This window comes from Chryseobacterium sp. SIMBA_028 (assembly GCF_046535285.1).
In the GTDB taxonomy this organism is placed as follows: Bacteria; Bacteroidota; Bacteroidia; order Flavobacteriales; family Weeksellaceae; genus Chryseobacterium.
Genome location: NZ_JAWRWZ010000017.1, coordinates 1 through 96,395, shown reverse-complemented (window position 1 = coordinate 96,395; position 96,395 = coordinate 1). Strand labels below are relative to the sequence as shown.

Sequence of the window (96,395 nt, the reverse complement as noted above, 5' to 3'; positions counted from 1 at the left end):
AAATCAATGCTAAATTTTTCTTTTTTATACATAAAAAATGCCCCTAAAAAGTGTCTAACTTTTTGGGGGCAGTCTAAAATTGAGGGATTTTTTATATCTAAGAATAAATCTTATGCTTCTGAAGAAGGCTCTTGGTTTTCTACAGGTCTTTCGTCCTGTGGTTTCTGTCCTTCAGGTCTTCTTTGTCCTTCAGGTCTTCTTTGCCCTTCCGGCCTTCCTTGTCCCTCTGGTCTTCCTTGTCCTTCTGGTCTTTCAGGTCTTGGAGGTCTTGGTAAAAGAACTTTACGGGAAAGCTTCATTTTCTTACGATCATCATACCCCATAAATTTAACTTCTACTTCATCCCCTTCAGCATAAGGAACTTTATCTAAACGAGCCCATTCAATTTCTGAAATATGAAGAAGCCCTTCTGTTCCTTTTGCAATAGCAACGAAAGCACCAAAGTCCATTACTTTTACTACTTTACCATTGTATACTTCACCTACAACTGGTACGAAAGTAATTTCATTGATCTTAGCAACAGCAGCGTTGATTTTCTCTCTGTCTGTTCCTGCAATCTCGATACGTCCGATCTCACCAATTTCTTCAATGGCAATAACGGTATCTGTATCTTTCTGCATTTGCTGAATGATTTTTCCACCAGGCCCGATTACAGCACCAATGAAGTCTTTAGAGATCTCCATTACTACCATTTTAGGAGCGTGAGGCTTCACATCTGCTCTTGGCTCAGAAATAGTTTCAGTGATTTTATTTAAGATGTGTAATCTTCCGTCTCTAGCCTGCATCAAAGCTTTTTCCATGATATCCATAGAAAGTCCCTGAATTTTGATATCCATCTGACAAGCAGTGATACCATCTGCAGTACCTGTTACTTTGAAGTCCATATCTCCAAGGTGATCTTCATCTCCTAAGATATCAGAAAGTACTGTGAATTTACCTGATTTTGCATCAGTGATCAATCCCATTGCAATACCAGAAACAGGTTTTGTAATCTTTACCCCAGCATCCATTAGTGCCAATGTTCCTGCACAAACTGTTGCCATTGAAGATGAACCGTTTGATTCTAAGATATCAGAAACAATTCTGATAGTGTATGGATTTTCTTCAGGAATAACTGCCTGTAATGCTCTCTGAGCAAGGTTTCCGTGTCCTACTTCTCTTCTTGAAGTTCCTCTTAAAGGTCTTGCTTCACCAGTTGAGAATGGAGGGAAGTTATAATGTAAAAAGAATTTTTCGTCGTGTTGAGAGATTACGCTATCCACCATGTTAGCATCCTTAACAGAACCTAAAGTTACCGCTGTTAAAGACTGAGTTTCACCTCTTGTAAACACTGCAGAACCGTGAGCTCCAGGAAGGTAATCAATTTCTGACCAGATTGGACGGATCGTTTGAGGATCACGACCATCAAGACGGATATTGTCTTCCAAGATCATCTGACGCATCGCTTCTTTCTCTACATCATGATAATATACTTTTACGAAAGGAGTTACTCTTTCTAATTCTTCTGCATTATCTGCATATTGAGCAAGGAATTCTTCACGAACCGCTTTGAATTTTTCTCCTCTCTCCTCTTTACCGGATGGAGTTCTTGCTACTTCATATACTTTATCATAAGTTTCTTTCCATACTTTTTCACGAATTTCTTCATCGTGATTTTCGTGAGAATATTCTCTCTTAGGGAAAGCTTTTCCTACTTTTTCAGCTAATCTCTCCTGAGCTTCAATTTGCTTTTTAATTTCAGCATGACCAAAATTAATAGCCTCTAACATTTCCTGCTCAGAAATTTCTTTCATTTCCCCTTCTACCATTACGATTGAGTCTTTCGTAGCTCCAACCATAATGTCTAACTCAGAACTCTTCAATTCTTCGTAGCTTGGGTTAACAGAAAGTTTTCCGTCAAATCTTACGACTCTTACCTCAGACATTGGTCCGTTGAAAGGAATATCAGTAATAGCAATGGCTGCAGAAGCTGCCAAACCTGCTAAATCATCAGGAATTGTTTTTCCGTCATAAGAAATTAACGAAATCATTACTTGTACTTCCGCATGGAAATCTTCAGGGAAAAGCGGACGTAGTACTCTGTCTACTAAACGCATTGTTAAAATTTCCTGATCAGAAGGTCTTGCTTCTCTACGGAAGAAGTTTCCAGGAATTCTTCCACCTGCGTAGAATTTTTCTCTATAATCTACTGTTAATGGTAAAAAATCTACACCTGGGTTAGCTTCTTTATTGGCTACAACAGTTGCTAAAAGCATTGTTCCACCCATTTTTACTACTACAGATCCATCAGCCTGCTTAGCTAACTTCCCTGTTTCAATAGTGATTTCTCTGCCATCAGCAAGAGTAATCAGCTCTGTAAACGCTTGAGGTATACTCATAAATTTGTCTTCTTAATACTCCGTATTGAGTATGAATTAATATTTAAACTCTTTAAATTTTCGTTTGCAAAGATAATATATTTTATTTGTAACTGCCAGCATCCAAAAGAAAAGAGCATCACATGCCAATCATCTTTTACCAACTGCTTAATCCCTCTTTTAAGAGTGTATTATAATTTTCCATATGAAAGCTGTATAAGTCCGGAGATTTATGAGCTCCTCCTTTCTTTCGCTCATTCAGCTTCTGAAGTATTCCTGTATTTTTTATTTTCCTGTAAAAATTACCCCGGTTAAGCTCTTTTCCAAGGATTACTTCATAGAGTTTTTGTAGTTCAGGGAGTGTAAATTTCTCTGGCAGCAGATTATACCCAATTGGTTGATAAGCCATTTTTTCTCTAATCACCAGCAATGCTTTTTCAATAATCATCCGATGATCCATCGTTAAAAGTATATCAGGCAGCTGATTGAGATCAATCCATTCACAGGCCTCACTAAGGGCATCATGTTTTGGTTCTACATTCTTATAGTCTACCAATGCATAGTAGCCAATAGAAATAAACCGCTGCTTATGCCATAGATCCTCATCAAAATCTTCAAAAAAAGATTCATTGCGGTTAAGCTCGCCAAATACCCCAAATTCTTGTAGAAAGACATTTTCCACTCCAGCCCTGTTTTGTAAGATACGCTGTGCCGCCTCATTTAAAGATTCTGATTTTCCTATATACCCCCCAGGCAAAAACCATTGTTTGTTATAATTCATTTTAAGTAGTAAAACTTTCAGTTCACTCTCATTAAATCCAAATATTACAGTATCTATAGAAAGATGAGGCACATAAATTTGGTAAGCCTCTTTTGACTTTTCAATAATCTGTTTCTTAAAATTCATATTTCTAAAACATTGTGTTCAACAAAATTAATATTAAAATCAAACCAATTTCTTTTTTTAATCTGAGGATAAATTTTAGTTAATTTTTAATCTTAAAATTTTCATTTTTTCACTATAAACGGCAATAAAACACAAGTGAAACAAAATGATTATCAGTCATATATATTCAATATTAATTTTTTGTTAACAAAATTTTGATAATGTAAATAAAATTGGTAGTATTGTAATGCTTCATAACGAAGCATTAATAAAAACTGTATTTTATGAATGGATATTTATCATTTTTCACTGCATCGGACTAGAAATTAATCCAGGCTCAAAAAAGCATTAAAAAAAATAAAAAGATCACGTTTATAAGCGTAAATACATCACAAAACATTTTTTAATGTTATTCATATACAAAGTTCAAAAATACAACAGCAGCTTCCGAATACCTGATATGGAATAGCAGAAAGTAAATTTCTGCTATATAAAAATACCATAGCAATAGCAGAAAAGTTCAAATCTATGCAGATGAATATATTGTTGTAACAAGCCCTTTTCCCTCTTACTGATGATCAGAATATAAGATCACAGCAAATAAAAAAAAAAAACATTATTGACATGAAAAAAATTACATTTAAAATTGCAGCTCTAAGCTTGATTCTCTCCTGCTGCAACCAGGTATTTGGACAACAGACAGACAGTCTTTCTGTAAAAAAGACATTAAAGGCTGAAGAAGGTATCAAAGCTTCAGCTATATCCTCTAAGGAAGACAATAACAGAAATGTAATGCTGAATGCTGCCAATAACACCAGCCCCAGAGATGTGAATATTGGTCTTCCCTCTACAGTAGGCGGTATTACTATTCTCGAAAATGATCTACCGTCTGTTTATCTTTTTTGGCCGGAACTTCCTAATAAAACATGGAGACAAAGTGTAGGTCTTCAAAAAACAGGACTTTTGAAAATGGACCAGCTCGCCAATACCATGGGAGATCTTGGTTTTGCCGTTAATTCATACTCACAGACCGGTACTAAAGATTTAAAAGTCAAAGGAAAATTCACAACAAGCAGCTTTGGCTGGCTGCAGGGTGACGTTAATGTCTCCGGGCCTATTTCTAAAAACGGATGGACGTATACTGCCGGTGCATTTTTAAATTATGATCCCAGTACTTTTAAACTTGGATTTGCCAGAAATGTAGATGAAACCAAGATCTTCAGACTTGGGGTGACCAAATATTTTAATAATGATAAAGGGAAAATTACCGCATTATACAAATATGCAGACTCCTACAATATAGGCAACTATGCAGTATTTCAATATGGAGAAAACGGGAAAGTAACCGAACTGGATGACTTCAGAATCGGAAGAGATTCTTATGTGGTCAATGACGGACGTATTAAAATGAAAGACCTCCTTACAGGAAAAGATTACTGGGCCTCGATGGCGGGGAATGACAATACCACCAAATCCCATAACATTGATATTTTTGGTAATTACTTATTGAACAACGGATGGAATTTCAAATTCTCCACAAGAATGCATTTTGCTAAAGTTGCCATATCAACCATCATACCTCTAAGTATTTTTCAGCCCAGTGAATCTGCGGGGTATACCATTGCTTCCACAGGCCAGCCTTATTCTGGGTATATAGGGACACAGCTTGCCATGCACACTCCGGAAACGCCTATCACCAATATTGCCGGCCGTTTTTCTTTCAATAAGCAGATTGGCAACCATAATCTTACTTTAGGAATATTAGAACAATACTATAATGTTGACAAATTTACCTCCAACAGGTCTTTCTTCTTTCAGACAGTGGGTGCGCAGCCTCAAAGATTAATAGGTGCCAATACAGACAGTAACGGGTTCTACAATTACAATATAGGTGGAGAATATCATAACGGCACTGAAAATAAACTCTCCGTATATGCTACTGATGAGTGGAAAGTAACCGACAACCTTCATCTGAGCTATGGTCTCCATATAAGAAATCATATCATTGACGGAGAGTTTTCAATGGTACCCAGAACTCCGGGATTTACTTTTGGGGACTCTTCTTTTACCAATATTAAACAAAACTGGCTGCAGGTTGCAGGAAGTTTAAATGCCATCTATAACATCAGCAAAAACTTTGGGGTACTAGCCAACTTCTTATATACTGAAGAAAACAGACGGCTAGAAAGCTACTCACAAGCATTTGATCCCAATACCCAAAAGATAAAAAGTCCACTGGGTGCCATTGGTGTATTCTGGAATACGGATTACATTCAGCTGATATCTCAGGCAACGATCCTCAAAAAAAATAATAATCTTAACCGCTACAATTTAGTAAATCCTCTTAATACAACAGAGGCCCAGACAACCACTGTTTATTATGATATCCAGACTTTGGGATGGACTACCGATTTGGTTTTAAAACCATTCAAGGGGTTTAATCTTCATTATTTAATTACGTTCCAGGATCCTGTTTATAAGAATTTCAAATTTAATGCCTTTGGAAAAGACTATGACTACAGCAATAACAACGTATTAGGAGTTGCTAAAGTCTTAATGGAAATTGACCCTAGCTATACCGTAGATAAATGGAGATTCTGGGCAAGCTTCCGTTATTTTTCAAAACAGTATGCCAACCTGACGAATGTATTGTATTTCGCTCCGAGATGGGAAACTTTTGGAGGTGTAAATTATACGGTCAACAAAAATATTAATGTAGGGGCAACCGTAATCAACTTTCTGAATCAGAGAGGAGCAAGCGGAACTATTAACGGTGCAGAACTGATTACCGATGCAAACCCATATTACGGAAAACTATTGACCGGAACGTATATCATGCCGTTTACAGCCCAATTTTCAATCAACTTTAACTTCTAAACTTTATCCTATGAAAAAGACAGTACTGAATATAGCCGCTTTATTTCTAAGCATAACGGCATTCTCACAGACCATCCATACCGTAATCAATGCTAAAGGACCTACTTTAGGATATACTGAGGAATCCGGTGTTGCCATTCTTACAGCGGGAGGGCATAAATTTAAAGATCTTAATAAAAACGGAAAATTAGACAAATATGAAGACTGGCGTTTACCTGTAGAAGAAAGAGCAAAAGATCTGGCTTCGAAAATGAGTATCGAACAGATAGCAGGTTTAATGCTTTACAGTGCCCATCAGGCAGTTCCTGCTCCCTCAAAGGGCTTCAGAGCCGGAAAATATAACGGAAAGTTTTTCAGTGAAAGTGGCGCTAAAGCCTGGGACCTAACCGATCAGCAGAAGAAATTCCTGAAAGATGACAATCTCCGCCATGTGCTTGTTACCACTCTGCAGTCTCCGGAGGTTGCGGCTCAATGGAATAACAATCTGCAAGCTTATATCGAAGGGTTAGGACTGGGAATTCCTGCCAACAACAGCTCTGACCCTAGACATTCTGCTTCTGTAACGGCTGAATTCAATGAAGGTGCAGGAGGACAGATTTCACTCTGGCCGGATGGGCTGGCTATGGGAGCTACCTTTGATCCTGAACTGGTAAAAAAATTCGGAAATATTGCCGCTCAGGAATACCGCGCCCTGGGAATTTCTACAGCGCTTTCTCCACAGATCGACCTGGGTACCGAGCCACGATGGTACCGGATTGCTTATGTCTTCAGTGAAAGTCCTGCACTTACCACTGATATGGCCCAGGGATATATTGACGGTTTTCAAACCTCTTTCGGAGAAGACATTATCAAAAACGGATGGGGATACAAAAGTGTAAATGCCATGGTAAAACACTGGCCTGGAGGAGGCCCTGAGGAAGGAGGAAGAGACGCACACTGGGCCATGGGAAAATATGCCGTTTATCCGGGAAATAATTTTCAGACTCACCTAAAACCTTTTGTTGACGGGGCCTTTAAATTAAATGGAGGAACCAAAGAAGCTTCTGCCGTAATGCCTTATTACACCATCAGCTTTAATCAGGATACTAAAAATGGAGAAAATGTAGGGAATGGATTCAGTAAGTACCTCATTACAGATCTGCTCCGTGGAAAATATGGTTATGGCGGTGTGGTATGTACCGACTGGCTGATTACTTCAGATGAAGGAAAAACACCCGGCACGTTTGCAGGAAAACCCTGGGGAGTAGAGAAACTGTCAGTTGCAGAGCGTCATTATAAAGTTTTGGAAGCAGGTGTAGACCAGTTTGGAGGAAATAATGATAAAGAACCTGTACTGGAAGCCTATCAGATGGGCGTAAAAGAACATGGTGAAAAATATATGCGTACCCGTTTTGAGCAATCTGCTGTCCGTTTATTGAAAAATATTTTCAGAACCGGCTTGTTTGAAAATCCTTATGTAGATGTAGAGGAGACTAAAAAAATCGTAGGAAATCCGAAATTCATGAAAGCAGGGTATGAAGCTCAGGTAAAATCTGTTGTTATGCTGAAAAATAAATCGAATACATTACCGATAAAAGAGCGTAAGACGGTTTATATTCCAAAAAGATATTCTCCGGCAGTATTCAACTGGTGGGCAGTCTATACTGCTCCATCCCTGGATTATCCTGTAGACTTAGAATTTGTAAAAAAATACTACAATGTTACTGATGATCCTTCGAAAGCAGATTTTGCTATTGTTTTTGTTCAGAGTCCCTATAGCGAAGAAGCAGGCTACAGCGATGTAGATGTTAAGGACGGAGGAAACGGATATTTGCCAATTTCACTGCAATACCAGGCTTATACCGCCACAGAAGCCAGGGAGAAAAGTATTGCTGCGGGAGATCCGGTTGTCGCTCCTAATGTAAAAGACAGAAGCTATAAAGGTAAAACGACAACTGCCAGTAACTTTACAGATCTGCTGACCATCCAGAATACTCAGAAAGCAATGAACGGTAAACCCGTAATTGTTTCTGTAACCGCATCAAAGCCTATGATTTTCTCTGAGTTTGAAAAACATTCAGATGCTATTTTAGTCAATTTTAATGTGTCTAATCAAGCAGTAGTAGACATTATCGCAGGAAAATATGAACCCTCAGGACTATTACCGCTTCAGATGCCAAAAGATATGAAAACCGTAGAAGCTCAAAAAGAAGATGTTCCTTTTGACATGGTTCCTTATAAAGATTCTGAAGGACATGCTTATGATTTCGGATATGGACTGAACTGGTCAGGTGTGATTAAAGATGCGAGAACTCAGAAATACGCCCGATAATTCCTTTATAAAAAGAATCGTTCATTTATTATTTAAACAATATACAGTATGAAAAAACTAATTACAGCAGGATTATTCCTCATAGGAATCATCACTATAACGGCACAAAGAAGTATTCCGTTATATAGTGGAAAAGCTCCGGGAACAGAAAAATGGAAACAGAAAGAAGCCCATACCTACTCTGATTTGTTTAAAACCGAAGTCGTATATAATGTGACCAGTCCTTCTATATTGGTATTTGAAGCTCCAAAAGAAAAAGCAAACGGAACGGTAATTCTTATTGCTCCGGGGGGAGGCTTTCAAAGTTTATCGATCAACAGAGAAGGGATTGATTTAGCAAAAAAACTTACTGAACAGGGAATTACGGCCATCGTTTTAAAATACCGTCTTCTGGAAACCAACTCTAATGATCCTGCCCGCGAAATGATGGAAAATGTCAAGGATCTCAAAATGTTTGAGGCCAAAACAATGCCTATAAAAATGATGGCAGGGGAAGATATAAAAACAGCAATAACCTATCTCAGAGCTCACTCCAAAGAACTGAATATCAAAACAAACCGATTAGGAGTTATTGGTTTTTCTGCAGGAGCAAATGTTGTTTTAGAAAGTATTTTACATAGCAGCGATGCTTCTACACGTCCTGATTTTGCTGCAGCCATTTATGGTGGCCCTGATAAAGACGCCTTAAATGCTCCAATACCCTCAAAATCATTACCTTTATTTATATGTGCAGCAAGTGATGACCAGTTAAAATTAGCTCCCAAAAGCATTTTACTCTATAACAAATGGCTGGAAGCAGGCCAGCCTGCAGAACTGCATATGTATGAAAAAGGCGGTCATGGTTTTGGTATGGGGGTTCAAAATCTGCCTGTGGATCATTGGATAGACCGGTATATCGACTGGCTGAAATATCATCAATATCTATAGCATTTAAACAAAAAATATTGAGGAAAATCATTCTGCTTCCGTACCTTTTGTAAAATGAGTTGACATTTTGACTTTATTAAAAAACGTGCAAAGGCAAAATACATTTCGAATGGTATGAACAATGTTTAAAGCCCTAAATACCAACGTAAAATCAGATTGATGGGAAGATCCTGAACTTTCTTTAAACAAAAAACCAAAAAGCTCTTTTTTTTGAAGATATTTCATTGAAAAATCCTACTGTTTTTGTATTATTGTCTCAAAAAATGGAAATAATATTTTAATCAAACAAAAAGTATACATTTCACTTTAAAAAATGCTAAAATAATTGCAAAAATATAGTCTGATCCCTATATTTGCCCTACTTCAAAAAATAGAATGCTGTAGGCAAAAAGATAAGGACATTTTCGCCTTACCACAGATAAATAAATGTTTATGAATAATAAAGAAGTACAACTACAAAGCAGGAATTATACGGTTCCATTGATTACCATCACCCTGCTGTTTTTTATGTGGGGATTCATCACATGTATGAATGACATCCTGATTCCCTATCTGAAGCAACTTTTCAAGCTTACCTTTTTCGAATCCATGCTGGTACAGTTCTGTTTCTTCGGAGCTTACTTTATCGGGTCACTGATCTATTTTATAATTTCTATTTCCAAGGGAGACCCCATCAATAAATTAGGTTACAAAAAAGGAATCTTATTTGGAATTTTTCTGGCAGCTTTCGGCTGTATCCTGTTTTATCCGGCAGCTACATTCTCCTATTATCCGCTGTTTTTAGGCGCTTTGTTTATTCTGGGACTCGGTTTTACAGTGCTGCAAATTACGGCCAACGCTTATGTTTCCTTACTGGGAAGTGAAGAATCTGCATCCAGCCGTTTAAATATGACCCAAGCATTCAATGCATTCGGAACTACGATTGCTCCGGTATTGGGAGGCCACTTAATTTTTGAGTTCTTTTCCGCTCCGGACGGATCATTCAGTGCAGTAGCAACAAGAATCCCTTACCTGATCTTTGCAGGAATCCTTTTACTGGTTGCCTTATTGATCTCAAGAGTGAAACTTCCATCATTCCAAACGGGAGAAGAAGAAATTGTAAAAGGTTGGGGAGCTTTAGAATATAGTCATTTGAAATTTGGAGTTTTTGCAATGTTCTGCTACGTAGGTGGAGAAGTTGCCGTAGGAAGCTTTATTATCAGCTTTCTTGAACAGCCTCAAATTATGGGATTCGATGAGATTATCAGTAAAAATTACCTTTCTCTTTATTGGGGAGGGGCAATGATTGGGCGTTTTCTTGGAGCCATCTCTCTAAATCAATCCTTAAGTCAGGGAAAAAAGACCATTTATATGCTTGGAGCGGCCGGTGCTGTATTTCTGGTGATCTTCAGTATTGTAAATCTTAGCTTTGCTCAGATTAGCTTCTTCCTTGTATTTATCGTCCTTAATTTTATTGCATTCTTCATTGGTAAGGCCGCTCCTGCAAGAACACTATCTATTTTTGCCGCCATCAATGTTGTATTATTGATCTCTGCAATGGTAAATCATGGAGAGATGGCCATGTACAGCATTTTAGGAATCGGGATTTTCAACTCTATCATGTTCTCTAACATCTATACGCTGGCAATTTCAGGACTAGGAAAATATACCAGCCAGGGATCATCATTAGTGGTAATGGCTATTTTAGGAGGTGCTATTGTCCCTATTTTCCAGGGATATCTTGCTGATCAGTTTGGAGTACAGCACTCATTTATTATTCCTGTATTCTGCTATTTGGTGATTTTAATTTTCGGAGCCTACTGTACCAAATATCTGGGACATGTAGAAAACACTGAATCTAAGTCAGGACATTAAAATAATTACCTCAATTATACAAAAGCGGGATATCAACAGGTATTCCGCTTTCTTTTTTAAAGGAGATTAAAATGTAACTTTCTTTTAAAAAAAACTACTTATTCATAAAACACTTACGCCTTACTCCAATGAAAATCCAGTTACAACTTGAATATGCCGCATTTCTGTTATTAGGAATACTTGCTTTTGCTCAAACGGAATACTCATGGTGGTGGTTTGCGGGGCTTTTTCTGGCTCCTGATATTTCCATGCTGGGATATACCGTTAATAATAAAGTGGGTGCATTTTGCTACAATCTTTTTCATCACCTTGGGCTAGCCATTGCTGTTTACCTTGCCGGAACAGTCTTATCCCTGCCCTATTTACAAATGATTGGGGCCATTTTATTCTCACACGCTGCCTTTGACAGAATTCTAGGTTATGGATTAAAATATCCTGATAGTTTTCAGAATACACATTTGGGGAAGATTGGAAAAAAGGTTGAATAAATAATATTTAAAACCGGAAACTAACTCCAATTAAAGTTTAATATAAAACAAAAAAGCAACTTCTTTCGAAGTTGCTTTTATTTTGAAAATCTTTATAGATTATTTTCTTAAACCTAGTGCAGCAATAATAGCTCTATATCTTGCGATATCTTTCTTTTTAAGGTAATCTAATAAACTTTTTCTCTTACCTACCAATTTCACTAGAGATCTCTCTGTGTTGAAATCATGACGGTTAGCCTTTAGGTGTTGAGATAAGTGATTAATTCTGAAAGTGAAAAGAGCGATTTGTCCTTCTGCGCTTCCTGTGTCTTGTGCAGATTTCCCGTGTTGTGCGAAAATTTCCTGCTTTTTGTCTGTTGTTAAGTACATTCCAATATTGTTTAATGATTATTATGTAACGGGTGCAAAATTACAACTATTTTTTGATTCTGCAAACATTATTGATTTCATAAATCAAAATTGATAGAAAAAAATGTTAAAAATTTCTTAATAAATTTTATGGAATCCAAGGAAAAGGCAGTAATTTTGCATTCGAATTACAAATGAAAAAAATTATATTCTTTACAGCAGTTACTACTTTTTTATTCGTTGGTTTTGCATCCGTAAAAGCACAAAAAAATACTGACGATAAAATAAAGAAAGTTCTATACTTCAACCCTGAGGTAGAGCCTGATCTTGATGAGATAAAGGAACCTACCAACAATGCATTTTTCGATGCCGTTTCAGACAATTTCAGTGGAAGAAGAAATAAAATGCTCCGTGCTGAAGTTCAGATTCCCTTTGACAGTATTGATAAAAAAACCATCGTGGATTACTGTGTTAACAATGATGCAGACTTTGCCATTGTTTCCAAGGTACGCTATTTCAAGGTAGGTTTTGGAAAATATGTATTTTCAAATCAGGTTGTAGTAAGCATGAAGCTCTTTGGTGCTGATGGAAACCTGGTCACGGAAACCGATCATGATACTTACCGCAAAAACATGCGTTTATTGGGTTCTACAGTAAACTCTATAAAAATAGGAACCGAAGGGGCCATTAAAGACATTATAAAAAAGCTTCGAAAAATAAAGCCTACAGAGAACGAGCTTTAATTTCAGCATTTAATATTTCATTTTTTTTTACTATTATAGAGCAACTTGTGAATAATCAGTTTTGCTTTACAAGCCAAGTGCCGGTGATGTACATTGGACAGCTTTTTATTTCTTTTTATCGTCCCAGTACTCCTTTGGCAAGTCTGCCGGTCATCAATCGTATCCGAAATAATTCATAGCCACTCTTCCTCTTATTCATAGTCTTCTTCCAGTACCACATCTCTGATTTTATAAATAATCAACTTTCTTCTATCCTCTTATTTCCCACACAAAACAGTACAACAAACTGACTTCCAGTTAAATATTTTCACCAATTAATGAATAATTAAAAATTATTTACTATTTTAGTTCAACAATTAAATCTAAATCACATGAAAAATCCAAATCTTAAAAAAATCAGCAGACAAGAGCAAAAAGAAATTAAGGGCAGCGGAGTTATCAAGCGATGTTTTGAACATTTTGAATGTCCAGGCGGATCATGCTGCCATAATGTATGTGTTTTATATCCTTGCCCATTGGAATAAGGCTCTACAAAAATACACCCTGGCATCTGTTTCTTAGCAGATGTCTTTTTTTCAGGAAAACCTAAATAAAAAGCTGATTATCAGTAAAATATTTTCACTAACCGATGAATAATATAAAAATATTTATTATTTTAGTGATGCATTAAAATCTAAATAGTATGAAAAATTTAAAGAAACTCAGTAGAGAAGCAACAAAACAGATTAAAGGCAGTGGTCCAAGAAAGTGTACCGAACATTATGAATGCATTTACGGAGCCTGCTGTAGAGGTGTTTGTATGGAATACGCCTGTATGGAAGACTAAATAATAATTTTTAATTTTAATTATTAAACTTCACCACCATGAAAAATCCAAATTTCAAAAAACTGAACAGAAAGGAACAAAAAGAGGTCAAGGGAAGCCTTCAGATTAAAAAATGTAGAAACAGCACACAATGTGACTCAGGAGAATGTTGTACGGGAGGTTTCTGTCTCCCTTCTCCTATTACAGAATGTGAACCACCTATTCTTGACTAAAGGATATTTTTAAATTTAATTTTTGAACATCTGCCTTGGCAGGTGTTTTTTGTTTTTAGATTCTATGCCTTTACACTTTAATTAATCCTTAAATTTCCCAGTTTATGGCTCAGTTTTAAAAATTTGAATTATTTTTGCATATCCTAAAAATTTCACGTTTTGAATTCTAGAGAAGAACTTATCTTTAATCCTGCCGATATCGCCGAAACTCTCAGCAACCTTCCAGCTGACGAGAGGCTTCTCGCGTTTTTGAAGGTTCCGAAAAATTACAAAGCGGAGGTTTTCTCCCATCTTGATCCGGACTTTCAGGAAGATACGATCAGAAGTATCGGAAGCGACGAGGTTTCTGAGATCCTGAATGCCATGACTCCTGATGACAGGACTGCTCTTTTTGAGGATTTCCCTGATGAACTGATTAAGTATTCCATCAATCACCTTAACCCACAGGAAAGAAGAATTGCCTTAAAGCTATTGGGCTATAATTCTGACTCTATTGCCCGTCTGATGACTCCCTATTATATCCAAATTCGTAAGGAATGGACTGTAAAGAGATGTCTTCAGCAGATAAAAAAGGTAGGAAAAAGAGTGGAAACCATGAATTATCTATATGTAGTGGATGAAAGAAATCGCCTGATTGATGACCTTGCCATCGGAACACTACTATTGGAAGAAGAGGATACTTTAGTTTCTGACATTACAGATAATCACTTTGTAGCGATTACTACAACAACTTCAAAAGAGGATGCAGTTACCTACTTTGAAAAGTATGACCGTGGTGCCCTTCCCATTATTACGGAAGCAGGTGTTTTGGTAGGAATTGTAACCATAGATGATATTCTTGACCAGATTGAACAACAGAACACGGAGGATATTCAGAAATTCGGGGGATTGGAAGCCCTGGATCTTCCCTATATCCAAACTTCCTGGACAGAAATGATCAAAAAAAGGGCAACCTGGCTGATCATTTTATTTGTTTCCGAAATGCTTACTGCTTCTGCAATGGGATATTTCGATAAAGAAATTGAAAAAGCAGTTGTTCTGGCTTTATTTGTACCCCTGATTATTTCCAGTGGAGGAAACTCGGGATCACAGGCTGCAACATTAATTATCCGTGCCATGGCTCTCCAGGAAATCGGATTGAAAGATTGGTGGTATGTGATGCGAAAGGAAATTATCTCAGGAATATGCCTGGGACTTATTCTGGGAACCATCGGATTCATCAGAATTATGCTTTGGCAGCAAATAGGACTTTTCGATTACGGGCAGTACTGGGTTTATGTAGGATTAAGTGTTTCTGTTTCTCTTATTGCTATCGTCTTGTGGGGAACTTTATCAGGTTCCATGATTCCGTTTGTTTTAAAGAAATTAAACCTGGATCCAGCTACTTCTTCTGCTCCTTTTGTGGCAACTTTAGTAGACGTTACGGGACTTATTATTTATTTTACGGTAGCCGGACTTTTCTTAACCGGAAAACTTTTGTAATTTTAGGCATCTTCTAAAATGCCAATATGAAAATCGTTTCACTTGTACCCTCTATTACTGAGGCTCTATTTGACTTAGGACTGACCGAAAATGAAGTGGTAGGCAGGACAAAATTCTGTATTCATCCTCAGGACAGGGTAAAGAATGTAACCGTAATCGGAGGAACAAAAAACATTAATATTGATAAGATAAAAGCTTTACAGCCTGATTTGATTCTCGCCAATAAGGAGGAAAACATCAAGGAGCAGGTGGAAGCTTTAATGGATGACTTTAAGGTTACGGTAACCAATGTTGAAACCATTGAGGACAATTATTATCTCCTCAAAAATCTTGGAAAGCTTTTAGGAAAGGAAGAGAGGGCACAATTATTCAATCTTAAAATTTACGATATTCTTCATCAGGCGAAACTTGAAACTCCTGTAAAAGCAGCCTATCTTATCTGGAAAAACCCCTACATGACCATTGGTGGAGATACTTTTATCAATAGGATTTTAAAAGAAATCGGCTTTGAAAATATTTTTAAAGACAAAACCCGCTATCCTGAAATCAAGACTGAAGATCTGGCAGATGCTGATCTAATCATGCTTTCTTCTGAACCGTTTCCTTTTAAAGAAAAACATATTGAAGAGCTGCAAGCCTTTTACCCTGATAAAAAGATGATGATTGTAGATGGTGAGGCATTTTCCTGGTATGGAACACATATTGCAAAATGTGAGAATTATTTCAAGGAATTACTGGCAGAAATTCATCTCATGCAGCAAAGTTGATTTTTTTAACCCCAAACTTTAAACATTTACCCCCTTATGTCTGGTACAATTATATTATCTGAAGGAGCAGAATTTGATCATGTTATACAAGAAATTTCAAAATATATCAACCTATATGTCATGGCATTTGAAAAGGAAGAGCGAACTTTCATGCGCATTGATAAACGCGAAAATATGTATGGCGGAAACGGAACTGTATATATGATACAAATGTTTGATCAGGAAGAATTAGCCAATAACCGTCTGGCTGCTTATATGGTTTTATTGAACAATGGTGACGAATCGGGGTTTCATACTCACAATGCAAGGAATGAAGAGGAATTGTATGTTGTAGTACATGGAACCGGAGCGTATCGTGAGAGAACCGGAACACAGGGTCCAGTGCGCAAAAAAATGCTCCAAAAAGGAGATATTACAGCCATCAGCTCTATGGGCTATCATTCTGTTGAAAATACAGGAAATGAACCTTTAATCATGTTTGTCATCACCACCAATAATCCATCATAAATAAGCTATTCAATAAAAAACTCCAACTAAAAAAGCTGGAGTCTATCTATTTATTCTTATTGAATTTCAATTATAAAATCTTGGAAACTTCGTTACAAAGCCATTCCAATAGCTCACGATCTTCATTGGTAAAAGGATCTACGGTATGGGAGTCAATATCAATCTGACCGATATTTTTTCCATCTTTAAAGATTGGAACTACAATTTCCGCCTTTGTATCAATTGAGCAGCTTAAGTAGTTGCTTTCTTCATGTACATCAGGGACTACAAATGTTTCATTGGAAACAGCAACCTGACCGCAAATACCTTTTCCATAAGGAATAATGGTATGATCTGTAGGTGCTCCTACGTAAGGGCCAAGGATTAATTCATCCTTATCTCCATTTTTAAAATAGAAACCGGTCCAGTTGAAATAAGAAATCTCCTGATCCAATAAATGACAAACTTTTTCAAGTTTCTCTTCTGTATTGTGTTTAGGACTTTCAAGAATGGAGGAAAGTCTTTTCTTTAATTCTGACATTGTTTTATTTTTTTTAAGAGAATTGTTTTAAAGGAAGTTCGTCTTTATATCCGAACATTCCACGCTCTTTGATCATTTCGGCAACCCCATCTGGAACCTGTGTTTCCCAACCTTTAACACAGCATGCTATTTTTCTCAATATTTCTCGTGAGTAAATTTCCAAAAATTCAGGGTTATGATTGGTAATATCTACAATACGGTTGTTACGTTTGAAATATTTGTATAACTCCTTAAGGTTTTCTTCTACTTTAAGATTTGAAGAGTCTAATAACTGGTGCGTTTCCGGATCTTTATAAGGATACAGATATACCCTCATTCCGTTTCGGAAAAACTTACCAAATGCTTCAAGGATTCCTCCTGAAAGATTTTTATAATATTTCTCGTCAAATACCATCAATAGGTTATTTACGCCCATTGCAACACCAATATCTCCACTTGTATAAGATGCAAAATAATCGATGAGTCTATAATATTCTGAGAAGTTTGAAATAATAACTGTATATCCTAGTTTTCCTAAAATATCTACTCTATCCAGGAAATCCCTTTCGTCAATATCCCCGTCTGCCCTAAGATTGGAAATAGTAATTTCAATAAGGACTTCTGTTTCTTCGTGGGTACAGATGGCGTCCTTGAAGAACATATCCATACCATTTTGAAGCATGTCAATATTTACTTTGGTAACGGGTCTGAAACTTCCTCTTACCGCAAAAATATTTTTTTTGTACAATACATCTGCAGGAAGCATGTTACTCCCCTGAGAGTTAAAGATCACCGCATCAGTCATTCCGTTTTTCACCAACTGAAGAGACATCAATCTATTATCTACATATTCAAAAGCAGGACCACTGAAATCAATCATATCAATTTCAAGGTTATCTTTTGCCACATCATCATATAGAGATTCTACTAATGTTCTCGGGTTGTCGTAGTAATTGAAAGCTCCGAAAATAAGGTTTACCCCAAGATTTCCTAAGGTTTCCTGTTGTAAGGTAGCATCATTTTCTTTGAACTTTACGTGAATTACAATCTCATTGTAATCTTCATTTTCTTTTACCTGAAAACGAATACCTACCCAACCATGACCTTTTACTGTTTTATCAAAATTGATGGTAGTTACGGTATTGGCATAGGAAAAGAACTTTCTATCCGGATTGTTATCCCTTGAAATTCTTTCCTCGATCAATGCTACTTCATAGCGAAGCATTTTACGAAGTCTGTTCTGGGTAACATATCTGTTTTTTACTTCCTTTCCGTAGATGGCATCACTAAAATCCTTGTCATAGGCAGACATTGCCTTAGCAATCGTACCGGAAGCCCCCCCTGCTCTAAAAAAGTGACGAACAGTCTCCTGCCCTGCTCCAATTTCTGCGAAAGTACCATAAATAGTAGGATCTAGATTAATTGTTAATGCTTTTTGTTTAGGAGTTAGTTTCTGATACATTAGGACATGAAATTTTTTGTAAATTTACCAAAATTAAACCAACCTCAAAACAAAATGAAGTTGAAATTTTTAGGAACAGGTACTTCCCAAGGTGTGCCCGTTATTGGCTGCACCTGTGAGGTGTGTATTTCCGAAAATCCCAAGGACAAACGCTTGCGTTCTTCCGTGATGGTGACTACGGAGGAAAATAAAAAAATACTCATCGACTGTGGTCCGGATTTCAGGCAGCAAATGCTTACCAATCATGAACATACCGTAGATCTTGCACTGATTACCCATGAGCATAATGATCATGTAATTGGGCTTGATGACATGCGTCCACTCATTTTTAAAAGCGGGAAAGATGTCCGACTCTACTGCTATTCGAGGGTTGCCCACGAAATAAAAAATCGTTTTCCCTATGCTTTTGCAGATGTAAGATATCCCGGAGCACCAGCCTTTGAGCTTCACGAAATTGAAAACAAGCCGTTTCAGGTTTTGGATACAGAGATTACCCCTGTTGAAGTTATTCATTATAAAATTTCTGTGTTTGGGTATAAGTTTAAAAAGCTTGCCTACATTACAGATGCAGGTTTTATTTCTGATACGGAAAAGGAAAAACTGAAGAATCTGGACGTCTTAATTCTAAACTGTATTAGAAAATTTGACCCACACCCGGCCCATTTTATCCTTCCTGATGTTATCAAGCTGTTTGAGGAGCTAAAACCTAAGCAATTATTTTTAACCCATATCAGTCATCATTTGGGATTGCATGATATTGAAGATAAGCAGCTTCCGTCCGGAATGCACCTTGCCTACGATGGTTTGGAAATAATTTTTTAAAAATTTTTCTTTAAAAAGCTTTTGAACATTGAAAAAAGTTCCTATATTTGCACACCAATTTGAAACAAACATCACGTTTGGAGTAAACATCAAGCCCAGGTGGCGGAATTGGTAGACGCGCTGGTCTCAAACACCAGTTCTTAGGAGTACCGGTTCGATCCCGGTCCTGGGTACAAAAAACCTCTGAAATCATTTGATTTTCAGAGGTTTTTGATTTTTAGGGTGTCAAAAGGGTGGCTGTTTTTCTTTATACATTAAAAGCCAACAACTATACATAATTTTTGATATCAGAAAATAGAATATTTAATTCAAAAAAAGAATTTGATAGAATTAAAAAGAAATAAGCAAGGTTAAAAACCTTGCTTAAAGCTGTCCTGACCAGGCCTCGGCCTGCTATGTTGAATTATATATTCCAAATATCCAAAATGTATTCTGGTATATGCTCTTACAAATACGGAGTTCCACTTGGAGCCTATAATACAATTTCTCATTGTTGTTGTTTTTAAAATTGCATATTAAAAACAACTCGAAATCGATTATTGCATTTTGAATACACATTATTCACATATCCAAATATAATATTTACATCCCCAATTGGTTCATTATATATTCAAAAACAAATGTTGCATTATCAATTGCCTGCTGTGTATCCTGACCACTACCATGACCACTGTTATAATTCATATGCAGAATAACAGGATTAGTTTGTCCAGGATTATTTTGCAATGCTGCAACAAATTTTTTAGCATTCATAGGATCTACTCGTGTATCATTTGCACCTGACATAACAAGCATTGATGGTACATTCACACCAGGTCTGATATTATGATAAGGTGAATATTTTCTTAGCCATTCAAAAGCTTTAGGATCTTCAGAGGAGCCATATTCCGGAATCCAATAACGGGCAATAAGAAACTTATGATAACGTAACATGTCCAATAAAGGAACTTCACACACAATGGCTTTAAATAAATCTGGTCTTTGGGTCGCTGCTGCCCCCATTAATAGCCCTCCGTTACTACCCCCTCTTGCAACAATTTTTGTTGGATTAGTATATCCTTCTTTTATCAGCCATTCTGCACATGCGTAAAAATCATCAAAACTGTTTTGTTTTTTATCCAACATACCATCCAGATGCCATTGCTCTCCAAATTCATCACCTCCCCGGATTCCCGGTTCAACCACTACTCCACCCGCGTTAATAAACGCAGCATAATATCCCATATAGCCAGGCTTAATTCCAGACTGAAAACCACCATATGCTGTAAGCAGTACAGGATTATTTCCATCCATTTTAATATCTTTACGATGGGTTACAAATACAGGTACACGGCTCCCATCCTTAGAAGTGTAAAATTTAATTCCACCGGTTATATTACTCATATCAACAGGTAAATCTTTCCTCTCATAATACAACTTCCATTGATAATCCTCTGGAGATGCAACATAAGTTTTGGGAGGAGAGGTAAAAGTAACAAGTGATATATAAAGAGAATCTTGTTCACGGTCATAACTTATCCCTCCTATACTCCCTTGTTCAGGTAGTGGCATGCTTCGAAGTTTTTTTCCGTTCAGATCATAGATGGTAACACGGCTAACCAAGTCAAACTTATCCTGTACAATGATATTATTTTTGGTTACAACATAGTTCTCTATTACAGTTTCACTTTCAGGTATCAGTGTTTTCCAAAATTTACTTTCAGGCTTGCTTTTTTCAGCAATCATGATTTTATAGTTCGGTGCATTCTCATTCGTCATAATATAAATACTATTACCAATAGCCTGAGGACTAGCATTATACTCTTTGCTTTCAAATATCAATTTCCCCTCATCCAAACTTCCTGTAGTACGCATCCGCAAACTATTAGAATAAAAATCACCTATACTGCTAAAGCTAACATCACTGTATCTGTTATCGAAAATGCTATAATATTCTTTAGCATCACTTGTCGTGCCCAAAAATATACCTTTCTCTATGGGTTCACCAATTTTGAGTAGATACGTTTTAAGCGGACGCTGTTTCTGTATATCCTCTTCACTTCGTAAAGTAACATAAGCATGATTTTGATCTTTGGTCCATTGAAAAGCTGATATATTAGTCAATGGATTATGTAATTGTTTACCCGTTCTGGTTTCGATAAAATAAACAGTTTTAACTTCTGCACCACTTTTTTGAGTTGATACGGCAGCTCTCTCACCATCGTAGCTATAGCTAATCCCAACAGTAGATATATTGCCACTATTATCAATCTGCATCGGATCCCAAATCAATATTTTTTCCCCATTAAGAATAGTATATGTTTTAGAATGCTTGTCCCCTTTACGCTGAATAGTCTGAAAAGTTCTTTTTCCTATACTTTTTAAAGGTCCCTCATAGCCCATATCCAAATAAGCCGCAATCTGTTTTTTTAGACCAGGATGCTCCTTTTGGGTTTTAGCTAGATACTCTATACCGTAATCATGTTGCTCTTTAGTCCACTCGATAACTTTCTGATCTTTTTTATCTTCCAACCATCGATAATTATCAGTAAGAGTAACATTGTGAATAGTTTCTAATACTGGGATCGCTTGTGTTTTAGGTGGATTAAATTTTTGCTGTGCATTGGCTGCACCAACAGTAGAAAAAAATACTGCAAAAAAAAATAATTTATTCATTACTTAACTTAATTAAAATTATTCACAAAAGTAATCTTATAACAGTGTATAAAACACAATAACCTATCTGACAATTTCTAATAGGTAATACCACAATAGCTAATATCTAAGACCTATCAGTTATTTCTATAAGTCTAAATTCTTATTTTATAGTATTCATTATTTTATTTCTATGTTCCGTGTAATTATGATAGCAAATCATGATAACAAAATAGAAAAGTTATCAAAGTAATTCTATTAATTTCACCAAATCTTCAACAAAACGTTTCGATATTTCGGCAGTGTTGGGTCTAAAAAACCTCTGAAGTCTTTTTAATTTCAGAGGTTTTTGATTTTTAGAATCACCAAAAGGAAGCCTATTTTTTTCACTTAAAATAATACTCATCCTCTAAACTATTATTATCTATTTAGTATTTAATTACGAATTTACCCTTTTCCTTATATTTTTTATATTGGCTTAACTTATTCTAAATACCAGAAAGCTATTTTTTTAATGGTCGATTTATGAAACGAAATTTTATGATTCCCTTTAGATGAAAATAGTTGTTTTCGAGTATTGGCTAAAAGGAAAATACTTTTCTAGTAACTTATTTTTTTTACTATTATTGATAAAAATAAGTAAATGCAAAAATCATCAAATTCCTTGCTTCATTTTACCAAGAACTTGGAAGTAATTATAAAAATATTAGAAGATAAGTTTTATGGTAGTTATTGTATTGAGAGTTTTCAGTATCAAAATCTTTCGTATTACCTTCCTGTTCCTAAAATTAGCTTTTGTGATATACCGGAAGAAACAATACGGCAATATACTCATTACGGCAAATATTGTATCGGATTAAGTAAAGAATGGGGGAAGAGGAACCAATTAAATCCGGTTCTTTATATAGAAAGAAACTCTTCTATTGCTAAAAGCTTTATCACAGCTTATAAAGGAACTGATGCTGGTGTTCATCTGGTTAATAAAAGTGTGGAAGAACTTACAATTTTATTTAATAGAATGAAGTCTGACGATTCATTGGGGTTAGAAGAGAAAGATAATATGAATAGATCTATCGAGGAAATGCTTGATCGGATAGAGGCTTTAGGGAAAATAGTAACGTTCGGGCAGTATATGCCTTTTTATGTCAAACCTTATGAAGCTGATTTAATTAGAAAGGATGAGACGACCCTAAATTATAGGTTTTATGATGAACGTGAATGGTGCTTTGTACCTTCAGAGCTTCAAACTTCTAATGAGCATTATATGACATGTGAACAATTTAATATTTGGAGGGAGAAGGATGAAAATAGAAAAAAACCACTTTTAAAAAAAGTTGCATTGTCGTTCGATTTTAATGATATAACCCATTTAATTGTAGAAAATGAAGTGGACTTGGTTAACTTAAAATCTGCGATAGATAAAATATCTTCTCCTTTAATTACTGAAAAGAGTAAAAATCATTTAAAAAGTATCATTACAATTTTTGGAAGATAAAATAAAACGATCGTTTTTGAGATTATTAGATTTAAATATATGAATACTTTTTTGTATATCATAAACTAATAAATATTACAAAAGTAGGTCGCATATAAATCAAATATATTAGTTATATAACTTTTTAAATTAATATATTAAAATAATAAGTGAATAATTTTTTGCCTGTAAAATACTTCTAACATTCAGCAAAGTAGTTTTTGGGGAACTATAAGCATTTATTAATGATTTAGTGATTTTAGATCCTCAGGGATGCAAAAGATTAAGTGTTCTTGTTTAGCCGTAAAAATGGGAAAGTAATTGAGGAAATAGAAAAATTTGTGAAAAAAGAGATTGGAAATATTTTTATTAAAGCTCTATTTATAGATAAAGATATTTAAAATATCTTATGCCCTATTTGATTCTTCTATTTCAAGCCAAATCCCATTAAGTGAACTTAAATCACTACCTGAACAAATTCAAAAAAAGTTAGGTAATTTTAAAAATATTATAGAAATTAACAATAAGAATAGTACTTATTATTACTATTCAGAATTTGAAAAATCTAAAATAAATATTCAGAAAAGTAATAACATTGAAATAAAAGAAGTTTTTTATACCCGTTACAGAATGATCAAAAAAAATTAGTTGTTTTTCTTCATGGCTCAGGTCCACAGGATAGAGATAATTGATAGTTTATGTTATGAAAGATAAACAGGAAATAGAGTCTCATATAGTTTGTAAGGCAGTGGGATTTACACCTTATTACAACTATATAATGATCAAAATAAACAGCATCCCATTGAAAGATGAGCTCGAGATTAAAATGAATTAAAATAGAAAATTGCTTGTTTTCAATAAATTATGCTTACATTTGTAAAATAATCAGGCTCCTGCCGACGCTTCTTCTGAAATTTTTGAACTTACAATTCTCCATCAGTCTTCGCTTTTACAGCCGCTAATTTTTGTCATCAACTTAACAGGTGCAGTACCTTTTTTCAACTTGGATACTTTCAAGATTCTAAAAATACCAACATCATTTTCTTGTTCACAAATCGATTTATTACTGTTTTGATGTAATTATCAATCCCGTAATGGCAACAGCCAAAAATAATTTATCAGTAAATACAATAATTTTATAATACAATACAATGCAACAAGGAACAGTAAAATTCTTTAATGATGCTAAAGGATTTGGTTTTATTACCCCTTCTAACGGAGGTCCAGATGTTTTCGTACATACTTCAGGTTTAGTAAATGATATTCGTGAAAATGATATCGTAACATTTGACGTACAAAACGGGGCAAAAGGCGTTAACGCAATCAACGTAAAACTAGCGTAATAAAAAAACTGTTTGGGTTTTACCAACACAGTAATGGCAGCAGCCAAAAACAATTTATTAGTAAATACAACAATTTTATAATACAATGCAACAAGGAACAGTAAAATTCTTTAACGATGCCAAAGGATTTGGTTTTATTACCCCTTCAAATGGAGGTCAGGATATTTTCGTACATACTTCAGGTTTAGTAGACAATATTCGTGAAAACGATGTCGTAACATTTGACGTACAAAACGGTAACAAAGGGCTTAACGCAGTTAACGTGAAAGTAGCATAAATTAAGACGGAAGTTTAAAAGCTTCTTTCTCAATATATTAATAATTAGCAGAGAACATGTATTGTTCTCTGCTATTTTTTTGTGCAAAATTGTATTTTTAATATTATCAAATAATAAATATTTCTCTATATTTCTTTCAACGAAACAATAACCTGGGTAGCCGTTGTATACGCTTTTAGCTCATAATTTTTTCCTTTATACGAAAAATATTTTTCTGATTGAGCCTTACTAAACATATTTTCACTATATTATGAAATATGATTAATTATTTTCGTTTATTTAAAAAATAACCTTGCCACCATTAACCCACCTATTATCCTTACTCCAACTTCCACTACAATCTCCCTGCATATACTTAACTACGCTCTTCTTGAAAACATCAACAATTACACATACATAATTTTCATACAGCCGCTTATTGAGACCATCCTCAACGTAGCCTTTTGAAATATGATCCAATACCATAAATCTTTTGTCAGGAGATATTCCCAAAATTTTCCCGTCTGAGTAATTGGCACTGCCATATCCCTGTATTTTATACTTTTTCCCTTTGTTTACGATAAAAGGATTTTGATACATTTCAAATTCTTTATCATAGGTCTTAAAGCCCAATGAATATGATTGGGAAATTGGTAAAACAGGCATTTTCTTTTTAGTTTGTGAGAAAATACTGTTTGCCGTTAACAGTAAAAAAGTCAATAAGACATTTTTTATCATTTTATTCTGACTTCTGTTCAAACTCTTTAAGGATATTAAAATAATACTTATTCTTGTTTTTTTTGAAGTAAAGTTCATCTCCAACAATATTATTTCCTAAAAAGGTTCGCTTAATAATGAGTGCATTTTTCTTACAGCAATCAGCAGAAATATCTATTGAGGAATTATTCCAATAATTAACGGTTTTAATATTTACATTTTTACCCAACCATTTATTTTCTTTTTTATTGATAAATAAATAGGTACTATCATCAGTTACTTTTTGATATATTATAATATTGGTTTTTAATATATTATTCCAAATTTTCACTTCCTGAGCATTGAAAAAAACGCTTATCAAAATAAGAGAGAACCATATTATTCCTTTAAAATTCTTTACAAAGCCGCACGCAATCAATATCATGAAAAAGAGAGTTTGTAGTTAGAAGAAATTTTATTTTGATTCTATTCTTGCATGAACATACCCGGGAATCTTTGTAAGCTCCTTTTTTTGAGTTTTCATTAAAGAGGCATATTCCTTATAGTTATTTATTGCTTCATCTTTTTCACCTATATTCCAATAACTGTCTGCAAGGTTAAGATATGCAACGGTTCTGCCTGGAAATTTGGCAATAATCTGTTTCAAAAGCTCAATAGCCGTCTTCTGATTTCCATTTTTTGAAAGGGCAAATGCTATGTTATTATAGTCATCCAGATTGCTTTGAGATAAAGGAAATTTCTTTTTAAAATTCAGTAATATTGTTTCATTAAAACGATAGGCAAGCAAAGAATACCCAGATAAATCTGCATAAAGCTTCTTAAGGTCTTTATAAGGTTTGAGTATTCCCTGATTATCAAAAAATGTTAGTGATTTAAATCCTTTTGAATCAATTTCCAGCTTCTCAGAATCTATATCTTTAACTGGAAGGTTAATGCTTTTTGTCAGGATTTTAAAATTCTGATCTTCGCATTCCTGACATGGATTATAGAAATTGATATTTTTTATACACCATTCTTTTTTATAGAAAACATTTACAGTTCCGTATAATCCGCGGTCTCCAGCATAATATATTGTAAGCTCTGAGGGATTTGTATACCCAATGCTTGTATTATTAAGGGCAGTAATTTCCGGTAATTCAAAGCTTCCTGACTTTTTGTTTCCAAAATGAACCGTTACCAAACCATTTTCCAGCATCACATGATCCTGGAGGTTATCACTATCCAAATCATAATAATTGGATTGGGCCGATAGGAAGCTTAAAGAAAATAAGCAAAGAATGGATACTGTCTTTAATATATTATTTTTTAATTTTATCACGGTTGATGCATTTTGTGTTAAACTTAAATACGTTCGTTTTTAGTTCGTTATAATAAACGTTTCTTTCCGCCATTCCATTCCCGCCACCATTCACGAATTTTGATATTATAGAGAGATATTTATCACCATAATCGGAAACTTCATTTAAATTTTTATGTAAAATTTCCTTGTATTTGGTTTTATTGGCCTTTGCGCTATATTCTACAGTTTTATAGATATCCCAAAACCATCCTGCTGAGTCAATCGCAAAATACAGATTGTTAGCTAGCAGCCCTGCTCCATCCACATCAATTAGATCAACTACTTTTTCTTTTATCTTTTTTTTCTTTTTATCTAACAGCGGCTGCCCTTTTTCATCAAGCTTATATCGGGTATAGATGTATTTTTCCTGATATTGTTTCTTTCTATCAAACAAATCATCTATTTTTTTCCCTTGTACCAATTGAGGTTTTTTTGAAATTACATAGCTGAAATATTCCTTTTGTTGATCTCTCCAGGTCAGCTGCATGGCTCCTCTTCCTTTATATCTAGGACCATCTCCAACAATAGTATGCCCATGCTGTTTAGATTCAGGATGATTCCCAGGGTCATACCCTACACCGCTTGCATACTCCAAAGTAGTTCCCAACCTGGCTGTTTCATGGTAACATTGAGCGAAGAAATGTATTTTCCTTATACAGGTATTGATATGGTAGGTATTAAACATTGCATTTATTTCCTGAAGCAACCTTTCATAGGTAGAATCTGCTTCCGGTAAGGGACAGTTTTCATCAGCAAATATTGCAGTGGATTTTTTCTTTTCGGATGCTCTGAGTTGCTTTACTATTAATTTTAATTCATCTAACGTTATATCTCTGTCACAGAAACATTTTCCGTCATCTTTTTGTTCCGGCACCGGTGCTCCTTTGGCTTCAATGCTTTCCGGCTGATGAATTTGTCCGCTGTCTGTAATTTTAATATCAACTTTACCATATTTACAGGGGATGGTGCTTTGCTGTAATAGGACAAGTTGTTCCTGAGACTGGTAAGTTCCTACCCCTTTCCACTCTCCTAAATTCATTACCGTAGCACAAGGGAGTTTAGCATAAGGGCTTTTAAGGCAGTTTCCTGTAAAAACCAAGCTTTTAGGACCTTTTTCCTTTACAGTAGCGGTTTTCTTTTCCTGTATCGTGGGAGTATCATAATTCACGACCATTATTCCCTTGGGATTGGTACATTGTGTACACTCTAGGGTTGCTGTATCTATCACCACTTTCAAACCAGCTTCGGCTTTGTCTTTTCTTTCGTCTTCAGCACGTTTATCATCCATCTTCTGCCTGTTATCTGCCTTCATCTGGTCATTGTCCTGTGTTGTACTTGGATTCTGAGTTGCCGGAGCACCTCCTCCTCCATCGTTATCTAACCTACCCATAATAATGAATGTTTTAAATGGAAATTGTCTTTTTTTATTTCTATAAATCCTTCTTCAAAATGATTTCCCTTGCATACAAATAATCCCTTGAAATCTTCAGTATTTGTCTGTTCCAGATTTTCAGCAGAGATCTTTAAAATCATTTTATCGCCGTCTTTTACGGGTGTCATAATCTCTGTAAACCCATCGGAAGATTCTCTTTTTCTTTTCGCATCAAATGATTCTAATAAGCCATTGAAAAGCAGTCCAAACATATTATAGCTTCCCAGAAATTCGATCAGTTTCATTTCATCTTCCAATAGATTACTGATCTGACTGAAATAGCGGTCTACCGCTTCTCCTTGATGTGTTTCAGACAAATCTGACTGAATCTTACCCCATCTTACTCTCAAAAAAAGCAAATTATCTACCGAAGTAATATTTCCCTCTGCATCTACTTTACATTCTACTTCATCAAATAAATAACTGATCTTTTTTAAAAACTTATCCATTGTCCCCTCTTCCTCAGAAAACTTAAAATCAGTAACTAAAATCTGAAAGTCATGTTCATCCTCTACTTTTCCATAATAATAAACCTCAACTTCTCTTGCATAGCTTTTCTTAATGGAGTAAAATGGATTTTTCTGTTCTGTGACAATGGTCTCCAACCGAAATGTTTTCTGATGAAGATTCTGCAATATATTGGACATCTTTCTTAATATACCTTTCTTTTGTAATCACTATTCGGATCCATTCCCATCCAGTCTCTGTTGGCTGACCAGTGAAGATATCCGTTTCTTAAAGTTCTTAATAAATCCTGCCATCTGTCTACATGAATGTTCATACCAGGGATATTCGTAATCTTTTCTCCGTTCTCAATGGTTGTTGTAGGATGCTGAACAGGCTCATTGGCAGCTATTCTTTGTTTTTCCTTTTTAAGTTCTTCGTCATTAACAAATGTCCATGGTTCTCCACCGTCAAAAACATATTGTTTCAATCTGTTTTTTGCCGCAACCAAATTCTCATCGTGGGTTATAGAGTAACTGCTTTCTGTTTTTGAAACTAACTGATGATCATATATTTCTTTTCCGTGCTTCTCCATAAAATGAAGGGGAATATAACTGTATTCTTTTCGTAAAAACCGGATTCCAGTAATTTTCCGGTATGCACTCCCAAATGTTAAAATATTAAGGGCTGTATTATTGATCGTAATCTGAGGATCTTTGAACCAATGTTCATCAATAAGCTGCTGTCTGCGATTTTTCAATGCCCAAAGTGGTTTATGGTTGGAGGTTTCTATTTCGTCTACGGTTTCTGTTCCGTTTTCGTAAGCTCCTCCAATGTCACAATGAACACCTGGAAATTCTTTTTCAATAACATGCGGATTATCTTTTGGATCTTTTACCCCTTTTGCAGTAAATGTTGTCAATGAAAAATTCTCACGATGTTCATTCTCTGCGGTAAAATGAACTGCTTTACGGAATGGTCCGGGATTTCGTAGCTGTAATTGTTCCACATCATCCGCAAAGTTAAACTGAGAACCTATGGAAGCGTGCAGTATTCCTCTATACCCTACTCTTTCCATTGTACCCATATCACCAAATTCTTCATAAGAGGAAACGGTATCGTATACTCCTATGAAACGAACTTCCAGATCCAAATCATCCAACTGCTTAACGGATACTATTTTTTTGCTTAAAAGATAGTATCCTAAAAACCCGAATTTAGGAAGCTTCCCATCTATAAGATATTTTGGATCTACTTCTATTTTATCTTTATCCAGCCAGGTATCTTCATATTCTGCAACCAATGCATCATTTCCATAGGATCCACTTTCTCTATATCCAACTACTTTTCTTGATTTTTTGATCTCAATATCCTGTGTTCTTTTGTTTCCATTAATCTCATAGGCAAAGTTTCTTGCAGCAGCGGCACCACGGCTAAAACCAAATGTATCTATTATGATTTTTGTTAATTTCTTCTTAGTATTTACTTCCAGCAAAAGGTCTTTAATTCTATCTGCAACCAGCTCACAGCCGATTCTTACCTTACCCCTTACCCCTGATTTGCCGGATCCGTATTGAAATCCGTCATCCACATCTCTATTATTATTCAGGGTACCAATTCCCTCTACGTAGACTCCGTATTTTTTCTGCTCACAGCTTTTGTACATACGGGCTACATTGGTATGATCATTACTAAAACTATTATCTACACCCTGACTATCCAGCCATCCTCTGTGACTGGACCTGAGATACTGAGCATATTCGGAATTATCTTTATCATCCAAATTTTCAAATTCTTTTTCCTGCTTTTCTCTTGTTGCTTTTATGGCTTTTTCTTTGGCTTCTATTACTTCTACAGAGTCTGTACTTTCAATTTTATTTTTTCCATCTCTGTAGCTCTCCCGTAGCTCAGTATTCTTTAGATTATTTAAAGTACCATCGAAAAAGACTCCTATTTCCAAATGGAATTCATCTATAGGAGGTTCTGCATTACCTGTGTTATATACAAAAGTCTTTCCCATACTATTTGTTTTAAAAAACCTCTATTTTGTCTGCTTTTATGAAAGCTTCTTTACCGTTTTCACCTTTCAGTTTTATGGTAAAATAACTATTGGCCTCGTTTACTTTAATGACTATATCAGCTTTGGTTGAATTGGGGTTATCACCAAATACGATTTTAAATGCTTCAAAGCTTGATTTCTCATTTAAATCACAATTGGCGCCATATTCTTTACCGTCAGCCCCTACAAAATCAAATACAATTCTTCTTGGTATTGCTCTTGGTTCGTTTTCGGCTAATGGCGCTTTAGCAGTATCAAACTGTTCTTTTTCTCCATTAAGTGTTGATAATTTCACATTAGCCAAAGGGTTTAATTTAGCTTTCTCCGGAAGTTCAAAAACAGGTTTCCAGTTGTATCGTATTCTATAGGTATCCCAAAGCCCAAACGGAATAGGTTTTCCCTTATTTTCTTCTCTCACTTTTGCCGGAATAATCTGCTCACGGGTATGAACCATATCCAGATAATCCTTTCTCCAAAAACGATTCTGATGGCTGTCTAATTTTGCAATCTCCGATTCAGGAATTGTTACTTTTTTCCCTTGGTACCGGCCTATTTCTTTTTGAACTCCAACCCCTTCAACCCAAAGAACCACTACTCCTCCGGGAGCCATTCCCACACAAATTGTCTTATAATTTAAATGTTCAATGTCTCCGCTTCCATTCGTTACTTTTACATCATACCCTTTTCTGAAATATTCTTTAATTTTATTGGTATCAATAGCTGTATCTACAAGATAGAACTGGTTTTCTATATAAGACATCCAGATAAAATCCAGACGGGTTGGAAGACTTTTAAACCCTTTTGACATTCCATTATTAACAGTTCCCCAGATATCATTTCCGGGAATCATTCCATCATCTAAACTTACCCATTCTCCCCCTTCACAGTCTATTCCACCTTTATATACTTCCATCGGATATCCCAAAGATGCAGATCTCCCTTCGGACCATTCATATTTTGTCATTGGTTCAGTTTTTTTGGGGTCTTTTTTTTCCTGACACGAGATCTGAGTAAAGAACAAAAAGCCTAATAGATATTTTATTATTTTATTCATTATGAATGTATTGCAACTATTTATTTAAAAATAATATGCAATTAATTTTATATGTTTATTTTATCCCTTATTCACCTTGGCATCTACTTTACCAAGCATTTTAGCTACACCGGAGCTTTGCAATAGGATATCTCCATTTTTAGCTTTATGAGTGGTGGTAGAGGTGGTTTCCTTTAAGTCGCCTGTTATATTAACCGTTTTATTTTCGTTAACCGTCTGCTTATAATTTTTTGAGGTAAACTTATGATTATTGATGATAGTAATGGCGTTATCATTTCCCACACTGGTCTTCATATCATTTCCTACGTTAATAGCAAGGTTTTCACCTACATTGAAAGTCATATTTTTAGGAGCTGTCACAGTAATATTTCCCTTTCCGTCCATAAAATAATTATTGCCGCTTGGGTCAATAATGGTTACACTTCCCTCTGCATCATTCATTAAAACCCTGATTCCGCTTCTGGTCTGTATGGATTTTAAATGATTATCCACTCCGCCTCCAAGGGCTGTTCCTCCATGAAACATTCCTCCCATTACAAAAGGACGGTCCGGATGATTGTGCACAAAACCTACCATCACCTGATCTCCAACTTCAGGTATGGCTACATATCCTCTGTTTTGGGTAATTTGATCTGTTCCTCCTGCATCGGGGGCCATCATGCGAATGAAATTGGTTGTATCGTGTAGCTGCCAGTCAAATTTTACGGTAATTCTGCCCTGTGCAAGCGGATCTGTGTTAGATATTACCGTTGCCATCTGTGGTTCTGCAATGGGAACAGTAAAATCAGGCGTTGGAATATATCCTGTATCTGAGGCAATGGCTTCAAATCTTCCTTTATAACGGCCTAATGCATCCACTTCATGAATCACCTCTGTCATCATCAGCTTGGTAAAATAAGAGGTTTTATTAGTGTCAGTTTGTCGCATATTGATATCCGCAACACATCCCGGATATAAAAAAGGAATCGTTGTACCACCAGACACGGTAAAGACATCCACCGCTTTACTTCCTGCAGTACTGGTTTGGGAGATCACCACATCCATATCGGTTGCCGCCTTTATTGGAGCGACTTGCAATGATGGAGTCTTGAATATTTTATCGTTATTCTTATAAGCTGTTTTTGCCAGATTTCCCACATGTTTAATGGGGGTTTCCCCAGAGGCAAGCTTAGTATTTGAACTGCTGTTATATCCGTAAAAATTAGGTTTAATATGAACTGCTTTCAATTCAACATTAATATCGGATACATTGCTTCCGTAGATCAGTTCCAGTGCTTTATCCTGAGGGGGCATATTTCCGAAGTGCAGAACTTCACCGTCATAATAAAATTGTTCTCCATAGGCCTCTGCCATTCTGCAGAGATAATTGTAATGGGTTTCGTTATATTGAGAGCTGTAAAGGATTTGAGATGATGCCTTTGCGTTAATTTTTACATCAAACTTACTCCCCTCAATTCCCTGCTTAATGACATTCGTGGCAATGATCCCCATATTAACGGGCTGACCCCCTCCAAAACTTTGGGTATGAGGAGCTGCATCCAATAGCATGGTGGGACTATATCCTTTCAAGACAATATTTCCAAGGCTGTGATTTTCCTGACTGAATCCAACTTTTGTAATGACTCCTACAAAAGTTCTTTCGGGGCTTCCCTCTACATCCTTATATTTGAAAACTAAGGTTAAACGCTTTCCAAGAAACTGTTGAGCCTCTTCCAAGTCATGGTTTTGTACTCCATCTAAGGTATCATGGGCTAATGTAAGTTCAAAATAATGGTGTTTCTTCACACTTTGCTCTAGACGAAAATGCTTAAAATGCTTTATCATCTTGCCTTCAATCACAATATCCAGCTTCACCACACGGTTGATTCCAGGAATATGATTCTCCGAAATCTTTTCGGAATTCGAGGTATTATTATTCATATTATGTAAAGTGTTTGGGTGGGCTGTTATTTTTTGATACAAAAATCTAAAAACAAACAACCTTTATATAAAATTATAAATTTATCACAACATAAAACCTGTTTCTATTAATTTAATACTTTAAAATCATGAGAATTTCATGAGAAAATTCATCAGTATATTTAATATCCTGACAAAACGATTTGAGACGAAAAAACAGAATAATATTCTTCATTTCGGAATACCATTCTGTTTTATGTTGATTTAATTTTAAGAAATCAGATTCTTATGCTGAAGGCCATGCTCCGTCATAAGCAGAGTTTCCTAGGTCAATTTGCTCAGCACTTATAACAAAGCTGATGTACATACTGTTGTCATCCACTGCATCGAAGTCTACTTCATGCTGGATTACATACCCGTTTTGCCATTTCAATGTTGTTAATGTTCCTTCCTCATGAGATTTGTTGAATGTTACTTCACCCACTGTAGGTTTGTACTTTCCGTTAAGAAGACTTTCCAGAATATCAGATTTTTCTGTAGCTTCTACGGTAATCTTGATAAGAGCGTTGGAAGGATCAGATGCTACACGTCCAGAAACGTCTGTAGCTCTTGCTACGCTGTAATTAAGCTTTAATAATTTTTGTCCTTCTCCGTTGTTGAATTTTAAAATTCCTCTTGAATTTCTTTCTGCCATGATCGTAAATTTTAATCGTTAATATTTTGTGATTTGTTGATGGGTTCTTTTCTATATCACCAAAGATAGAAGTAAATGCGATATCAAAATAACATCTGATTGAAAATTTGAAAAAGTGTAGTATTTCTACGACTAACAATCGTTAGGATTCATAATGACTGTTAATCAAAAGATTACCTTATTAAAAATTCAAAAAAAAGAGAAAGAAAGGGGTATTTTAATTGATACTTTCTACTAAAAGAACTAAGCTATATTTACCCCAAAAAAGCGCCCCACCAATGCTGTAATTCCCATGGCTACCGTTCCCCAAAAACAAATCCTCAAAACAGCAGCTTTAATCCCTGCACCTCCGGTTTTGGCTGAAATTGCCCCTAAAAGCATTAGAAATATGATGGAAAATCCGTACTGAAAGTAGACCATCTGCTTAATGGGAGCCAAAAGAGAAACCATAAACGGTAATAAGGCTCCTACTGCAAATGATCCAAATGAAGCCATAGCAGCCTGTAAGGGTTTTGCCTGAGTAATTTCATTGATGCCCAATTCATCTCGGGCGTGTGCTTCCAATGCATTATGCTCAGTAAGTTCAGTGGCCACCAGCATTGCTGTTTCCTTTGTACAACCTCTTTTTTCATAAATTCTGGCAAGTTCTCGAAGTTCAAATTCCGGCATTTCTTCCAGTTCACGTTTTTCACGCATTAAATCAGCCTTTTCGGTATCTTCCTGTGAACTAACGGAAACATATTCTCCGGCAGCCATAGACATCGCTCCGGCAATCATTCCGGCTAAGGCAGCAAGAATAATGATATGACGGTCGGGTTGTGCTGCAGCTACTCCAATTACAATACTGGTTGTGGATAATAACCCGTCATTGGCTCCCAATACTGCTGCCCGAAGCCAACCTACTCTATTTACGTAATGTTTTTCAAGTTGATGATGCATATAAGAATATTTCTGTGATTGATTATTGATGAATAGAAGTAAGTAAATTGAGTTAAAAAAAGTCTCATTTTTTCATCCTAAACTCAGGTTAAAGTTATAAAATGTTTCTTCAAGAATCATTTTAAATTATACGGCATACCAACCTCATCCCATCAAAATATATTGGATAGAAAACAGGGGAAATACTATTTTAAGATGTTATGAAACAGGTCACAAGGCTTCCAAAACCTCTCTGCATTAATCAACAGTTCCTATTTTCTTATATTTGCACTCTTAAATCCAACAACACTATCAATGAATTTATTATACATCGACTGGAATGTCAATCCTGAAATTTTCAATATTTTAGGAATTCCTGTAAAATACTATGGCCTATTATTTCTTGCAGGATTAGTCCTGTGCTTTAATATTTTGAAAAGTATTTATAAAAAAGAGAATTTAAGCATGCAGGCTCATGAATCCCTATTCTCCTATGCTCTTATCGGGATTTTGGTCGGAGCAAGATTGGGTCACTGTATCTTTTATGATTTTGATTATTACTCCCAGCATATCCTTGAAATTTTCCTACCCATCCAGAAAGGACCGGACGGGGTATATCATTTTGTCGGATTTGCAGGATTAGCCAGCCACGGTGGTGGTATCGGGCTGGTAATAATGCTCTTATTATATTCCAGAAAATTTTCTATACCTTTTATGAAAGTTCTGGATGCCATAGCTATTGTACTTCCGTTAGGAGGTGTTTTTATCAGGCTGGCCAATCTTATGAACTCTGAGATCATAGGTACACCCACCAATGTCCCATGGGCTTTTATCTTCCGACAGGTAGATGATCTTCCAAGGCATCCGGCACAGCTTTATGAAGCCATCTCTTATTTTGTGATTTTCCTTTTAATTTATTTCATTTACAAGAAAGATATATTCAAGATCGGGAAAGGGTTCTATTTTGGAATCAGTATTCTTTTAATCTTTATCATGAGAATTCTGATTGAATTCATCAAGGTAGATCAGGTTGAATTTGAACATGGAATGAGCATGAATATGGGGCAACTCCTAAGCATTCCATTTGTTCTTCTAGGTTTATTTTTTATTGGAAAAAGCATACTGGAAAAGTCCAAAATGAAAACTTCATAATCTTTAACTACCAATAAAAATACCCCACTGAACATGATTTTCAGTGGGGTATTTTTTTTAGTTTAATTTAAATTATCTGGTTGTGTATCCTCCGTTGGCAAAAATAGTCTGCCCTGTGATCCACCAGCCTTCAGTTACCAAGAATTCTACCAATGGAGCGATATCTTTAATATCGGTAAGACCTCCTAATGCTGATGCTGACTTATGATAGGCCACTGCGTCGTCAGTTTCCTGTCCATAGAAAAAAGGAGTATCCATTGGGCCTGGAGCCACTGCTGTTACAGAAATCCCTCTTATTCCAAATTCTTTAGAAGCTGCTCTGGTAAAATGCTCCACAGGTGCCTTTGCTCCTGCATACGTAGAATACAATCCTGTATAAGCGGCCAGTAATGAAGTAACAATTGTACAGATTTTACCGTGGTCATTCAGTTTTTTACCTGCTTCCTGTAAAAAGAAATAGGCAGATTTTGAATTCACATTGAACATGATATCATATTCTGCTTCTGTAGTTTCTGAAAATGGTTTTTTCAATACCATTCCTACTGTATTGATGGCAATATCCACTCCTCCAAAACGAGAGATTGCTTCATCAAAAAATTGAGTGATATTGTCTACTTTGGTCAGGTCACCCTGAAACAGGAATGCTTCAGCTCCCAACGCCTGAACTTCTGCCAGTGTTTTTTCACTTTCTGCTCTGGAGTTCTCACTATTATAGTGTATGGCCAGTTTTGCTCCTTTTGCGGCAAAATCCTTACTTAATAATCCTCCTAAGTTTTTACCTCCTCCGGCTATTAAAACAACTTTTCCATGTACATCTTGTGTTGACATTATTTTATATTTTAAATGTTATTGAGGCAAAGATGGATAATAAAAATCATCTCAACATGGTGAATTTTTCGGGAATTATCTTAAAATTTGGAGTCTTCAATAGCTAGAGTTAAAAAATTAAGTAAAAAAATATTTAACTTTACACAAACAGTCTGTTTTCAATACAACACTATTTACCAGACAGATACAAGCAGGTACTATGTTTTTCTATTAAACACTTGCTTTCTTTTTCTAACTTATGTGAATTTTAGGCATAACATTTGATGCTCTCCCATCCGTATTAACACACACCACTTCAATTTTAATATATTTTTTTAATCCTCAGCTCCCTGAGGATTTTTTATCCCCTCTCGGTTTGGTTATATTCGCTGTTATATTCCTACAGCAGCCTATTTTAGCGAAATTCTGTTAAATCCATTTCTGATAATCAATCATTTAAAACTGTATTATTCGTTTTATTGTTGTATATTTGTACATTAATAACCAAGTCAATACTTTGTTTTCTGTAACGACCAGAATATATTTTATTCAGTCTTTGCTTTTTGAGCAGTCCTATTTTTAACATTTTATTCTTCTACCAAGAACAATACTTGTCGGAATTTTAAAGCTCTGTATGATTGGTAAACTCCAGGACAGAAAACATCGGTGGACTTTTAAGGTCTAAGAAAGACCAGTGTGAACAATACAATTTATAGAAACTAAATACTAAAAATAATTTATGGCAGATTCTTTTTCTAAAAAGGAAAATTTCAAGAAAAAAATTCAAAAGCAAAAAGAAAAAGCGCTAAGACGCGAAGATCGTAAAACGAACAACAACAAAGGAAAGGATATGGAGGATGTATTCATGTATGTGGATGAATTCGGAAGACTAACCTCTACTCCACCTGAACAAAGACAGGAAGTAAACCTTGATGAAATTCAATTGGGTGCAGCTCCTATTATTGAGGAAGATCCAAGAAAATTAGGAATCATTACTTTCCACAGTGAGAAAGGATATGGTTTCATTACTGAAGACAGTACTAAAGAGAATATCTTCTTCCATAATAACAACTGTACAGAACTCGTAAAAAAAGGAAACAGAGTATCTTTTGAAAAAGAGAAGTCTCCTAAAGGGTTTTCAGCTGTTAACATTCAGATTGTTAAATAATACTTATTCATACAACGATCTGTTTGATACAGATACGTTTGAACAATACAGAAAGAGACTGTCCCCAAAAGACAGTCTCTTTTTTGTGCCTACAAAAAAGGAATCTCGGTTCTGAGTACGATTCTCCTACAGCAAACCAAACTTTATCTGTATTGATTTAGATTAAAAATCAAAAGAAGCTGCCTCGCTTTGAGACAGCCTCTTTCTTCATCGTAAAAATAAAAATGGTCGGTTTACAAAACCGAAAAACATTATTTGTTTTAAACCATTAGGAGAGTGAAGTAAGCAAGATTCTTCTTGAGATCCTTAAAAAATTACTCAACCTAATGATCATATTTAATCCAATTTTCCTCCCAGAGCTTTAAATAGCAGAACATTATTTCTGGTATTCTGGTGCTGGAACTGCAACAGATCAAGTTCAGCAATCAGCTTACTTTTCTGAGAATTGATAAGTTCAAAATAATTCGCATACCCCGTCAGGTACAAATCATTGGAAACTTCAACACCACGGTCAAGAAAACCTACCTCTTCTGATTTTAATTTTAAAACACGTTCGTAAATCTTGGTCTGTTTCAAAATAGACTGAAGTTCATTGAATGCGGTAGTAATACTCTTTTGATAGTTTAAAAAAGCAATTTCCTGCTCTTTACTAGCCACTTTAAATTCGTACTTCAATTGTCCTTTATTGAAAACAGGAACCATCAGCCCTCCCAATAACTGTCCGGCCAGTGAACTCGGTTTAAAAAGAGTTTCCACAGAAAAGGAATTCATTCCAATGCCTACACCAAGATCAATCTTTGGATAGAAAGCTGCTCTAGCAGCCTTTGCATCTGCCTGAGAAGCCTCCAGGACATAATAGTTTGCAGCAACATCCGGCCTTGAATGAATCACAGCTTCTACATTAATGGTTTTATTTAAAATATCCATATTGGTAGGCATCAGTACCTTTCCGCGCTTTACGTCTCCGCCATAACTTCCCGTTAATGTGGTAATGGCCTGTTCAACAGTAACGATTTCTACTTTAATGTGTTCAATTTCGGCAAGCCAGTTATTATTCTGAGCTTTAAACTGCTGAACGGCAAGTTCTGTAGCTTTTCCTACTTCACGTTGTGCTAAAACAATTTCAAAGGCTCTTTGCTGAAGATTATAGTTTTTCTGATAAATGGCAAGACGATTATCCAGAGCCACCAATTGGTAATACAGATTGGCAATATCGGTGAAAAGCTCTACCTGAAGCAATCGCAACCCTTCTGTGGAAGCCAGATATTTCTTCTGGGCAGCAATTTTTTTATTCTTCAATTTTCCCCAGGCATCAATTTCCCAACTGCTTCGTGCTCCCAGCCAATAATTAGGCGTAAAATCACGGTTGATTTTCTGATCTTCGGTTATATTAGGGGAAAGATTGGTATCATAATTACCCACTCCCTCCATTGTATATTTTCCGTATCGGTTTCCTGAGACTTCTGCACCTACTTCAAGGGACGGCAAAAGATCCATCTTCGATCGTTGTAAAAAACTGTTGGCAATTTCTACTCTTTGCTGTGCAATCTGGAAATCAGGATTAGCCAATACCACTTTATCAAAAAGTTCCAATAAATGAGAGTCTGTAAAATAACCTTTCAGATTAAGTTGCTTAAACTCTTCTGAACTTGCTATTTTAGCAGGCATCTCCGGCAATTCCTGGGCCTTTTTCAGGTCAGCAACCTTTGGTACAGCACATGATACTAAACTTAGTGCTGCAATTCCGTACAATATGCTTCTATGATTTAATCTTTTCATCTTTCTTCTTATTTTCAAGTTTTGCAAAGAATATATACAGCCCCGGAATCACTACCAATCCGAAGATCGTCCCGATTAACATTCCTCCCGCTGCTGCTGTACCAATGGAACGGTTTCCAATAGCTCCGGCTCCTGATGCAATACAAAGTGGAATAAGTCCTGCCACAAAGGCAAAGGATGTCATCAGGATAGGTCTCAGACGCTGTCTTGCACCTTCAATTGCTGCGGGAATAATATCAAATCCCTGTTTGTTTCTGGCTACAGCAAATTCTACAATCAGAATAGCATTTTTCGCCAAAAGTCCGATCAGCATGACCAGAGCCACCTGTGCATAAATATTATTATCCAGCCCCGCCAGTACCAATGCGATATACGAACCGAATATCCCTGTTGGAAGGCTTAATAATACAGGCAGTGGAAGAAGGAAACTTTCATATTGAGCTGCCAATAAAAGATATACAAACAACAGACAGATCAGGAATATGTAAACCGTTTGGTTTCCTGACAAGATTTCTTCCCTTGTCATTCCTGACCATTCAATATCAAAGCCTCTCGGCAGGGTTTCCTTAGCGATACGATCTACGGCTGCAATGGCATCACCAGAGCTGAAACCATCTGCCGGTTCACCATTGATCATGGCAGACATATACATATTATACCTCGTTAGTACTTCAGGTCCGTATACTTTTTCGATGGTAATAAATGTTGAAAACGGAACCATCTCACCTTTATCATTTTTCAGATATAAATTCAGGATACTTTCAGGGGTATCTCTGTGCTCCGGACTTGCCTGAACCATTACTTTATACATCTGGCTGAAACGGATAAAGTTGGTTGCATAATAAGAACCAAGCATCGTTTGCAGGGTTGACATGGCATTGTCTACCGAAATTCCTTTTTTAGCAGCCATATCATAATCTACATTAATCATATACTGCGGGAACGTAGCATCAAAACTGGTAAAACTGTTCTGCAATTCAGGTGCTTCATTCAGCTTCTTCACAAAATCCTTGGTTATTTTATCTGTATTTTCGATAGTTCCCCCGGTTCTGTCCAGCAAACGCAATTCAAAACCACTGGTATTTCCGAATCCCGGAACAGTTGGCGGAGCAAAGATTTCGATCTGCGCATCTGCTATTCCTTTTGTTTTTTCTGAAAGTTCTGTGATTAAGTCATTCACTGAAATAGATCTTTCTTTCCAGTCTTTAAGGTTAATCATCGCCATCCCATAGGATGAACCGGCAATTTCTGTTACAATACTGTATCCGGCAAGTGTTGTTACGTTTTCTACTCCTTTTATTTTCTTGGCAATGATTGTTACTTCATCCAATACTTTTTCTGTTCTTTCCACCGTTGCTCCCTGAGGTGTGGTAACGCTCACATACACCATTCCCTGATCTTCCATTGGAATAAATCCGGTTGGCAGGAATTTACTGGTCACAAAAGTTAATCCGACAAATAAAAATAATATCCCAAACGTAACAGTGGTTCTTGTGGCAAATTTGGACAAAATTCCTACATAGCCATTTGTTAATCTATCAAAGCCTGTATTAAAGCTTTGGAAGAATCTATCTACTATTGTTTTCTTTTTATTGTGATTGTGGGGTTTTAAAATAATCGCACAAAGCGCCGGAGTAAGCGTTAATGCATTCACTCCCGAAATGACAATACTGATTGCTAACGTCAATGAAAACTGGCGGTAGAATACTCCTACCGGACCATCAAGGAACGCTACAGGAATAAATACCGCAGACATTACAATGGTAATTGCTATAACCGCCCCTGCAATTTCCTTTGTTGCATTAATAGTAGCATCCATCGCGTTCATCCCTTCTTCCATTTTTACGTGGACGGCCTCAACAACCACAATGGCATTATCCACCACAATTCCGATGGCAAGAACCAAGGCAAACAAGGTCAATAAGTTTACCGAGAAATCAAGCATATTCATAAAGGCAAATGTTCCTACAAGTGCAACCGGAACTGCCAGTACAGGAATTAAAGTAGATCGCCAGTCCTGAAGGAAGATAAATACGACAATACCCACCAGGATAAAGGCTTCAATAAGCGTCGTCAATACCGCACTAATGGAAGCATCAAGGAATCTGGATACATCATAGGCCATATTATACTCCATTCCCGGAGGGAAAGAAGTCCCTTTTAGTTCTTCCATTTTTGTCTTTACACTCTCAATAACTTCAGAAGCATTGGACCCCGGACGCTGCTTCATCATAATGGATGCTGACGGTCTTCCGTCTGTTTTGGAAACCATCCCATAGTTCATGGCCCCAAATTCCACCTTGGCAATATCCTTAAGCTTTAGAATGGTTCCGTCTACATCGGATCGGATCGGAATTTCCTCGTATTGCTTAGGTTCAAAGAATTTTCCTTTGTATTTGATTACATACTGAAGCTGGCTGGAAGTTTTCCCTGACGTTTCCCCCACTTTTCCGGGAGCTGCTGAAATATTCTGTTTTTGTAATGAAGTGATTACTTCATCCGCCGAAATACTATATGCTGCCATCTTTTGCGGATCAAGCCATATCCTCATGGAATATTCTTTCTGCCCCATGATCTCTGCACGGCCTACCCCATCAATACGCTTTAATTCCTGTAAAACATTAATGTCGGTAAAGTTATAGATGAACTGCTCATCCTGACTTGGATCTGTACTCGTGATATTAAGGTACATCAGCATACTGTTCACCTCTTTTTCAGTGGTTACCCCTGCCCGAATAACCTCCTCAGGAAGTTCATCCAGGATAGTTGTTACCCTGTTCTGAACATTTACCGCTGCTACATCCGGATCTGTTCCTACTTCAAAGAAAACCTGAATTAGGGTAAGTCCGTCATTAGAAGTTACCGTTGACATATACGTCATTCCCGGAACCCCATTGATGGCACGTTCCAATGGAAGAGCCACGGCATTCGCTGATACTTCAGCATTTGCTCCTGTATATTTTGCCGTTACCGTTACTGAAGGAGGTACAATATCCGGAAACTGTGTAATGGGCATCTTTAAAAGTGCCATGATTCCCAGTAGTACAAATAATATGGAAATAACCAACGAAAGAACCTTTCGTCTTATAAACATTTCTACCATAGTAAGTTGATTTAAAGATTATGAAAGGTTAATACTTCTTTTTGATTTTGATAATATCTCCATCCTTTAAAGACTGAGTTCCTTCATAAATGATTAAATCACCTCTTTTAAGACCACTTTCCACCATATAGGAGTCTCTTAATGTAGCTCCAATCTTGATGTTGGTCATTTTCACCTTATTCTGCTTATCTACTACAAAAACATAGGTTTTATCCTGAATAGAGAACGTAGATTTTTGTGGAATAAGAATAGCATTATCCTGATTTTCAGAAATAATAAGTTTTCCGGATGTACCATGCTTGATCAAGCGATCAGGGTTCGGGAAAAGTACTTTATATCGAATGGAACCTGTGGTTCTGTCGATTTCTCCCTCAGCGGTCTTTAAGGCTCCGTTAAACTGATAATTCACGCCATTTGGTAAGGTCAATTCAATTTTTTGATGACTTCCAATCTTATCATTGGCTAAAAGCTCAAAGTATAGATTTTCAGGAATTGAAAAGTAAGCATAAACCTCATTAAGCTGGGATAGTGTTGTTAATAACGTTCCATTTTCTACCAAACTTCCATCTTTAAGAGGAATAACGTCAATAACACCATCAAAAGGTGCCGTGATCTTGGTAAAGTTTATTTTTTGAAGCACCGTTCTCTTTTCTGCGTCAGCAAAGGCATGCTTAGCTTTCGCTGATGAAAGTTTGGCTTTTACCATTTCCAATTCGTTATTGGCTACAAACTTTTTAGCATGTAAACTTTGAATCTGCTTCAGCTCTACCTCTACAATGCGAACATCCGCTTCAGCCTGTTTTAAGCTGGCATTTGCTTTCAATAGTTCCATCTGCAATTCAGCATCATTAATCTTAAATAAAGGTTGTCCCTGATGTACAAACTGTCCCTCATTAACATAAATATGCTGTATAATCCCTCCAATTCTGGAACGCATTTCTACGTTTTTCTTGGCCTGGATATCCGTTACAAATTGGTTGCTTACCAAAGTATCTTTTTCCTTAATTTCCAGAACGGGAACTTCCTTTTCTTTCTGGTTGTTTTTTTTCTTGTCTTTACTGCATGACACAGCGAATAATATTGCAAAACTGCAAATTATTACGTTTTTAAAATACATTCTTAAATGTTTAAGTTATAAAATTTTCGTTAAAATAAATTGAAATTTAATACCTTAAACTAGTACAACTGGAGGAGATGGAGAAAGGATTTGACCCCACAGATAATAGAAACTGCAATAGTAGGCAGCGTAATTTTTGGAGCAATTTTTAGAATGGCTGAAAAATCTCCAACTGCCTGGTCGTCTTTACGGGGAGAGTATTTTACAATCTTGGAAGCAGCAGGCAACGCATACGTGTTCATATCTGCTTCTTCGTAGATATCCAGCAAGTGAATATTACTTACATGAGGTAGATGAGGAATATTCTGCAATGAATTTTCCACCCAATTCGAATTGAAAAGGGTAAAAACCAATATAATATAGAAATAGATAAATGACCTCAGACCTGCCATGTCAATCAGAACACAATTAGTTTTTTAGTAAAAACGATAGTTCTGCAAAAGTAGGGATTTTTAATGGAGTTCCTGTGTCTAAAATGTTAAAAAAACTTAAACAATGTAGATTAAACCACAAAAGTTACACGGTATCTGACGGTTTCTTTGTAGTGTTAAAATAATCTGCTCAGTACCCGAAAACGATAGTCAAAGATGTACTCCAGTTTCTTTTTTACGAATAAAGAATGTGCTATTTCACCTAAAAACCCCATTGGCAGTTCATAATCAATGGTATCTTTCATCAGAACGCCATGTTCATTAGGTATAAACTCATGGTGATGGTTCCATAACTTATACGGTCCTTTGTTTTGGAAATCAATAAAGCTTTTTTGAAAATCTACATGGGTAATTTCTGTCTGCCATTTCATTTTAATGCCAAGCAAGGGTGAGATATAGTAATCAATGAGCATTCCTTCATAGATCTCATCATTATCCATTTGGGTAAGAACAATAAAGCCCATGTTCTTTGGGGTAATTTCTGAAAGGTTATTAGCGGATGAAAAGAATTTCCATGCCGTTTCTATATCGCAATTGAGTTGTTGTTCACGAAAAAGCCTGTGCTTCATAAATAGTTCCTTAAATCATTTTTATTTATAATGCTGAAAAATTCCAAAATCAGAGGGTGTCCACAATGCTGCTTTTTGCCCTGCTGCTTTCAAAGCATCATTACTCCAAGTGTTACAGGTATAAAGAAAACTATAAGTTCCTTTGGCATCGTAGAAAGCATCATTATTACCATAAACGGCATTAGTAGGGATCAGCATGAATTTTCCATTTTGATCTCTGTCAAATTTATCTTCTACAAATTTAATGAGATTTTTATACTGACTTCTGCTGATCATGATCATTTTGCAGTCATCCCCCTCTTTCATTGTATAATAATAAGTAGAATGCATTGCTGAATCACTTAACCAAAATGCAGCCTTTACAGCAGTTGAAAATTTAAGGTCTGCCCAAGTTGGAGTATCCAGATAAAATCCTTTATCTCCCCATCCTATCCCAATGTAATTATAATCTGTTTTTTTTGATCTGGTATCTGCAAAGGGAATCATAAGGCTCCAATCCTGCAGATCATTTTTTACGGGCATTACAATATCAGTATGCACTCCATTGGTATAAATATAGATAGGGATATCTTTTTTTTCTCCGTCATCCTTGGCCGAAACGGGAATATAGGGGATCAATAATCCCAGAAGAGCATAAATAATGACAACTCCTAGAATGATTCCCAAAACTTTCAGGGCAATTATCAATATGGTTTTCAAAGTCATGTTTTTTAATAAAATTTAATAGGTGATTTTTCGTAAAAGTATTTGTTTTAATCGAAAAAATTACTATATTTAGTTACGAAATATTCACAAATATGCGTAAAAACACCAAATCCCAAAAAAGATTTAAAGTCAGAGTAAAAACAGCTCCAAAAAGAGTACAAAAAAAACGTTGATTTTCGGTGAGATCTTAATCTCCTGAAAGTCAATTTTTCTTTTTAGGAAAGGCTTTTAAAGCAATTTATTCTACCAAATCTTAACCTCCTTACTGTAAAAAACATAGGGAATGGTCGATTGTCAGCTTTAATTTGGAACTCAGAAAAATTCCAGATAAGGAATTATCACCAAAAGTTCCGCCTAAACTGAGTCTGAAGACTTCTGCAAAAACTCAATATTTCTCTTTAAACCCGCAAATTTAGTTCTTTTCACCGGTGACTTTTTGAAGATCTCGGAGAAGATTTCCTGAGTAAGCTCTTTCCATTCTCCTTTTTTAAAGTTCTTTAAAGATTCATTCGGCTTGAATCTGCTTTGCTGATTAGGGGCTGAAAATCGGTTCCAGGGACATACATCCTGACAGATATCACAACCAAACATCCAGTCCTCCATTTTATCCTTAAAATGATCAGGAATTTCATTCTTTAATTCTATGGTAGCATAAGAAATACAACGGCTTCCATCAATAATTTTTTCCGAAACAATGGCATCTGTGGGACAGGCATCAATACACTTTCTGCAGGTTCCACAATGATCTGTCGTTTCATGATCGGGAATCAGTTCCAGATCGCAGATAATTTCAGCCAAAAAATAGAAAGATCCATTTTGTTTTGTGATAAGGTTGGCATTTTTCCCTACCCAGCCAATACCAGACTTTCTAGCCCAGCTTCTCTCCATAACTGGTGCTGAATCTACAAAAACCCTACATCCGAATTCTCCTATCTCCTCCTGCAATTCGGCAACCATTTCACGGAGTATTTCCTTGATTACTTCATGATAATCTTCTGCATAGGCATATTTTGAAATTTTAAAATTCTCAAGAATAGAGATCTTTTCTTCGGGAAAGTAGTTATAGGAAAGTGAAATAACAGATTTGGAACCGTCCACCAATAGTCTTGGATCAAGTCTTTTATCAAAATGATTTTCCATGTACTTCATTTCGCCATTGAAGTTATTTTTCAGCCATTTTTCAAGGTGTGGGGCATCTTCCTCCAAAAAATCTGCCTTGGAAATACCACAATTCTGAAACCCAAAACTTTCTGCCTTGGACTTGATCAGTTGAGAATATTTTTCGGCACCAGCATTTATAAATTTCACATTGCAAAATTAAGATTATTTTATCAACTTTCTAATTGGTTTACAAATCCTTTCTTTAACGTTAATCCGGCTTCCTTTCTAAAAATTTATGTTTTAATTAAGATTTTTTTCAAAAAAAAATTACGTAATTTCGTCTATAATTTAATGTTTAAAATAAACAACTATGTCTTTAATAGAAGTAATACAATCTGGAAACTATGAATTGATTGACGTTCGTGAGCCAATGGAGCTTGAAATGGACGGAAATATAGATGGTGCTAAAAATATTCCCCTAGGTGAAGTGGAAGACAGACAAGACGAAATTTTGTCTATTGAGAAACCGGTAATCCTATTCTGCAGAAGCGGAAACAGAAGTGGAAAAGCATTAGAATATCTTAATTCACAAGGACTAAAGGATGGTCATAATGGCGGAGGCTGGGCTGAGCTAAAGGCTGTTCTTGAAGCAAATAGAGGAACTTTTTAAAAGTTCCTTTTTTTATATCTATTTATCATGAATCTAAAGGATCAATTTCAAAAGCTTTGTTTACAGTTTTCGGAAGACCCGAATGTAATCCAACCCTTATGGAGTGAGATTGAAAAACGATATTCTGAAAAAGGCAGACACTACCACAATCTTCTTCATCTTGAAAACATGTTTAAGGAACTGGAGAATGTGAAAAGCAGAATTTCAAACTTTACAATGGTTTCCTTTTCCGTGTTTTATCATGATATTGTTTATAATGCAACTTCAAAATCCAATGAGGAAAAAAGCGCATTATTTGCAGAAACCAGGCTGCCTGATCTCAATCTAAATAAGAAGCACATCAAGACTGTTTCTATTCAAATTCTGGCCACAAAATTTCATCAGAAATCAGAAGATGAAGACACTAATTATCTTTTGGATGCAGACCTTTCTATTCTGGGAAAAGACCCTGAAAGCTATTTAGCTTATACCCAAATGATCAGAAAAGAGTATTCTATCTATCCTGATCTTCTTTACAAGCCAGGAAGAAAAAAGATATTAAAACATTTTCTGGAACTTAACAGCATCTTCAAAACAGAATATTTTAAAGAGAAATATGAAGCACAGGCCAGGCGAAATATCTCAACTGAAATTAAACTCTTATAGTATTCTAAAATAAAAAGAGATGCATATTCGCATCTCTTCAACACATTCACATCAAACATATACTTATAATAATTCTCATCATTAAAAGTCCAAACCTTTTTAACAAACTTATTTCAAAATATTATCATTTTTTAATATCACTAAAGTAAGCTTAAATCACATGATATAAAGGTTTTACATTTGCAATTTTTGTGCATTTTTTTCTGCAAATTCTTTTCTTACAAAAGGAAAAAAAAGAGTTTATTTCTTCTTAAATAGTCAATGATTTTTTAAGCATTTATTTTAAAATCAAATAATACATTCTATGTAAAAATACAATTGATGAATGTTTTAATTTAAAGATATACAGATTATTAAAAAGGCTAAAAACAAATCCCCAACTGTATGTCTGGCTCTCTGTTGATTATTGCATGCAATTTTCCCAATAAACAATTAATATGTACACATTAAGGCCTTAGTATCAATAAAAAAACACCCTGCAAGCAAGGTGTTTTTTTATATTTTATTGATTCTATATCAAAATCTTATACTGATAAACTCTACCGATCTCTCCAATACCAATTCCGGAACTTCCTTGTGTGGTGTATGACCTATCTGTGGAATGATGTATTTCTCAGCGCTTCCGCTTACCTGGGAAACTGTTTTTTCAACCTGATCTAAAGTACCATATTCATCAACTTCTCCCTGAATAAATAAAAGAGGACAAATGATGTCCTTTAAAAGGTATTCGATGTTCCAATTTCTGTAATCATCGCGGGTCCATGTCTCTGTCCAGGCTTTAAACAACATTTCTACTTTATCTCCATGATATTTCTGTAAACGCTGCGGCAAGTTGGTGGTTTTGTAAGCTTCCCAGGCATCATACACTCCCTTTAGAGTTACATCTTCTACAAAAATATGTCCAGCTTCACAAATAACCGCTTCTACTCTCTCCGGATATTTGGCAGCAGTGATCAACGCAATTGTTCCTCCATCACTGTGGCCAAATAAAATAGCATTATTAATATTCAGTTCAGCCAAAAGATCATTAAGTAAATCTGCCTCCAGTTCCATATAATTAACCGGTCTTTCATGGGTAGACATTGGATTGGATTTTCCATATCCTAACCGGTCATAAGCAAGGACATTACATTGTACAGCCTCGGATAATGTAACCGGAAAATCTCTCCAAAGTTGTACAGAACCTAGTGAATCATGTAAAAAGACAATGATGGGTCTGTTTTCAAATGAGTTATTGTATTCTATATATAATTTTTTATCCTTTACATCAATTAGTCTCCTTTCCATTGAATAAAATTATATTAAAAATTGGGCATCTTTGTTTCTTCAAATTCTTTTAACAATTGATTAAAAACTGTTTCTACCGGAAGAATATCATTAATAAGGGCCGAAACCTGTCCTATTTCCAGTTCACCATCTTCCATATCCCCTTCAAACATTCCACGTTTTGCTCTTGCTCTGCCTAATGAAGAAATTAAAGCTTCTTTATTTCTTCCTTCCTGATAAATCTCCTCTAATTCGTTGAAAAATTTATTCTTAACCATTCTCACCGGAGCAAGTTCCTTTAAGGTAAGATGAGTATCTCCTTCCTGAAGTTCTACGATTTTCTTTTTCCAATTCTCATGGGCACTGGCTTCAGTGGTAGCAGCAAAACGAGAACCTATCTGTACACCATCTGCTCCTAAAATCATAGCTGCTTTCATTTGAGATCCCAATGCAATTCCTCCCGCTGCAATTAAGGGCTTTGAAATATGTTTTTTTACATTAGGAATCAGGCAGAATGTTGTAGTCTCATCTCTTCCATTGTGTCCACCGGCTTCAAATCCTTCCGCTACCACAGCATCTACTCCTGCTTCTTCACACTTTATAGCAAACTTAGTAGACGAAACGACGTGAGCAACCTTTATTCCTTCTTTTTGTAAGGTTTCTGTATAGGTTTTTGGATTTCCTGCTGAGGTAAATACTATTTTCACCCCTTCTTCAAGAATGATCTGAATGATTTCCTCAAGATTAGGATACAGCATAGGAACATTCACCCCAAAAGGCTTATCTGTGGCCTGTTTACATTTTTGAATATTTTCTCTTAGGATATCAGGATACATACTTCCCGCACCTATTATTCCTAATCCTCCGCAATTAGAAACAGCTGACGCTAGTCTCCAACCTGAGTGCCAGATCATTCCAGCCTGAATAATAGGATATTTTATATTGAAAAGCTCTGAAATTCTATTTTGGTCTCTCTGCATGTCATGTAGTTTTTTTGCCGAATTAAAATCTATAAAATTGCTCATGTGTAAAAATACTAAAAACAATGGTTGCCAAGCATTTCTATCGATTAAAAAATAGGTAGAAAATCTACTAAATATTATCTTTTTTATAGAGTGCCAAGACTCTATCTATAGTAAAACTTATCTTTAAGAAATTTTGAACCAGTTCAAATACATTTTTCTGTAGTTTCTCTACTTTAAGATCAACCCAGCCCTGCATGAGGGTTAACGGACCACAATCTACACTTACATTAGGCCAGTCTTTCTGGTATTTCAAAAATTCACTTCTAAAGTCCTGTGCAAATTTTCTACTGGATATTGAATAGTTTGTCAATGTTCTTACTTTCAATGCATGAATATTATAGTACACTTTTCTTTCCTTAATAGATTGTTCATTTATCCAGATTGAAAAGAAAATTCTTCCTGTTGCATCTAGTGGTGACAGCGGATCTCCAGACCATTCCGGGTTATAAACTTTAAGAGCAGCAGATTCCAAAACAACTTCTATAGCAACTTCTAAGTTACAACGCTCAAACTCTTCCTTAGGGATTATTTCTATAACGGAGTTGAATTCTTTAAGATAAAAAGTATAATCCATCTTGTGAGTTTTTGTAAAGGTACCAAATAGTATTGTTTGAATTTATAGAAATAGAATACCTGAGCTTAAAGGAGAAAAAGAATACAACTATACCTTTTTGAACATCCATAAAAAAACCCTTCAGAAATTCTGAAGGGTTTGATTTTTATTTTTTAATTGACTCTTTCTTCCAGTTGGACTTAAAGCTACAACTATCGTAGCGTCCGTCTATAGAGATGAAAGTGGTTGGCAACTTAGAGTTAACAAACTTCTCAACCAATTCATTTTTCTTTTTATTAAGAGCCATCTGCTTGATTCTGCTAAAGTCTGTTTCCAGAGTGATCTGGTGTGCAGGAATAACATCTTCCATTTTAATGATCTTTACAGCCTTTCTTCTGTTCTCCTCATCGTCAAAAGCAGTTGTGATATCTCCTTTATTCAAACCAGCTAATTCGTAGCTGATTGTTCCAGGGATACTTTCTCTTTCAATTTTATCAGAACCGTCCGCCCCAGGAATTACCCCAGCATTGAACTTTGTCTTTTTATCATCTGAAAATTTGAAAGCAGCATCTTTAAATGTAATTTTGCCATCTATAATCAGACCTCTGATACTGTCTAGCTTTACTTTTGCTGACTTAAGCTCTTCATCAGTTGGCGTTGCTTTCAACAGGATGTGTCTTGCATCATATACTTTACCAGATCTCTTCAATAACTGAATGATATGGTATCCGAATTCAGATTCAATGGGCTCAGAGATCTCATTTTCCTGTAGGTTTAATGCTGCAGCTTCAAATGGCTTTACCATCTGTCCTTTATTGATGTTTTTGTACAATCCTCCATTGGTAGCAGAGCCCTCATCTTCAGAATAAATTCTCGCCTGACTTTCAAAAGTTTCCCCACCAAGAATATCCTGCTTGATTTTTTTCAATCTGTTGATAAGATCTTGTTTGTGAGCCTCTGTCAAGGTAGGATAAATCATAATCTGAGCTAAAGTGACCTCATCTTTTACCTGTGGCAACTGCATTTTATACATATTATAAAAATCAGTAACCTCATTTGGTGTTACGTCTGCCTTTTCAGTAACTCTTTGGTATTTTGCCTGTCCATAATACTGATCCGTATCGATTTTTTCGATAGCGTTCTTCATTTCATAAGAGTTTCTGAACTTATAAGCAGCAAGTAATGTTTTTTCATCCGGAAATTGAGAAAGCAACTGACGGTATTTTGCATTAGCCTGTTCTTTGATTGATGCAGAACGGTTTTCAATTAATGTATCCTTTTTTGCTTCGTATACAAGAAGTTTATTGCTGATAAGGTTTTCAAGGAACTCACATTTGTCTGTGTTTGTAGCTCCCTGCTGTTTTCCATAATTCATCTGCTCGGCTACATCTGATTCCAAGACAATCTCATCTCCGATAACAGCAGCAATACCATCCACTAAATCTCCTGGTTTTAGCTGGGCATTCATCATATTGGAAGAAAAAATCATGATGAAAATCCCAAGAAGATAAGTGATTTTTAGTTTATTTGTCATTTTACTATTTTAACAAGTTGCAAATTTAGAATTCTTAACGAATTTCACTCAATTTTTTATTATAAATATTTCTTAAAAAGACTTATTTACTGCAGTTCAATATCAAATGTCGTCAATTCTTTGAATTGTCTCAATCTGTGGAACATATCTGACTCCTCTACTTCCTGAATTCTTTCTGTTCCGAATTTCTCTACTGTGAATGAAGCCATTGCTGATCCTACAATTAGAGCTGACTTCATTGTTTCGAAATCAATTTTCTCTTTTTTAGCAAGATAGGCTGCAAAACCTCCTGCAAATGTATCTCCTGCTCCAGTTGGATCGAAAACCTCCTCTAGTGGAAGCGCCGGGATAGCAAATACTTTATTATCATGGAACAATAAAGCTCCGTGTTCTCCTTTTTTAATGATTACATATTCAGGTCCCATTGTATGGATCTTCTTAGCAGCTTTTACTAAAGAATATTCTCCTGAAAGTTGTCTTGCCTCTTCATCATTGATGGTAATAACATCTGTTTTTGCAATCATATCCATCAAGATATCCCATGCACAATCCATCCAGAAATTCATGGTATCAAGGATAACAAGCTTTGGACGGTTGTTCATTTTTTCTAATACCGATAATTGAACGCCAGGGTGTAGGTTTCCAAGTAATAAAATTTCAGCATCCTGCATTGAATCCGGGATTTTCGGATCAAAATTTTCCAATACGTTCACTTCAGTAACTAAAGTATCTCTGGTATTCAAATCATTATGGTATTTACCTGACCAGAAGAATGTTTTTCCTTCTTTAACGATTTCAATTCCCTCGATGTTTACATCTCTGTTTGTAAACATATCAAGGTGTTCCTGTGGGAAATCTCCTCCTACTACAGAAACGATACCAGATTTTACCCCTAAAATAGATGAAGTGATCCCAATATAAGTGGCTGCACCGCCTAAAATCTTGTCCGTTTTACCAAATGGTGTTTCAATTGCATCAAATGCAACACTTCCTACAACTAAAAGTTTCATATATTTTTCAATGTATATTAAAAATAATTATTTTTTCCATTCAAAAGAGTCCAGCAGATGCTTCATATCATTTTTGATATAGTTTACTGCGGGCGCCAGAGAGTCCGGTTTCGGCCTCGTATTAAAGTATAGATAAGCAGTTACGAAATGCTTCGTACTGTCTGTAATGTAAAATTGAAGATTAGAAGCACTTTGCCCTTTCAGTTCATAGAAGTTCCCGTAGACTTTCTTTTCCGGGTATTCAAAGGATTTTGTATCTATGGAACTTGCTTTAATGGTATGTTCGTAAACCATTTTTTCGGCTTCCTTAATGTGCTCTGCAAAGTCATTTTGTATCGGATAATAGGTCACAAAAATTTTCGCTTTCATTTTAGGATAATCCAAATAATACCAGCAAGGCTTTTTAGCTGCTGTAATATTAGCAAAATCCGAATATTCAAATGTATAGGCACAGTTGTTTTCAAACTTCTGATATTTCGGTGCCGGATATTCCAGACGCAGTTCTCCGTAAGGTTTTGGAACCGGATCTTTTCCACATGAAATTAAAAGCAGTGATACAAAAATAAAAATGACCTTTTTTATCATTTTGCAAAAGTACAAATTAGATTTTAGATTTCGGAAGACAAATTTCAGTCTTTCAACGAGTTTTGAATGTAATTTTCCAAAGGCTTCGGAAAGGATTTTTCATGGGACCCCTGGATATCTGTAATTTCATATTGATTTTCAGTAATAAAGTCATCCCAAAGTACCTCTGAAGTCACATTAACATTAAATATTTCAATGCTTACGTTTTTGTGAGTCAGTTTATGAGAAATCATTTTTGAGTTGGTAATAAAAGCTTCCATTTCTGCTGAAATGGATGAAGGAAACTCAAATAATTTTTTCCAGATAAAATCATCGCCTCGCTGACGGATCAGAAACTTTCCGTTTCTGTTAACAAAATAATAGGTCAAAGCTAGATCTTCTGCTTTCACTTTTTTTGTTTTTACAGGATAGTCTGAGATTTTTTGCAGGGAAAATGCAATACAGTCTTCATTAATCGGACATTCTCCACAAAGAGGATTCTTTGGCTTACAAATCTCGGAACCAATATCCATCATCGCCTGATTGAAGTCACCTACATTTTCCGGCATTACCAAAGCAGCTAATTCTGAGAAATAAGTAAATGCCCTTGAGTTTGAGATATCAAAATCGTCTGCAAAAAAACGGCTCAACACCCGGTAAAAATTTCCATCAACAGCCGGTATTCTTCCGCCGAAACATATACTTGAAACTGCGGCCGCTGTATACTTTCCTACTCCCTTTAGTTTTAAAATCTCGTCATACTGAGCAGGAAATACGCCTTGATAATCATTCATGATCTGCTGGGCAGCCTTATGGATATTGATCGCTCTGGAGTAATAGCCTAATCCTTTCCAGTAAAGCAAAACTTCATTTTCCTCAGCTTCTGCCAAGGTTTTTACGTCTGGAAATCTTTTAATGAAGTTATTATAATGGTTTAACCCCTGATTGATCCTTGTCTGTTGAAATACAATTTCACAAATCCATATTTTATAGGGATCTTTCGTTTGTCTGAAAGGCAGATCTCTTGCATTATTCCGATACCATTCTAAAAGCCTGTTTCCTACATGAAGAAAATCTGAGCCTGTATTATTCTTTTCCAAAAACCAATCTATTTAAACCGTAAAGAGATTATTTTCTCTTCACTTCTGAACATTATTTCAGCGTTGCAAAGATAGGTTTATTTTATTTTTTCTTCACAGAATATACAGGTGCTGCTTTTAACCATTGATATTTAAGGTTTCTGTCTTTTGCAATTAAGCGGTATCCCTCAAGATTTTTCAGATATACATACATGGAATCATTTTTAAGCTTTAGTCTGTAAGGAGAAAGGAACTGCATTGGAAATTCTAAGGTAGAATCCCTTACGGTCTTCAACACCTTTCCGGATCTTACTTTATAAATAAAAAATGCCTTTCCACGTCCTTTTGAACTGTCTGCCAGCTTTACATCTGAACTTGAAAGAACAAGTTCACTGCCATCAAAACATTCTTCTTCGTCCATGATATAGGCTTTTCCCACTTGACGTTCATCTGCAAAAAGGTCTTCTTCGTATTGGGCCGGACTTTGGTATTTTTTTTCACAACTTACCAAAAACACCATCAATAAAGCAGGCAAACCGATGATAAGCTTTTTATTCATATTAAATTTCATAGATATTGGTAGAAAAAAACCGATGTAAAATTGCATCGGTTTTTATTATTTAAAATAAGTTTTCTTATTCTTGAGAATATTCTGCATCCCATTCATTACCGTCATCCCCTTTGTGTCCGTCTAGTTTAATAACGAAACTTTTTGTTGGGAAATAAGGGGTCATACGGATATCAAGCCATACTCTGTCTTTGTTTACTCTGTCCTGCTCAAAACGTACAATTTTGAATTTTTCGATCAACTTGTCCGGTCCTTTGATGTTATCAAGGAACGTTACAATTTGTCTTCTTAAATCGTCTTCGTTTTTAGCATTCCAGTTTTCAAAAGCTCTTCTGTTCAGGAAGTCTAGTAATACTTTAGTTACATAGTCGAATACACGAACTACAGAATAGGTCTGAAGACCGATATTGTCTCCTGTAAATAATGTCTTTGCAGAGAAAGCCATAATTTTTCCATATTCGTTAACCATTGGAACAAGACCCATTTTTTCTAATTGAGAAATTTCACTTTTCTTCAATTCGAATTTTACGGCGTCTACTTCGTTGATATTACCATGTTTTTTACCTGCTGCTACCTGAGACATTAGTGTCTTATGGATTTTTCCTGCTAATGAAGTGGAAGGTGGAAGTTCTACGTTTTCTTCTTCACCTACTTCTTCAGCTTTTCCACGTCCTACCAGCCAGTTACACGTCATAATAACGTTACTTCTGTGAAGTTCACCTCCTGTAAGGTTTGCAGAATGGAATAGGTCTACTACATCATCCGGTTTATCAAGGTTGGCGAAGTCTGTAACCATCATTACTTTATTCTCGTTACAGATTTTTGCCCATTTCTCAATTACCTTATTGGATCCTAAATATCCAGGAATGGCAAGGATAGAATAGTTATCTCTAAGGTCTAAACGGTCGTAGTAGTTCTTAAATTCTTCAGAAATAGCATCAATGAATAAAGGGTTATCTAAATCTGAAACCTGATCGATGCTTGCGTTAACGATACTTACGTTATCTACTTTGTCCAATTCTGTATTTTTGTAGAATTGAGCTACTGTTCTATAATTCGTTTCTAACAAACGAACTTCGTCCAGGGTATTTTTAAGGTTTTTCTTTAAGTTCTGATCGGCTTGCTGTGCTTTTGTTTTGCACGTTTCAGCCATTTTATCTGCAGATTCATTTCCTTCTAAAAGGCTTACCCAAAGGGCAATCTTTTGAAGAAGTTCTTTTCTTTCTTCTGCTTTATTTCCGTCGTTAAGAAAGATTTCTTTCCTAGCTTTTCTTGTTGGGTTCATATTGGCGATACCGTCTACAACGGATTCAACAAAGCCAAAACCTCCCATTTTATTGAGTTCCGCAAGCGGATTACCCTTTGGTTGTCCTGAGTGTTGTTGTTGATTCTGCTGCTGGCTTTCCTGCGCCTGTAATTTGCTATCCATGATTTAATGTAAAGTCTTTAATTATTTTTCAAGTTCTTGTGCCACATCTTTCAATACTTCTATGAACGCAGCTCTTGTCTGATCGTTCTCCAGCATATTGCGTAGAATTTTATTTGTTTTCAGTTGGCGTACAATTTTGTTGTACTGCTCCTGCTCCATGCTCAGTTGCTGTAGATAGTCTGATTTCTGAGTAAGGCTTTTGGGAGTAAAGTCTCCAAGATTTTGAAAACGGAATTCTTCTTCAACTGTTCCTCCATCCTCTGTTTCATGCTGTACGGATACAGAAGGCTGAAAATGTTTGAAAACGTCTTCCACTGTTTTTAATCCTGTTACAATTTCAGGGGTATAAGATTCTTCTGTTGTAAGCTGGCTTACTATCAGTGATTTATTTTCCTGTATTTCCTGAATAGCTTCATTAGCATCTACTTTTACTTCGTTTCCGCCAACACCATAATTAAACATTGCCATATTATTATTATTTTGAGATTTACTATTTTGGTTTGGATCTGTTTTTGAGTAATTTACAGACGTATCAAATAAATTACCAATCCAATGTTTAAATTTAAAAAAAAACTGTAACATACAAAATTTTGTAAAGATTTTTCTTGAATTATTTAAATTTAACTACACTTATTTAACATAAAATCAAATTCTTATGATGTCACTAAGCTATGAAAAAATAAATAAAAATAAACCATAGGGAGATAAAATAAAATCCCGGTATATTTTGCATTTATAAAAAAACACCAAATACGTGTTAAAATAAGAATTCCTCCAACGTGGGGAAAAAATATTCTTTATATTTAAATAAAGTAAACAGCGTAATGAAAGATGTAAAGATTGCTTTTAGAAAACCAATATATCCTGTTTCAAAAGCATTAGAGCAGTATTTGGAAAAACATAACAGAACGACCAAGATTCAGTTTCTATATGAAGACCTTCTCAGATTCAGCGACAGTGTAAATATTCTGGATAAGGAGGGCAAAGATACTTTGTGGCTCGGTGTACTGTATTCTGAATATGAGTTTAAAGAAATAGAGGCTAACTTAAATAAGATTTATACTCTTCTTCATTCCGACGGAGATGAAGCGACTTTACCTTATCTGAAAGTGGATACGATCGACTTTTGTACTTTCGGAAATTCTAAACCTTTTCGAATTCGGGTCAGAAATATCCTGAACGATAATTATACTAATTTTTATATTAAACAGGCGGACGCCTCCCGAATCTATGGACTGGAACTTGAAGACCTGCTTTCTCCCAACCGAATTAACTTTCTAATTTACAAAAACACCCTAATTGAAGAGCATATTTTAGGAATCCCCGGGGATGTATTTATTCAGAAACATATATCTAACTGTACAGAATTGGAAAAGGCGCAAATTTCAAAAGAGTTTGTAAAGTTCAATGAACGCTGCCTCATTGGATTGTTGGGTGATATGCGTTCTTACAATTATGTTATTATTCCTATACACGATTTTGATCAGGTAATTTACAGAATTCGTCCCATTGATTTTGATCAGCAAAGCTATGAGGGAAACCTAAAAGTCTATCTTCCCCAGTATTTCAAAGAAAACAGCTTTATGGTTAATATGGTCCTGGAAAAACTGAAACCTAATTCTATAGAGCAGTATCGGAAAGAAGTACGCTCACAAATTGTAAAAAGGGTGACGAGCAGCAAAAACAGATTCGATGAACTTATTTCTATTATGAAAAAAGAAAATATTGCACCGGAAGCCAATGTTATAGAGCTAAGAACAGCTTTGCAAAAACTCACCTATGATGTCAATTTCAAGTATTGTAAAACCATGGGAGATATTCTAGAAACCGGAATAAAGTTTGTTATCCGAAATTATAAGAAAGCATATTAAAAAAGAGAATCCGCCTCCATTATATGTGAGGCGGATTCTTTCTTTTCTAACAATTTTGCTGGTAATAATCCTACCAGATTTTTATTCTGTCTTCAGGAGCTTTATACATTTTATCTCCTGGTTTGATATCAAATGCTTTGATGAATGAATCCTGATTTACTAACGGGCCAAAAGCTCTGAACATCCCCGGAGAGTGCGGGTCCGTCTTCACCTGATTAATCATATACTGATCAGTTGCTTTTGTTCTCCAAACGGTCGCCCAACTCATAAAGAATCTTTGATCCTGAGTGAATCCGCTAATTTTTCCTGGATTTCCTTTATCTTTTAAGTACATCTGAAGGGCATCGTAAGCTACTGCTACTCCACCTAAGTCACCGATATTTTCTCCACTTGTAAATTTACCATTCACAAAGCTTCCTTTTACAGGCTCATATCCACTATACTGAGCAGCCAACTGACCTACTTTTGCATCAAAGTTCTTACGATCAGCATCTGTCCACCAATTGTTTAGGTTTCCATCGCCATCGAAACGAGAACCACTGTCATCAAATCCGTGAGAGATTTCATGTCCGATAACAGCTCCTATTCCTCCAAAATTTACAGCGGCATCAGCTTTAGGGTTATAGAAAGGAGGTTGAAGAATTGCTGCAGGGAATACAATTTCGTTGTTTGATCCGCTGTAATATGCATTCACTGTTTGTGGAGACATTCCCCATTCTGTTTTATCAACCGGTTTTCCTACTTTATCCAAACTTCTTTGGTACTGCCAAGCTGATACATTTTGCAGGTTAGAATATAATGATGCTCCTTGTTTTGGAGATTCAACCTTTAATTGGGTATAATCTTTCCATTTATCCGGATAAGCGATCTTCACTGTAAATTTGGATAGTTTTTCCTGAGCCTTTACTTTTGTTTCAGGAGACATCCAGTCTATGTTGGCAATGTGAGATTTGAATGATTTTAGAAGATAATCAATATAGGTTTCCATCTGCTGTTTTGCTTCCGGAGTAAAGTATTTGTCTACGTATAATTTACCAAAAGCCTCACCAAGAACAGTATTTACAAGGGTAAGACCTCTTTTGTTCATAGGACGTTGTTCTTTTTGGCCCTGTAGATCTTTTGCATAGAAATCAAATCTAATCTGCTCCAGACTTTCATCAAGGTTACTTGCATTACCATTAATCAAATGATACTTCAGGTAGTCTTTCAATAATGGAAGATTCTTCTGAGTCATGAACTGATCCATATTCTGGTAATATTTCAGTTCACCAATAATTACTCTGTCTGTATTTACACCTGCCTCTTTAAGGTATTTGGCAAGATCAACATTCTTAACTAAACCTGACAGTTCTGATACATTTTTAGGGTTGTATCTTAAATTGGCATCTCTGTTCTGCTCAAGAGTCAACAAATAATTCGCTAATTGCTTTTCAAAATCTACAACATTCTGTGCTGCCTGAGCTGAGTTTTTATATCCTAAAACACCAAATAGTTTTCCAATATAAGTCTGATATTGTCCTAATGTCTTGGTATTGGCATCATTTACTTTCTGATAATAATCTCTTCCCAAACCTAGATCCGGGCCTCCAAGATACACTGCATTCATATTAGAATTCTTCATATCTGCTCCGGCTCTCCATCCGTAAAATGAGTTATCCCCTAATCTTGTTGCTTCCAAAAGGTATTTTTGCAAATCGCTAAGGTTTTTGATGCCATCAATTTTTGCAAGATCTCCCTTGATAGGAGCTAATCCATCTGCATTTCTTTTTGCTGTATCCATAAAAGATGCATAAAGGTTCTGGATCTTCTGCCCTTCAGATCCTGCAGGATAGTTTTCAGTAAGGATTTTATTTAATATATCTAATGAAGCATCATCTACATTTTCTCTCAATGCATTGAATGAACCCCAATTGGCCTTATCTGAAGGAATCTGAGTAGTTTTCACCCAATTTCCGTTTACGTAGCTAAAAAAGTCATCCTGCGGACGAACAGCTGTATCCATATGGGATAAATTGATTCCCTCTTCTTTCACTTGTTCTTTTACAGGCGATGCGGCAATTGCCGTAGCCTCAGTTTTTTTCTCTGTCCCTGCAGTCTTTGCTGCACCACACGAATGTAGAAATACAATACCCGAAAAGGCAAGTATACCAATATTTAGCTTTTTCATTGAAGATAATTTTTGATTTTACACAAACTTATCAAATATACGAACTTTAACAATATATGATGAGGATAATTAAAAGGAGGATTAGAAAAAGGACTAAATGAAAATGATGATTAAATCATTTCGTGAATTTTAACCTCCCATTAAATCCTCGATTTGCCAACCTCCGAAAGAAAGGAATGATAGGAACCGTTCCTTTTAGATTATAGTTAATGCAACCTCGCCGCCCTAACGCCTAACTTCTTTCAACCTGCTACCTAAAAAAACAAAACCGCTCATTGCTGAACGGTTTATATTTTTTACCAGATTTTAATTCTATCTTCTGGAGCTTTGTATAATTTGTCTCCTTTTTTCACATCAAATGCTTTATAGAAAGCGTCAACGTTGATCAACGGACCGAAGCTTCTGAAGTAACCCGGAGAGTGCGGATCTGTCTTCACCTGGTTGATCATATATTTTTCACTTGATAACGTTCTCCAAACGGTTGCCCAGCTTAGGAAGAATCTCTGATCTTGAGAGAATCCGCTAATCTTTCCTGGGTTTCCTTTATCTTTTAAATACATTTGAAGGGCATCATAAGCAATGTTTACACCACCTAAATCGGCAATATTCTCACCGTTTGTGAATGTTCCGTTTACAAATGTTCCTTTTACAGGCTCATATTTGTCATATTGAGAAGCAAGAGCTTTTGTAGCTTTTTCGAAGTTAGCTTTATCTTCCGGTGTCCACCAGTCTACCAAGTTACCTTCTGCATCAAACTGTGCCCCGGAATCATCAAATCCGTGGCTCATCTCGTGACCGATAACAGCACCAATACCACCGAAGTTTACAGCTGCATCAGCTTTAGGGTTGAAGAATGGCGGTTGAAGGATCGCTGCAGGGAATACAATCTCGTTAAATACCGGGTTGTAATAAGCGTTTACAGTTTGTGGAGTCATTCCCCATTCTGTTTTATCAACCGGCTTACCGATTTTAGCTAAATCCTTGTTGTATTGCCACTCTCCAATGTTCTGAAGGTTTTGGTATAATGTTCCACCTTTAGCCTCAGGAGTGATTTCTAGTTTAGAATAATCTTTCCATTTGTCTGGATAAGCAACTTTTACAGTGAATTTATTTAATTTCTGCATTGCTTTCTCCTTAGTTGTAGAAGACATCCAAGCTAGGTTATTGATGTGAACAGCAAAGCTTTTCTTTAGATAATCGATCAACTCTACCATCTGAGCCTTAGCTTCAGCCGGGAAGTATTTCTCAACATAAAGTTTACCAAATGCTTCTCCTAAGTTTCTGTTGATTAATTCGAAACCTCTCTTGTTCAATGCTCTTTGTTCTTGCTGACCTCTTAGATATTTTCCGAAGAAATTAAACTTCATGTCTCCCAGCTTTTCGCTTAGATAAGAAGCGCTTCCATTGATCATGTGGAACTTCAGATAATCCTTAATTACAGGAAGATTCTGAGCGTTTACCAATTTGTCGAAGTTTTTGTAGTATCCTAGTTCTCCTATGATAATTTTATCAGTATTTACGCCCACTTTTTTAAGGTAAGCAGGAATATCTGCTCCTTTTACCAAAGCTGAAAGCTCAGCCATTGTCTGCGGGTTATACTGAAGGGTGTTATCACGGCTTTGTTCGTTTGTTAAATAGGTTTTTGCGATGCTTTTTTCATATTCAACAATACCTTTTGCTGCTGCATCAGCGTTTTTATATCCTAGCTCTGTTAACATTGAAGCTACATATTTCTGATATTCAGCAATAGCTTCTGTATTTTTATCATTTACTTTCTGGTAATAATCTCTTCCTAAACCAAGAGAAGCTTCACCTAAATAAACGGCATTCATATTAGAATTCTTTAGGTCTGCATATACTCCCCATCCGTAGAAAATATTTTCACCTTCCTTAGTTACAGAGATCAGATAATTCTGAAGATCAGCCATATTTTTGATCGCATCAATTTTACTCAGGTTTTCCTGAATAGGCTTGATTCCGTCTGCATTTCTTTTTTGCATGTTCATGTAAGACGCATACAAATCCTGGATTTTTTTACCCTCGCTTCCATCAGCAAATTTATCTTTCAAAAGAGAGTTCAGGATCGTCATGGAATTGTTATCCGTGTCTTCTCCAAGTTTGTTGAAACTTCCCCAAGTTGGTTTATCAGATGGAATTTTAGCTGTTTTCATCCAAGTTCCACTCACATAGTTATAAAAATCATCTTGTGGACGTACCGACGTATCCATTAAGCTAACGTCTAGACCTTTATCTGCGTTCGCAACTGCTGTTTTCACAGCTTTAGCTTGTGCACTCACTGTATTTTGAGTACAAATCCCTGCTATTAGAAACAAAGAAAGTGTTAGTTTTTTCATTATGATAACAATTTATACAATAGGTATGATTTATTTACTATTTGTTACTTTACCAGAAAACAAATTTAAACAAATCTTAAGAAGTTGCTATCTCTTTTACATTTCCTGTTCGTTTTAAGAGTTCCCAGGATTGTATTTCGTCTTTCAAAGCCTTTCTGAGACTTTTAAACAATACGATATACATCAGCCATCTATACCCGAATCTTTGCGGAATAATATACAAGAGGCTGGTTAATTTTTCCCGTTGCAAAATAAATCCTGTTAAAGCCAGCGAAGCATCCACTAAAAGGAAAATCAGGTAATAAGTAAATATCTTGTCTCCATTTCCAGATAAAATTCCAAAAAACATAATCAAATCTGCCAGTGGTGAAAAAAACGGAATGATGTATTGGAACAGTAAAATATTAGGCATTGCCCAAAGTCCTAATCCTTTATACTTGGGATTAAGGAAAGTCTGTTTCTGTTTCCAGAACATCTGCATAATTCCATAAGTCCATCGGAAACGCTGTTTCAAAAATTGTGAAAAATCAGATGAAAATAAATTAAAAAACTAAAACTTTAATTTACTGGTTTACAAGAAGTCCTACCAGATCCTGAATCACCTTTTGGGAAACAAAATTCATAAAATCCAGTCTTTCCAGATGAGGCATGTATAATTTTGAGGTTACTTCCTGATCTTTAATTCGTATCGTGTAGAAAACCGTTCCTATGTCCTTGCCATCCTCTCCTTTTCCCGGACCTGCTACTCCGGTTGTAGAAAGGGAAATATCTGTATCAAATAAATCCTGACATCCTTTCGCCATTTCCTGAGCTACCTGCTCACTGACTACCGTAAATTGATCTACTGTTTCTCTGGAGACGTTTAAAATTTTAATCTTTTTCTCTGTGGCATAGGGAACCATCCCACCAAGAAAGTATTTTGAACTTCCGGAAACTGATGTGATCATCTTGGCCAGCTCGCCTCCGGTACAGCTTTCTGCCGTAGAAATAGTCAATTTTCTTTCGGTAAGAATTTCTGCCAGAATAGTCTCAATTTTATCTTCAGAGACTGCAATCACATTATCCTTTATGAGAGGAAGAAGTTTTTGGATTTCGTCTTCCGTCTGTTTCTTTAAGACGTCTTCGTTATCACCGGATGCGGTCAACCTCAGCTTTACACGGGTTCCCACCGGAAGATAAGACAGAGAAATATTTTCAGGAAGGGCTAGTTCCCAATTTTCAATGGTATCTGCAAGAATACTTTCAGGAATCCCAACTACAGAAATAATTCTGCCGTGAATATAATTAAGATTAAATTTTTCTTGTAAATAAGGTATAATCTGATCCTTGATTAATGGTTTTACTTCATAAGGAACACCAGGCAGACTGTAGGATAGTTTTCCGTTCAGTTCCATCATCATGCATGGTGCAGTTCCAAAGTGGTTTTGAAAAACAATGGATTTTGTAGGAACAAAGGCCTGTTCTTTATTTCTTTCAAGAATATCCAGACGTCCGCGACTTTCCATATATCTTTTAAGATGGTTAAAGGTAACCTCATCCAATGCAATTTCATCATTAAAGAACTCTGCAAGAGCTTTTTTGGTTTTATCATCTCTGGTAGGACCTAATCCTCCTGTTGTAATAACTAGATCACCCAGCTTAAAGGCTATATCCAATGTATCCTTGATGGTTTCAATTTCGTCTGAAATTGTAAAGATCTGTACCACCTTGATCCCGATATTCTTAAGTTCGGTGGCAATAAAATTGGAATTGGTATCTATCGTATTTCCGGAAAGGATTTCATCACCAATAGTAATCAGAACAGCTTTTTCCATATATCAATTTCTTGAAAAAAATTCTCCTGCAAATGACGTGAAAATCTACGGCTGTGGCAATATAAATTGATTTTTTCTATTTTTGACAAAAATTAGTTAAAATTATGTCTAAATATGATGATGCTTCATGGCATTATGGTGGTGATTTCCCCAAAGAACTTCCTGAAAAAAATGGAGCTACCCATACAGGAATGTTCCTGAACTGGTGCATTAATAATGATCTTATTTCTAATGAACTAAAGGAGGATGGAGAAGAGGAAATTGAAAAATTAAAAAGAAGAGAAATTACAGGAGCGGAATTCGTTATGGATTTTTGTGACGGGAAGTTTTCAGAACATGACCTGAGTGATCTTGGAAACAGTTTTGCAAAGGATTACTACGCAGATGACACTGATTTTGGAAATAGATACAGTTCATTTGCTGATGACTATGTTAATCTTTTTGATACCAAAGCAGAGGAAAATGATTATGAATACGAAACATTCTACCATATTGAAGATACCTACGAGAATTATGATCTGATGAAACCAGTTATAGATCATCGTTTTGAAGAATGGAAAGAATACATTCAGAGTTAAATAACAAAAAATAAAAGGCAAAATCGTCACCATGTATTTTACGATTTTGCCTTTTTACCTAATTATGTTTCACCCAAATCAGTTCTTCTGTATTATAACCAATTTTTCTTGCTTTTTCAATAAAGCGTTGCCTGATACTTTCAGGGATTGTAGTCGTTCTGGAAAGTATCCACAAATATTTTAGACTGCTTCCAGCCACCAGGGCGTACTGATAGTCTTCGTCTATATCTATGACATTATATCCGGCCCAAATGGGTTTAAAAAAAGAGACTTTAAGTCGGGCTTCGGTTTTATCCTTTACAAATCTGGCTTCACCAATAGATTCATTCCATAGTTTTTTCAAATAGTTATAGCCCTTATTTCTCACCTGAACAGTTCCATCAGGGTTTTCTGAATATTCTGCTGTAACATTATCCATATTTTTCTCGAATTTGTAATCAAACCGTGCAATTTCATACCATCTTCCGAGATATTTTTTAACGTCAAAATTCTTTACTGCAGCTCCTCCTTTTGGAATTCCCACAGAATACGAATGAAAGGCGATATACGCCAATGCTCCTAACGAAACGGGAAGTATAATTTTATGAAAGGTCTTCATGACAGAAATATTTTGTGTGATTCTGATAAAAGCGTCAAAAATAATGCCTTTGGGTTGTTAAGGAACAATAAATTCTATGAAAATACTCTCAGAAAGTTATCCTTAAAGCTTCCCGAAACCTCAATTTCAGTATCATCAGCAAGCATTACCGTTCCGCTTTTATGGTAGGATTTTACAAAGGCTGTATTGATAATATGGGAACGGTGAACTCTTACAAAAGGACTTTCCAACAGGTCATCAAAATGCTTTAAAAAGCGGCATACCATTTTCTTTGAACCATCGGTAAGATAAACCTGCGTGAAATTTCCATCTGCCTGAAGTCTTACTATGTCTTCTGTTTTTACGACATCAAAGCCCTGTAGAGTTGGGAGAATAAGCTGCTGCTTTTCCGGTTTCAGTTTTAGGTTCTCCAAGAGAATTTTGTTACGGTTAAGCTCATCCTTTTTCTCAAGACTTTCAGCAACTTTGTTCACTGCAAGAATCAATTCCTGAATATCGATGGGCTTTAAAATATAATAACTTGCAGACTTATTCAAAGCCTGTAAAGAATATTGTGAAAATGCAGTAATGAAGATCGTTTCATAAGAAAATTCCTTAGTAGCTTCCAATACATCAAAGGCATTTCCAAAGGGCATTTCCACGTCCAGAAAGACCAACTGTGGTTGTTTTTCAGCAATCAGGGGAACGGCTTGCTTGATATTTTCCGCTTCACCGAGAATTTCTACCTGAGGACAATATTTAGTAATATAGCTTCTCAGAACCTCTCTTGCTATGATTTCATCGTCTACGATTACGGCTTTGATTTTCATTGGGAATAAATATTAGATGACAAATATTGGATTGCGAAGATCTACTTACTGGTATTTTCCATTTTTGAACTTCAGTATTTTATAGGAGGTCTTTGATATTTCCTTACTTTCACAATCTCCTTTCACCTCCTTGTTGGCGGTGGTAACAGAAATGGTCTTTATTTTAAGATCTGTAAAATTATTGGTTTTGGATGGATCCATAATGATATACGCATGATTATCTTCAAACTCTCCATTGCATCGGGTATCCCACTCTCCACTGTATAAATCCAGAGTAAACTGATCCAGAACTTTCTTAAAAGTTTTACTTTCCGGATAATACATTGAAATTGTACTTATCTCATAAGGGTTAGGTCTGCTGCTTCCTACAAAATCTGCTTTCACCCCAAAGGCACGGATATTTGTTCCAATAGTATATAATCCCGTATCAATTGTAAAGCTTCTTAAACTTAGGGCATCAGAATTTATATCTGTTGGATCAAGATACTTATTCTTTATTTTCCCATCAGCATCTGTAATTAAAATATAATTCCGGACTGTAAAAACGTAATCATCATTTTCCTGCTCTACTACAACAGGAATGACTGCAATATAGGAATCTTCTGTATTGGGCATTTTCTTCTCAGTACAAAGCTCTTCCTTGATTTTTGTTTTATCTAATTTTAAACTTTGCAGGATATTATTCAAACGAATACTATCAAAATCCTGTCCGGACAAAACACCGGAAAACAAGCAAACACTCAGTATTATCAGGAATATATTCTTTTTCATCTTTGGTTTATATCAGATTAATTTGAATGGTAACCAATACTCCTCTATTATTTTCTTTATCTTTTACAGAGCAGGTAATATCTTTTTTATACAGATCATTTAAAAGTTGAATTCTTTCCAGCGTATTTTTCATCCCTCTACCCTCTCTTGTCTTTTGATGCTGGGTTTTCTGCTTTTTGCTTTCTTCAATTCCTATTCCATTGTCTTCAATAATAATCTTCAGGTATTGATCACTTTTTTCAAAACTTAGCTTTAAAAATCCTTTGTCCGTTCTGTAACGAAGTCCATGCCAGATTGCATTTTCAAGAAACGGCTGTACCAGCATTCCGGGAACCTGCAGACTATGCATATTCAAGCTTTCATCTACCTCTATTTCATAATCAAACTTATCTGTAAATCGTGTTTTCTCCAGAGCCAGATAATTTTGCAGAAGATCCAGTTCCTGTTGAAAAGGAATAAAATCATCTGTAGAGTTTTCCATCACTCCGCGCATCAGCTTGGAGAATTTTGTCAGATATTGATTGGCTTCCAATTCATTATTGGTTGCTATGAAATGATTGACACTATTTAAACTATTGAAGATAAAATGCGGATTCATTTCCCGCCGAAGCGACTGTAGCGCAATTTTCTTATTCTTAGTCTGTACTTTTTTTAGGGTTCTAAAAATAAAAATAACCAAACCTGTCAATAGGATTAAAGCTCCAATTAAACCATAATTGAAAACATTTTTCTTACGAATCAATTCGTCTTTCAATTCTTTTTCCTTTTCCAGCTGTGAAATTCTCTGTTCTGTATCTTCCAGAATCTTATTATCCACAAGGCTTCTATCCTTAGACACCAAATTTGGGAGCTTTCCTAAAAAGTCTCTGTATAATTGAACGGAAGCATCTGTATTCCCCGAAATAGCATACAGACTATCCAGTCTTTTCACACTTTTCTGGGCTTCCAGTGTATGGCCTTTATCCAACGCAATTCCGTAGGCATTTTTCAATAAATCTACTGCTTCTTTTGGATCATTCTTTTTAATATAAATATCCGCCAATTCTTGAATCTGATTGACTTTTTCCTGTGAGTTTTCCTTTACAAAATCTTCTTTCAGAACTTTCTTTTTGGCTTCAATGGCCTTGTCATAGTTTTTATTTTCAACATAAAGGTCAGTTAATTTTTGATTGATAGCCAGAGCCTGCTGTGGAGCTCCTTTTTTTGAAATTTTATAGGCATTATTCAGATTTTCCTCTGCCTTATTGATATCTTTCTGTTGTAGATTGATCTCTGCCAACTGACTGTAGCCCTCTGCTACGCTGGCCTGCTCGTTCTCCTTTTTGCTAATATTAATATTATCCTGAATCGCTTCTGCTCTAAGTTCGGGTGTAGGAGAAGAAAGCCTTGCCACATCATTGGAGTTTACCGCTTTGCTTTTCTCGCTATAGCCCATTTGTGCTGCCATGCTGTAATTACTGAGAGCAGGTGTTATTTTATTCTGTTTTTCCTGTGCCTGAGCCAGTTTTCTGGTAACAGATTCCAGATTTTTCTTATCACTAAGCTTTTGAAAAAGAGCTTTAGCCTTGGTTAAATACTCTTCACTTTTAGCATAGTTTCCCTGATTATAGTAATCACCCGCCATTCCAACATACGTATCAGCAATGGCCTTATCATCATTTTTATCCACCGCTTTCTTTAGCTTTGCAGCAGACTTCAACACTTGCGATACCTTTGTAGAATCCTGTGCAGAAAGGAAATTCCCCACAGCAAGCATTGAAATAAACAATATTTTAAAAATTAATTTCACAGACTTTGAATCTTTACTGCAAAGTAACTAAAACTTTATGTATCGTCTTCCATTCCTTACCAAGTCAAAACCTTACTTCACCAAGTTACTCAATTAAAATACTACCAATCATCATCTTACCATCAATGTTCCTTATTATTCACCTTAAAGACAAGCCTCTTTCTGGCTAAAGCAAGGGCTAACTTAATATCCTTACCTCTTACATTTTTAAATAGGGCGTCCTTTTCACAACAACTCACCAAGTGAAAGCTTCATTTCACCAAGTCTCCCCCATTTTCAGTTCCAGGTCTGACTAATTTTACATCAGAATTTAAACTTAAAAACAGGAAATTATGAAATTGAAACATTTTTTATTAATCGGAATTTTAACGCTGGGAAGTTTTGTAAACGCTCAGGAGATAAAGAAAAATGCAATAGAGGTAACCGGTGTTGCCGAAATGGAAGTAGAACCGGATGAAATTATCTTTAGCATCGGAATAAAAGCAGATAACAAAAATGATCTGGCAGACAATGAAAAGAAGATGTTTGATATTTTAAAGAGCGCCGGCATAAAGAACGAGGATATCAAATTCAAGTCGATGTACCAGAATATCTATTCAAAAACAGCAAAGTTTTCCAAGAACTATCAGTTTAAGGCAAATACAAAATCAAACATTAGTAAGATCTTTGAAGACCTAAACCAAAAATGGGTAAGCAGCCTGAACATTTCTGAGGTAAAGAATACCAAGATTGCTGACTTCAGAAAAGCGGTAAAGATCAATGCCTTAAAAGCAGCTAAGGAAAAAGCCGATTATCTGTTGGAAAGCATGGGCAAAAAGATAGGAAACGCCATTGAGATTGTAGAAATAGAAGACTACACCAGTGACATGGTAATGTCTGTTGCCTATAAAGGCAGAATGAACAATGTACAGATGGAAATGGCCGATGCTTCTGCTGATATTTCTTTTGACAATATAGAAAATATCAAACTGAAATACAGTATCAAAACGAGATACGAAATCCTTTAAAATAACAGATTTAAGAAGACAGCTCCTTTTGGGGCTGTTTTTCTTTTGTACCATTATCAGGTTACCAAGTGAAAGCTTCATTTCACCAAGTTTCCCCATTTTCAGGGCTCAATACGAGTAATTTTACTTCATAATTTAAAATAATAAACGATGAAACGCTATTTTTTAATACTCATGACATTTTCGGTTGCTTTCCTAAAAGCACAGGAAATAAAAAAGGAAATTGATGTAAAGCAGGCTACGGTATTTCTTCAGGGGGCAAAAGTCTTTGGAACTACCAATGTGAGTCTTCAGAAAGGACGGAATATGGTAAGAATTGTCAATCTACCCAATGATCTGGATGAAAATACCTATAAAATCAATCTTGAAAAAAATACCACTCTTCTTTCGATCACCCCTCAAAGTAATTTTTTGAAAAATGATGAATTATCTGATGGTGAAAAGAAGCTTGATGATGAAAGAAAAAAGCTTCAAAGACAGGTAAACCTATTGAATATTCAGGTTAAAAACCTTACTGGTGAGCAAAATATCATCAATGATAATTTAAAAGTATCTACCAATGATAAATCTACACCACAAGAGCAACTCATTAAGCTTACAGAATTCTATAGAAAGAGAATGCTGGAAATTGATAATCAGATATTTTCACTGAATGAACAGAAATTTACAATGGATGAAAATATTGCAAAGCTCAACAAGCAAGCTGCAGAGGAACAAACTCATAAAAATACCAACAGAAAAGAGCTTTTGCTTGAAATTCTTGCAGATAATGATATCAGTCTGAATCTTGGAGTAAGCTATATTGTTTCTGATGCTGGCTGGGTACCATCCTATGATCTCCGTGCGGAATCTATAAAGAAACCTCTTGAAATGGTCTATAAAGGGAAAATCTATCAGAAAACCGGACAGGACTGGAAAAATATAAAATTGTTTGTGTCTACTTACAGGCCATCATACAATCAGGACAGACCTATCCTTTCTCCGCTCTATGTTGCAGAATATACAATCCACAATCCAATACAGGAAATTGCCGACTATAAGCTTAAAAAAACAACAGCTGCCGTAAATGCCTACCAAATGAGGGAGGATGCCATAGCAAGGCCAAGTCAGGTTCCTATTGCTTCTGTTTCTGATAACCAGATGAATGTAATCTATGAACTGAACTATAGTCAAACAATTTTAAGCCAGGAGAAAGAACAATATGTTATTCTGGATAAAAAACACATTGATGCTACCTACAAATACCACACAGTTCCAAAGGTTAACAATCAGGTCTTTCTGATGGCATTTGTAAAAAACTGGCAGAACCTCAATCTTATCAATGGCGAGGCCAATATCTACTTTGAAGATAATTATATCGGAAAAACTAATATTACCAGCAATTATGTGAAAGATGAGTTCCCGATCTCCCTTGGTGTGGATGAAAGAATAACGGTAAAAAGAATCAAGCTGGAAGACAAGACCTCCCAAAAACCGATGAACTCAAATAAATGGGAAACTGAGTCTTACCAGATAAGCATCCGAAACAATACCAAGGAAAGCATTGAACTGGAGGTTCTGGACCAGCTGCCTATCAGTGAAAATTCCAAGATTATGGTAAAAACGATAGATTTGGGTGATGGAAGTCTTGATGAAAAAACAGGAAGTATTCTTTGGAACAAGAAAATCAGTTCCGGAGGTTCTGAAAAGATCAACTTCTCTTATGAAGTAAAGTATCCGAAGGAGATGCAGATACAATATTATAGCAGATAATCTTTAAAGCGGTGACTAAAGTTTAGTCACCGCTTTTATTTTGAAACTGTTTTTTTTAATACACTTATAAACCACAAAAGTCGCAAAAGATTAAACACTTTAGTTATTTTTAAGGGACAAGCTTTGTTTATATAAAAGCTATCTTCCGAATTTAAAGTATCTGGACAATGGGTGTTTTTTATTCTTTAAAAATGAGGAAACCATTTCCATACCCGTCACTGAGAAAGTAATTCCGTTACCTCCAAAACCTAGTACAAAATAAGAATTCCTGAATTTTTCATGTTCATCAATATAAGGCAGTCCATCCTTAGTTTCACCAAAAGTTCCTGCCCACACAAAGTCGGGATAAAAATGATAATCAGGTTTTATTTTCTTGAGGTTTTTCAAAATCTCTTTTTTCTTTTTCTCCAATAGAGCATCACGCTTTTCAGCATTATAAAAATCTTCATCTCCACCACCAATTAACAACCTTCCATCATCCGTTGTACGCATATAGATATACGGATCATCCGTATTCCAAACCAATGTGTTATTGATATTTTTGAACTTGTCTTTATCTACTTCAGAAACAACAGCATAGGTGCTTTTTAGGTCCACGAAATTTTCTTTCAACAGATTTTTGCTTTCATAGCCTATGCAATAGATGATTTTTTTTGCCTTAATCTGAAATCCACTGTCTACTGTGGCAAGGTTAAAACCATTGTGATATTCCACATTTATCATTTCAGTTTTATCAAATATTTTCAACCCTTTCTTTACATTGTGCTTACACAATTCATGAGCAAACTGAAAAGCATCAATGCTGGCTCCCTGCCTGGATACTATTCCGCCATAGGTATTTTCAAATTCAAAATTCTTCAGGATCTGTTCCGAATTTAACCACTTCACCTCAAAACCTGCATTTTTTCTGGCCTCGTATTCTTTTTTCAACCATTCTACATCTTTCTTTTTTGAAGCAAAATACAGTGACTTTTTACGTTTGAATCCGGCATTGGATCTTATCTGTCTTGAAATTTCATCAATAACATCAATAGCATCTGAACAGGCTTTATAACTTTCAACAGCACCTTTTTTTCCTATTTTTCTGATCAGCTCATCAAGAGGGACATCTATTTCATACTGAAGCATTGAAGTTGTGGCCGAGGTGCTTCCGTTACAAAGTTCCCGTTTATCAATAAGAATTGTTTCATGACCATCTTTTATCATCTGATGCGCTATAAGACTTCCTGTAATTCCGCCGCCAATAATTAAGACATCACATTTTTCATCAGATTTTAAAGACGGATAGGAAGCCATCAATCCATTTTTTAAAAGCCAAAAAGGTTCATTTGATTTGAGATCCATATTAGTATTTTATATTAAAAATAACAATATTTATACCTATTTTAACAATCTATGTGGAAATTATGGTGTAGTTATTGTTGCTTTATTAAGTTCCAACCACCATAAAATATTCACTATGATAACAATTATTCCAGAAGTTCCGGAGAATGTTGCGGCATTCAGTGCAACCGGAGAAGTAACAAAAGAGGATTTTGAGAAACTGGTAATTCCGCGTGTGAAAGAGAAAGTAGACCAATTTGGTGAGCTGAATTACTTACTGTACTTGGATACTGATCTGGATAAGTTTACCATGGGGGCATGGCTTGAAGATTTACTTTTAGGATTCAAAAACCTGGCAAAGTGGAATCGTGCAGCGATTGTTACAGACAAGCAAAGCGTTCAGAATTTTACGGATATTTTCAGTGTTCTGATGCCGGGAGAGTTTAAATCTTTCCCAAAAGAAAATTTATACAATGCGCTCTACTGGTGCAAAAACGGCAATGAAGTAGAGGTATAAACCTATTAATAAAAAAATAGCCTGTTTCCGACGTAGAAACAGGCTATTTTTATTGTAAGTCTAAATTAATTTCTTTATTTATCGCAAGAAACACTTTCTTGAGCCATCTCCTCTTCATTAGACGTTTTAGAACCATACAGATACATATACCTTACACTGATCACAAATCCTATAAAGGTCATTCCCACACCTACCAGTGACGGATAATTGAACGGCAAGTCATATTCCAAAGGAATACCGCCAAGAAAAGCTCCCATGGCATTAGCAATATTAAAGCCTGCCTGCATAAAGGCAGCAGCCATCATTTCACTTCTTGGTGCAGCTTTCATCATCATAATATTAATAGGTGCTGCAATAGACATTGATAAAGCCCCGCACATAAATGTCAATATGAAAGCAATATTCTGATACTCGGAAAGGAAAAATACGCCTATCAGGGAAATCATCATCAGAAAGATGAGAACAGCACATGTTTTCTCCGGTCCCAGCTTATCTGAAACAATACCCCCAACGAGGTTACCAACCACCATTCCGGCTCCGGCAAGAACCATTACATAGGCCATCTGACTGCTTTGAACTCCTGAAATAACTGTCATTAAAGGGGTAATGTAGCTAAGCCATGTAAAAAGCCCCCCAAACCCAATCGCAGTGATAGCCAGTACCAACCAGGATTGCTTATTTTTCAGAAATTTCAGTTCTTCCAGAAAATGGGTATCTTGATTTGCTTCCATGGAAGGAAGCCATAATTTCAAAAATAATAAGGCAAAAAGTCCAATCACTCCTACAATAACAAAGTACCATCTCCAATGGAAAGTATGTCCAATATACGTTACCAAGGGAACCATCGCGAGATTGGCGACTGTGAGTCCTGTAAACATCATTGATATGTAGAATGCCTCTTTACCTTTTCCGGCCATTTTTGAAGCTACAACTGTTCCTACTCCAAAGAATGCTCCATGAGGAAGCCCAGACATAAACCTAATAATCAACATGGTTGTATAATTCGGTGCAATAGCAGAAAGTCCGTTAAATAGTGTAAAAAGGATCATAAAGGCAATCAATACCTTTTTAGGAGGAAACTTTACTGAGTACCCGATAAGGAGAGGAGCCCCAATAACTACCCCCATAGCATAGGCAGAAATTAAATGTCCCGCCTGCGGAATGCTGATTTGTAAAGTATTTGCAATATCAGGCAATAGTCCCATAACGGTAAATTCCGTGGTTCCTATTCCCAACCCACCTATTGCCAGTGGTATTATTCTTTTATCAATCTTCATTGGTATATTCTTTTTCTGAATTAATCTGTAGAAATTTAGAATGGTTGCCCATCTTATATTTTGAAAGTGCAAAAATCGAAAGAAAGATTGGATTTTACTTCTCTTTGAATGATAAAAATTTGCTCCATATTAACCTTTTTATTTAATTTTAAATTCACAAATAATCAAAACAGAACAAAATGAAAATCCAGAAAGAAATTATTGAGTTTGAAAAAGGGAAATCTTTCAAGCTATTTTCTCCTTCTCTGAAAAACTGTTTTTTCTGGCATTATCATCCTGAAATTGAATTGGTATATGTGGAAGCATCCAATGGAATCCGGCATGTTGGAAAAAATATTTCTGGTTTTACTGACAGTGATTTGTTATTGATTGGTTCCAATGTTCCCCATCTTAATTTTGACTATGGCATCCAAACAGAATGCAAACAACTGGTACTGCAAATGCGTGAAAATTTTCTTCAGGACATTATCCTGCCAATTCCTGAGTTTGAAAACATCAGAAAACTACTGGCTAGGTCTTACCTTGGATTATCATTCTTTGGGGAAACAAAAAACATTGTTGTTGAAAAACTTCAAATCATTAAAGATAAAAACTCTTTTGAGTCATTGATGGGAATGATTGAGATTTTACAGATTCTGGCAAACTCTTCGGAGGTAAAAGAACTCAACAAAGAAGATACAAGGATCAAATGGTTTTTGAATGATAAGATCAGAATGGGAACCATCTACAACTATATTCATGAGAATCACGATAAGAAGCCGAATGTGAATGAAATTGCCAAAATCGTTAGCCTCAGCACTCCTGCTTTTTGTAGATATTTTAAAAAGCAAACCAATATGACGTTCACAGATTTTGTAAATAATTACAGAATCAATCAGGCAAAGATATATCTGCTAAAGGATTATTCTGTAACGGAAGTCTGTTTTCAGGTGGGTTTTGAAAGTCTGTCGTATTTTAATAAACTGTTTAAGCAGCATACTGATGAAACCCCGTCAGAGTTTAAAAGAAAACACTTTAAGCCTATTGAAATAAATGGGCGGATAGGAACTATTACGAGGGACTCTTCCTGTAATAAATAGATTTTTAAGATAAAAAAGTCCTTATTGATGTGAGTGACTTGAAAAACATCCTGTCAAAATTATAGATTTTAATACCGCTCCAAAAGAGAGGAATGATGAAAATAGTTTCTATATAGTTAAGGAACCCCACTTCCCTAGCCTCTAACCTCTTCTCCCTATCATCCACTCTCTACAACCGCTCATCTAAACTAAAAAAACCGCTCATCACTGAGCGGTCTATATTTTAATGTATATGTTTTTCTGCATGGTAAGAACTTCTTACAAGAGGAGAACTTTCAACGTGTCTGAAGCCTAGACTTCTTGCAAAATCTCCAAACTCATCAAACTCTTCCGGTGTAATGAATTTTTTTACAGGAAGATGCTTTTTAGTTGGCTGCAGGTATTGCCCTAGGGTAATAACATCTACATTGGCATTTCTGATGTCTTCAATCGTTTGGAAAACCTCATCTCTAGTTTCTCCTAAACCAAGCATTACCCCTGTTTTAGTTCTTCTTTGTCCTGCTTCCTTTAAATATCTTAAAACCTCAAGGCTTCTTTCATATTTCGCCTGGATTCTCACTTCTCTGGTCAAACGTTTTACAGTTTCCATATTGTGAGAGATCACTTCAGGAGCTACTTCTACCAATCTATCGAGATGCTTTGTAATTCCCTGGAAGTCCGGAATTAATGTTTCCATGGTTGTTCCCGGAGAAATTCTTCTTACAGCATTTACTGTTTCACCCCAAAGAATAGATCCCATGTCTTTCAAGTCATCACGATCTACAGAGGTAAGAACAGCGTGTTTAATCTTCATTAATTTGATTGAACGAGCCACTTTTTCAGGTTCATCCCAGTTTACATCAAGCGGTTTTCCTGTTTTTACGCCACAGAATCCACAGCTTCTTGTACAGATGTTTCCTAAAATCATGAACGTTGCTGTACCTTCTCCCCAGCATTCACCCATATTGGGGCAGCTTCCGCTTTGGCAAATGGTATTTAATTTATATTTATCAACCAAGGTTCTTAGTTCTCTGTAATTCTTTCCGGTAGGAAGTTTTACACGAATCCACTTTGGTTTTTGAACGGTAGTGTCTTGAACTGAATTTTCCATTTCTAAAATTGAAGTTCAAAGTTAAGGATTTTTTAATGGAAACCATCAACTGGAAAAATTGATGAAACTAATAATATAAATGTAAATGTGTTGGAAAACGTCGAAATGCTAAGATTTTCAGTGAGAATAATGACTATAATCAGTTATCCTCAAACTCATTATTTTTCAATAATTCGGCAAGAACTTTTTTAGCCCGCATCACCCTTACCTTAGTATTGGCCACGGAAATACCCAACTCTTCAGCAATTTCCTTAATGCTTTTTTCTTCAAAAAACCTTAGTTTGATAATGTCCTGATAATTGGCGTCAAGAGATTCTATGGTTTTGATAATTTTTTTTTGCTCTTCTTCAGAAATGAGAATTTCTTCAGGAGATTTTGCGTATTGGTTTTTAACCTCATCAAGATTCTCAACAGCATCTTCATTTTCACGGTTCTTCTTTCTCCAAAAATCAATAACCGTATTTTGAGCAATGGTTAAAATCCAGGTTTTAAACTGAAAATGTGGATCGAACATATCTAATTTAGACAACACCTTAGAAAAAACATTTACAGTGATTTCATCGGCATCATTTTCATCTCTTACTTTCTTCATCACAAAGGAGAAAACATCCACCCAAAAAACATTGATGAGTTTCGTCTGTGCCTTTTGGTCTTTATCCTTGGCCTTTTGGATGAGCAGAAATAGCTGTTCGTCGTTCATTAATAACAAATATAGATTATTTGGGGCAAAAAGGCAAATCTGGGAAAAGGTAAAAAAGTAAAGAGGAGAAAGAGTAAAACAAGTAAATTATGAACATCAATATAAATTTCTCTTAAGAATAAGAATTTGCAATTTTGCCTTTTCATCCTTTTGCCGTTCATACTTCTGAATTTACTATCTTTGCACCGTTAAATTTTAAAGTAAAAATCAATGAATTCCTTTATAGAAGAACTGAAATGGCGTGGTCTATTTGCTGATATGATGCCCGGAACCGATGAACAACTGAATAAAGAGGTAACAACTGCATATATTGGTTTTGATCCAACTGCCGATTCTTTACATATCGGAAGTCTTATTCAGATAAAAATCCTTGCTCACTTTCAACAGCACGGGCACAAGCCCATTGCTTTGGTAGGAGGAGCTACAGGTATGATTGGTGATCCATCCGGAAAATCTGCAGAAAGAAACCTTTTGGATGAAGAGACTCTTTTACATTATGTGGATTGTTTGAAAAACCAACTATCTAGATTCCTAGATTTTGCAGGTGATGAGCCTAACAAAGCTGAACTGGTAAACAACTACGACTGGATGAAGAATATTTCTTTCCTTGATTTTGCTAAAAATATAGGAAAGAACATCACTGTTAATTACATGATGGCTAAAGATTCTGTAAAGAAGAGATTCTCAGGAGACGGAGGTGCTGATGGGATGAGTTTCACAGAGTTTACGTACCAGTTGATTCAAGGGTATGATTTCCTTCACTTATACCAGAATAATAATGTAAAACTACAGATGGGAGGTTCTGACCAGTGGGGAAATATCACTACAGGAACAGAATTGATTCGTAGAAAAGCCCAAGGAGAAGCATTTGCTCTAACGGTTCCTTTGATTACAAAGGCTGATGGTTCCAAATTCGGAAAGTCTGAAAGTGGAGAGAACTACTGGCTGGATAAAAAGAAAACTTCTCCGTATAAATTCTACCAGTTCTGGCTGAATGCTACGGATGAAGATGCTGAAAGATTCATCAAGTTTTACACGTTCCTTGGAAAAGAGGAAATTGAGGTTTTGGTTGAAGAGCACAAAACGGCCCCACACGAAAGAAAGCTTCAGAGAAAATTAGCCGAGGAAGTAACCGTTTGGGTACATGGAAGAGAAGAGTATGAAAAAGCTCTTAAAGCCTCTGAGATTCTTTTCGGACGTTCTACAGCTGAAGATTTAGTAAGCCTTGATGAAGAAATATTTCTTGAGGTTTTTGATGGAGTTCCACAAAAAGAGGTTGCAAAAGCAGATGTATTGGGAATCAACATTATTGATCTTCTTTCTGAAAAATCAGGATTCCTGAAATCTAAAAGTGAGGCTCAGAGAGAAATGAAAGGAAATTCAATCTCTGTAAATAAGCAAAAGGTAAATGATACTTTTACAGCTAACGAAACAGACCTTATTGATGGTAAATTCTTATTGCTTCAAAAAGGTAAAAAAAGTTACTTCATAGTAAAGGTAATCTAGTTTAACGACAATATAAAAAACGGGCGCCGAGATTGATCTCGGCACCCGTTTTATTTAGAAAGTTATTAATTTTTAAAATACATAGCTTGCAGAAGCTGCTAAGATTTCACCACTGGAAGTTCCTTCTTTCTTCAATTCTCCATCCACCCAGATTTGAACTTTTAAAGTAGAAGAAGCATTGGCTCCGAGCGCATTTACTGCTACATTTGCATTATAAGCCCCTGCTTCAGATGTTACTTCAGGACTTGTCCACGTCGTTCCGCTAAGGCTTGTTGCTGTTGTAGGATTACCATCAATTCCGTATACCGCTCCACTGATGTTACTTCCTGAAGAAGCGATAGCTTTAAAAACTACTTTATGACTTTTACCTGCTCCATTCACATTGTTATCATCATCATCATCTTTACTACAAGAGGTTACAAACCCGAATAACATGGTTGCCAACAATACAAAAAATGTTCCTCTTAACAGTTGACTCATTCCCGTTTTTTTCATAATCTTTTTGTTTAAAATTTAGTTACTTTATTTAATATTTTATGAGTAGTGATTCTGTACCTGCAAAGCTATTGGAGTCATCAAACTTTATCAATCCTGAAAAATGTGTAATTTTTTCTACCTAAATTCAGGTATTTTTTATACTAAATTTTTTAATTAAATTGAACAGTTAAAAATATTCTACAGAACTGATTATCTAATGAAGAGATTACTTATCCTGTTAAACATATTGCTGTCCTTTAGTCTACAATCACAGCAAATAACTCCGCTCAATGAGAAACCTTATTTGGACAGTTTACAAAATATAGTAAGAACTAATTCTTCTGGTGTTTCAAAGTCCAATGCCTACTTTATCTTATCAAATTATTACAGAAACACTGATTCCTTGTTAAGTAAAAAGTATCTGGAAAGAGGGAAAGCATTGATTAAAGGCAACCCTCTTCTTTCCGCAAAATATGATTATTACAAGGCTCAGTATTACCTGGACCGAAACAAAGAGAAAGCCGGGGTATCTTATCAACAGGCTATTAAAGCGCTATCCAAGATTAAAAATGAAGAATCGGATCTCCTTCAGGCTTCAGCATGGTATAGCTATGGAGTAACACAGAAAGATAAGGAAGGTTATCCTTTTTTAGTAAAGACCATATTTGAAAAAAGTATTCCATTGGCCAAAAAATATGAAAACAGCAGAAACCTGGGATTTTTATATACTCAATTTGCTGTAATTCTTACTTACAATGCTGAATTAAAAAAATCTGAAGAGTACAACAAGAAAGCGTTGAAAATTCTCGAAAAAGGTTTTCCTAAGTCTTCCGAGCTATTTTTCACCTACCTAAACTTTTCCAATAATTACTGTTATCAGGCAAAAGGAGATGAAGCCAAAAAGTTTTTGGATAAAGCTGAAAACCTAATCAATCCTTATCCGGAATCTTCAGTCAATGCTTTCTATTATTATAGTAAAGCTCTTTATGGTATAACCAGGCAAAAAAACTTAGAGGCGCTACCCGTTATTGAAAAGGGAATCTTTTATACAAAAAAGTTCAATCAGAGTCTGTTGGCCCAGATGTTTTATTTTAACAAATATGACATCCTGAGAAAATTAAAAAGATATGACGAGGCTAAAAATGTACTGGAAAACATTTTAACTGAAAAATCCCTTGCGCTTGATCTCAGAAACAGGAAGACTATTTATAAGCAGCTTTCTGTATTGAATGAGGAAATGGGAAATTCTAAAGAGGCCTTGGTATGGGAGCAAAAATACTCTAAGCTTAATGACAGTCTAAATACTGAAAATGTAAAACTTGAGATCAATAAAATTGAATCTAAGTTTAATGCTGCAGAAAAAGAAAGAAAAATTGCGACCTTAAATGCTGAAAAAAACCAGAAAGATCTTGAGGTTAATAAGAAAAACTCTTATTTATGGGGGCTAAGTCTGGTATTACTACTCGTTATAAGCCTTCTGATTTTCCTTTTTATCATCTTTAGAAAAAATAAAAAGATATCGGAACAAAGGATCAATGAGATTAAACAAAAAGAAGAACTCTCATTAACCAAAGCCATTCTGGATGGTGAAGAAAGAGAACGAGAACGTATTGCAAGAGATCTTCACGATGGTTTGGGTGGAATGCTTGCAGGGGTAAAAATTAATTTTTCAACCTGGTCTGCCAATCATTTGGATTATGAAGAGGATAAAGAATTTTATAAGATTTTGGGACAGCTGGACAATTCCGTGAGTGAACTTCGGCATGTTGCAAGAAACCTGATGCCTGAATCATTGCTTAATTTTGGTTTGGAAACTGCAATCAATGATCTATGTGAATTTTATAACAGAAAAGATCTTGAAATCGACTTTCAGGCCATCAATATTGAAAAAAATCTGCCTTTAAACATTCAACTCAATATCTACAGGATTGTACAGGAATTATTAGCCAATGCCATAAAACACGCTGAAGCCACTAATATTTTACTACAATGTTCTCAGTCTGGAAAAAACTTCTTCATTACCATTGAGGACAACGGTAAAGGTTTTGAAAATAATACTGAACAAAAGACTAAAAGCATGGGACTCCGAAATCTAAAAAACAGGGTTGATTACCTGAAAGGAAATATGGAAATCAGTTCGGACAATCAAGGGACCACAATTAATATAGAACTCAATATAGATGGAGAATGAAAGAATAAATATTGTTATTGTAGATGATCATCCCATTGTCATCGAAGGAATAAAGATGATGCTGAACAGTCAGCCTTTTATCAATATAGTGGGAGCCTTTACATCTGGTTCTGAAATTATCAGCTTTATAAAATCCAACAAGGTAGATATTATTCTTCTTGACATTACTTTACCTGATGTCAATGGCACAGAGCTGTGTAGGGAAATTAAAAAAATAGGCCCTGATATTTCAGTAATTATGTTCAGTAACCGTTCTGAAAGAAGCATCATTATGCAATCTATACAAAATGGAGCCAGTGGCTATCTTTTGAAAAACACCTCAATACATGAACTGGTGATATGCATAAAGGGAGCGTTATCTGGTGATATTGTTTTCTGTAATGAAACCAAACAGATCATCAGCCGGCCTTCTCAAAACGAACTGCAAATTCCAAGGCTGACTAAAAGGGAAAAACAGATTCTCCAACTGGTAGCCCAAGGTAAAACAAGTAATATGATTGCGGAAGAACTATTCTTAAGTCCGCTTACAATAGATACTCACCGTAAGAATCTACTACAGAAATTTCAGGCAAAAAACTCTACGGAACTCGTTAACTATGCCATACAGTTTCATATGATTGAAGAATAAAAAAACCGCTCTGCGAGCGGTTTTTTTTATATTAAAATATTTTAATTTACGGTTCCAAGAAACTGAAATCGATTGATGCAACTGCTACCCCTTTTCCTTTTTTCTTATCAGTTCTTACGATTTCTCCATCTATCCAAAGATTAATAATCAGCTCTGCATTATCATCTGGTAATGTTGCGTTAGCATCAAGGTTTAATTGTGCCTGGCTGGAATTCACCCATACATCTCCACTAGTCCAAGGGGATGTTATAGGGGATGTTGGAGTATCATAAATGGTATTTTGAGTGGTACCTACCTGTCTTACAACAGATATGATTTTTCCTCCTCCAGTTGTTTTCACTTCAAATTGAACCATATGATCCTGAAATTCTTCATCGTCATCCTTTTTACAGGAATTCAAAACAGTGATTGCCGAAAATAATAAAACGAATAAAAAAGAAAGTCTAAGTAAACTTTTTGAATTGTAAAATTGCTTCATTTCTCCAAATAGATTTTTTAATGTTTCAAATATAAGTTTTTTATTAATATAAAAATAATTTTTATAGAAAATTTCCAATAAAAATTTACAAACAATATCAAATTGATAAAAAGTAAAATCATCTTATAAAATCCAATAATACAATTCAAATAACCAATCCTTAAACATAAAATAACGGGATATAGTTTAAATAGTGAAAGCCGAAATATGCATTTAGATTTCAATGGTTTCTGTCTGTCCTTTTCATGATTAAAATTGACTATTATTTGAATAGCAAAAGTTAGGATTTACAATGTAATTTATTAATTATATTTGCTGTATGAATTTAGATTACATAGTAAGAGAGCCGGAAAACATTACCTCTACTACTCCTATACTTTTTATGCTTCATGGCTACGGCAGCAATGAGCAGGACCTTTTCAGCTTTAGGGAAACCCTTCCTAATGATTGGATTATTGTAAGCTTCAGGGCTCCCAGAGACACACAATTTGAAGGATATTCCTGGTTTGATATCAATTTCAATGAACCTGAAAACTTTATGGATGTTTCCCAAGCCAAGGAGTCTTTACATTCGGTATTGGAAAGTATACTAAAAGTGATCAATCATTATGGGCTTACTGAAAGTAATGTACACCTATGCGGATTCAGTCAGGGAGGAATATTATGCTATGCTCTGGCACTTAAATATCCTGAACTGTTTAATAAAATAGCCTGTATGAGTTCTTATCCTGAAGAAAAAATTCTGGATGGTATTGTAAAGGACAAAAAGAAACTGGAAAAACTTCGATTCTTTGTATCTCATGGTACAGATGATGCTGTTATACCACTTGAATGGGGAAGAAAGGCTGCTGATCTTCTATATGACCTAAGCTGTTACTTCACTTTCAGAGAATATATGAGCGGGCATGGTGTCAATCAGAAAAACTATATGGATTTAATGGAATTTTTCTCTAAATAGGCCAAAGTCAAATTTCAAATAAATTCAACAAATACTACTATATTATTGTAGTTTATACAAACATTCCTGTATTTGGAATGTTTTTTTATTACAATAAAGATAAATTCAGTAAATTCAGTAAATGAAACCAAGGCTCTTTTTACTGGGATTACTTTTATGCATTTTTGCCCATGCCCAGAACTCTTTTGAGTTAATTAATACAAAAAAAGCAGTTATTCCTTTTCAGTTTATCAACAACCTGATCTTTATTCCTATTAACGTGAACGGCGCTGAGCTTACCTTTCTATTAGATACCGGAGTTGCAGAAACCATTCTTTTCAGTCTGGAGAATAAGGAACTTAAACTTGGAAATGTTGAAAAGATAAAATTTTCAGGTCTTGGCGGAAGTTTAAGTATTGATGGCTTAAAATCTGATCGCAATATCGGACGAATTGGAGAGGTCCTAGTAAATACCTCTATGGCTCTTTATGTGATTATTGATGAAGAGTTCAATATTTCATCCCACGTGGGAATCCCTGTAAACGGAGTTATAGGCTACCACTTCTTCAAGGATCATCCTATTTTCATAGATTATATTTCAAAAAAAATCACGGTTTATGAGAACACTGACCTTTTAAAGAAAAAAATAAGAAAGTTTGAAGAACTTCCTATCACCATTGAGAGAGACAAGCCCTATCTTTATGCCGGTGTGGAAATGACCAGTGAAAAAAAGGATTCAAAACTGTTAATTGACCTTGGAAACAGTGATGCTATATGGCTCTTCCCTGCCCTCATCAAAAACTTTGTGTACAACAGACCCAATATTGACGATTTCCTCGGACGGGGATTCAATGGAGATATTTATGGTAAACGAAGCAGAATTCATAACTTTTATCTGGGAGATTTTAAATTTGAAAAACCACTTACTGCCATGCCCGATGAATTTTCTATTCAGCATGTGAATCTTGTAGAAAACAGAAAAGGTTCCATTGGTGGAGAAATTACACGTCGGTTTACAGTGATTTTTGATTATCCTAACAAAAAACTATATTTGAGGAAAAACAGAAACTTTAATGATCCTTTTCATTTTAATATGAGTGGATTAGATTTCAAACAGGATGGTCTGGAATGGAAGCAGGACAAAATTAACATTGAAACTCAGAACTTAGCAACCATGGGAGCTGAAGGATATAAGAATTCCTTTCAGTATAAGTTCAGCCTCAAACCTATATTTTCTATTGCAGGGGTAAGGAAAGATTCTCCTGCCTATGAAGCAGGTTTACAAAAAGATGACAGAATTATCAGTATCAATGGGAATAGATCCTCAGATATGACCCTGGAAAAAATCATAGAACTCATGAAATCTGATGAAGGACGAAGTATTATTATGGTTATTGAAAGAAAAAACGAAGTGCTCACTTTACGTTTCACTTTAGAAGACCCAATTCCCTATCAAGAATAGAATATGAAAACCGAAGAAACTACCTTAGACAGAATAAGAACCCGACCGAGATTTAAGATGTTTACCCATCTTACGAAAGAAGAATATGCCGAAAACCTTAAAAAATATCTCATAGAGCATAAAGATGAATTTTCTGGTAATATCAACAAGGAAGTTGCTACCATTTGGGTAGAAACAGAATATGATAATTACTGGAAACCCCGCCTTGCGCTGCGAGTTGAAATGGAGGATGATGATACTGTAATACGTGGAGTATTCGGCCCCAGCTCTGCAGTATGGACATTTTTTATGTTTCTATATTTTTCCTTTTCTATTCTTTGGATGACCTTTTTCACCATGTACTATGTAGAACAACAAATAAAAAGCGCCGAATACCCTTGGGCACTGAGCGCTTCTTTTGTTATGTTATTTTTTATTCTTCTTACTTATCTCGCTGCAAGGTTTGGGCAACACAAAGGAAAAGAAGAAATGCTTAAATTAAGACGGTTTGCTGAAGAATCTACTTTACAATTTGAAAAGAAAATTATTTAGACAACGTATCTGAAGGTCTTTCGTTTGGAGCAGGTGCAGCCATGGCTCTTGCTGTTTTAATGGAGTCGGCTACTTTTTCTCTGTTAGCCTGCTCTTTCAGCATTTTTGAAACATCCGGTTCCAATAGCTTCGTAAGTTCTTCCACTGAAATATTATTGGCATTGGGATCATCCAGAAGTTTTTTCCAAGGTCTTCTTCCTCCCCAGTTATAATCACCGAAGACCATTACTGCCGTACCCTTTGCCTTTGTGGTAGCACCACCAGGATTCAATATCCAAGTATCAGCATAGGAATACAACCATTGTGCATCTTTTCTTAGTAATCGCAGACAAGAATGTGAAGCCGGATATCCGGGAAGGGTATATTCATGCCATCCAATACCTCCTATGTTGTGAATATTAAAATTATAAGGAAGCTTCCATTCAGTGCTTACTGTGGAAATAGACAATTTCTTTTTCCAGTTGGCAAATGTAAGCCCTCTGGTCGTCTGTGCTGTCTTCTTCCCCATACTCGTCGGGCCCCATTTAACAAGGCTTCCGTTGGAATACACGCCATATGCCTGAATAGGATATGAGAATATTACAAACTTTTTCACCCCACTTAGCACATCCAGCTGCATGGGGAACGGGGAGTAAGCCATTAGCGTAGTATCTATTTTAGCAGGAACTACCAATGTATCAGCATTCCATTTGCTTTTAGAATCCAATCTGTTTAAGGCTAAAATAGCTGTACGTTCTTTCTCGTTATATTTTTTGCTGAACTCTGCATATAAGGAGTCCCTCATTTTTTTATCCTTTGGAATGACAAATGCGTTATAGAAACCATTCTCCTGCATAACAGGCGGAACAGATTCTTTTTTCACCACAGGCACAGAATCTTTCTTTATAGAATCTTTTTCTGCTTCAGGAGTTTCGGAGGCGGAAACAGTATCTTTAAAAGTATCGCTTATTTTTTCTATTTCTTTCTTACAGGAAACAAGGAATACTGCACATAAGCAAGCATATAGAAATGATTTTTTCACAAGTATGTTCTTCATAAATAAAACAGGTCATTTAGTTTGGCTACCCAGTACAAATATCAGACCTAAAATCGAATCCCAAAAGACATTCTGAAAAATACCGTAAAAAAACGGTGGTAAAAAGATTTTTTTAAAGCAATTTATTGGTTTTAGCGTAAGATAATGCCTCCGCAATATTGTTAACTCCAATTTTTTCAAAAAGCTTTTTGCGATGAAATTTTACTGTATCTGCCGTAATAAAAAGTTTAGACCCTATTTCATTAATTGTCAATCCACTAGCGTACAAACTTAAAATTTCATATTCTCTGGAAGATAATTTTATTTTTTCGCTTTTTTCCCATTTTTCTGCCGTCAGATCATACCTCCAAATTTCATTGGAACCCTCCTTGCTAAGCATTACATTTCCTGAAGAGCTATTATTAGAAAGTGATACAGCGCATAAAGCTTTCCAAACCTGTCCCTCTTCTGTAAGGAACATGGGTGCAAGCTTATGATTAACAAGCACCAGATTCTTTTGGCTATTGATAAGATAAAAATCATAGGAAATAGAATATAGTTTTCTTTCCTCTATCGGAATTGTATCAAAAAACTCAAATCCTGCCTTATTAATCTTAATCAGCATCTCTACATCCTCAGGTTTTACATTCTGAAAATAGAAAACATATCCCAGCTCCTTTACTTCCTCCGAGGTTTTACCACACAGAAAGAGAGGGTTTTCTGAGACATATTCGAATCCTTTAGTTTGATAATTGATGACATAAAGACTTTGATAAGTGGTTCTTGCAAGAGCCTTTATAGCCTCCAGATAATCTCCTGACTGGCTGAAATCAATATCAGCATCTTTACTGACCTCATTTTTATCATTGAAAAATCTTTTAATTCGCTCCATTTTTTTTTAAAACATCTATTTACTACACTAAAGGATAGTTTTTGATTTGATACCACAAATCTACACAAAAGTGTAGCGACTTTCAAAATGCCGTGATATAGTTTTGCAAACGATTTGCATGATTGTACTTTTTGTTAGAAAACCATCTCAAGATGAGTCTAAAAATCAGTACATACAGACTATCTATAGTATTGTCATCAATAACCATGATATAAAGAAGCTGCCCACACAATTCGGTCTAAAAAAGTTGATTCGTCAAATGAAGTTTTTATCGTAAATAACTTAGAATGCGACCCCTAATTCAGACAAAAATATTAAATGACATGGACCGAATGTAAAGCAGTTCAAAAAGATCAGCCTTTTAAACAGCATAAATCTCTGCTTAGAAACATACACTGATCTACACCCTATCACAGATCATTACTATTACTGTCTCATTTGACAGTAATTTTTTTTTGCCCCATTAATAACCTTGTGCCAGATTAGCCAAAGCCCTTACCATCCATAAAAACGCAATGAATAACAGTATAAAAAACTGAATTTTATTTACAACCTTATTACCAAGTTTCCAAACAAAGATCCTATCAATAACAGTTACCAGCACCACAGGAATCATCCATAGCATGATAAATATTCCATACAAGGCATCTGGTGCTGAAACTCCCGTCATCAACATAATGGCAACTACAGTTCCTATTATGAAGGTTAATAAGCCTAAAATAAGGAATAGGGTCCAGTTTTTAAATTGTCTTTTTATGAAGTTCATCAATTTTATTTGAATCGGGAATTGAATTTACTGTAATAAAATACCCAAAGAACAAACCAAGGCAAATAAGTAATCAGAAATAAAGCAATATCATCCCTATTAATTTTTCCGTCTGCAACTGTGCAATAATATAAAACGAAAGAAATTAAGGGAAGCAGGAACCAACATAAGGCTTCTTGCACTTTTCCATGAAATGACTTTAAAAGGGAAAACAGACTGCTCAATGATAAAATACTGAGAAATAATATCCAAAAAATCACAAAGGCATAAGCGAGCCCACTCATATCACAATTTCTTGGATGCTCCCTTACCGGTTCTCTGGTCAATGTCATAAATACAATGAGAAGAACGATTGAAATAACTGTTGAAATCAACCAGGTCTTCAGTATTGACCATAAAATGTATTTCTTTTTTGACATCAAATTCTGCTTTAACTGCTAAAATAATGATAACTATTGAATCTGCAAAAATCATCTTTTATTGATGTCCTGAGTAATATTTAATAATTTGTTAAAGAGACCATGCCCATATTATCTATAATTTTGACAAAATATCAGTTATCATGTTATATATCATTATGGTAGTTGTACTACAGGCACTTATCACCCTCACCTTATTACTCTATCTCATCAAAAACAGGGAATCTGTCCTGAATATGCTGCTATTGTATATCGGAGTCGTTGCACTAGACATGGGATATGAATATTTCATTATTCAAAGATTCGGCTATGAGCCTGTTCTGTATGAAATCCCGGGAAGCCTCCGTGTTTTTAAAGGGCTCATTTTCCTATACATTACCACTTATTTAATTCATTCAAAATGGAGAGACAAGCTTAAATATCTGATTATTCCACTTACCTTAGTTGTTGTTCATCATGCTATCGCCCTGACTGCAAAGATATTTGACCTGTCCTGGGCAGATATGGCGATCAAATCTTATCAGGCTTATTTCAGTTATTATAGCTATTACTGGTTGGCCTGCCTTGTTATCTGTATTTATTTTCTGACAAGGTATCGTAAAAACATCACTCATCCCGTGGCCAGTAATTTCCGTTATCTGGTTAGCTATGTATTATTGGGAGTATTGGTTTTTTGGGTCGTTTATCAATTAGGCTGGGATACATTGATCTATCAAAAGATCTACAGTCTGTTATTCCTTTTTCAGTTTGGATGGATTTTGTACGTTTATATTTTAACGTACCAACACAGACTGCTGGAACAACAGAATACATCTCACTTTTCAGCACCTAAGGAAACCTATCAGTATAAAGACCTTTCAAAAATAGATTTTGATGCGGTACAAAATGCTATTGTCTCTTTTTATCAGGAAAGTCATGTTTATCTGGATGAAGAATTTACATTGGATCAGCTCTCCAGTCATTTAAAAATAAGTAAAGCCGATTTAAGCATTACTTTTAATAAACATCTCACTACCAATTTCCACGAATATACCAACAAAAACCGTATTCAGCATTTTAAGCAGATATTATCTGAAGATCCTTCTGCCAGTGTCATTGATCTTGCTTTTCAATGTGGCTTTAAATCCAAATCTACTTTTTACAAATATTTTAAGAAAGAATTTGATTGTCTTCCTTCTCAGCTTATTCACTAAGTTACAATTATTTAACATTGGTAATATGCTGATTTACAACAAAGTTCGCTTCGAACTCTACAGAAACAGTTGTTTGAAATTTAAATGAACTAAAACTTTTTAATGAGCTGACATCTTTGCATAAAATTTCACTAAGATGTCACGAGAAAGTCTTTTTCTAACAAAAGCAGCATTTTTTCTTTTGGGCCCTTTGGCCTTTGCACAAACCTCAGTTCACGGAACTGTAGTAGACAGTCAGGGAAACCTACCCAACGCCTTGGTGTCTATTGAAAACAGCGGGCAAAAGATTACTTCCAACACCGATGGATCATTTGTTCTGAATAATGTTCATGATGGTAGCTACAAGCTTGTTGTAGAATACAAGGGATATGATACTGTTTACATTCCTTTCAGTATAGCAGATAAAAAGGAGGTAGATCTTGGATTGGTTAAGTTCGGAAATAAGCTTAAAGAAAACAGTATTCAGGAAGTCATTGTTACCAGTGTATACAAAGCTTCGCAGGCCAGAGCGATTACCATGAAGAAAAACTCCAACACCATCACAGAAGTACTTTCTGCTGATGCCATTGGAAAACTTCCGGACCGTAACGCAGCAGATGCTGTACAACGAATGCAGGGAGTATCTATTGAACGTGATATGGGAGAAGGACGCTTTGTAGCGGTAAGAGGAACCCCTATACAATGGACTGCTTCTACTTTAAATGGTAACAGAATGCCTAGTGCAAGTGGTGATAATGCCAACCGTGGTGTACAAATGGATATCTTTCCCTCTGAACTCATACAGAATGTTCGCTTATCTAAAGCCTTAACTCCTGATCTGGATGGAGATGCTATTGGTGGAAATGTAGATTTCATTACCAAAACGTCTCCTAATAAAGAAACTTTAGCCATCAGCATGTCTACCGGATACGTCAATATGTCGAAATCTCCTACATATAACTCTTCAATTGTCTACGGAAACAAGATTACCGATAAGCTGAAGTTTATCTCTTCTGCTGTGATCTGGGAGCGCTCTACAGCTATAGATCAGATGAGAAATATTTTCAACTATGGACTGAAGGACAAAACAGCCTCCTACTCTATTAATCAGTTGCAGCTTCGCGATTATCTGGCCAACCGAAGAACACTTGGGTTTAATTTAGGCTTGGATTATGAGATCAATACCAGAAATAAGCTATATTTTAAAGGTTTATACAGCCAATACAAGGACGGGCAATCTGTAAGGGAAACTTATTTTAATTTTGACAATAAAAATGTAACACTCCAGGCCCGCCATGCAGATTATCTTACGGACCTTTATTCTATGCAGCTGGGTGGAAATCATCAGGTGGGGCAACGTTTGGAAGTGAATTGGTCATTATCTAAAGCACGATCAGAATTCAAATTCAATTCTCCGGAGAATCTTGATAAAGGCGAAAGAGGCTATCCTATGGTCAATTTTGTACAGTCCATGACCTATGGGAATCTTTCCACTGATGGGCGAAAGTATATGGCCATGGATGCTCCTGACGGCATTGGAGATACCGGAAGCTATACTTTACCTTATAACCAACAAGCTATAGCAGCAGATAAACTGAAATTAAATCAAGTTATTCTCAGCCAGAATCACAACAGTGAAACAGACCTCAGAGGGCAGATGGATTTAAAGTATAAGGTATCTGATACCTTTGAACTTAAATTCGGAACGAAATATAACAATAAGAATAAAATTGTCGACAGTTCTTTATTGGTATGGATGCCTAAATCTTCTCTTGGAATACCCGGAACCCCTATACCCTATATGAACCAGCTTGAACGTGAGGCATTCCCTTATAGAGGCGGCTTTATGAACCCTCTTGGAAATCCTTATAACCCGGTTATCATTGATCAGATTACTAATGGACAGATCGATCAAATGTACAATCCAACGACACAGAATAGCTTAGGCATGATACAGGTAAGCAGTAAAGACAGCAGTTCCAATATTACAAGTTCTTACCGTGGTACCGAAAATGTATGGGCAGCTTATATGATGGGAACCTGGAAAATAACTGATCAGCTTCAGGTATTGGGAGGCTTCAGAAATGAATACAATGACATTACATTCTGGGGTAAAAAAGTAGTTTCAGACAAGGATAATAAAATAGAAGAAATTAAAGATAGGAAAACCTACAATGTCCTGCTTCCTATGGTCAACATGAAATGGAATATCAGCAATGACCGTATTCTAAGGCTTGCCTACACCCGTTCTTTTGCAAGACCTGATTTCAATGACCTCAATCCCGGAACCATTGTAAACGACATTACCAACACGATCACTCAGGGAAATACTAAGCTGGATCCTACATTTTCCAACAATTTTGACCTTATGTTTGAGAACTACTTTGGAAAACTGGATCTGATTACAGCCGGAGTGTTCTATAAAGACATTACCAATCTTATTTATAAAGATCAGTCGGTGGCAGATATTGGAGGTAGAACCTACACTTTCACTGCTCCTAAAAATCTGGAAGGAGCAAAACTGTTTGGTTTTGAGCTTGGAATCTCCAAGCGTTTTGAAAATCTCCCGGGATTTTTGAAAAATTTAGGTTTTGAAGGGAATTACACTTATATCTCGTCCAAAATGAATATGCCAATCTATGAAAACGGTCAGCAGACCGGAACTATGTCTACTACGATTCCAAATCAGGCCAAACATATCTTCAATACCATCTTATTTTATGAAACCAGTAAACTGATGCTCCGTGTTGCCGGAAACTATAAAGGAAATTATGTAAGTGAGATCAGAGCTGCTGCCGGGGCAGATCATTACCAATATTTCGATAAAAACTTTACGGTGGATCTTTCTACTTCTTACAGCATTTCAAAGAAAGTTCGGCTGTTTGTAGAACTTAACAATATTTTCAATGAGCCCAACCGCTACTATATGGGAGTAAAAAACCGTGTAGAAAATATTTCCTATTCAGGAATGCGTGGGCAAATGGGATTCACTTACAACTTTTAATTAAAAATTTTATTCATCAATGAAAAAGTATATATACGGCGCTGTATTTTGTATGACAGCATTAGTACAGGCACAGAGTCAATGTAAAAATCCAAAGATCAATCAACTGCAGATTGTAGGAACGCATAATTCATACGCTCAGCCGGCAGATCCTAAAGTTTTGGATATGGTCACCCCCATCATTAAAGGAATGATGCAAAAATATGACAGTATGATGTCTGAAGAACAAAAAGCAAAGTTCAAGGAATACCATCCGAACGGAATGGACATAAAGGAAGGATTAAACTATGACCATCCTGATTTTACGGAACAGCTTAATGCCAATCTCCGTGGTCTGGAAATAGACGTTTATTATGATCCGGAAGGCAGCAGATTCAGGCATCCTGCCTCCTATGAAGCTTTAAAAGCAAAAGGAGTAAAAGATTTAGCTCCTTTTACTACCAAAGGATTGGATCAACCTGGATTTAAAGTATTACATATGGCTGATATTGATTTCAGAACCCATTATCCGACTTTGAAAGATGCCCTTACCTCCCTTAAAGCATGGTCAGACCAACATCCCGACCATACACCTATTTTTATGATGATTGAAGCAAAAGATTCAGGGTTTCCTATTCTTGAAAACAGCACAAAGGTTTTACCATTCGACAAAAATGCTTATGATGATCTGGATGCAGAAATTGTAAAGTATCTCGGAAAAGATAAGATTATCACTCCAAAAGAAGTTCAGGGGAAATACAGCACTTTAAAAGAGGCCGTAACTCACAATAACTGGCCCAAACTCAATGATAGCAAAGGAAAGTTTATCTTTATGCTGTTACCCGGCAGTGCAGGAACCTTATCTTCTAAAAACAACCCTTACCTTATAGATGGTTCTCTAAAAGAAAGAATAATGTTTCTGAACAGTGAACCTGAAGACTCCTTTGCCGGATTCATATTGCGGGATAATGCCATTGTAAGACAAAAAGAGATTCAGGATCTGGTAAAACAAGGTTATATGGTAAGAACAAGGTCAGACATTGAGACCTACGAAGCCAAGATCAATGATTTTTCACGTTCTAAAGCAGCGTTCAGCAGCGGAGCCCAGGTTATCTCCACTGATTTTTTCCGTCCGGGAAATACCTATGGTACTCCTTACTTTGTACAGCCACCTCAGGGAAGAGATTATCTTAATAATCCAGTCAATACTTCATGTAAGTAAATTAAAAAGCCGGTTCTATTTTCTGAAACCGGCTTTTTAAGTATTTCATTAAGATTTCTTACATTCTTTACAGTAAATCACCTTTTCATCTTTACAAGCTCACTATATACAAAAGCTATAGAAATAAAAACGCATGATATAAACAAAAAAAAGTCTTCTATTTCTAGAAGACTTCTTGCGATCCGGACGGGACTCGAACCCGCGACCTCCGCCGTGACAGGGCGGCATTCTAACCAACTGAACTACCGGATCAATTTTTTTAAAGTAAATTGACAAAACTTCTGCGATCCGGACGGGACTCGAACCCGCGACCT

General features: G+C 35.8%; 87 protein-coding genes and 2 tRNA genes. 36 read left to right on the top strand and 53 right to left on the bottom strand.

Features of this window, described 5'->3' with window-relative positions; translation table 11 throughout:
• Positions 1-110: 110 nt before the first annotated feature.
• Both SCA31_RS20120 and SCA31_RS20115 read right to left on the bottom strand, forming a co-directional pair.
• Positions 111-2,378: a polyribonucleotide nucleotidyltransferase gene (locus SCA31_RS20120; RefSeq protein WP_109620305.1), complete on the bottom strand. Its 2,268-nt coding sequence runs from the start codon at positions 2,376-2,378 to the stop codon at positions 111-113.
• 136 nt (positions 2,379-2,514) lie between these two features.
• A complete protein-coding gene (locus SCA31_RS20115) occupies positions 2,515-3,264 on the bottom strand; it encodes an NUDIX hydrolase (RefSeq protein ID WP_410698796.1) in 750 nt (249 codons plus the stop codon).
• Positions 3,265-3,867: 603 nt separating this feature from the next.
• On the opposite strand from SCA31_RS20115, the gene SCA31_RS20110 reads away from it, so the two are divergent.
• The 5 genes from SCA31_RS20110 to SCA31_RS20090 all read left to right on the top strand — a co-directional run bounded on the left by SCA31_RS20110 (position 3,868) and on the right by SCA31_RS20090 (position 11,700).
• Positions 3,868-6,120, top strand: a complete 2,253-nt coding sequence (locus SCA31_RS20110; RefSeq protein WP_410698795.1) for a TonB-dependent receptor — start codon at positions 3,868-3,870, stop codon at positions 6,118-6,120.
• A gap of 10 nt (positions 6,121-6,130) precedes the next feature.
• Entirely contained in the window at positions 6,131-8,431 is a 2,301-nt protein-coding gene (locus tag SCA31_RS20105; protein ID WP_410698794.1) for a glycoside hydrolase family 3 N-terminal domain-containing protein, read from the top strand.
• Between the two features lie 48 nt (positions 8,432-8,479).
• Positions 8,480-9,358 carry an alpha/beta hydrolase gene (locus tag SCA31_RS20100; RefSeq protein WP_410698793.1) on the top strand — a complete coding sequence of 293 codons (879 nt, stop codon included), beginning with the start codon at positions 8,480-8,482 and terminating at the stop codon, positions 9,356-9,358.
• A gap of 432 nt (positions 9,359-9,790) precedes the next feature.
• Positions 9,791-11,212, top strand: a complete 1,422-nt coding sequence (locus SCA31_RS20095) for a sugar MFS transporter (protein WP_410698792.1) — start codon at positions 9,791-9,793, stop codon at positions 11,210-11,212.
• Positions 11,213-11,340: 128 nt separating this feature from the next.
• Positions 11,341-11,700 (top strand): DUF4260 domain-containing protein, encoded by a 360-nt coding sequence (locus SCA31_RS20090; RefSeq protein ID WP_410698791.1) that lies wholly within the window; start codon positions 11,341-11,343, stop codon positions 11,698-11,700.
• A 99-nt stretch (positions 11,701-11,799) separates the two neighbouring features.
• Here SCA31_RS20090 and rpsO read toward each other — a convergent pair whose 3' ends face one another.
• The gene (gene rpsO / locus SCA31_RS20085; RefSeq protein WP_045494446.1) at positions 11,800-12,069 is read right to left on the bottom strand and encodes a 30S ribosomal protein S15; all 270 of its coding nucleotides are present in this window, start codon (positions 12,067-12,069) and stop codon (positions 11,800-11,802) included.
• Positions 12,070-12,242: 173 nt separating this feature from the next.
• Between rpsO and SCA31_RS20080 the strand changes: the two genes are divergently transcribed.
• The 7 genes from SCA31_RS20080 (at position 12,243) to SCA31_RS20050 (ending at position 16,585) form a co-directional block, all read left to right on the top strand.
• Positions 12,243-12,791: a pyruvate decarboxylase gene (locus SCA31_RS20080; protein ID WP_410698790.1), complete on the top strand. Its 549-nt coding sequence runs from the start codon at positions 12,243-12,245 to the stop codon at positions 12,789-12,791.
• Between the two features lie 371 nt (positions 12,792-13,162).
• The gene (locus SCA31_RS20075) at positions 13,163-13,315 is read left to right on the top strand and encodes a bacteriocin-like protein (protein ID WP_410698789.1); all 153 of its coding nucleotides are present in this window, start codon (positions 13,163-13,165) and stop codon (positions 13,313-13,315) included.
• 158 nt (positions 13,316-13,473) lie between these two features.
• Positions 13,474-13,617 carry a bacteriocin-like protein gene (locus SCA31_RS20070; protein WP_410698788.1) on the top strand — a complete coding sequence of 48 codons (144 nt, stop codon included), beginning with the start codon at positions 13,474-13,476 and terminating at the stop codon, positions 13,615-13,617.
• Between the two features lie 38 nt (positions 13,618-13,655).
• Positions 13,656-13,829 carry a hypothetical protein gene (locus tag SCA31_RS20065; RefSeq protein ID WP_410698787.1) on the top strand — a complete coding sequence of 58 codons (174 nt, stop codon included), beginning with the start codon at positions 13,656-13,658 and terminating at the stop codon, positions 13,827-13,829.
• A gap of 159 nt (positions 13,830-13,988) precedes the next feature.
• On the top strand, positions 13,989-15,311 hold the full coding sequence (mgtE, locus tag SCA31_RS20060; protein WP_410698786.1) for a magnesium transporter: 1,323 nt from the start codon (positions 13,989-13,991) through the stop codon (positions 15,309-15,311).
• 26 nt (positions 15,312-15,337) lie between these two features.
• Positions 15,338-16,078 (top strand): helical backbone metal receptor, encoded by a 741-nt coding sequence (locus SCA31_RS20055; protein WP_410698785.1) that lies wholly within the window; start codon positions 15,338-15,340, stop codon positions 16,076-16,078.
• Positions 16,079-16,114: 36 nt separating this feature from the next.
• On the top strand, positions 16,115-16,585 hold the full coding sequence (locus tag SCA31_RS20050) for a cupin domain-containing protein (RefSeq protein ID WP_410698784.1): 471 nt from the start codon (positions 16,115-16,117) through the stop codon (positions 16,583-16,585).
• A gap of 70 nt (positions 16,586-16,655) precedes the next feature.
• Here SCA31_RS20050 and SCA31_RS20045 read toward each other — a convergent pair whose 3' ends face one another.
• Positions 16,656-17,105 carry a GAF domain-containing protein gene (locus SCA31_RS20045; RefSeq protein ID WP_076353643.1) on the bottom strand — a complete coding sequence of 150 codons (450 nt, stop codon included), beginning with the start codon at positions 17,103-17,105 and terminating at the stop codon, positions 16,656-16,658.
• Between the two features lie 13 nt (positions 17,106-17,118).
• Complete coding sequence (locus tag SCA31_RS20040; RefSeq protein WP_410698783.1) at positions 17,119-18,546, bottom strand: TonB-dependent receptor; 1,428 nt, start codon at positions 18,544-18,546, stop codon at positions 17,119-17,121.
• A 54-nt stretch (positions 18,547-18,600) separates the two neighbouring features.
• On the opposite strand from SCA31_RS20040, the gene SCA31_RS20035 reads away from it, so the two are divergent.
• Both SCA31_RS20035 and SCA31_RS20030 read left to right on the top strand, forming a co-directional pair.
• Positions 18,601-19,368, top strand: coding sequence for an MBL fold metallo-hydrolase (locus SCA31_RS20035; RefSeq protein ID WP_410698782.1), 768 nt, complete (start codon positions 18,601-18,603; stop codon positions 19,366-19,368).
• 93 nt (positions 19,369-19,461) lie between these two features.
• A tRNA-Leu gene (locus SCA31_RS20030) sits at positions 19,462-19,541 on the top strand.
• 409 nt (positions 19,542-19,950) lie between these two features.
• On the opposite strand, the gene SCA31_RS20025 is transcribed toward SCA31_RS20030, so the two are convergent.
• Complete coding sequence (locus tag SCA31_RS20025; RefSeq protein WP_410698781.1) at positions 19,951-22,023, bottom strand: prolyl oligopeptidase family serine peptidase; 2,073 nt, start codon at positions 22,021-22,023, stop codon at positions 19,951-19,953.
• 622 nt (positions 22,024-22,645) lie between these two features.
• Here SCA31_RS20025 and SCA31_RS20020 point away from each other — a divergent pair.
• The 3 genes from SCA31_RS20020 to SCA31_RS20010 all read left to right on the top strand — a co-directional run bounded on the left by SCA31_RS20020 (position 22,646) and on the right by SCA31_RS20010 (position 25,096).
• A complete protein-coding gene (locus SCA31_RS20020) occupies positions 22,646-23,497 on the top strand; it encodes an abortive infection system antitoxin AbiGi family protein (RefSeq protein ID WP_410698780.1) in 852 nt (283 codons plus the stop codon).
• Positions 23,498-24,627: 1,130 nt separating this feature from the next.
• Entirely contained in the window at positions 24,628-24,819 is a 192-nt protein-coding gene (locus SCA31_RS20015) for a cold-shock protein (RefSeq protein WP_410698779.1), read from the top strand.
• An 85-nt stretch (positions 24,820-24,904) separates the two neighbouring features.
• The gene (locus SCA31_RS20010) at positions 24,905-25,096 is read left to right on the top strand and encodes a cold-shock protein (protein ID WP_410698778.1); all 192 of its coding nucleotides are present in this window, start codon (positions 24,905-24,907) and stop codon (positions 25,094-25,096) included.
• A gap of 279 nt (positions 25,097-25,375) precedes the next feature.
• Here SCA31_RS20010 and SCA31_RS20005 read toward each other — a convergent pair whose 3' ends face one another.
• The 10 genes from SCA31_RS20005 to SCA31_RS19960 all read right to left on the bottom strand — a co-directional run bounded on the left by SCA31_RS20005 (position 25,376) and on the right by SCA31_RS19960 (position 35,652).
• Entirely contained in the window at positions 25,376-25,795 is a 420-nt protein-coding gene (locus tag SCA31_RS20005) for a hypothetical protein (RefSeq protein ID WP_410698777.1), read from the bottom strand.
• A gap of 19 nt (positions 25,796-25,814) precedes the next feature.
• Positions 25,815-26,216, bottom strand: coding sequence for a hypothetical protein (locus SCA31_RS20000; RefSeq protein ID WP_410698776.1), 402 nt, complete (start codon positions 26,214-26,216; stop codon positions 25,815-25,817).
• Between the two features lie 30 nt (positions 26,217-26,246).
• Complete coding sequence (locus SCA31_RS19995; RefSeq protein WP_410698775.1) at positions 26,247-27,110, bottom strand: tetratricopeptide repeat protein; 864 nt, start codon at positions 27,108-27,110, stop codon at positions 26,247-26,249.
• The gene (locus SCA31_RS19990; protein ID WP_410698774.1) at positions 27,091-28,521 is read right to left on the bottom strand and encodes a PAAR-like protein; all 1,431 of its coding nucleotides are present in this window, start codon (positions 28,519-28,521) and stop codon (positions 27,091-27,093) included. The genes SCA31_RS19995 and SCA31_RS19990 overlap by 20 nt, the downstream gene beginning before the upstream one ends.
• A complete protein-coding gene (locus SCA31_RS19985; RefSeq protein WP_410698773.1) occupies positions 28,509-29,210 on the bottom strand; it encodes a hypothetical protein in 702 nt (233 codons plus the stop codon). The genes SCA31_RS19990 and SCA31_RS19985 overlap by 13 nt, the downstream gene beginning before the upstream one ends.
• 5 nt (positions 29,211-29,215) lie before the next feature.
• Entirely contained in the window at positions 29,216-31,027 is a 1,812-nt protein-coding gene (locus SCA31_RS19980) for a phospholipase effector Tle1 domain-containing protein (RefSeq protein ID WP_410698772.1), read from the bottom strand.
• A gap of 10 nt (positions 31,028-31,037) precedes the next feature.
• Positions 31,038-32,120, bottom strand: a complete 1,083-nt coding sequence (locus SCA31_RS19975; protein WP_410698771.1) for a DUF2931 family protein — start codon at positions 32,118-32,120, stop codon at positions 31,038-31,040.
• 60 nt (positions 32,121-32,180) lie between these two features.
• Complete coding sequence (locus SCA31_RS19970; protein ID WP_410698770.1) at positions 32,181-34,040, bottom strand: type VI secretion system Vgr family protein; 1,860 nt, start codon at positions 34,038-34,040, stop codon at positions 32,181-32,183.
• Positions 34,041-34,305: 265 nt separating this feature from the next.
• Positions 34,306-34,713, bottom strand: coding sequence for a type VI secretion system tube protein TssD (tssD, locus tag SCA31_RS19965; protein WP_410698769.1), 408 nt, complete (start codon positions 34,711-34,713; stop codon positions 34,306-34,308).
• 243 nt (positions 34,714-34,956) lie between these two features.
• Positions 34,957-35,652 carry a VIT family protein gene (locus SCA31_RS19960; protein ID WP_410698768.1) on the bottom strand — a complete coding sequence of 232 codons (696 nt, stop codon included), beginning with the start codon at positions 35,650-35,652 and terminating at the stop codon, positions 34,957-34,959.
• 294 nt (positions 35,653-35,946) lie between these two features.
• On the opposite strand from SCA31_RS19960, the gene lgt reads away from it, so the two are divergent.
• On the top strand, positions 35,947-36,783 hold the full coding sequence (gene lgt / locus SCA31_RS19955) for a prolipoprotein diacylglyceryl transferase (RefSeq protein WP_076353615.1): 837 nt from the start codon (positions 35,947-35,949) through the stop codon (positions 36,781-36,783).
• Between the two features lie 72 nt (positions 36,784-36,855).
• Here the strand turns inward: lgt and SCA31_RS19950 are convergent, their stop codons facing one another.
• Positions 36,856-37,611 carry an SDR family oxidoreductase gene (locus SCA31_RS19950; RefSeq protein ID WP_410698767.1) on the bottom strand — a complete coding sequence of 252 codons (756 nt, stop codon included), beginning with the start codon at positions 37,609-37,611 and terminating at the stop codon, positions 36,856-36,858.
• A gap of 718 nt (positions 37,612-38,329) precedes the next feature.
• Here SCA31_RS19950 and SCA31_RS19945 point away from each other — a divergent pair.
• Complete coding sequence (locus tag SCA31_RS19945; RefSeq protein WP_076353611.1) at positions 38,330-38,758, top strand: cold shock domain-containing protein; 429 nt, start codon at positions 38,330-38,332, stop codon at positions 38,756-38,758.
• Between the two features lie 336 nt (positions 38,759-39,094).
• On the opposite strand, the gene SCA31_RS19940 is transcribed toward SCA31_RS19945, so the two are convergent.
• The 7 genes from SCA31_RS19940 to queG all read right to left on the bottom strand — a co-directional run bounded on the left by SCA31_RS19940 (position 39,095) and on the right by queG (position 47,761).
• Positions 39,095-40,537: a TolC family protein gene (locus SCA31_RS19940; RefSeq protein WP_410698766.1), complete on the bottom strand. Its 1,443-nt coding sequence runs from the start codon at positions 40,535-40,537 to the stop codon at positions 39,095-39,097.
• Complete coding sequence (locus SCA31_RS19935) at positions 40,518-43,640, bottom strand: efflux RND transporter permease subunit (RefSeq protein ID WP_410698765.1); 3,123 nt, start codon at positions 43,638-43,640, stop codon at positions 40,518-40,520. Before SCA31_RS19935 ends, SCA31_RS19940 begins: the two co-directional genes overlap by 20 nt.
• Positions 43,641-43,668: 28 nt before the next feature.
• Positions 43,669-44,757 carry an efflux RND transporter periplasmic adaptor subunit gene (locus SCA31_RS19930; RefSeq protein ID WP_410698764.1) on the bottom strand — a complete coding sequence of 363 codons (1,089 nt, stop codon included), beginning with the start codon at positions 44,755-44,757 and terminating at the stop codon, positions 43,669-43,671.
• 59 nt (positions 44,758-44,816) lie between these two features.
• A complete protein-coding gene (locus SCA31_RS19925; protein WP_410698763.1) occupies positions 44,817-45,080 on the bottom strand; it encodes a hypothetical protein in 264 nt (87 codons plus the stop codon).
• Between the two features lie 224 nt (positions 45,081-45,304).
• Positions 45,305-45,757, bottom strand: a complete 453-nt coding sequence (locus SCA31_RS19920; protein ID WP_410698762.1) for an SRPBCC family protein — start codon at positions 45,755-45,757, stop codon at positions 45,305-45,307.
• Positions 45,758-45,778: 21 nt separating this feature from the next.
• Positions 45,779-46,456 (bottom strand): TIGR02117 family protein, encoded by a 678-nt coding sequence (locus tag SCA31_RS19915; protein ID WP_410698761.1) that lies wholly within the window; start codon positions 46,454-46,456, stop codon positions 45,779-45,781.
• A gap of 360 nt (positions 46,457-46,816) precedes the next feature.
• Positions 46,817-47,761: a tRNA epoxyqueuosine(34) reductase QueG gene (queG, locus tag SCA31_RS19910; RefSeq protein ID WP_410698797.1), complete on the bottom strand. Its 945-nt coding sequence runs from the start codon at positions 47,759-47,761 to the stop codon at positions 46,817-46,819.
• Positions 47,762-47,933: 172 nt separating this feature from the next.
• Between queG and SCA31_RS19905 the strand changes: the two genes are divergently transcribed.
• Both SCA31_RS19905 and SCA31_RS19900 read left to right on the top strand, forming a co-directional pair.
• Positions 47,934-48,233: a rhodanese-like domain-containing protein gene (locus SCA31_RS19905; RefSeq protein ID WP_106916602.1), complete on the top strand. Its 300-nt coding sequence runs from the start codon at positions 47,934-47,936 to the stop codon at positions 48,231-48,233.
• 27 nt (positions 48,234-48,260) lie between these two features.
• Positions 48,261-48,878, top strand: coding sequence for a hypothetical protein (locus SCA31_RS19900; protein ID WP_410698760.1), 618 nt, complete (start codon positions 48,261-48,263; stop codon positions 48,876-48,878).
• Between the two features lie 516 nt (positions 48,879-49,394).
• On the opposite strand, the gene SCA31_RS19895 is transcribed toward SCA31_RS19900, so the two are convergent.
• The 10 genes from SCA31_RS19895 to SCA31_RS19850 all read right to left on the bottom strand — a co-directional run bounded on the left by SCA31_RS19895 (position 49,395) and on the right by SCA31_RS19850 (position 58,374).
• Complete coding sequence (locus tag SCA31_RS19895; RefSeq protein ID WP_410698759.1) at positions 49,395-50,165, bottom strand: alpha/beta fold hydrolase; 771 nt, start codon at positions 50,163-50,165, stop codon at positions 49,395-49,397.
• Between the two features lie 14 nt (positions 50,166-50,179).
• Positions 50,180-51,124: an NAD(P)H-dependent flavin oxidoreductase gene (locus SCA31_RS19890; protein WP_410698758.1), complete on the bottom strand. Its 945-nt coding sequence runs from the start codon at positions 51,122-51,124 to the stop codon at positions 50,180-50,182.
• Positions 51,125-51,236: 112 nt separating this feature from the next.
• Entirely contained in the window at positions 51,237-51,743 is a 507-nt protein-coding gene (locus SCA31_RS19885) for a hypothetical protein (RefSeq protein WP_410698757.1), read from the bottom strand.
• Between the two features lie 145 nt (positions 51,744-51,888).
• Positions 51,889-53,256: a peptidylprolyl isomerase gene (locus SCA31_RS19880; protein ID WP_410698756.1), complete on the bottom strand. Its 1,368-nt coding sequence runs from the start codon at positions 53,254-53,256 to the stop codon at positions 51,889-51,891.
• An 86-nt stretch (positions 53,257-53,342) separates the two neighbouring features.
• A complete protein-coding gene (locus SCA31_RS19875; protein ID WP_410698755.1) occupies positions 53,343-54,266 on the bottom strand; it encodes a PfkB family carbohydrate kinase in 924 nt (307 codons plus the stop codon).
• 27 nt (positions 54,267-54,293) lie between these two features.
• On the bottom strand, positions 54,294-54,851 hold the full coding sequence (gldD, locus tag SCA31_RS19870) for a gliding motility lipoprotein GldD (RefSeq protein ID WP_410698754.1): 558 nt from the start codon (positions 54,849-54,851) through the stop codon (positions 54,294-54,296).
• 44 nt (positions 54,852-54,895) lie between these two features.
• Positions 54,896-55,930, bottom strand: coding sequence for an A/G-specific adenine glycosylase (locus SCA31_RS19865; protein ID WP_410698753.1), 1,035 nt, complete (start codon positions 55,928-55,930; stop codon positions 54,896-54,898).
• 82 nt (positions 55,931-56,012) lie between these two features.
• Positions 56,013-56,468, bottom strand: a complete 456-nt coding sequence (locus tag SCA31_RS19860) for a hypothetical protein (RefSeq protein WP_410698752.1) — start codon at positions 56,466-56,468, stop codon at positions 56,013-56,015.
• Between the two features lie 76 nt (positions 56,469-56,544).
• Complete coding sequence (locus tag SCA31_RS19855; RefSeq protein ID WP_410698751.1) at positions 56,545-57,906, bottom strand: DUF5458 family protein; 1,362 nt, start codon at positions 57,904-57,906, stop codon at positions 56,545-56,547.
• A 21-nt stretch (positions 57,907-57,927) separates the two neighbouring features.
• Complete coding sequence (locus SCA31_RS19850; protein WP_410698750.1) at positions 57,928-58,374, bottom strand: type VI secretion system contractile sheath small subunit; 447 nt, start codon at positions 58,372-58,374, stop codon at positions 57,928-57,930.
• 356 nt (positions 58,375-58,730) lie between these two features.
• Here SCA31_RS19850 and SCA31_RS19845 point away from each other — a divergent pair, with 356 nt between their 5' ends.
• Positions 58,731-59,777, top strand: a complete 1,047-nt coding sequence (locus SCA31_RS19845) for a hypothetical protein (RefSeq protein ID WP_410698749.1) — start codon at positions 58,731-58,733, stop codon at positions 59,775-59,777.
• Between the two features lie 70 nt (positions 59,778-59,847).
• Here SCA31_RS19845 and SCA31_RS19840 read toward each other — a convergent pair whose 3' ends face one another.
• The 4 genes from SCA31_RS19840 to SCA31_RS19825 all read right to left on the bottom strand — a co-directional run bounded on the left by SCA31_RS19840 (position 59,848) and on the right by SCA31_RS19825 (position 66,112).
• A complete protein-coding gene (locus SCA31_RS19840; RefSeq protein WP_410698748.1) occupies positions 59,848-61,944 on the bottom strand; it encodes a M13 family metallopeptidase in 2,097 nt (698 codons plus the stop codon).
• Positions 61,945-62,240: 296 nt separating this feature from the next.
• Positions 62,241-64,298, bottom strand: coding sequence for a M13 family metallopeptidase (locus SCA31_RS19835; protein WP_410698747.1), 2,058 nt, complete (start codon positions 64,296-64,298; stop codon positions 62,241-62,243).
• Between the two features lie 76 nt (positions 64,299-64,374).
• Complete coding sequence (locus tag SCA31_RS19830; RefSeq protein WP_410698746.1) at positions 64,375-64,812, bottom strand: hypothetical protein; 438 nt, start codon at positions 64,810-64,812, stop codon at positions 64,375-64,377.
• 49 nt (positions 64,813-64,861) lie between these two features.
• On the bottom strand, positions 64,862-66,112 hold the full coding sequence (locus SCA31_RS19825; RefSeq protein WP_410698745.1) for a CinA family nicotinamide mononucleotide deamidase-related protein: 1,251 nt from the start codon (positions 66,110-66,112) through the stop codon (positions 64,862-64,864).
• Positions 66,113-66,216: 104 nt separating this feature from the next.
• Here SCA31_RS19825 and SCA31_RS19820 point away from each other — a divergent pair, with 104 nt between their 5' ends.
• Positions 66,217-66,690 (top strand): hypothetical protein, encoded by a 474-nt coding sequence (locus SCA31_RS19820; protein WP_410698744.1) that lies wholly within the window; start codon positions 66,217-66,219, stop codon positions 66,688-66,690.
• A 58-nt stretch (positions 66,691-66,748) separates the two neighbouring features.
• Here the strand turns inward: SCA31_RS19820 and SCA31_RS19815 are convergent, their stop codons facing one another.
• The 4 genes from SCA31_RS19815 to SCA31_RS19800 form a co-directional block, all read right to left on the bottom strand.
• Positions 66,749-67,288 (bottom strand): lipocalin family protein, encoded by a 540-nt coding sequence (locus SCA31_RS19815; protein ID WP_410698743.1) that lies wholly within the window; start codon positions 67,286-67,288, stop codon positions 66,749-66,751.
• 74 nt (positions 67,289-67,362) lie between these two features.
• Entirely contained in the window at positions 67,363-68,097 is a 735-nt protein-coding gene (locus SCA31_RS19810; RefSeq protein ID WP_410698742.1) for a LytR/AlgR family response regulator transcription factor, read from the bottom strand.
• Positions 68,098-68,142: 45 nt separating this feature from the next.
• Positions 68,143-68,868: a hypothetical protein gene (locus SCA31_RS19805; protein WP_410698741.1), complete on the bottom strand. Its 726-nt coding sequence runs from the start codon at positions 68,866-68,868 to the stop codon at positions 68,143-68,145.
• 7 nt (positions 68,869-68,875) lie between these two features.
• Positions 68,876-70,657 (bottom strand): histidine kinase, encoded by a 1,782-nt coding sequence (locus SCA31_RS19800; protein ID WP_410698740.1) that lies wholly within the window; start codon positions 70,655-70,657, stop codon positions 68,876-68,878.
• A 332-nt stretch (positions 70,658-70,989) separates the two neighbouring features.
• Here SCA31_RS19800 and SCA31_RS19795 point away from each other — a divergent pair, with 332 nt between their 5' ends.
• Both SCA31_RS19795 and SCA31_RS19790 read left to right on the top strand, forming a co-directional pair.
• Positions 70,990-71,664 carry an SIMPL domain-containing protein gene (locus SCA31_RS19795; protein WP_410698739.1) on the top strand — a complete coding sequence of 225 codons (675 nt, stop codon included), beginning with the start codon at positions 70,990-70,992 and terminating at the stop codon, positions 71,662-71,664.
• Positions 71,665-71,814: 150 nt separating this feature from the next.
• Positions 71,815-73,416: a DUF4139 domain-containing protein gene (locus SCA31_RS19790; protein WP_410698738.1), complete on the top strand. Its 1,602-nt coding sequence runs from the start codon at positions 71,815-71,817 to the stop codon at positions 73,414-73,416.
• A 138-nt stretch (positions 73,417-73,554) separates the two neighbouring features.
• On the opposite strand, the gene SCA31_RS19785 is transcribed toward SCA31_RS19790, so the two are convergent.
• Positions 73,555-74,760, bottom strand: a complete 1,206-nt coding sequence (locus tag SCA31_RS19785) for an NAD(P)/FAD-dependent oxidoreductase (RefSeq protein ID WP_410698737.1) — start codon at positions 74,758-74,760, stop codon at positions 73,555-73,557.
• A 115-nt stretch (positions 74,761-74,875) separates the two neighbouring features.
• Here SCA31_RS19785 and SCA31_RS19780 point away from each other — a divergent pair, with 115 nt between their 5' ends.
• Complete coding sequence (locus SCA31_RS19780) at positions 74,876-75,256, top strand: STAS/SEC14 domain-containing protein (protein WP_410698736.1); 381 nt, start codon at positions 74,876-74,878, stop codon at positions 75,254-75,256.
• Between the two features lie 74 nt (positions 75,257-75,330).
• Here the strand turns inward: SCA31_RS19780 and SCA31_RS19775 are convergent, their stop codons facing one another.
• A complete protein-coding gene (locus SCA31_RS19775) occupies positions 75,331-76,533 on the bottom strand; it encodes an MFS transporter (RefSeq protein ID WP_410698735.1) in 1,203 nt (400 codons plus the stop codon).
• 179 nt (positions 76,534-76,712) lie between these two features.
• On the opposite strand from SCA31_RS19775, the gene SCA31_RS19770 reads away from it, so the two are divergent.
• Entirely contained in the window at positions 76,713-77,612 is a 900-nt protein-coding gene (locus tag SCA31_RS19770; RefSeq protein ID WP_410698734.1) for an AraC family transcriptional regulator, read from the top strand.
• A 223-nt stretch (positions 77,613-77,835) separates the two neighbouring features.
• Here the strand turns inward: SCA31_RS19770 and lipA are convergent, their stop codons facing one another.
• Both lipA and SCA31_RS19760 read right to left on the bottom strand, forming a co-directional pair.
• Positions 77,836-78,702 carry a lipoyl synthase gene (lipA, locus tag SCA31_RS19765; RefSeq protein ID WP_027374985.1) on the bottom strand — a complete coding sequence of 289 codons (867 nt, stop codon included), beginning with the start codon at positions 78,700-78,702 and terminating at the stop codon, positions 77,836-77,838.
• Between the two features lie 139 nt (positions 78,703-78,841).
• Entirely contained in the window at positions 78,842-79,402 is a 561-nt protein-coding gene (locus tag SCA31_RS19760; RefSeq protein ID WP_410698733.1) for an RNA polymerase sigma factor, read from the bottom strand.
• A 210-nt stretch (positions 79,403-79,612) separates the two neighbouring features.
• Here SCA31_RS19760 and tyrS point away from each other — a divergent pair, with 210 nt between their 5' ends.
• On the top strand, positions 79,613-80,908 hold the full coding sequence (tyrS, locus tag SCA31_RS19755; protein WP_410698732.1) for a tyrosine--tRNA ligase: 1,296 nt from the start codon (positions 79,613-79,615) through the stop codon (positions 80,906-80,908).
• 72 nt (positions 80,909-80,980) lie between these two features.
• Here the strand turns inward: tyrS and SCA31_RS19750 are convergent, their stop codons facing one another.
• Entirely contained in the window at positions 80,981-81,403 is a 423-nt protein-coding gene (locus SCA31_RS19750) for a hypothetical protein (RefSeq protein ID WP_410698731.1), read from the bottom strand.
• A gap of 199 nt (positions 81,404-81,602) precedes the next feature.
• On the opposite strand from SCA31_RS19750, the gene SCA31_RS19745 reads away from it, so the two are divergent.
• On the top strand, positions 81,603-83,576 hold the full coding sequence (locus tag SCA31_RS19745; RefSeq protein ID WP_410698730.1) for an ATP-binding protein: 1,974 nt from the start codon (positions 81,603-81,605) through the stop codon (positions 83,574-83,576).
• Complete coding sequence (locus tag SCA31_RS19740; RefSeq protein ID WP_410698729.1) at positions 83,566-84,204, top strand: response regulator; 639 nt, start codon at positions 83,566-83,568, stop codon at positions 84,202-84,204. Before SCA31_RS19745 ends, SCA31_RS19740 begins: the two co-directional genes overlap by 11 nt.
• A gap of 46 nt (positions 84,205-84,250) precedes the next feature.
• On the opposite strand, the gene SCA31_RS19735 is transcribed toward SCA31_RS19740, so the two are convergent.
• A complete protein-coding gene (locus tag SCA31_RS19735) occupies positions 84,251-84,682 on the bottom strand; it encodes a hypothetical protein (RefSeq protein WP_410698728.1) in 432 nt (143 codons plus the stop codon).
• A 319-nt stretch (positions 84,683-85,001) separates the two neighbouring features.
• Between SCA31_RS19735 and SCA31_RS19730 the strand changes: the two genes are divergently transcribed.
• From SCA31_RS19730 to SCA31_RS19720, 3 genes are all read left to right on the top strand, one after another.
• Positions 85,002-85,640: an alpha/beta hydrolase gene (locus tag SCA31_RS19730; RefSeq protein WP_410698727.1), complete on the top strand. Its 639-nt coding sequence runs from the start codon at positions 85,002-85,004 to the stop codon at positions 85,638-85,640.
• Positions 85,641-85,761: 121 nt separating this feature from the next.
• On the top strand, positions 85,762-87,081 hold the full coding sequence (locus SCA31_RS19725; protein ID WP_410698726.1) for a PDZ domain-containing protein: 1,320 nt from the start codon (positions 85,762-85,764) through the stop codon (positions 87,079-87,081).
• A 3-nt stretch (positions 87,082-87,084) separates the two neighbouring features.
• Complete coding sequence (locus tag SCA31_RS19720) at positions 87,085-87,612, top strand: hypothetical protein (RefSeq protein ID WP_410698725.1); 528 nt, start codon at positions 87,085-87,087, stop codon at positions 87,610-87,612.
• Here SCA31_RS19720 and SCA31_RS19715 read toward each other — a convergent pair.
• The 4 genes from SCA31_RS19715 to SCA31_RS19700 form a co-directional block, all read right to left on the bottom strand.
• Complete coding sequence (locus tag SCA31_RS19715) at positions 87,605-88,648, bottom strand: L,D-transpeptidase (RefSeq protein WP_410698724.1); 1,044 nt, start codon at positions 88,646-88,648, stop codon at positions 87,605-87,607. The genes SCA31_RS19720 and SCA31_RS19715 overlap by 8 nt on opposite strands.
• A 112-nt stretch (positions 88,649-88,760) precedes the next feature.
• On the bottom strand, positions 88,761-89,519 hold the full coding sequence (locus SCA31_RS19710; protein ID WP_410698723.1) for a response regulator transcription factor: 759 nt from the start codon (positions 89,517-89,519) through the stop codon (positions 88,761-88,763).
• A 463-nt stretch (positions 89,520-89,982) separates the two neighbouring features.
• On the bottom strand, positions 89,983-90,285 hold the full coding sequence (locus tag SCA31_RS19705; protein WP_410698722.1) for a hypothetical protein: 303 nt from the start codon (positions 90,283-90,285) through the stop codon (positions 89,983-89,985).
• Positions 90,286-90,570: 285 nt separating this feature from the next.
• On the bottom strand, positions 90,571-90,759 hold the full coding sequence (locus SCA31_RS19700; protein ID WP_410698721.1) for a hypothetical protein: 189 nt from the start codon (positions 90,757-90,759) through the stop codon (positions 90,571-90,573).
• A gap of 88 nt (positions 90,760-90,847) precedes the next feature.
• Here SCA31_RS19700 and SCA31_RS19695 point away from each other — a divergent pair, with 88 nt between their 5' ends.
• The 3 genes from SCA31_RS19695 to SCA31_RS19685 all read left to right on the top strand — a co-directional run bounded on the left by SCA31_RS19695 (position 90,848) and on the right by SCA31_RS19685 (position 96,081).
• Complete coding sequence (locus SCA31_RS19695; protein ID WP_410698720.1) at positions 90,848-91,897, top strand: helix-turn-helix transcriptional regulator; 1,050 nt, start codon at positions 90,848-90,850, stop codon at positions 91,895-91,897.
• Between the two features lie 136 nt (positions 91,898-92,033).
• A complete protein-coding gene (locus SCA31_RS19690; protein ID WP_410698719.1) occupies positions 92,034-94,880 on the top strand; it encodes a TonB-dependent receptor in 2,847 nt (948 codons plus the stop codon).
• A 19-nt stretch (positions 94,881-94,899) separates the two neighbouring features.
• Positions 94,900-96,081, top strand: coding sequence for a phosphatidylinositol-specific phospholipase C domain-containing protein (locus tag SCA31_RS19685; RefSeq protein ID WP_410698718.1), 1,182 nt, complete (start codon positions 94,900-94,902; stop codon positions 96,079-96,081).
• Positions 96,082-96,259: 178 nt separating this feature from the next.
• Here the strand turns inward: SCA31_RS19685 and SCA31_RS19680 are convergent.
• Positions 96,260-96,333 (bottom strand) — tRNA-Asp (locus SCA31_RS19680).
• Between the last annotated feature and the right edge of the window lie 62 nt (positions 96,334-96,395).

Excerpts from the sequence above, each read along its gene's own strand:
- SCA31_RS19735 (WP_410698728.1), bottom strand. The coding sequence starts at position 84,682 with ATGAAGCAATTTTACAATTCAAAAAGTTTACTTAGACTTTCTTTTTTA.
- SCA31_RS19850 (WP_410698750.1), bottom strand. The coding sequence starts at position 58,374 with ATGGCAATGTTTAATTATGGTGTTGGCGGAAACGAAGTAAAAGTAGAT.
- SCA31_RS19740 (WP_410698729.1), top strand. The coding sequence starts at position 83,566 with ATGGAGAATGAAAGAATAAATATTGTTATTGTAGATGATCATCCCATT.
- SCA31_RS20100 (WP_410698793.1), top strand. The coding sequence starts at position 8,480 with ATGAAAAAACTAATTACAGCAGGATTATTCCTCATAGGAATCATCACT.
- SCA31_RS19900 (WP_410698760.1), top strand. The coding sequence starts at position 48,261 with ATGAATCTAAAGGATCAATTTCAAAAGCTTTGTTTACAGTTTTCGGAA.
- SCA31_RS19725 (WP_410698726.1), top strand. The coding sequence starts at position 85,762 with ATGAAACCAAGGCTCTTTTTACTGGGATTACTTTTATGCATTTTTGCC.
- SCA31_RS20040 (WP_410698783.1), bottom strand. The coding sequence starts at position 18,546 with ATGTATCAGAAACTAACTCCTAAACAAAAAGCATTAACAATTAATCTA.
- SCA31_RS19825 (WP_410698745.1), bottom strand. The coding sequence starts at position 66,112 with ATGGAAAAAGCTGTTCTGATTACTATTGGTGATGAAATCCTTTCCGGA.
- tssD (WP_410698769.1), bottom strand. The coding sequence starts at position 34,713 with ATGGCAGAAAGAAATTCAAGAGGAATTTTAAAATTCAACAACGGAGAA.
- SCA31_RS19745 (WP_410698730.1), top strand. The coding sequence starts at position 81,603 with ATGAAGAGATTACTTATCCTGTTAAACATATTGCTGTCCTTTAGTCTA.
- SCA31_RS20110 (WP_410698795.1), top strand. The coding sequence starts at position 3,868 with ATGAAAAAAATTACATTTAAAATTGCAGCTCTAAGCTTGATTCTCTCC.
- SCA31_RS20015 (WP_410698779.1), top strand. The coding sequence starts at position 24,628 with ATGCAACAAGGAACAGTAAAATTCTTTAATGATGCTAAAGGATTTGGT.
- SCA31_RS19860 (WP_410698752.1), bottom strand. The coding sequence starts at position 56,468 with ATGAATAAAAAGCTTATCATCGGTTTGCCTGCTTTATTGATGGTGTTT.
- SCA31_RS19835 (WP_410698747.1), bottom strand. The coding sequence starts at position 64,298 with ATGAAAAAACTAACACTTTCTTTGTTTCTAATAGCAGGGATTTGTACT.
- SCA31_RS19810 (WP_410698742.1), bottom strand. The coding sequence starts at position 68,097 with ATGAAAATCAAAGCCGTAATCGTAGACGATGAAATCATAGCAAGAGAG.
- SCA31_RS19895 (WP_410698759.1), bottom strand. The coding sequence starts at position 50,165 with ATGGAAAGGAGACTAATTGATGTAAAGGATAAAAAATTATATATAGAA.
- SCA31_RS19920 (WP_410698762.1), bottom strand. The coding sequence starts at position 45,757 with ATGAAGCACAGGCTTTTTCGTGAACAACAACTCAATTGCGATATAGAA.
- SCA31_RS19805 (WP_410698741.1), bottom strand. The coding sequence starts at position 68,868 with ATGAAAAAGAATATATTCCTGATAATACTGAGTGTTTGCTTGTTTTCC.
- lipA (WP_027374985.1), bottom strand. The coding sequence starts at position 78,702 with ATGGAAAATTCAGTTCAAGACACTACCGTTCAAAAACCAAAGTGGATT.
- SCA31_RS19785 (WP_410698737.1), bottom strand. The coding sequence starts at position 74,760 with ATGGATCTCAAATCAAATGAACCTTTTTGGCTTTTAAAAAATGGATTG.
- SCA31_RS19890 (WP_410698758.1), bottom strand. The coding sequence starts at position 51,124 with ATGCAGAGAGACCAAAATAGAATTTCAGAGCTTTTCAATATAAAATAT.
- SCA31_RS19770 (WP_410698734.1), top strand. The coding sequence starts at position 76,713 with ATGAAAATCCAGAAAGAAATTATTGAGTTTGAAAAAGGGAAATCTTTC.
- SCA31_RS19975 (WP_410698771.1), bottom strand. The coding sequence starts at position 32,120 with ATGAATAAAATAATAAAATATCTATTAGGCTTTTTGTTCTTTACTCAG.
- SCA31_RS19980 (WP_410698772.1), bottom strand. The coding sequence starts at position 31,027 with ATGGGAAAGACTTTTGTATATAACACAGGTAATGCAGAACCTCCTATA.
- SCA31_RS19790 (WP_410698738.1), top strand. The coding sequence starts at position 71,815 with ATGAAACGCTATTTTTTAATACTCATGACATTTTCGGTTGCTTTCCTA.
- SCA31_RS20025 (WP_410698781.1), bottom strand. The coding sequence starts at position 22,023 with ATGAATAAATTATTTTTTTTTGCAGTATTTTTTTCTACTGTTGGTGCA.
- SCA31_RS20080 (WP_410698790.1), top strand. The coding sequence starts at position 12,243 with ATGAAAAAAATTATATTCTTTACAGCAGTTACTACTTTTTTATTCGTT.
- SCA31_RS19990 (WP_410698774.1), bottom strand. The coding sequence starts at position 28,521 with ATGGGTAGGTTAGATAACGATGGAGGAGGAGGTGCTCCGGCAACTCAG.
- SCA31_RS20115 (WP_410698796.1), bottom strand. The coding sequence starts at position 3,264 with ATGAATTTTAAGAAACAGATTATTGAAAAGTCAAAAGAGGCTTACCAA.
- SCA31_RS19875 (WP_410698755.1), bottom strand. The coding sequence starts at position 54,266 with ATGAAACTTTTAGTTGTAGGAAGTGTTGCATTTGATGCAATTGAAACA.
- SCA31_RS19880 (WP_410698756.1), bottom strand. The coding sequence starts at position 53,256 with ATGACAAATAAACTAAAAATCACTTATCTTCTTGGGATTTTCATCATG.
- rpsO (WP_045494446.1), bottom strand. The coding sequence starts at position 12,069 with ATGTACTTAACAACAGACAAAAAGCAGGAAATTTTCGCACAACACGGG.
- SCA31_RS19960 (WP_410698768.1), bottom strand. The coding sequence starts at position 35,652 with ATGCATCATCAACTTGAAAAACATTACGTAAATAGAGTAGGTTGGCTT.
- SCA31_RS20050 (WP_410698784.1), top strand. The coding sequence starts at position 16,115 with ATGTCTGGTACAATTATATTATCTGAAGGAGCAGAATTTGATCATGTT.
- SCA31_RS20055 (WP_410698785.1), top strand. The coding sequence starts at position 15,338 with ATGAAAATCGTTTCACTTGTACCCTCTATTACTGAGGCTCTATTTGAC.
- SCA31_RS20035 (WP_410698782.1), top strand. The coding sequence starts at position 18,601 with ATGAAGTTGAAATTTTTAGGAACAGGTACTTCCCAAGGTGTGCCCGTT.
- SCA31_RS19750 (WP_410698731.1), bottom strand. The coding sequence starts at position 81,403 with ATGAAAAAAACGGGAATGAGTCAACTGTTAAGAGGAACATTTTTTGTA.
- SCA31_RS20120 (WP_109620305.1), bottom strand. The coding sequence starts at position 2,378 with ATGAGTATACCTCAAGCGTTTACAGAGCTGATTACTCTTGCTGATGGC.
- SCA31_RS19985 (WP_410698773.1), bottom strand. The coding sequence starts at position 29,210 with ATGTCCAATATATTGCAGAATCTTCATCAGAAAACATTTCGGTTGGAG.
- SCA31_RS19930 (WP_410698764.1), bottom strand. The coding sequence starts at position 44,757 with ATGTATTTTAAAAACGTAATAATTTGCAGTTTTGCAATATTATTCGCT.
- SCA31_RS19905 (WP_106916602.1), top strand. The coding sequence starts at position 47,934 with ATGTCTTTAATAGAAGTAATACAATCTGGAAACTATGAATTGATTGAC.
- SCA31_RS19815 (WP_410698743.1), bottom strand. The coding sequence starts at position 67,288 with ATGAAGACCTTTCATAAAATTATACTTCCCGTTTCGTTAGGAGCATTG.
- SCA31_RS20075 (WP_410698789.1), top strand. The coding sequence starts at position 13,163 with ATGAAAAATCCAAATCTTAAAAAAATCAGCAGACAAGAGCAAAAAGAA.
- SCA31_RS19795 (WP_410698739.1), top strand. The coding sequence starts at position 70,990 with ATGAAATTGAAACATTTTTTATTAATCGGAATTTTAACGCTGGGAAGT.
- SCA31_RS19885 (WP_410698757.1), bottom strand. The coding sequence starts at position 51,743 with ATGGATTATACTTTTTATCTTAAAGAATTCAACTCCGTTATAGAAATA.
- SCA31_RS19715 (WP_410698724.1), bottom strand. The coding sequence starts at position 88,648 with ATGAAGAACATACTTGTGAAAAAATCATTTCTATATGCTTGCTTATGT.
- SCA31_RS19845 (WP_410698749.1), top strand. The coding sequence starts at position 58,731 with ATGAAAGATGTAAAGATTGCTTTTAGAAAACCAATATATCCTGTTTCA.
- SCA31_RS19970 (WP_410698770.1), bottom strand. The coding sequence starts at position 34,040 with ATGAATAATAATACCTCGAATTCCGAAAAGATTTCGGAGAATCATATT.
- SCA31_RS20105 (WP_410698794.1), top strand. The coding sequence starts at position 6,131 with ATGAAAAAGACAGTACTGAATATAGCCGCTTTATTTCTAAGCATAACG.
- SCA31_RS19820 (WP_410698744.1), top strand. The coding sequence starts at position 66,217 with ATGTCTAAATATGATGATGCTTCATGGCATTATGGTGGTGATTTCCCC.
- SCA31_RS20070 (WP_410698788.1), top strand. The coding sequence starts at position 13,474 with ATGAAAAATTTAAAGAAACTCAGTAGAGAAGCAACAAAACAGATTAAA.
- SCA31_RS19710 (WP_410698723.1), bottom strand. The coding sequence starts at position 89,519 with ATGGAGCGAATTAAAAGATTTTTCAATGATAAAAATGAGGTCAGTAAA.
- SCA31_RS19855 (WP_410698751.1), bottom strand. The coding sequence starts at position 57,906 with ATGGATAGCAAATTACAGGCGCAGGAAAGCCAGCAGCAGAATCAACAA.
- SCA31_RS20095 (WP_410698792.1), top strand. The coding sequence starts at position 9,791 with ATGAATAATAAAGAAGTACAACTACAAAGCAGGAATTATACGGTTCCA.
- SCA31_RS19775 (WP_410698735.1), bottom strand. The coding sequence starts at position 76,533 with ATGAAGATTGATAAAAGAATAATACCACTGGCAATAGGTGGGTTGGGA.
- SCA31_RS19730 (WP_410698727.1), top strand. The coding sequence starts at position 85,002 with ATGAATTTAGATTACATAGTAAGAGAGCCGGAAAACATTACCTCTACT.
- SCA31_RS19935 (WP_410698765.1), bottom strand. The coding sequence starts at position 43,640 with ATGGTAGAAATGTTTATAAGACGAAAGGTTCTTTCGTTGGTTATTTCC.
- SCA31_RS20045 (WP_076353643.1), bottom strand. The coding sequence starts at position 17,105 with ATGTCAGAATTAAAGAAAAGACTTTCCTCCATTCTTGAAAGTCCTAAA.
- SCA31_RS19840 (WP_410698748.1), bottom strand. The coding sequence starts at position 61,944 with ATGAAAAAGCTAAATATTGGTATACTTGCCTTTTCGGGTATTGTATTT.
- SCA31_RS19945 (WP_076353611.1), top strand. The coding sequence starts at position 38,330 with ATGGCAGATTCTTTTTCTAAAAAGGAAAATTTCAAGAAAAAAATTCAA.
- SCA31_RS20020 (WP_410698780.1), top strand. The coding sequence starts at position 22,646 with ATGCAAAAATCATCAAATTCCTTGCTTCATTTTACCAAGAACTTGGAA.
- SCA31_RS19780 (WP_410698736.1), top strand. The coding sequence starts at position 74,876 with ATGATAACAATTATTCCAGAAGTTCCGGAGAATGTTGCGGCATTCAGT.
- SCA31_RS20000 (WP_410698776.1), bottom strand. The coding sequence starts at position 26,216 with ATGATATTGATTGCGTGCGGCTTTGTAAAGAATTTTAAAGGAATAATA.
- gldD (WP_410698754.1), bottom strand. The coding sequence starts at position 54,851 with ATGATAAAAAAGGTCATTTTTATTTTTGTATCACTGCTTTTAATTTCA.
- SCA31_RS19690 (WP_410698719.1), top strand. The coding sequence starts at position 92,034 with ATGTCACGAGAAAGTCTTTTTCTAACAAAAGCAGCATTTTTTCTTTTG.
- SCA31_RS19720 (WP_410698725.1), top strand. The coding sequence starts at position 87,085 with ATGAAAACCGAAGAAACTACCTTAGACAGAATAAGAACCCGACCGAGA.
- SCA31_RS19700 (WP_410698721.1), bottom strand. The coding sequence starts at position 90,759 with ATGATTTTTGCAGATTCAATAGTTATCATTATTTTAGCAGTTAAAGCA.
- SCA31_RS19685 (WP_410698718.1), top strand. The coding sequence starts at position 94,900 with ATGAAAAAGTATATATACGGCGCTGTATTTTGTATGACAGCATTAGTA.
- tyrS (WP_410698732.1), top strand. The coding sequence starts at position 79,613 with ATGAATTCCTTTATAGAAGAACTGAAATGGCGTGGTCTATTTGCTGAT.
- SCA31_RS19695 (WP_410698720.1), top strand. The coding sequence starts at position 90,848 with ATGTTATATATCATTATGGTAGTTGTACTACAGGCACTTATCACCCTC.
- SCA31_RS19950 (WP_410698767.1), bottom strand. The coding sequence starts at position 37,611 with ATGTCAACACAAGATGTACATGGAAAAGTTGTTTTAATAGCCGGAGGA.
- SCA31_RS19760 (WP_410698733.1), bottom strand. The coding sequence starts at position 79,402 with ATGAACGACGAACAGCTATTTCTGCTCATCCAAAAGGCCAAGGATAAA.
- SCA31_RS20065 (WP_410698787.1), top strand. The coding sequence starts at position 13,656 with ATGAAAAATCCAAATTTCAAAAAACTGAACAGAAAGGAACAAAAAGAG.
- SCA31_RS19940 (WP_410698766.1), bottom strand. The coding sequence starts at position 40,537 with ATGAAAAGATTAAATCATAGAAGCATATTGTACGGAATTGCAGCACTA.
- SCA31_RS20090 (WP_410698791.1), top strand. The coding sequence starts at position 11,341 with ATGAAAATCCAGTTACAACTTGAATATGCCGCATTTCTGTTATTAGGA.
- SCA31_RS20010 (WP_410698778.1), top strand. The coding sequence starts at position 24,905 with ATGCAACAAGGAACAGTAAAATTCTTTAACGATGCCAAAGGATTTGGT.
- lgt (WP_076353615.1), top strand. The coding sequence starts at position 35,947 with ATGAATTTATTATACATCGACTGGAATGTCAATCCTGAAATTTTCAAT.
- SCA31_RS19705 (WP_410698722.1), bottom strand. The coding sequence starts at position 90,285 with ATGAACTTCATAAAAAGACAATTTAAAAACTGGACCCTATTCCTTATT.